This is a genomic window from Mycolicibacterium sichuanense (genome assembly GCF_033741125.1).
Classification (GTDB): domain Bacteria; phylum Actinomycetota; class Actinomycetes; order Mycobacteriales; family Mycobacteriaceae; genus Mycobacterium.
On the sequence record NZ_JAWQPU010000001.1, the window covers coordinates 115,344 to 229,765 of the forward strand.

The following is a 114,422-nucleotide window of genomic DNA, read 5'->3' on the forward strand; positions in this document are numbered from 1 at the left end:
GGGCGGCATCGCTACGAACGAAGACCCGTTGTGCGCGAACGCCTCTCGGATGATTCTCGGGACCTGAGGTCATGGTGCCCACCAGGAAGCCGCCGTCGGCGACGGCGTCGGCGAGGGCCGCGGTCTGCTCCGGTGAGGTGCTGACGAGGTTGAGCGCCACGTCGAACGGTCGTCCGTCGACGTCGCTGGGGGTGCTGGCGTAGTCGAGGTAGCCGACCAGGTGATCGGCGCCCCGGCGGCGCAGCCGGTCCCCGTCGCCGGCCTTCGCGGTGGCGGTGACGACGGCGCCGGCCTGTTTGGCGAGCTGGATCGCATGGCCGCCGACCGCCCCGCCCGCGCCGTTGATGAGGATCGACTGACCGGCCGTCAGCCCGGCGACCTCGAACAAGGCCTGCCACGCCGTCAGTCCGACGGTCGGCAGCGCGGCGGCATCGGCCAGTGCCACCGCGGTGGGCGCGGCGGTCAGCACCTCGGCGGGCGCGAGCACGTACTCCGCGGCGGCACCGTCGCCGTCGAGTGGAAGCAAGCCGATGACCGCATCGCCGATGCGCCATCCCGTCACGCCCGCACCTATCTCGGCGACCGTGCCCGCGACGTCGATTCCTGGCACGTGCGGGAACTCGATCGCGTACACCTCGGACAGGTAGCCGCCGCGAATGCCCGCATCGACGGGGTTGAACGAGGTGCCGGCGACCTCGACGAGCACCTGTCCCGGACCCGGCGTTGGACGGTCGACGTCGGCGTACTGCAGGACGTCGCTGTCGCCGTAGCGGTGGTAGAACGCTGCCTTCATGATCTTCTCCTCCGATATGTGCTTCGCTTTCGAAGCAGTACGCCTGCAGCAACTTGCTTCGATATCGAAGCAATTCCCTCGACCTCTGTGATCGTCGTCTCACTGCTTCGAGATCGAAGCATTAGGATGGGAGCGTGTCCGACTCGCTGCAGCCCGCGCAGATGCGTACCTACTTCGCGCTCACCGAGGCGGTCAGCCTGTTGCAGTACGCCGTGCAGCGGCAGCTGCGCGCCGAGGGCGACCTCAGCTACGTCCAGTTCGAGATCCTGGCCAAGCTGGTCGACGCCGATGCATCACTGACCATGACCGAGCTGGCCGACGGCGTGGTCTACAGCCGCAGCGGCCTGACCCATCAGGCTGCCCTGCTGGAGGCCGCCGGGCTCATCACCCGTGAGTCCAGCCCGCGGGATCAACGCGCCACCGTCGTCGCGATCACCGATGCAGGCCGCGCTCGGGTGGCCGCGGTGCTGCCCGGCCACGTCCAGGTCGTCCGGGACCAGCTCTACGGGTCACTGTCCGACGAGGACGTGTCCGCGCTCGGCGACATCATGGGTCGCGTGCGCGACCACATGCGGGCACTCCCGCCCCGCTCGGCCGCCCCACGCCGACGCCAGACGCCCGAGGCCTGACCGGCGCCAGGCAGGTCACCGCTGCGATGGCTCCTGCACTACGCTGACGAGGCACGTCTCGTGGCGAAGGAACCCGGTGCGAACCCGGGGCGGTTCCGCCACTGTGAAGGTCGCACCGGCGACCACAGCCAGATACTGGCCACGGGACTCCGACGACGAGGGGCGAGAACCCCGAGTAGGAGCCACGACCATGTCCGATCCGAAGCCCGATTCCCCGCCCGTTCCCCGCATCGCCCTGCTGTCCACGTCGGACACCGACCTGCTCTCGGCCCGCGCCAGTGGCGCGCCGTTCACGCTGGGCAACCCGGTGCGTCAGGAACTCGAGCCACTGATCCGCGACGCGCAGCTGGTCGTCTTGCGCGTGCTCGGCTCCTCCGCCGAAATCGAGTCGGAGTTGGCGATCCTGCGCGCCAGTGGTCTGCCCCTGGTGGTGCTCGGCGGCGAGCGTCAGCCCAGTGCCGAGTTGATGGAGTGCTCCAACGTCCCGATCGGCGTCGCCGCTCAAGCGCACGCCTATCTCGCCGAGGGCGGCCCGGCCAACCTCGGCCAGATGCACGCGTTCCTGTGCGACACGGTGCTGCTCACCGGGCACGGTTTCGAGGAGCCCGTGGTCATCCCGGAGTGGGGCTATGGCAAGCGCGCCGGCGCGGCTGATCCGGACAAGCTCCGAGTCGGCGTTCTCTACTACCGCGCGCACGAGATCAGCGGCAACGCCGGTTTCGCGCACGCCCTCGTCGACGCCGTGAACGCAACCGGTGACGCCGTGGGGGTGCCGATCTTCGCGTCCTCCCTGCGCAGTGCGCCGCAGGAGCTATTCGACGCGATGGGTGCGCTGGATGCATTGGTGGTCAGCGTCCTGGCCGCCGGCGGCTCGAGGCCGGCCGGTGCGGCCGCTGGCGGTGACGACGGCGCCTGGGACATCGAACGTCTTGCGGCGTTGGACATTCCGACGCTGCAGGGGCTGTGCCTGACGTCCTCGCGCGAGGATTGGCAAGCCAGCGACGACGGCGTCACCCCGCTGGATTCGGCGAACCAGATCGCCATCCCCGAATTCGACGGGCGCATCATCACCGCCCCGTTCTCGTTCAAGGAGATCGACGAGGACGGTCTGCCGCACTACGTCGCCGACCCGGAACGCTGCGCGCGCGTCGCCGGCATCGCAGTCAACCACGCTCGGCTGCGGCGAGTGCCGAACGCGGAGAAGAAGCTCGCGCTGGTCCTTTCGGCGTATCCGACCAAGCACTCCCGCGTGGGCAATGCCGTCGGGCTGGACACCCCGGCCTCGACGGTGCGGCTGCTGCACCGGCTGGCCGAGCAGGGTTACGACGTCGGCGACGGGTTCGGCGTGCTGGACATCGCCGACGAGACCGAGGCCGGCGACCGGCTGATCCACACGCTGATCGCCGCCGGCGGCCAAGATCAGGACTGGCTGACGGCCGGGCAGCTCACCGACGCCCACGTCAAGGTGACCGCCGCGCAGTACGCGCAGTGGACGGCGCACCTGCCAGCCAGCCTGCGCGACGCGATGACCGAGGCGTGGGGCCCGGCCCCCGGCAAGCTGTTCGTCAACGACGACGACGAGATCGTCCTGGCCGCCCTGCGCGCAGGCAACGTCGTGCTGATGATCCAGCCGCCCCGTGGCTTCGGCGAGAATCCCGTAGCGATCTACCACGATCCCGACCTGGCGCCCAGCCACCACTACCTGGCCGCATATCGTTGGCTGGAACGAGGTTTCGGCGCGCACGCCGTGGTGCACCTCGGCAAGCACGGTTCGATGGAGTGGCTGCCCGGCAAGAACGCCGCGCTGTCGGCGGAGTGCGCCACCGACGCGACGATCGGTGACCTGCCGTTGATCTACCCGTTCCTCGTCAACGATCCCGGTGAGGGTGCCCAGGCCAAGCGGCGTGCGCACGCCACCATCGTCGACCACCTCATCCCGCCGATGGCGCGGGCGGAGACCTATGGCGACATCGCGCGTCTTGAACAGCTGCTCGACGAATACGGCAACATCGCGTCGATGGATCCGGCCAAGCTGCCGGCAATCCGCGGTGAGATCTGGAACTTGATGCGTGCGGCCGAGATGCATCGCGACCTCGGCCTCGACGACCGGCCGGACGACGAGGAGTTCGACGACTTCCTGCTGCACGTCGACGGCTGGCTATGCGAGATCAAGGACGCCCAGATCCGCGATGGGCTGCACGTCCTCGGCGGCGCACCGCAGGGTGAGGCGCGGGTCAACCTGGTGCTGGCGATCCTGCGCGCCAGGCAGGTGTGGGGCGGTCAGGATCACGCCGTGCCCGGACTGCGGGCCGCACTCGGCTTGAAGGAGGATGCCGAGACGCGCGCGGTCGACGAGATCGAAACGCGGGCACGCGAACTCGTCGAAGCCATGGAGGCCGCGGGCTGGGCGGCCGAGGTCGCCGGTTCACTGCACGACGATCCCGAGGTGCAGAAGGTGCTGCGCTTCGCCGCCACGGAGGTGGTGCCGCGCCTGGCGGGCACCGCGGGTGAGATCGAGGCCGTATTGCACGCGCTGGCAGGCGGTTTCATCCGACCAGGGCCGTCGGGCTCGCCGCTGCGCGGCCTGGTGAACGTGCTGCCGACCGGGCGCAACTTCTACACCGTCGACCCCCGCGCGGTGCCGTCGCGGCTGGCCTGGCAGACCGGCCAGGCCATGGCGGACTCGCTGATCCAGCGCTACCTCGACGACACCGGCACCTACCCGGAGTCGGTCGGCCTGTCGGTGTGGGGGACCAGCGCGATGCGCACCTCGGGCGACGACATCGCCGAGGTGTTCGCCCTCCTCGGCGTGCGCCCGGAGTGGGACGAGGCGTCCCGGCGGGTCAGCCGCCTGGCGATCGTCGCACCGGAGGAACTCGGCAGGCCGCGCATCGACGTGACGGTGCGCATCTCGGGTTTCTTCCGCGACGCCTTCCCGCACGTGGTTGCGATGCTCGACGACGCCGTCCGGATGGTCGCCGAACTGGACGAGCCCGACGACCAGAACTTCGTGGCCGCCCACGCTCGCGCCGACATGGCCGAGCACGGTGACCAACGCCGGTCCACCACACGAATCTTCGGCTCCAAGCCGGGCTCCTACGGCGCGGGCATCCTGCAGGTGGTGGAGGCGGGCACCTGGCGCGACGACAAGGACCTCGCCGAGGTCTACACCGCATGGGGTGGGTTCGCCTATGGGCGCGGCCTGGACGGTGCGCCCGCCGCCGACGACATGCGCACGAACTATCGTCGAATCAAGGTGGCGGCCAAGAACATCGACACCCGTGAGCACGACATCGCAGACAGCGACGACTACTTCCAGTACCACGGCGGCATGATCGCCACCGTGCGGGCGTTGACCGGCTCGGATCCCAAGGCCTACGTGGGGGATTCGACGACCCCGGACGCCGTGCGGACCAGGACGCTCTCGGAGGAGACCGCCCGCGTCTTCCGGTCCCGCGTGGTCAACCCGCGCTGGATCGCCGCGATGCGCAGGCACGGTTACAAGGGAGCCTTCGAGCTCGCCGCGACGGTGGACTACCTGTTCGGGTTCGATGCCACCGCCGGCGTCGTGCACGACTGGATGTACGAGAAGCTGGCCCAGGAGTACGTCCTGGATCCCACCACGCGGGAGTTCCTCGATACCTCCAATCCCTGGGCGCTGCACGGCATCGTCGAGCGCCTGCAGGAGGCCGCCGACCGTGGCCTGTGGGCGGACCCCTCCGCCGAGACATTGGCCGCCCTGCAACAGGCCTACCTCGAGGTCGAGGGCGACCTGGAGGATCCTGGAGCGGCCACCGGTGCCTGAGCCCGTGCGGGTGCGGATCCTCGGCGTCGGCATGGGGCCGCGCCAGGTGACCCACGAGGTCGCCGACGCGCTGCGGTCGGTCGACTACGTGCTCGCGGCGGCCAAGGGTGACGACGACGGACTGCTGGCCCTGCGCCGCGAGATCGTCGAGACCTACCCCGGTGCCCACGGCCCCGCCGAGATCGTGGTCGTGCCCGACCCCGTCCGCGATCGCTCGACGGGGTTGACCGATGCCAAATACGAAGGTGCGGTTGCCGATTGGCACGACGCCCGCGCGTCCTGTTATGCCGACGTGCTGCGCGAACGCGGTGGGATCGCGGCGTTCTTGGTCTGGGGCGACCCGTCGCTCTACGACTCCACGATCCGGGTCGTCGAGAAGGTGCGTGCGCTCGGGTTGGCGGTGGAGTTCGACGTCCTGCCCGGCGTCAGCGCACCGCAGCTGCTCGCCGCCAGGCATCGCATCGTGCTGCACGAGGTCGGCAGGTCGGTACACGTCACGACGGGGCGCCGGCTGCAGGAGGCCGTTGCCGCCGGACAGGACAACATCGTCGCCATGCTCAACCCGCCGCCGGACCGGCTGGATCTCACCGGTCTCGACGACTGGACGGTGTGGTGGGGTGCCAACCTCGGGGCGACCGGCGAACGGCTGGTGACGGGTCGGCTCGCCGATGCATTGCCCGCCATCGTCGAAGCGCGGGGACAGGCCAAGGCCGAGGCGGGCTGGGTGATGGATCTGTTCCTGGTCAGGCACGGCTGATGCCGGGGCTGCTCGTCGCGGGAACCACCAGCGACGCGGGCAAGAGCGTGGTCACGACCGGGCTGTGCCGGGCGCTGTCGCGGCGCGGTGTGAAGGTCGCGCCGTACAAGGCGCAGAACATGTCGAACAACTCGATGGTGTGTGCGGGTCCCGATGGGGATGGCGCCGAAATCGGCCGCGCGCAATGGGTTCAGGCCCTGGCGGCCCGAGTGGTGCCAGAGGTCGCGATGAACCCGGTGCTGCTCAAGCCCGGCAGTGACCAGCGCAGCCACGTCGTGCTGATGGGCCGGCCGTGGGGTGAGGTGTCGTCGTCGGACTGGTTGGACGGGCGACGGGCGCTGGCCTCCGCGGCGCACGCGGCGTTCGACGACCTGGCGGCCCGCTTCGACGTGGTGATCGCCGAGGGAGCTGGGAGTCCGGCCGAGATCAACCTGCGGGCAGGCGATTACGTCAACATGGGGCTCGCTCGCCACGCCGGCCTGCCGACCGTCGTGGTCGGCGACATCGATCGCGGTGGGGTGTTCGCGGCATTCCTCGGCACCGTCGCCCTGTTGTCGCCGGAGGACCAGGCTCTGCTGACGGGATTCGTGGTCAACAAGTTTCGTGGTGATCCGGATCTGCTGGCGCCAGGGCTGCGCGACCTGGAGCGCCTGACCGGCCGGCGGGTGTACGGCACCCTGCCCTGGCACCCCGACGTGTGGCTGGACTCCGAGGACGCCCTGGACCTGCAGGGCCGCCGCTCGACGGACACCGCGGCGCGCCGCGTGGCCGTGATCCGGCTGCCGCGCATCAGCAACTTCACCGACGTCGACGCGCTCGGTCTGGAACCGGACGTCGACGTCGTCTTCGTGTCCGACCCGCGTGCGCTGGCCGATGCCGACCTGGTGGTGTTGCCCGGCACCAGGGCCACGATCGCCGACCTGGGGTGGCTGCGGTCGCGCGGCCTGGACCGGGCGCTGCTCGCCCACGCGGCTGCCGGCAAGCCGGTGCTGGGGATCTGCGGTGGATTTCAGATGCTGGGCAACGTGATTCGCGATCCCGACGGTGTGGAGGGTGGGGTCGCCGAGGTGACGGGCCTCGGGTTGCTCGACGTCGCGACCACCTTTGCGCCGTCGAAGGTGCTGCGGCTGCCTCGAGGTGAGGGACTCGCAGCGCCCGCGACGGGCTACGAGATCCACCACGGTCGCATCACCCGGGGGCCAGGGGCGCAAGAATTCCTCGGCGGCGCCCGGGCGGGTGCGGTCTTCGGGACCATGTGGCACGGCTCGCTGGAGGGGGATGCCCTGCGGGCGGCGTTCCTGCGCGAGACCATCGAGCTGCAGCCCTCCGGCGTCAGCTTTCCCGCCGCCCGCGAGCGTCGCCTCGACTTGCTCGGTGAGCTCGTCGAGGCATATCTCGACGTGGATGCGTTGTTGGACTTGGCCGTTCGCGGCAGTTACGAGCAGCTGCCGTTCTTGGCGCCGGGGGCACCGTGACGTCGCCGCGCATCCTGCTGCTCGGGGGCACGTCGGAGGCGCGGGCACTGGCCGCCCGGTTACTTGCCGACGGGATCGACGTGACGAGCTCGCTGGCGGGCCGGGTCGCCAGGCCCCGGATGCCAGAGGGGCCGGTCCGCATCGGCGGCTTCGGCGGGGTGGCCGGGTTGCGGTCCGCGCTCGCCGAGTACGACGCCGTAGTCGACGCCACCCATCCGTTCGCCGCGACGATGTCGGCAACCGCAGTGCAAGCCTGTACCACGGAGCCGACGCCGAGACCGCTGTTGCGGTTCGAGCGGCCCGGCTGGGCGGATCGCGCGCAGGCATCGTGGCACTGGGTCGACACCCACGACGAGGCGGCCACCGTCGCGGCCCAACTCGGTGAGCGGCCGCTGCTGACCACCGGACGCCAGCAGCTCGCACGGTTCATCCCGGCGCTCGCCGACCGGGCGGTGCTGGCGCGGGTGGTGGACCAGCCCGAGGTGGAGTTGCCCGCGCGCTGGCGGGTGATCTACGACCGCGGCCCCTACGTGTTTCCTGGCGAACTGGGGGTGCTGCGCGACCACGGCACCGACGTGTTGGTCACCAAGGACTCCGGCGGCGAGTACACCTGGCCGAAGATGCTTGCCGCCGAACGACTTGGGGTGCCGGTCGTGATCGTTCGTCGGCCGCGCATGACGGGCGATGTTCCCGTCGTGGCCACCGTGGACGACGCAGTGGCCTGGGTTCGGGCGATCGGCTAGCGGGCCTCAGCCCAAGTCCAGGTCGAGCCCGGCAAGGTGGCCGCGCGCCTGGGCCTGACCGACGGACCTGGGGCCCGACCCGTCGTGGAGCAGTCGCCAGCCATCGCGGTCGTCGCGCCCCTCGGGTAGGTCCAGCCAGCGGCGCAGCAACGTCAGGTCTCCCGTGGCGATCACGGCCGCGCGCAGGCTGGTGCCGAGTTCGGTGCGCAACCGCGCCACGGCGGGGGACATCGACTGCGGTAGCAGCGCACCGGTGTAGTGGTCCATGGCCGCATCGACCCGTCCCGTCCGCAACGCGTCGAACACCTCGCTGACGTCGCTGGCGACGGTCTGCAACAGGCGATAGGGTCGCGAACCCACTTCGACCGGCTGGATGGCCCGCCGCAGCCGCGACATCTCGGCCCGCACCGTGACCACGTCGAGGTCCTTGTCGTCCAGCATCATGGCGAGGTGGTCGGCGCTGAGGCCTTCGGAGTGCTGGCTGAGCAGCACCAGGATGTCGGCGTGCCGGGGCGACAGCGAGATGGTGCGTCGCTGGCCCTGCTCGTCGACGAACGTCCACTGGGGCCGGTCCGCTCCGAGTACTCGAAGTCGGGCGCCCGCCGGCTCCGCTGCGCGCGTCGCGGGTTTGGACAGTCGCAGCAACGCGAGATGGTTCTCCACTGCGACCGCCGTGGCCCGCACCAGCGCCAGCGCTTGGGTGGAGGCGACCTGGGCGCCGCCGGTCAGATCGATCGCTCCCAACAAGTCTCCGGTGCTGGGATCGTGGACCGGCGCTGCGGTGCAGCTCCATGTTTGGGCTACCCGGGAGAAGTGCTCCGAGCGGCGAATCTGGACCTCGCGGTCGAGGGCAAGTGCCGTACCCGGCGCATTGGTTCCGATGCGACGTTCACTCCAGTCGGCGCCGGGCACGAAGTTCATCGACTCGGCCTTGCGTACCGCCTTGGTGTCGCCCTCCACCCAGAGCAGGGTGCCGTCCGCGGCGCTCACCGCGACGACCACACCGGTATCCGCCGCGTCCTCCACCAGGAGGCGCCGGATCACCGGAAGCGCGACCGCCAGTGGATGCGTGTCACGCAGTCGGGCCAGGCGCAGCGTCATCTCCGACGACGATGCGCCGTCGGTGTCGGGGTTGACTCCCTTGGCGAGGCTGCGACGCCAGCTCTCGGCCACCACCGGCCGGATCGGCGTGGAATCGAGATACGACGAATCGACCTGCCCCGCCACGAAGAGCTCGTGCACCGCACGCAGCCCGCTCGCCTGCTGCCAGGACCTGCGGCTGTCAAGCGCCTTCGACGAGCCCACCGGGGATCACGCTCCTATGACGACTATCACGGCGGCGCTCGTGTCTCAGGCCACACCGCCCCCTGATTGCAGGGTAGTGCACCTGGCCGAGTGGAGGGGAGATCCCCTCACAAACGCCTAGAGTGCCGCTCATATGAGCGGCACCGCGATTGTTGGATCCGCCCCACGGGGCCGTGACGATGTCCTATCATCGAGGAGAGCTTGGCGTTCGTGAATCTGGTGAAAGACCAGAACGGCCGTGCCGCTGTGAACACGCATCCGACGAATGGCCGGTGCGTCAGTCAGCAAATGTGCCAAGCGCATCAACGTCGTTGGGTCGATCCACGACGCCCACTGTCGGCGATGTCGTTGCGCGCGTTCAACTCCGGGATCCACGCCGCGACCTTCGACGTCGGCGGGCTGAGTCGGTCGCGCCGGGAAGGTGGTATCGGCGGCGGCACCGCACGGTGATCACCACTCCGCCGGTCGTCATGGCCGTACCCTCGTCGGGCAGCGGAAAGACCACCGTGGCAACCGGATTGATCGGTGCGTTGCGCAGGGCTGGTCACCGCGCGGCACCGTTCAAGGTCGGGCCCGACCTCATCGACCCCGGTTATCGCGCGTTGGCCGCCGGCCGGCCAGGTCAAGCGGGATCGATCCGACGCTTCGTTGCCAGCGCCGTCACGGCGACCGCCAAGGTTTCTCGATGAAACTTTCCCCAACGAGATTGGAGATCTGATGGACTTCGCCACCGTATCGGCGCCGGATGCCGCCACCGAGGCCGCCGCGTGGGCGCGCCAGGACGTCCTGACCAAGCCGCAGGGCGCTCTCGGCCGGCTCGAGGACCTATCGGTATGGGTGGCGGCCTGCCAAGGGGTCTGCCCGCCGCGGCAGTTCAACCGTGCGCGGGTCGTGGTGTTCGCCGGGGACCACGGGGTCGCGAGGGCCGGTGTGTCGGCATACCCATCGGAGGTCACCGCACAGATGGTGGCCAACATCGACTCGGGCGGCGCGGCCATCAATGTGCTCGCGGGTAGCGCGGGCGCCACGGTGCGCGTCGTGGACATCTCAGTCGACTGCGACCGTCCCCTGTCGGAACGGATTGGTGCGCACAAGGTTCGGCGCAGCAGCGGCAACATCGCCATCGAGGACGCCATGAGTGCCGACGAGACCGTGGCGGCGGTGACCGCGGGCGTTCGCATCGCCGATGAGGAGATCGACGCGGGGGCAGACCTGCTCGTCGCCGGGGACATGGGCATCGGCAACACGACACCGTCCGCGGTCCTGATCGCCGCACTCACCGGTCAGGAGCCGGTCGGTCTGGTGGGCCGGGGCACGGGCGTCGACGACGCCGGCTGGTCCCGTAAGACGGCTGCGGTACGCGATGCGCTGTACCGCACCCGTGGCCGGGAGGGTGATCCACTCGCGCTGCTGCGCATCTGCGGGGGAGCCGACCTGGCCGCCATGGCGGGGTTCTGCGCCCAGGCCGCCGTCAGGCGTACCCCGGTGTTGCTCGACGGAGTCGTGGTCACCGCCGCCGCGCTGGTGGCCGAGGCGTTGGCGCCGGGGGCCAGCCGGTGGTGGCAGGCGGGCCACCGGTCCACCGAACCCGCTCATGCGACCGCGCTCGCGCAGCTGGGACTCGAGCCCATCGTCGACATGCGGATGAGGCTCGGTGAGGGGTCCGGCGCCGTGCTGGCGCTGTCCTTGGTGCGGGCTGCAGTGGCCACCCTGGGATCGATGGCGACGTTCGGCGAGGCGGCGGTGTCCGACCGGTCCGAATCCGAGGACCGCTCGGCCGCGCCGTGCTGACCAGCCGCCGTGGAGACCCAACCCGAGGCGGACCTCGGTGCTCGTCATCCCGTCGGCGCTTGGGGCTCGACGGTCATGCGATCGTCGAGGTTCAGTTGAGCAAGCTCGATCATGCTGCGCCAGAAGTTCGTCCGCTCGACTCGAGTTCGTCCGACGACGACCGCGCGCCACTGAGCGATGAAGGGCTCGAAGTAGCGACTCTCGTCCAGTAGCTCGGCGGTCTCGGTGACGAGTTCGCTGGGCACCGGTTCCGTCGAGCTCAGTGTCCGCCAGAGTCTGGCCGTGACACGCACCCGTCGCCGATGCTCGATCAGCGCCGACAGTAGCCACCGGATCGCCCGCCGCTCGTCCTCGCTGACCCACGTGGCGTCGGAGCAGCTGTTGAGGAAGGCCTGTTGCGCCTTGGTGGATTCGTTGAGATCGTGCAACACCCGTGCGGTCTCGAGCCGAATCTCGGCCGCGGATGCCTCGTGAAGGCTCATGAGAGCCGTGCGGTGCGAAGCGGAATGCCGACGACGATGCGAGCGGCGTTGTGCCCCAGTACCCGGGCCGTGACCGGATCGGCGCGGCCGGTGGAGAAGAGACCGGGCGGTGACGTCGGCAGCTTGTCATGATGCACGCAGACCCGGCCGTCGGCATCGATCCCGACCCCGACGCTCAGCGACGAGCGGGCCGCCGCGTCGCGGGCGAGATCGGTGGCAATACCGCCACTGCGGGGACGTTCGACACGCGCGGGTACACCCTCCTCCTCGATGCCGGCTAGGACTTCGTTCTCGACCTGCCCGTCTGCATCGCTGAGTACCAGGATCACCGGCTTCTCGGCCTGACCGCCTTCAAGCACGGGCGGACGCCTTTGCCTCTACCGCTACCGTGGCGTGCTGACCGTTCGCGGCCCGCGCCTTGGCGAGCGAATTCGCGTAGGACGCCACCAGGCCGGAGGCCACGGCGTTTCGCGGTCCCTCGGTTCCGCGCACGTTGCCCGTCCCACAGACGATTCCGTAACCGGCCACCGCATCGGCGATCTGCTCGGGAATCTCGAAGTCCAGTGCGCAACCGCCGAGCAGGACCACGAAGCCGATCTGTCGCAGATCACCCGCGGGGGCGATGCTGCGCAGTGCCCGCAGGGCGTTCACCACGAACACCCGCTCCTTGGCGGTCCTGCGCACCGTGCGGATCCGCTCCATCGAATGCCGGGTCGGGATGGGATTCATCCCGGTCTCGCCAAGGGCTACCACGCGCGCGAATGCCGTTGGCGGGAGCGGCGTCTCGAAGAACTGGACGGTACCGTTCTCGAGCCGCACGTGAAAGAAGCTCTCCGCCTTCCCCAGTGGGCAACGCTTGATCTCCTCGGCGAGCTCGAGGTTGTCCAGGCCCAGCTCGGCGTCGATCAGCTTGGTGACCAGGTCCCCGGCGCCGGCCAAATGGGTGGCGTCGGTGTGACCGTTGGTCTCGATCACCGCGGCATCGGTGGACCCGCCGCCGAGGTCGAGGACCACCAGCGGCTTGTCGGTGCCCGGCGTGGTGAGCGCACCCAGGACCGCCATCTCCGCCTCGACACCACCCACGACGACGTCGACGTTCGTCGCGCCTGCCTTGCGCAGGTGAGCGGTGACCGCCTCGGCGACGGCCTTCATGCCGCTTTCCTTGGTGCGGACCATGGCTGCCAGTGCGACGGCATTCTCCAGTGCGACCTCACCGGCGACCCCGCCTCGAACTTCTTGCGGGACAGCGGTATCGATCGCCAGCAGATCTTGGATTCGCACGTCGGCCAGGGCGTGGTTGGACAGGTCGGCCATGCTCTGGCGAACGTTGGCGATCATCCCACCGGTGTTGGTGCCCGCTTCGCCCATGACGTCGAGCAGCGGGCTGACCCGCTGCACCTCGGCCATGATGTCTGCGGCCCCGCGCGACACGTCGACCGTGGCCTTCTTCTGCACCCCAACCAAGTCCAGCGATCCCGCGGGGATCGTCCGATCCTCGACGTCACCCGATGGCGTGCGTACGACGACGGCCGAGCGGTTGCCGGTCAACGCCCGCGCAACGGGCGAAACCACCTTGGTCTGCGCTGGATCGAGGCCGAAAATGGTGGCCAGGCCGTAGGCGTTCGACAGCGTCCTGATGGATTGGCCGGGGCCGGCGACCTCGACGGCTGCCATCATTCCCTTGGGTACCAGGTCGACCCGCGAGACCTCGTCGATGATCGGGATGCGGGTCGCCAAGCGGTTGGCGACCAACACGGCGTCGTCGTTGCCAAGGATCGCGCCGGTGACCTCGACGCCGCGGTCGACGGCCGCATTGATCGTGCGGGCGGTGACGTCGAAGTCGACGCCCTTGGCGACCAGGACGATGATCGGCTCGCCGGGCTCGGCGTCGGCCAGCGACTCGAAGTCGACGATGGTGCCGACTCCGAGTCCCCGTCCACCGGGGGTCCGCGGGTCGTGCCCGATCATGGTCGACTCGGTGATGATGGTCTCGGTGATGGTCTCCATCGCCAAGCCACTGATCACCGGTGTCGCCTCGTTGAGCAGGATCAAGTCGAGGTCGGCCAACTGCAGGCCGGCCGCCTCCAACGCCCTCGTCACCGACTTCGCGACACCGTCGACGTTCTTGACCGTGCCCTTGATACCCGTCGTGCGGGTCAATGCCGCACCGACGTAGTCGACCGACCCGTCGGGGCCGATGGTGGCAAGACTGGCCTCCGTCGTGGAGTTGCCGATGTCGACCCCGACGATCGTTCGAAACACCCGCGTCAACTCCCTTTCGTCAGACCGATGCCGCGGAGAACTCCGGCACGACCTCGACCGTCGGTGCCCCCTTGCGAACCAGCTCGGTCTCCTTGAGGTGCAACAGCGCGGCCTTGGCCTGCCAACGCGGGCGCGCCATCTGGTCATTCAGCGTCGGAACCGGTTCCGGTGACTCACCTTTGGCGTACTGCGCGGCATTCGAACCGATGCTCCGGAACGTCTCCAGAGTCAACAGCGGAGACTGCGGGAACAGCTCCAGGCTCGACAATCGCGGCAGGTCCCGCTGGTGGATCATCGCCGTGCCGCGGGCCAGGATGCCGATTCCGATGCCGGAGCCCGACAGCTTGGCCGCCGTATGCGCCATCAGCGCGAGGTCGGCACTGTGCTGAAGGCGGATGATGCGGGCGGTGACTTCCTGCTCCTCGATGCCGGCGAGGACCTGCCGGATCACCTCGGCGTGTGGCAGGTCGACGATCGTCTTCGAGAACAGGCTGCCGAACGCCGGCGATATGGCGAGCACCACCTCGTCGGAACGCTTGCCCCGCTCAGCCCGCCCGACCTCGGTGAACGAGATCGCGCGCTGGCCTTCTCCGGTGTTGGTCGACACGGTCATTCCACCTCTACTTCGGGGTTGGATGCGCTCGTCACGTGGCGCAGCTTCTTCATCTCTTCCCAGCGCGCACCGGATGGGCGATACCCCGTGCCTGGGCCGGCGTAGTCGTTCGCGTCGTTGACCGCCGACAGCGGTTGCAGATCCTTGGTCAGGATCGCCGATGTCTGCAGCAGATCACCCGAAACGCGCTGGCGCAGAACGGCCAACAGGTTCTCGGCGACATCGGAGAAACCGGTCGCCTCCAATGCCTTCACCAGATCGAGACCCGTGACGTTGCGGTCCATCACCTGCTGGGCACCCTTGAGGTCCTCCAGCACGTCCCGAGGCATGAGCTCCTTGGAACCGTCGGCGTACACGGCGGTATCGATCTCGGCGTCGGTGATGGGGGGCAGGTCCAGGTAGCGGAACACCGCCTGCAGCGCTTGGGCTGCGCGGGTGCGCACCGCGAGGATCTCGGACTCCTTCACGTGCCGAAGCCCGCCGTCGATCTGGAGATCGCGCTGAATGGTGTTGAAGTCGTCGTAATCGTCGCTGTCGAGGTTCGAACCCGCGAACATGTCGTCGTAGTTGGGCATCGTGGAGTAACCCGAGCACACGAAGTCGGTGCCCGGCATCATCTGCGGCATCAACCGCGCCGTCCTGCGCATCGCCGAGTGCGAGAAGGACTGATCGTTGCCCGAGGCGCATTCGAGGTCGACCGAGGAGGCGATGAGGTTCTCGGCAGCGACCGCACGAATGCCGGCAGGCACCGCACCCGGTACGCCGATGCACGAGATCGAGCCGTTCTGCAGACCCTGCACACCGGCGCCCTTGGCGATCAGGATGCAGCGAATCTCCAAGTACAGCATCGACTTACCCTGCGCGTTACCCATCTGCACCTCGGAGCCGGTGCCCGAGGTGAAACGCATCTTGATGCCGCGCGATGCGTACGCCGCGGCCAGGAACGCCTTCGACCACGGGGTGTCGTCACCGTCGACGAAGACCGGCTCGGTGCCGTACACCGAGATGGTCTCCGCGTAAGCCGTGATGCCTCGCATGCCGAGGTCGAGTTCGGTGGCTTCCTCTAGCGCGCACTGGGTCAGCGGGCCGCCGGTGCCGACCTGGCTGCCGATCTGCTGGGCCATCGCCACCAGCGGGGCGTAGCGCACCACGCCCAGCGTCGTCTCCACTTCCGAGAATCCGCGAATCGATGCCTCAGCGGCGTCGCAGGCCACCTGGAGCGGGTTGTCCCGTGCGCTGGTGCAGTGGCCCTGGTTCGCCGGTGTGCGACGGGCGCGCATCTTCTGCATCCCCATCATGATCTCGACGATGTTGAGGTTCTTGGCCACCGCGAGCAACTTCGCCGGTGTCAGGCCGCTGGTGACGGCGATGACCTCTTGGCGGGTCACTGCCGGATCGACCAGCATGCGAGCGATTTCCTGCGCGGAGAGCGCCATCGCCTGCTCGGCGACTTCGGCGTCGATGGCCTTGTCGGCGATGAACTGGTCGATGAAGTCGAAGTCGGCGCGCTCGACGCCGTCCATCTCCACGATGACGCCGTTCTCCACCCGCACGCTCGGCTGCGGGTCGAAGGGGCTGTCCATCGCGACCATGCCGACCTCGGGCCACTCCTCGACGAAGCCGTCGAGGTTGACGGGGCGGTCCTCCAAGACCTGGGTCCGTAGGGAATGCCGGACACCGTCGACGGCACTGGGGTTCTGAATGGCTTCTGCGGTCATGATTGGCTCCTATTCGCCCGTTGCCAGAATGTCGCGTCGCTCGTAGACGTCGGCGGCCTCGAGCACCAGATCGGCGAGCAGGTTCGCGTCGTACTGGGTCCGCAATTCCTCGGCGATGGCCTCGAGCTCGGCCTTCGTGGAGGCATTCGGCCGCAGCGCGTTGTAGATCTCGAGCACCCGGCTGTCGGAGATGGCCGTCATCTCCGCGGCCCGGCGCAGGTTGGCGCCCAACTGCTTCCGGCCGGCCTTCTCCGAGACCTGCGCCTGCAGCCGCAGCGTGTCCGGAGTGATGCGCAGATCCGTGGCCTGAACGTCGCCCGACACCACGGCCTCGATGGTGATGTCGTCGATGGACTTTCCGGTGGGGGTGAAGAGCAGATCCCTCCGGTGAACGCTCAGCGGGTAATCCACCGCGGGATCGAGGGTCGGTTGCGTCATGCACTGCTCCAAGAGGTGAGGGGTGTCTACGTGGCACCCAACGTCCGCATTCGGTGACCTGGTCGGCCCCGTGTCGCCATTGTGGCTGACGTCACGTTGCAGTGACGTTGCAGTGACGGTGGCAGGGAACGGGCTGGTGAGCCGAAGTTCGCGGGTGCCGTCCTCGCCGTTCGGTGGGGTTCGGATGGTTCCCGCCGCGCGTTCGTCGATCCAGCCCTGGGGTGCCCTCGACGCCTCTAGCGTGGGGCATCATGACCGGACTCGCAGCCTCGCCGTCGTCGAACCCGGACGCCACTGCCCTCCTCGCGGAGACCGCGAGGCTGGGCGGCTACTTTGCCATGGCTGGTCAGGGAACGGACCGGGGTGCGCACCTGTCCGCGCTGACCGTCGACCCGGCGGCGGTGGCCGGCTTCACCGATCGCACCCGATCGGCGATCGCGGCGTCGATGGGATGCGATCCGCACCGCATTCCAATTCGGTTGGCGGCGTCGTCGTTTCAGCTGAACGTGGTGTCGCGAGTGATTTCCCCGGTGCTCGGAGCGGCTGTCTGCGGTGGTCGCGTTCCCCTGTTCACACCCGAGTCGGTGAGGTGGCGCGATACCGGCGCACACACTCCGCAGTTGCACACCACCGAGGTCGAGTGTGCGCCGGCACCGACCTCCACCGCCGCCGCAGGCTTGATCGCGGAATCGCTGCTGAGCACCATCGTCGGTCCGTTGAACGACACCCTCAGATCGACGATGTCGCTGTCCAGTCGGGTCAGCTGGGGCAACACGATCTCGGCCGCGAACGGTGCGGTGACGGTGTTGGCGATGTCTCGGCCGGATCTGGAGAAGCTGGGCCGAGCACTGGTGCAGGCGCTCCTCGGTGTCGGACCGCTGCGCGGGGCCGGCCAATTCACCGGAGCCGGGTTCGTCCGGAGGAGCTGCTGTCTGTTCTACCAAGCGCCGGGGGCGGGGCTCTGCCAGGACTGCGTCCTCACGGTGTCCGACGGGTCACTCCCGACCCGCGCCCGTTGAGTTCGTCTCCTTGCAACGTGACTGCAACGCACCCCGCGTTAACATTCGCCCGCCTCTTGGCAGGACGGAGTCAATGATGGGTTGGTCACAGCCGCACTACACGCCGATTCGCCCGGCACGACGCGGGTTCGAGAATGGTGCACCGCGTCAAATCGCCGATGTGCGTGCAGATCTCGTAGACACTCCTCGGCTTCGCACCGCCTTCGTGATGAGCGATGAACTCTTGCTACACGGGCTGGTGCACGTACTGGGACAAGCCGGCGGCGTTCAGCTCGTCGGCGACGTTCGCCACGGAGTCGGACTGGTAGAGCGGCTCCGGCACATGCGTCCCGAACTCCTGGTCGTCGATCTCGACCGGGGTCTGCCCCTGTCGGCTGTGTTGGCCGAGCTCGATCCCGTCCCCAAGGTGATCGTCGTCATCGACCGCGAGGAGTCGCCCGGCCACGCCCTCGAGCTCATCCGGGCCGGTGCCGACGCGTTGGTGGACCGCAGATCGCCGTCGTCGGAGCTGCTGGCCACCGTGGCGAGGGTCGTCGAGGGTCAGACCGCGCTCGATGCTCATAGCGTCAATACTTTGATCGCAGAACTCCGCTCGCAGAACACCGAGCGTGAACTGGACCCAGCGCGCATCCTCACCCGGCGGGAAAAGGAGGTGTTGGCGCTGCTGACCGACGGCCTCGACAACCGAGCGATCGCCACCGAGCTGTTCATCTCGGAGGCGACCGTCAAATTCCACCTGCACAACATCATGGACAAGTTCGGCGTGCACAAGCGTGCGGCGTTGGTGTCGGCCGCGTTGCGGGGGCGCGGTGTCGAGCGACAGGGACGCAACCAGGGGGGTGTCGGTGGTCTCCGATCCACGACGAGCGCCCGCTGAACGCGGTTCGCTCCCGGTCGAATTGCCCGTCAGCGGGCGGCCGGTCACCGTCGTGGGCTCGTCGGGCCGTGCCATCTCAACGACCGGATCGCTGATCCAGGCGGGTGCGATCGTGACCGTGATCGCACCTGCTCCCACGGCGTACCTGTCCGACCTCGCCGGGCGTCGGCTGATCACCATTCGTCGCCGGGACTTCCTGCGCAGCGACATCGACTCGGCCGCACTGATCTTCGCGTGTACCGATGATCTCGACCTCGACGCGTCGATTGCCGCCTGCGCGCTCGAGGGCGGGGTGTTCTGCATCTTCGACCAGACACCCCGGTCCGCGTTCCCGAAGGGCCGCGCCCGGGTCGGACGGGTCACCCTGGTGGGCGGGGGTCCCGGTGATCCGGGCCTGCTCACCGTCGCTGGCCGCGACGCAATCGCGCGCGCGGACGTCATCGTCGCCGACCGGCTCGCCCCGGTGTCGATTCTGGGTGAACTCGCACCCCGGGCTCTGGTAATCGATGCCTCGAAGATTCCCGGCGGTCGCCGGATGGAGCAGGGTGAGATCAACTCGCACCTGATTCGGCATGCGTTGGCCGGCAACGACGTCGTCAGGCTCAAGGGCGGTGACGGATTCGTCTTCGGCCGCGGCGGCGAGGAGGTCGACGAGTGTGTCAAGGCCGGCATCGTCGTCGACGTGATCCCCGGTGTCAGCTCGGCGATCGCGGCGCCCGCCTCGGCTATGATTCCCGCCACCCATCGCGGGCTGACGCAGGGTTTCACGGTGGTCTCCGGGCACGTACCGCCGGAGCATCCCGAGTCGGCGGTGAACTATGCGGCTCTCGCGCAGGCGAATACGACGATCATCTTGATGATGGCGGTCGCGAATCTGGACGCCATCGCCCGCGCCTTGATGGACGGCGGGATGAGCGCCGATACCCCTGCCGCGGTGGTCGCCGACGGAAGCTTGGCCAGCCAGCGGGAGGTTCGGGGCACCTTGGACTCGATCGCCGCGGCCGCCCGTGCCGCCCACATCGGACCCCCGGCCACCACCGTGATCGGCGCGGTGGCCGGATTCGTGCCAGGCCGTGCCGCCGCGCCGCGGACGGTGCAACTGCACGCTCGCTGACGGAGCCACGGCCCACCGCGCCGCTACCCCCCAAGGTAGCCGCTGCTATTGCAGGGCGGCGTCCACGCCGACCTCGACGCTGGACAGCGCGCGGCCGATGGGGCACACCGACGAGGCCGTTTGGGCCAGTTCCACGAACCGTTCGTTCGACATGTCGATGCCGCGTCCCCGCACCATCAGAGCGATGCCGGATATCCCGAAGTCGATCTCCGGCCCGCCCTGGGTGACGATCGCCTCGACGTGCAGATCGAGCTCGTCATCCGGCCCGGGATTCAGAAGGGCCGACAGCTGCATGGCATAACACGAGGCGTAGGCCGCGGCGAGGAGTTCCTCGGGTGAGGTGGTCGAGGCCTCGTCGGCCGCCCGGGTCGCAAGGGAGTAGCCGAAGCTGGCCTGCCCGGAGGACGTCAGCTCGATCGAACCGGAGCCGCCCACCAGGGAGCCGTGCCATTCGACGGTGGAAACACGTGTGCTCATGGGTGGCCTTTCCGTGCCAGTCTCAGTCGGTCGATCGGTCGGTTGCAGCGACGCCGCGGTCGCCACCCGGGCGCCAGAGAACGTCTCCGTTGGGGTTTTCGACGCGGGCCAGAATGAACAGGAGGTCCGACAGTCGATTGAGGTAGCGCAGGGCGCAGTCGTTGACCGGCGCGGTCTCGGCCAGCAGCCATGCGCTGCGTTCGGCCCGCCGCGCCACGGTGCGCGCATGGTGCAGGTGCGCGGCGGCCACCGTGCCACCGGGCAGGATGAAGCTGCTCAGCTTGGGCAGGTCCTCGTTGAAGTCGTCACACCACGACTCCAGTTGAGTCACTTGATCTTCGGTGACCCGAAGGGGTTCGTACTTCGGTGTCGCGACGATCGGCGTGCAGAGGTCGGCTCCGACGTCGAACAGATCGTTCTGAATGACGCCGAGCACCGCGGCGGTGCGCTCACCGACGCCGCCGGACGCGATCGCCATCCCGATCACGGCGTTGGTCTCGTCGCAGTCCGCATAGGCTCCGACGCGGGCGTCGGATTTGGCGACCCGCGACATGTCGCCAAGCGCCGTCGTCCCGGCATCGCCGGTGCGGGTGTAGATCCGCGTCAGATGAACCGCCATGTCTCGCCTTCCTGATCGCCGCGCCAAGCGTCGCCGGCAGCCTTCAACCCGACCGTGCCCAGCCACCGCGCCCCGGCGCGGAGACCAAGGATGACGGGAAAGACCAGGGCCAGCAGCGTGTGAATGCTCATGAGGGAACCGCGGGCAGAATCGCCGCCAGACCGGACGCGATGGCGGCTCCAATGAGGGGCGCTACGATCGGCACCCACGAGTAACCCCAGTCGGGACCGGCCTTGTTGGGGATCGGAAGGACGGCGTAGGCGAGTCTCGGACCCAGATCCCGAGCCGGATTGACCGCGTAGCCCGTCGGTCCGCCAAGGGCGAAGCCAATGGTGATGATGACGAAGGTGACGGCCGCGAAGCTCAGCGTTTGATTCGATGCCGGGTTGACCAAGATGAAGATGATCAACACGAACGTCGCGATGACCTCGGTGACGATGTTCCACGGCTTGTTGGGGATCGACGGATTGGTGCAGAAGATGCCGCGCGTCCCGGAGTTGTCGCCGTTGTTGTCGAATTGCAGTTTGAACGCCGCCCAACAAAGGGAGGCGCCGACGAATCCGCCGAGTATCTGAGCCGCCCAGTAGACGGGCACGGTCGACCACGGAATTCCACCGGAGAGCGCCACGGCGAAGGTCACGGCTGGGTTGATGTGGCCACCCGACGGGGCGGCGATGCTGGCGCCGGCGAAGACTCCGAAGCCCCAGCCGAGCACGATGATCAGCCAGTCACCGCCCCCGCCATGGGAATACGAGTTCTTCAGCACCACAGCGGCCACCGAGCCGTTGCCCAGGAGGCAAAGTACCGCGGTACCCAAGAACTCCCAGATGAAGATGTCGATGTTCGACACTGACCACAACCTCTCTCGGGGGCCGTTGCTGACGACGGCCGCCGCGATTCGACCGGAATGCGCCGCCCTTGCCCGCTAAGTGTTTTCGCCCCCGGTGCCAGGGGGTGGCCTTTGGGCTGGTCCCGCCCAATTACTGATCCAGAGGTGAGCTTTTTGGATAGGCTCTGCGGGCCCAGGCAGGCAACGCCGATGAATCGCAGCCGTGCCTGGCGCCGGCCACTATCATCGGCCGCATGGTCCCAGCACTTGGGGCATGGTCAATTCCGTTGTCGGAAGACTCATTCGAAAGGTTCGTCAATGACCGCCATCACCCTATCCGCCGCCACCAAGGTCGTCGAGGCTGCGATCGCGAAGGCAGCCGAGATCGGTCAGCCGATGAACATCGCCGTCGTCGACGACGGCGGTCACCTGGTGGCGTTCGCCCGGATGGACGGAGCGATAAAGGCGAGCATCGACATCTCCACCAAGAAGGCCCGCACCTCGATCCTGATGAATGCACCCACCGCCGCGTTGATGCCGCTGGTGCAGCCCGGTGCCGAGCTGTACGGCCTGGAGCAGCTCTCAGGCGGCCTGGTCATCTTCGGCGGCGGAATGCTGCTGACCGAGGGCGACGTCGTCGTCGGGGCCATCGGGGTCAGCGCGGGCAGCGTGGAACAGGACGTGGCGGTCGCCGAGGCCGGTGCCGCCGCCCTGGGTGCCTGAGCGTCAGAGCAACGGGACGATCCGGCGCACCAGCTGCGCCGAGATCGCCGCCACCTCCTTGACGAACGCCCCGAAGTCCAGAGCCGAGTCGCGCCCGGCGAGATCGGAGAGCGCTCGGATGACGATCCACGACATGCCGAGCGATTCGCAGACCTGAGCGACGGCCCCGCCCTCCATTTCGACCGCCCTGCCGGCCAGCTCGCGATGCAGCCGCTGCCGGGTGATCTCACAGTGCACGTACTGGTCACCGGTGAGGATGGTGCCGTAGACGATGCGCGGGCGACGGTCCCGCCCGCCGGCTGACTGCGACAGCGGTGGCAGCTCGACGCCGGCCAGCCCGTCGCGCACCGTGGCCAGGAGTTCCGGATCCATCGAATAGCCAAGCGCATCCGTGGGATTGATGAACGCGACGTGCCCCGCCTGGTACCGCTGCAACGCGTCGTTCTCGATCGTGCCGACGTCGTGCTGGATGAGCCGGTCGGCGATCACGACGTCACCAATGTGCAGTTCCGGGTCGAGCCCACCCGCGACACCGGACAGTACGACCACCCGGCAGCCGAAGCTCTCGGCCAACAACGTCGTGACGACGGCGGCGTTCACCTTGCCCATGCCGGCCCCGGCCAGCACGACGCGATGGCCGTCGAGAAACCCCTCGTCGAACCGGATGTGTGCCAAATTCGTCGTGCTGACCGTGTTCATCAGCGCGCGAAGATGCTCGAGCTCCTCCGGGATGGCGCACAGCAGGCCTATGGTCACGGCAGCCCTGGGATCACGACGTCAGCCCTGGGGCGACGTCAGGAGACGTCGACCCAGTCGAGGGTGCGTTGAACGGCCTTCTGCCAGCCGGCGTATCCCGCGGCACGCTGCTCGTCGTCCCACGTGGGCGTCCACCGCTTGTCCTCCTGCCAGTTGGCCCGCAGGTCGTCCGGGTCGTCCCAGAACCCGACGGCCAGCCCCGCCGCGTACGCCGCGCCAAGCGCGGTGGTCTCGGCCACCACGGGCTTGACGACGTCCACCCCGAGCACGTCGGACTGGATCTGCATGCACAGATCGTTGGCCGTGATGCCGCCGTCGACCTTCAACACCTCCAGGTGCACCCCGGAGTCGGCCTCCATCGCATCGACGACGTCGCGGCTCTGGTAGCAGATCGCCTCCAGCGTGGCCCGCGCGACGTGAGCGTTGGTGTTGAAGCGGGACAGACCGACGATCGCTCCACGCGCATCGGAGCGCCAGTACGGGGCGAACAGGCCGGAGAACGCGGGAACGAAGTACACGCCCCCGTTGTCGGGGACCTGGCGAGCCAGTGACTCGCTCTGCGCGGCGCCGCTGATGATGCCGAGCTGATCGCGCAACCACTGCACCGCCGACCCGGTCACCGCGATCGAACCCTCCAGGGCGTAAACGGGTTTGGCGTCACCGAACTGATAGCAGACCGTGGTCAACAGTCCGTTCTCCGAACGGACGATCTTCTCGCCGGTGTTCAGCAGCAGGAAGTTGCCGGTGCCGTAGGTGTTCTTGGCCTCGCCGGGCGCCAGACACACCTGGCCCACCATCGCCGCCTGCTGATCACCGAGGATGCCGGTGACCGGTACCTGGCCACCGAGCGGCCCGGTGTCCAGGGTGATGCCGTAGGGCTCGGGTGAGGACGACGGCACGATCTTGGGCAGCATCTGGCGCGGAATGTCGAAGAACGACAACAGTTCGTCGTCCCAGTCCAGGGTCTCCAGATCCATCAGCATGGTCCGGCTGGCGTTGGTGACGTCGGTGACGTGCACGCCGCCGCGCGGGCCGCCGGTCAGGTTCCACACCACCCAGCTGTCACTGGTGCCGAAGATCGCGTCGCCGCGCTCGGCGGCCTCGCGGACACCGTCGACGTTCTCCAGGATCCACTGCACCTTGCCGCCGGAGAAGTACGTCGCCGGCGGCAGGCCTGCCTTGCGCCGGATGACGTCGCCGCGCCCGTCGCGGTCCAGTGCCGTGGCGATCCGATCGGTGCGGGTGTCTTGCCAGACGATGGCGTTGTAGTACGGCCGGCCGGTCTTGCGATTCCACACCAGCGCCGTCTCACGCTGATTGGTGATGCCAAGGGCAGCGAGGTCGCCGGGCTGCAGGTTGGTGTTGTTGAGCACCGAGGTCAGCACCGACGCAGTGCGCTCCCAGATCTCGACGGGATTGTGCTCTACCCAGCCCGCCTTCGGCAGGATCTGCTCGTGCTCGAGTTGATGGCGCCCCACCTCCGCACCGTCGTGGTCGAAGATCATGGCCCGGGTACTCGTGGTGCCCTGATCGATCGCAGCGACGAACTCAGCCATCGGTGCTCCTCTTGCTCGTAAGAATGCGACTCGACTGGACCCGGGGACGGAATGCCGACGCTAAGCGAGGCGGGGTTGCAATGAGGTTGCAACGTCGCATTCCGCGATAGTAACCCGTGGGGCTGTGCGGGCACGCAGAACGGCGATTCCGCCCTCGCGCAGCCTGATTGGTGCTAATGCGGTCCGCGGAGCAACGACGCTGCGGCAGCCGTCAGCGCCGCACCCCATCCCACCCGGCGGGCTAGCTCGACGGTGGGCGGGATGTCGCTGGGTACGGGCGTGCGGCCATCGCCCATCAGCGCCCGGTGCTCGGTCCGATTGCCGTAGTAGGTGTTGGTGCCACCGAGCCGGATGCCGAGAGCCCCGGCGAAGCTGGCTTCGACCACGCCGGCGTTGGGGCTGGGGTGGCCTCCGGCGTCACGCCGCCATGCCGTCCACGCCCCACGCGGGTCGGGTCCGAGCGCGACGGTCAGCCCCCCGGCTAGGCGGGCACCGGGCAGCCCGATGAGGTCGTCGAAACGTGCTGCCGCCCAACCGAACGACTCGTAGCGAGCGTTGTGGTGACCGACCATGGCGTCGAGCGTGTTCGCGGCCCGGTGTAGCACCAGCCCCGGCACGCCGAGAGCCGCGCCCCATACGTAGGAGGTGACTACCGCGTCGCTGGTGTTCTCGGCCACCGATTCGATGACTGCCCGCGCGATCTCGTCCGGCGTCAGGGCAGCGGTGTCGCGACCGACCAGGTTGCGCAACCGGCGCCGTGCCCCGTCCAGTTCCTCGGCGGCCAGGAGGTCGTGCACCGCTCGCGCCTCCCGCTCCAACGATCGCCCGCCGAGCACCGCCCAGGTGGCGAGTGCCGTGACCAGCGTCCGCGCCATGGGGTTTCGCGCCACGCGCTCGGCCAGCACCGCCGCGCCCGTCGTTCCAGCGAGGATGATCGCCACGTAGACGACACCCCGGCGGCGATCGTCGGCGTACATCCGCCGTTCCAGCGCTGCCGCGGTAGCTCCGAAGCCGGCCACGGGATGGTACCGCCGCGGATCTCCGAGCAGACGGTCGGCGGCATGGCCGAGCAGTAACCCAGCGGCGCGAGACAGCATGGCGCTCAAGGGATCAAGCCGCTCCCTCGCGGGTGGCGCCGCGCACGATGTCGGTAAGTGCCTCGGCGTTGACCTGCGAGAGCCACACGTGTTCGGCGGCCATGTGGTCGGCCAGGGTCCGGGCCAGGCCCATCCGCATCCGTCCACTCTCGCAGTCGACGACGATCGCGCTGATCCGCTGGGCGGCGACGTACGCCGCGGCTCGACGGGACCGCTCGAGTGCGTCGGCACCCGCGGTGGCCCGGCCGTCGGTGATGACCACCAGCAGCGGACGACGGCCTGGGTCGCGCAACCGTTCCCGGCGCACCAGCTCGGCAGCTTCGAGCAGTCCCTCGGCCAGCGGGGTGCGCCCACCCGCGGGCAGGTCGTCGAGTCGCCGGGCCGCGACGTCGACCGAACGCGTCGCGGGCAGCGCGACCTCGGCACCGGTACCGCGGAACGTCACGACGGCCACCCGGTCGCGCCGTCGGTAGGCGTCGAGCAACAGCGACAGGATCGCCGTCTTCACCTGTCGCATGCGCTCTCTGGCGGCCATCGACCCCGACGTGTCGACGACGAACAGCACCAGGTTGGCCTCCCGGCCCTCGCGCACCGCGCGGCGCAGATCCTCGGCGCGCAGCAGCAGCCGGCCCGAGGTGCGACCCCGCCCCGCCTGCTGCGGTGCCGCCGCCCGCACGGTCTCGAGCAGGTGAATGCCGTGGCCCGCACTGGACAGCGGAGTGGCACCGGTACGCCGGCCCGAGGTCGTGCGCGCCCGGCTGCGGCGACCGGCCTGCCCGTCGCCGACCCCGGCGACGGTGAACAATCGCGCCCGGAAGGGTTCACCCGCGCCAATCGGTGCCGGCGGACTACCTTGTCCGGCAGGGGAATCGCCATTCTCCGAGGGCGGTGGGCCCTCGAGATCGTCCGGGGGTTCCTGGCCGCCATCGGGTCCGTCGGGATCGGGGTCGGGCTCGGGCTCCTCGGGTGCGTCGGGGGGCAGCAGCTCGTCGAGCTCGTCCTCCTGCAGCCCAGGTGCGTCGAACGGGTTGCGACGCCGCCGGTGGGGCAGCGCCAACCGCGCAGCGACGCGCAGATCCTCCATGGTGATGTCGTCGCGCCCCTGCCAGGCCGCGTGTGCGGCCGCGGTACGGGCGGTGACGATGTCGGCGCGCATGCCGTCGACGCCGAATGCCGAACACACCTCGGCGATCCGCAGCAGCGTCGCCGGTGTCAGCTCGATGCCGCCGACCCGAGACTGGGCATCCCTGATCCGTTGCCGCAGAGCGTCTTCGGCCAAGGCATATCCCGCGCGGAACGCCTCGGGGTCGGCGTCGAACGACAACCGGCGCCGCACCACCTCGGCCCGCAGCGCGGGATCCCGGGGTGCGGCCACCTCCACGGAGAGGCCGAATCGGTCCAACAGTTGCGGGCGCAGTTCTCCCTCTTCGGGATTCATCGTCCCCACGATGACGAACCGCGCCGCGTGGGTGACCGAGATGCCGTCGCGCTCGACGGTCAGACGGCCCATCGCTGCGGCGTCGAGCAGCAGGTCGACAAGGTGGTCGTGCAGCAGGTTGACCTCGTCGACGTACAGGATGCCGCGGTGCGCCCGGGCCAGCAGTCCCGGTTCGAAGTGCACGGCGCCGTCGCTGAGGGCGCGTTCGAGGTGGATGGAGCCCGCGACCCGGTCCTCGGTGGCGCCGACCGGCAGTTCGACGAGGCGTACGGGTCGCGTCTCGACGGGGGAGTCGGGGTGGAATGGGCCGTCGGGCGAGAGTGGGTGCGGATCAGCGGGATCGGTCGAGAAGCGGTCGCCCGCGATCACCGCGATGTCGGGCAGCAGATCGGCCAGCGCGCGCACCAGCGTCGACTTGGCGGTGCCCTTCTCGCCGCGCACCAGAACCCCGCCGATTCCGGGGGAGATCGTGGTGAGTACCAGCGCCAGCGCCATGTCGTCCAACCCGCCAGGGGCGTCGGGATCGGCGCCCAGGACGGCGGGGAAGGGATACAGCTGATGCAAGAGAGCTCCGCTCGTCACTGCGACATCGCGATGGATGGGCGTTCGCGTATTTCCGTACGACGGACTGCGCATCGTCGGCTCGGGGCGCAGAGAACCGGTCGTGGCGCTAACGCTAGCATCGCCGACGAAGAGGTCCGAGAGGTCGCGAGGCAGTCGAGAGTGGGCACGTGCAGCTGACCGTGGTGGGCATCGGGGCGGACGGATGGGTCGGTCTCTCCGATGCCGTGCGCGCCGCCGTGACGCAGGCCGACGTCGTGCTGGGAGCGCCCCGCCAATTGGGCCTGCTCCCCGAAGTGGCAGGGCAGCAGCGGCAGTCGTGGCCGGCGACGCTGCGGGCCGGTCTGCCGAGCCTGCTCGGTGAACTCACCGGTCGGCGAGTCGTGGCACTGGCGTCCGGGGACCCCCTGCTGAGCGGTATCGGTACCACGCTGGTCGACCTCGTCGGCGCAGATCGCGTAACGGTCGTCCCGCACGTGTCGTCGGTGACGCTGGCGTGCGCCCGGCTCGGCTGGGCCGCGGAATCGATCGCCGTCGTCAGCGCGGTGGGGCGCGACGTGCATGCGGTCCTGCGCGAGCTGGCTCCCGGCCGTCGGGTGGTGGTGCTTTCCTCGGACGAGGGCACGCCCGCGGCACTGGCCGAGCTCCTGGTTCGACGCGGCTACGGCGCCAGCCGGTTGACGGTGCTCGGCGATCTGGGCAGCGATGCGGAGACCCGGTACGACACGACTGCTGCCGATTTCGGCGGGGACGTGGCGCGGCTGAATGTCATTGCGGCCGAACTGATTGGACCGCAGACGACCGGTTGGGTGGCGGGCCTGCCAGACGACGCCTTCGAGCACGACGGGCAACTCACCAAGCGGGACTTGCGGGCCGCCGCACTGGCCCGGCTGATGCCCGCCCCCGGTCAGCTGCTTTGGGACGTGGGCGCAGGCGCGGGGTCCATCGGCATCGAGTGGATGCGTGCGCACCCGACCTGTCGCGCGGTGGCGATCGAGGCCGACCCGGCCAGAGCCGAACGGATCGGCCGCAACGCCCAGCAACTCGGCGTGCCCGCGCTGCGCGTCGTGCACGGCTCCGCTCCGCAGGCGCTGGCCGGATTGCCCGAGCCCGAGGCCGTCTTCGTCGGCGGTGGCGCCACTCGCCCCGGCGTGCTGCAGGCCTGCCTGTCGGCACTGCCGAGGGGCGGGCGCCTGGTGGTGCACGGCGTGACGGTGGAGACCGAGGTCCTGCTCGCCGAGGCCTACCGCGAACACGGCGGAGAGTTGGTACGCATCCACGTCGAACGCGCGGCCCCGGTCGGATCGTTCACCGGGTGGACGCCGGGACGCGCCGTCACGCAGTGGGCATACACCCGCTCGTAACGGCGACTCAGCGCGCTTCGTAACGCTCATGGTGGATCACCGTGTGCAGCGGGGCTCTATCGCGCCAGCCGTGGCGCTCCAGATCGGGGACGTCGGGAAGGCCGGCGACGTGCCCGACGCACAACCAGGCGACCGGCCGCACGTGGGCAGGCATGCCGACCAGTCTGCGCAGGAATTCCTCGCGGTAGAACGACACCCATCCGACGCCGAGACCCTCCGCGGTCGCGGCGAGCCACAGATTCTGGATCGCGCAGACCACCGAATACAGGCCGGCGTCGTCGATGGCGTGCCTGCCCAGGATTTGGCGGCCACCGCGCGTTGGGTCGTATCCGACGACGACGCCGAGGCCGGATTCGCGAATGCCCTCGACCTTGATCCGCGAGAACGTCTCTGCTCGTTCGCCTTTCAGGGCGGATGCGAAGAGCTCGCGTTCGGCGAGCACGTGTTCGCGGAAACCCGTCAGAGTCTGGGCCGACCGCACCAGGACGAAGTCCCACGGCTGCGACATGCCTACCGACGGGGCGGCGTGGGCAGCGGTCAGTACGCGCTCCAGTACGTCGTCTTCGATTGGTACGCCGGTGAATTCACGCCGGGTGTCCCGACGGCGGTGGATGACGTCGTAGAGGCCGTCGATCGTCGGCGCGCTCATCGGGAGCGATTCCGCAGTGGGTCGTACAGGTGGCTCTCCCCGGCGCACGGATCGACTCGCTCGGCGAGCGCGCGCCCGACCAGGATGACCGCCGCCTGCCGAAGACCTGCCTCGGCCACGCTGTCGGCGATGTCGGCGATGGTGCCGCGCAGCACCAGCTCCGTCGGCTGCGATGCCCGATACACCACGACGACGGGGCAGTCGGGCCCGTACGGCTCGACGAGTTCGGCCATCAGCTCCCGAATCCGGGTGATGGCCAGATGCAGCACCAGCGTCGCCCGCGTCGCGGCGAACGCGGCCAGCGACTCGGATTCCGGCATGGCCGTCGAGCGTTGCTGGGTCCGCGTGAGCACCACCGACTGGGCGACCAGCGGCACGGTCAGTTCCCGGCCCACCCGCGCGGCCGCGGCGGCGTAGGCCGGCACGCCGGGTGTCACCGTCCACGGGATAGCCGCGAGGTCGAGGCGGCGGGTCTGTTCGGAGACCGCGCTGTAGATCGTGGGATCGCCGGAGACCAGTCGGACGACGCGTAGGCCTGCCCGGTGTGCCGTGGCGATGCGGGCTACGATGGCGTCGAGGTCCAGGTCCTTGGTATCGATGAGATCGGCTGTGGGCGAGCAGTTCTCGAGTACCTTGGCATCGAGGTAGGTCCCAGGGTAGAGGACCACGTCGGCCTCGCCGAGAAGGCGGGCGGCACGCAGGGTCAGCAGGTCGGCCGCGCCGGGGCCGGCCCCGACGAACTGGACGGGATGCACCGTACCCACCGTCATTGCACCCACCGGGGGGTCCACACCCGCCCCGCTGCCGTCACGCGGGTCGACGACGCCCCGACCAGCAGCAGGCACTTCATGTCGATGGCGTCGGTATCCAGCTCGCCGAGGGTCGTCACCGTCAGCGACTCCTCGGCACGTCCGACGTCGCGACCGATAACCACCACGGTGTCGGCAGACCGATGCTCCAGCAACAGCTTTCGTGCCAGGGCGATCTGATCGGGCCGGCTGCGCGAGGCGGGGTTGTAGATGCCGAGGACCAGATCGGCCTCCGCGATGGCGCGCAGCCGCGTCTCGATCACCGCCCACGGCTTGAGCCGGTCGGACAGGCTGAGCACGGCGAAGTCCGCACCGATCGGCGCCCCGGCGCGGGCCGCGACGGCCTGCACCGCCGACACCCCTGGCAGCACGCGCACCGGGACGTCGGCGTAGGTGTGGTCCTCGGCGGCCTCGAAGACCGCTGCGGCCATGCCGAATACGCCGGCGTCGCCGCCGGAGACCACGGCGACCCGTTCGCCACGCTTGGCCAGGTCGAGGGCGAACCGCGCGCGGTCGACCTCGACGGTGTTGCCGGAGGCGTGCCGCTGTAGGCCGGCGCGCTGCGGGACGCGGGCGACGTACGGTCCGTACCCGACCACGTGGCCCACCTCGGCAAGGGCAGCGGAGGCCTCGGGCGTCAGCCAGCCGTCGGGGCCGGGTCCAAGCCCCACGACCAGGAGTTCGGCGGCCTCGGTGACCGGGCTGCCCGCCGCGGCGGCCAGCTCCTCGGGCGTCCGTGAGCGCCGGCCGTTGAGCGAGTCGCCGTTGACGACGATGAGGGACAGGTAGGGCACCGAGGTCTCGTCGACGTCGGCGACCGGCATCCAGCGCTCCTCGGGGTGGCTGGCGCGCTCGACGTAGAGCGCGTGCGCCAGCCGGCCGGAGGCCGCCAGTGCCCGGCGGACGGCGGGGAACGTGCGGCCCAACTTCATGATGATGGCGCCGTCGGTGTCGGCCAGCCGCCGGGCCAGCTCGGGTTCGGGCAGGGTGCCGGGCAGCACGGTCAGGACGTCGGTCTGCCGAACCAGCGGCGAGGCCGTCGTCGCCGTCGCGGCGAGGAACGCGGGCAGGCCGGGGACGACCTCGGTGGGAAAGCGCGAGCTGAGCCGGTCGTGCATGTACATGTAGGAGCCGTAGAACAGCGGGTCGCCCTCGGCCAGCAGCACCACGGTGCGCCCGGCCGACAGATGCACGGCCAGCCGCGCCGCGGACTCCTCGTAGAAGTCGGCGAGTGCGCCGGCGTATCCGCCGGGGTGGTCGGTGCTGCCGGTGGTGACGGGGTAGCGCAGCTCCTCTTCGATGACGCCGTCGCGGATGAGCCCCGCCGCGATGCCCCTGGCGTAGGACTGCTTGTTGACGCCCGCGTGGTAGGCGATGACGTCGGCCTCGTCGATGAGCCTGGCGGCCTTCAGCGTGATCAGCTCGGGGTCACCGGGGCCCAGCCCGACGCCGAAGAACCGGCCGGTCGTCATTCCTTCTCCGCGGCAAGCGCATTCAGCGCCGACGACGTCATCGCCGAACCACCGAGACGTCCCCGGATCGTGACGAACGGGATGTCGATGCCGTGGTCTTCGGAGAATGCGATCAGGGCATCCTTGGACTCGGCAGCCCCGATGAAGCCGACCGGGCAGCCGACGATCGCCGCGGGGCGGGGAGCGCCGTCGAGGATCATCTCGAGCAGGTGGAACAACGCGGTCGGGGCGTTGCCGATCGCGACGACGGAACCGGCGAGCAGCGGCGTCCACAGCGAGACGGCGGCGGCGGTGCGGGTGGTGTGGAAGGCTCTGGAGAGTTCGGGTACCCGCGGGTCGTGCAGGAAGCAGTGCACGTCGTTGCCTGCAGGCAGGCGGCTGGCGGTGACGCCGGTGGCGACCATCTGGGCGTCGCACAGGATGGGTGCGCCGGCAGTCAGGGCTGCGCGGGCGGTGCGGACCAGTTCGGGGTGCACGACGAGGTCCTTGACCAGGTTGGGCTGCCCGGTGCCGTGGATCATCCGCACCGCCAGTTTCTCGGCCTCGGCCGGGATGGCGGACAGATCGGCCTCGCGGCGGATGGTGGCGAACGAGTCCAGGTAGATCGCCGGACCGTCGTCGACGTAGCCGTACCGCTTGGTGGGGCGGGCGATCTGGTCAGAGCTGGTCATCGGCTTCCTTCGCGGCGCGTGTCATGAGGCTGCCGTAGTAGGTTGTCACGTCCGTCGGCCACGTCGACATGACTACCACTCGTCACGTTGCAATGGCGTAGCAGCCTGGGCCGCGGTGGCGGGGGTGGCAGTGCCGTCTTACGGCGTTGGCACAATGGCCGGATGGCCGATCCGCTCATCCTTGCCGTACGAGGACATGCCCCCGACCTTCATCCCGACAGCTGGGTGGCGTCCAACGCCGCCGTGGTGGGCCAGGTGAGGCTGGCCGAGAAGGTCAGCGTCTGGTACTCGGCCACGCTGCGCGCGGAGTTCGAGCCCATCGAGATCGGCTCCGGATCCAACATCCAGGACAGCGCCACCGTGCACACCGATCCCGGCTTTCCCGCCACCCTGGGTGCCGGGGTGACCGTCGGCCACAACGCCGTGCTGCACGGTTGCACCGTGGAGGATGGCTGCTTGATCGGGATGGGTGCCACGGTGCTCAACGGCGCGACCATCGGTGCCGGCTCGATGGTGGCGGCCGGTGCACTGGTGCCGCAGGGCACTACGGTCCCGCCCAGATCGTTGGTGGCGGGCGTGCCCGCCAAGGTGCGCCGGGAGCTCTCCGACGCGGAGGTCGAGGGCAACCGGATGAATGCGTTGGCCTACCAGCACCTGTTGGACGTGCACCGGGACGCCACCGCCGTGGCGACGGCCCCCTAGCTCCGGGATTCGGGATCTTCGCAGGTCAGCGAGGTCGTCGACGCGCATCGCCGTCGCGCTCATCGGTGTCCACGCCGGCGAAGATCACGATTGGATATCGGAAAGGTTGCCATTCGGGTATGGGTTGCTCGTAAAGTGCTCTCGTGGGCAGGCACAGCATGGCCGAGCAGCGGCGCAGACCGCCGGTGCTGCTGGCCGGCATCCTCGCCTCGGTCGCGGTGCTCTCGGCGGCGGGTGGCAGCGCCCATCCGGTCGCGGTGAAGCAGGAAGTCAAGCCGGTCTCCGCGACCGCCTCCAAGCCCTGTTGCCTCGAGATCGTCACCGCGAACGCCGCCGCCTACGCCTCGCAGCGTCCGGCGGGCATGGCGGCGTTCTCGGCCATGGCCCCCGCGCAGATGGCTGCCGCCACGACGTCGACGGCCTCGCGCTGGCGGGTCATCGACCGCACGCTGCCGATGGGCGTCGCGCCCGAACGCGGGCTGCAGGTGGACACCATCTTCTTGGCCCGCAGCATCAGCGTGGTCTTCCCGCAGATTCACGAGATCGGCGGTGTGCGTCCCGATGCGCTGCGGTGGCATCCCGATGGGTTGGCCCTGGACGTGATGATCCCGAATCCGAGCTCGGCCCAGGGCATCGCGCTCGGCAACGAGATCGTCGCCTACGCACTGGAGAACGCGGCCCGGTTCAGGCTGCAGGACGCCATCTGGCGTGGGACGTACTACACACCGACCGGACCGCAGTACTCCGGTGCCGGGCACTTCGACCACGTGCATCTGACGACGTACGGTGGCGGGTATCCCACCGGCAACGAAACCTACTATCGCTGAGCCGATTTCGGCTCAAGCCACATTGGCCACCTGAACGGGAATCGGAGCCGTCGAACCGATGCACGCATGGTTCAGGTGAGCGAAGGGATGGTCGCAGATGGGGCAGCTGCCATCGGGGTTGCCCTCGGCGGCCCCATGTGTACCGAAGATGACCGTGATCCAATGCCCCATTGTCTTGCTCCCCCCGGGTGACGCCACTCCCAAATCTGGGACAACGTTAGCTGTCAGCTACGGGGCCCGTCAATGGTTCCGGCCGATCGGCGCTTCTCGTGAATGGCGTCCTCGGTCACCGACGACGTATCCGCCTTGGTGCGCTCGTCAGACGTCACCGGCCCCTCACATAGGGACCTTGGTGGTGGTCCCGATCCCTCGAACCATTCGGCCGCAGCACGTGTGCAAATCCCGACGAGTGCGAGAATGGTTGTGCACCAAAGTATTCGATGATCTACCGCGCGGTCGACGCCCGGCGATGCGGGCCGTGGGCATAAACTGGCGGTGATGGTGGAGTTCACCGGAGACGGCGTCGACGACGAGGACTCCGCGCAGTACAGTGCCGACGCCGCGGATCTGCGGGCCGGGATCGACGACCTGGCCGGCCTGTTGGCGGGCAGCCTCGGCCTGCCCGACCTGCTGTCGCAGGTGGCCGCCTTCACGTGCCGGGCCATTCCCGGTGCCGACGGCGCCTCGGTGACCCTGCTGAGGTCGGATCCGACTGACTCCGGTGTCGCGGCGCTGGCGGCCAGCGCACCGTTCGTCGCCGACATCGATGAAATCCAGTACAAAACCCTCGGCGAAGGTCCGGGCATCACCGCGGTACGGGATCTGCGGCCGGTGCGCTCGGGCTCCCTCGGTGGGGAGAAGGCGTGGCCGAGATTTGGACCGCGCGTCGGCAGGATGGGCGTGCACAGCGTGCTTGCGCTGCCGCTGCGGGTGCCCGATCGCGTGGTCGGCGCGATCAGCGTGTACGCCCACGGCAAGGACACATTCGACGAGCATGCCGAGGAACTGGGTGAGCTGTTCGCCAAGCCGGCAGCCGCCGCCGTGCACAACGCTCAGGTGCTCGCCGAGGCACTGGCGCTCAACGTCCAGCTGCGCAAGGCATTGTCGTCGCGTCCGGTGATCGATCAGGCCATCGGCATCATCCGCGGCCGGACCGGCCGCACCGCCGACGACGCCTTCGCGCAACTGCAGTCGATGAGCCAGTCCGAACACCGCAAGCTCGCCGACGTCGCGGCCCACGTGGTCGACGAGGCGGTGCGTCGGGCGGCCGCCCGCAACGGCCGCGGTGCCGTCTAGCAGTGCGAATGGTGTCGGTGGAGGGCTCTTCGACCCGGTCGAGGTGGTAACGTCAGGTGCGTTGGAACCCCAACCAGTCCGGGATTGAGACAGCTGTCCGCCGCTGTTCTCGCCGAGCAACCGCTCACGCCGGGCACGTCGGTGACATCCGCCAGTCGGGAACACCTTGAACGCTCCATCTCGTTTTCCGTCGTTCATCGGCCATGCGGTGCCGGCGCGACAGTCCACCCTTCACATCGGCATCCTGACCAGTTTTCCGCCGACACCGTGCGGCCTCGCCACGTTCAGTGCCGGGCTCGTCGCCGGACTGTCGGCCAAGGGGTGCGAGGTCGCCGTGGTGCGCGTCGCCGACGGCGCCGAGTGCGCCAGCGAGGCCGTCGTCGGAGAGCTCGTCAAGGGCTCGCCGTCATCACTGGCCGCCTGCGTCGAGTTGCTGAACCAGCGTGACCTCGCCGTCATCCAGCACGACTACGAGCTATACGGCGACGAGGTGCTCGACCTCATCGACAACCTGCGCGTCCCCACCATCGTCGTCGCGCACCAAGTTCTGAAACATCCTACGGCGCAGCAACATTCGACCATGGTGGCAATGGTGGCCAAGGCCGATCGCGTGGTGGTGATGTCCGAGGCCGCCAACGAACGGCTGTGCTTCGAGTACGCCGTCGACCGCGGCAAGGTCACCACCATCGGACGCGGCGCGACCCTGCCGACCATCGCACCGCTCAAGCGCGGAGGCCGGCCCACACTGCTGACGTGGGGTCTGATGGGCCCCGGCAAGGGCGTGGAGCGGGTCATCGACGCCATGGCATCGCTGAAGGACCTGCGCGGGCAGCCGCGCTACCTGGTCGCAGGCGCCACCCATCCCCGGGTCCTGGCCGCCGAGGGCGAGGCCTACCGCGACGCCTGCATCGAGCGCGCCCGCAGCACCGGCGTCGCGACCGCGGTCGGCTTCGACTCGATCTACCGCAGCACCACGTCCCTGTCGGCGCTGATCCAGACCTCGGCGGCCGTCGTGCTGCCCTATGACTCGACCGATCAGGCCAACTCCGGGGTGCTGGTCGACGCGCTGGCCGCCGGCCGGCCGGTCGTGGCCACCGCGTTCCCGCACGCCGTCGAAATGCTCGGCAGCGGAGCCGGCGTCGTCGTCGCCCACGACGATCCTGACGCACTGTCGTTCGCCCTGCGCCGCATGCTCACCGACCCGCGGATGACCGGTGACATGGCCGCCGAGGCCCGACGCTTGGCGCCGTCGATGGGGTGGCCCGTCGCGGCCACCGCCTACTTGGCGCTGGCCCGCCGTGTCCTTGCCGAGCGCACGGCGCTGGTGTGACCGCGCCGCAGCCGGTCTTCGACCATCTGCTGCACCTGTCGGACCGGAGGGGCACCTTCGAGCACGCCGTGCTCACCGAGCCCGAGCGCAGCGGCGGGTACTGCACCGACGACATGGCCAGGCTGCTGGTCGTGGCCACCCGGCAGCCCGATCCGAGCGGTGCGGTGAACGGCCTGGCTGGTCTGGCGGTGCGGTTCCTCAACGACGCGCAGTCGCATGCGGGCACCTGTCGCAATCGGATGGACGGCAAGGGCAACTGGATCGACGAGCCGACGCTGCAGGACTGGTGGGGTCGCTGCCTGTGGGCGCTGGGCACTGCCGCCGCACACAGCAGCGTCGGGCTGGTCCGCCGGATCGCCGTCATCCAGTTCGAGCGGGCCGCCAAGGTGCGCTCGCCCTACCCGCAGGCGATGGCCCACGCCGCGCTTGGCGCCGCTGAAATCCTCTCGGTCGAACCCGACCACGCCATCGCCCGTGCACTGCTGACGGCCTACGCCGACGGAGCGATCGAGTCCGCCGACGCAAGCGCGGTGGTGGCGGAAGCCATGATCGCGGCGGGCGCCGCGCTCGAACGCCCCGAGCTGTGCTCGGGTGGCCTGGACATGCTGGGCAGTCTGCTCGAAGGTGGCGGACGGCAGCCGATCGAGGTCGCCGCGCTGGCCGATGCCTGCGCCCGGGCTGCCGGAGTCGACGCCAGCCCGCGCTGGCCCGACGGCGTGCGCGCGGCGGTGTCGTGGTTCGAGGGAACCAACGAGTCGAGTAAGCCCATGTGGGACCCGCAGACCGGTGGCGGCTTCGACGAGCTACGGTCCGACGGCGTCAGCCCGAACCAGGGCGCGGCGGCGACGTTGGCCGCGCTCGCGACCATGCAGAACGCGCAGCGCCTTTCGACGGTCCCCGAGTGACGGAACGCTTCAAGCGCGACGTCGGTTGCGAGCTCGACGTGGACATCACGGCACCGACGACGCTGGAGTTCCAGATTGCCGTCGCGCCGCATCCGCGCGCCGAGGTTCGCGAATCGTTGACCTTCACGTTGGATGGCACTGCCGTGCACCCCAAGGAAATCAGCGGCGCGCACGGCAACCGGATTCAGAAGATGGACTGCCCGGTCGGCAATCTGAAGGTCGCGTACTCGGCGAGCATCGTCGGGCAGACCGACCCCGCCCCGGTGACCGACTACGACCTGTCGATGTATCTGCGGCCGAGCCGTTACGCCGAGGCCGACAAGTTCTACGGTTTCGCAGCAACGGAATTCAGCCAGTACCTGGACTCCACCGCACTTCTGGAGAAGGTCTCGTCGTGGGTGGGCGGCCGGCTGAACTACGTGCCGGGGTCTAGTGATCCGATCGACGGGGCCGTGGACACCATGCTCGCGGGTCAGGGCGTGTGCCGTGACTTCGCGCATCTGGTGGTGGCGATGCTGCGGGCGGTCAACGTCCCGGCAAGGCTGGTCGCGGTGTACGCACCCGGCCTGTATCCGATGGACTTCCACGCTGTTGCCGAGGCCTTCGTCGACGGGCAGTGGCGCGTGGTCGATGCGACGCTGCTGGCGCCGCGGCAGAGCCTGGTGCGGATCGCGACCGGTCGGGATGCCTCCGACACGGCATTCCTGGCCAATCACAAGGGGGCGATCGTGCTCAACTCGATGAACGTGACGGCCGTCGTGGACGGCGATCTGCCCTTCGACTCGATCGACCAACTGGTGTCGATCCGCTGACCGCCCTCAGTCGTCGTCGGTCAGCTGCGCGCGCATGTCGGCGGCGACGCGAGAGTCGTCGGACGGCTTGCGCTTGGTGCGTTCCCGGAACGCTCTGATGCCGCCCTCCAACTGGGTGGCCTTCGCCTTCGCGGCGGCCTCGGCCTGGATCAGGCGCGCACCCGCCTCGGCCTCGTCGAGGATGCCCGCGCCTCCGAGCAGCCGGCGTTCGGCGCGCAGCTTGCGCGCGAGCACGGCGACGATGGCTGCCAGCGCGATGGCGACGAAGATGGTGACGACGATCAGCACGATCGTGTTCGTGGTCATCGCGGCACCTCGTATTCTCGGAGATCACCAGTACACGCGGATATCGGCCTGGTGTCAATTTCGTTGATACCAGCCCGATATTGGACCTCGACGACGCCAAGGGAGTGCCAGTGAGCAAACTGAAACTAGGCGTCATCGCCGTCACCCACAAGGAGAACGAGCGCCGCCTGCCGATCCACCCCGAGCACCTGGACCGCATCGACGACGACGTCCTGGGGCACATCTACCTGGAGCGTGGATACGGCGCACACTTCGGCATCTCCGACGACGCACTTTCGGCGGCGGTGGGCGGGATGCGGACCCGCGACGAGCTCTTCGCCGAATGCGACGTCATCCTGCTGGCCAAGCCGGACGCCGACGACCTGGCCGAATTGCGCGACGGCCAGGTGTTGTGGGGCTGGCCGCACTGCGTCCAGGACGAGGCGCTGACGCAGCAGGCGATCGATCGCCACCTGACGCTGATCGCCTTCGAGGCGATGAACCTCTGGCGCAAGGACGGCTCCTTCAAACTGCATGTCTTCCACAAGAACAACGAGATGGCCGGATATTGCTCGGTGCTGCACGCGCTGGAGATCATCGGCTGCACGGGTACCTACGGCCGGCGCCTGCGGGCCGCGGTGATCGGCTTCGGCGCCACCGCCCGCGGTGCCGTCACGGCGCTGAACGCCATCGGCGTGCACGACATCGACATCCTGACCAACCGAAACGCGGCCGAGGTCGCCGCGCCGATCCACTCTGCGGAGATCGTCCAGTTCGAGTCCGAGGAGTCCGGCGATAGCTTCGCGCTCCTCGAGGACCGCCGGGTGCCGCTGGCCGAATACCTGGCCGAGCACGACGTCGTCGTCAACTGCGTGTTGCAGGATCCGAACGCCCCACTGATCTTCGTCCACGAGGAGGAGCTGTCGGTCTTCCGGCCGGGCAGCCTGCTCATCGACGTGTCCTGCGATGCGGGAATGGGTTTTAGTTGGGCACGGCCGACGACGTTCGAGGATCCGGCGTTCGTGGTCGGGGAGAACATCACCTACTACGCGGTCGACCACAGTCCGTCCTATCTGTGGAACGCCGCGACGTGGGAGATCAGCGAAGCATTGATCCCTTATCTGCCAACGGTTCTCGATGGACCCAAGGCGTGGGACGACGACGAGACGGTGCGCCGGGCCATCGAGATCCGCGATGGCCACGTCGAAAATCTCGACATCTTGGAGTTCCAGAACCGGGCCTCGGAGTACCCGCACGAGCGGACGGCGGAAAGCTGACCAACCCTCAACACCGTTTGTCCAGGTGAGGTAGCTTCTATCGACACAGCCACGCGGGGTTGGCCGTGTCGAGGAGTCGACGGTGGATGGAACGTCTTTCGGGCACTATCAGCTGCACGAGCTGCTGGGCCGGGGCGGAATGGGTGAGGTCTACCGCGCCTATGACACCAGGACCGAGCGCGTCGTCGCGCTGAAGGTGCTGCCACCGCACTTGGCCGCGGACACCGCCTTTCAGCAGCGCTTTCGCCGGGAGTCGCAGGCCGCGGCCAGTCTCAGCGATCCGCACGTGGTGCCGATCCATGGTTTCGGTGAGATCGACGGCCGGCTCTACTTGGACATGCGGCTGATCGAGGGCAAGACACTCGCAGACCTCCTCGCCGAACGCAAGGGGCCCGTCGCTCCCGAGCTCGCGGTGGCGGTCATCGAGCAGGTCGGCACCGCCCTCGACGCCGCGCATCGGGCCGGGCTGATCCATCGCGACGTCAAGCCGTCCAACATCCTCGTCACCGACCGGGAGTTCGCCTACCTGATCGACTTCGGACTGGCGCGTACGGCGGACGAGAAGGGCATGACGACGGCGGGCAATACGCTCGGCACGTTGGCCTACATGGCGCCGGAGCGCTTCGACGCGGGCCAAAGCGATCCGCGGTCGGATCTGTACGCCCTGGGGTGCGTGCTCTACGAGGCGCTCACCGGGTCGCGGCCGTACCCCGCGGACAGCCTCGAGCAGCAGATCGCCGGGCACATGGTGCAGGCGCCGCCGCGCCCGTCGGCCTTCGATCCCAAGCTGACCGCATTCGACGCCGTCGTTGCCAAGGGAATGGCCAAGAAACCGGGCCAGCGCTTTCAGAGCGGTGCGGAGCTGGCCAAGGCGGCCCGGACTGCGCTGCTGACGCCGGTGCGCGGTGCGGGACGGTCGGGCCGGCACTCCGCCCGGAGGATCCCGACGGGGCAGCGCCCCCGCCCGACACGGCGCGTCCTTGCCGTCGTCGGCGCCGTGGTGCTGGTCGCCGCGCTCGGTACGTTCGGAGTGTGGCAGTGGCGCAGCGGCACCGAGGATGTTGACCCGCGGCAGGCGGCCGTCGCGAACAGCACCGCGCCACCGGATCCGAACCTGCCACCGGGTGCGGTGCCGTCGATCGCCGCGACGGTGCCCGCGGACGTCCGTGCGACGGGCCAGTTGGTGATCGGGATCAACGTTCCGTACGCGCCCAACGAGTTCAAGGATTCCCAGGGCACCATCGTCGGATTCGACGTGGACCTGATGACCGCGGTGGCGCGCACGCTGGGACTCAAGCCGGACTACCGCGAGACTGCGTTCGAGAGCATCATCCCGTCGGTGCGGGCGGACAACTTCGACGTGGGAGCGTCGTCGTTCACCGACACCACCGAACGTGAACGCAACGTCGACTTCGTGACCTATCTGCGGACGGGAAACCAGTGGGCCCGGCGCACCGGCACCACCGTGGATTCATCGGCGCCCTGCGGCCTCAAAGTCGGTGTGGCCCAGGGTGGTTTGCAACAGAGCGTGGAGGTCCCGGCCAAGAGTGACGCGTGCGTGGCCGCGGGATTGGCGCCGATCGACATGGTGGTCTTCACCCGTCAGGACGACCTGACCAAGGCGTTGATCGCAGGCGATGTCGACGCAATGTCTGCGGATTCACCGGTCACGGGGTTCGCGGTGAAGCTCAGCGCCGGCGTGCTCGAGCCCGCCGGTGAGGTGACCGACCCCGCGCCGTACGGCTGGCCGGTGGCCAAGGGCTCCGGGTTGGCGGAGCCGCTCAAGCAGGCGTTGACGCACCTGATACAGACCGGTGAGTACCGCACGATCGCGACGATCTGGGGCGTGGACAACGGATTGATCGACGCACCGGTGATCAACGGCGCGAGTCGCTGATCGAACCCGTCCGCCGATCGGGGGACACCGGGTTCATCCGAATCGGCCGCCGATTGGCGGACATCCGGCCACTCATCGAGGCGGCATAGTGATGTCATCGCCGCAAGCACCGGCTGGACGGCCAAACAGGCACTCGGATAGGGAGATTCAGATGGACGTCAGTATCCGCCGGATCGCCGCCGGCGCCGCCCTGCTCGCTGCCCCAGCGCTGATCGCGCTCGGTGCGCTTGGTGCAGCGGGTGCCAGCCACGCCGACGCCACCCATGCCGTCTCCGGCCCGTCGATCAGCAGCTCGGCGCAGAACGCCGGCGTGCTGGCGCAGAACGACGTCGCGCAGCACGGGGACGCCTAACTGGCCGAGGTGTCGCACGTTGCGGTACGGGCCCATCCCGGTAACGTGGCACCGAACCGAGCCAGATCGGGGGCGTGAACGTGGATCTCGTACTCGGCCTGTCGCTGACGTCGGTGGCGGTCCGCTGGGTGCTCGTCGAGGGCACGACGGGTGCCGGTGATCCGGTCGACCGCGGCGAAGTCGACATCCCTGCGCTCGATGCGTTGGACGCCGACCTGCTGGTGCACGCCGTCCTGAACCCCGACGTCATCGACGAGCAGCGCATTCGCGTCATCGGCGTCACCAGTACCCGCGACGCCGAGGCCGTCGCCGGCGACGTGGTCGCGGCGCTGGCGGCGCGCGGGCATCGCAGCGTGGTGTCGGTCTCCGATGATGCCGCGGTCGCGGCGTTGGCCGGCGGCATCGTCGACATCACGGAGTACGACGACGTCGCGGTGTGCATCGTCGAACCGGACTCCGCCTTCGTCGCGCTGGTCTCGGGTGGCGAGGTGGTCGTCGAGCGCATCGATCGGCCGGCGGACGGGGCCGACGCACTGGAATTGACCAGCAGCGTGATCGTCGTGCTCGACGGTCGCAGGACCGACGCGATCTTCGTGATCGGCTCCGAGGACGGCGGTGTCATCGTGTCGGCGTTCGAGGCCCTCGTCGAGGTACCGGTGTACTCCGCCGCCGAGGCGGATCTGGCGCTGACTCGAGGTGCCGTGCTCGTCGCGGCCCGGACCCTCGACGTGTCCGACCCGCCGGCATCGGTGCGGGTGGTCGGCTCGAGGCGGGTCGCGCTGCTATCGGCGGTGTTGGCCGCGGCGGTGGTGACGTTCGTGGTGTCGGTGTCGGTCGCCCTGGGTCACACCGCGACCCGCGATGCCTTGGATCGACCCGAGAAGCTCAGTGTGGCAACACGATCCGATCCCGTATCGGCGGTACCGACCGCACCGCGACAGGCCGCCGCGCCGCCGACCGTCGCGTTTCCCGATGCCCCCCGCGTGCTGGCGCAGACGATGATCGTCAAGGCGGTGCCGGTGCCGGTGGCCGAACCGGTGTACGCCCCCGCTCCGGCCGCGCCGCCGCCGGTCTACCAGGCGCCGGCTCCGGTGTACGCACCACCACCTGCGCCGCCGCGGCTGCGCGACCGCATCATCGACCACATCCCGATCATCGGCCGCTTCCACCAACCGGGCCAATAGCGCTGTCGCTCATTGGTGCCCGAAGGCACCTCGTCGGGGTCAGGGGATCAGCAGGGTGCGAAGGGCCTGACCGGACTCCAGTTCCTCGAGGGCCGCGGCTGCCTGGGCCAGGGGCTGGCGCGCCCAGATCAGTGGGTCGAGCTGGAGCTCGCCGTTCATGTACCGGTCGACCAGAGCCGGAATGTCGAGCGACGGCCGTACCGACCCGTAGTTCGAGCCAAGGATGCGCTGGTCGGCCTCGGCGAGCACCAGCGGTTCGAACGACGCCCGCGCGCCCGTCTTCGGCAAGCCCACCACGACGGCGGCCCCGCCCAGTCCCAGCATCTGGATGGCCTGCTCGGTCGTGCTGGTGTGTCCGATGGCGTCGAAGGCATAGTCGACGCCGTCGGGCACCAGGTCGAGCAGCAGGTGCACGGCGTCGCCGCGCGAGGCGTCGATCTGATCGGTGGCGCCGAACCGCACCGCCAGCGCCGTCTTCTCGGCCCGCACGTCGATCGCGACGATTCGTTCGGCGCCGGCCAGTTTCGCCCCCTGCACGACGTTGAGACCGACACCGCCGCATCCGATCACGGCCACCGTGGCACCGGCCTGCACGGCTGCCGTATTGAGCACCGCGCCGACACCGGTGGCCACGGCGCAGCCCACCAGCGCGATCGCGTCCAGCGGGGCGTCGTCGCGCACCTTCACTGCGCCCGACGCCGGCACCACCACCTCCTCGGCGAACGACGAGACGCCGAGGTAGTGGTGCAGCGTCTCGCCGTTCTTGGACAACCGCGTCGTGCCGTCGTACAGAACGCCCTTGGGTCCGACCTCGGTGGCGACCTTCTGGCAGCGGGCCTCGTGTCCAGAACGGCAGTAGCGGCACTCCCCGCACGGCGCGACCCAGGACAGCACGACGTGGTCGCCGACCGCCAGCGACGTGACGCCCTCGCCGAGCTCGACGACGACGCCGGAACCCTCGTGCCCCATCACCAGTGGCGCGGGCGCGTCCCAGTCACCCCGCTGGACGTGCAGATCGGAGTGGCAAACCCCTGCGGCGGCGATCTCGACGCGCACCTCGCCGCGCTTGGGGCTGGCCAGCTCGACGTCGGTGAACTCGACGGGCGTCGTGGGGTCTCGGAAGACGACTGCTTTCACACGGCTCCTTGGGTCGGGGACGAACCCGTCGAATGCTACGGAGCGGCTCTGGGGACGGGTGCGATCGCCCGCCTCCTGGCGAAAGTCGCTGAGTCGGCGTCGGGAGCCGGGCGGTGCGCCGGCCTGTAACCTGAATGGGAAAGCAATTGGCTTGTGCTGGTGCGCCTTCGGCGTCGTCGCACGTCACCCGCCTTTGGACGCGGGTTGAGCCGGTCAATATGTGGGCACACCGTCGACGACGACGGTTGGACCGGAGGGTCACCCTGATCACATTCGCGAAGGGCTGGAGGGAACGCTGATGGGCTCCCCAGGTGCCGGTTCGCGATTGGGCACCAGATTCGGGCCCTACGAGCTGCAAGAACTGATCGGCATCGGCGGGATGGGCGAGGTCTACCGCGCCTACGACACCGTCCGCCAGCGCACGGTCGCCCTGAAGGTGCTGCGTGCGGACGTCGCCGCCGACCCGAGCTTCCGCGACCGGTTCCGCCGGGAATCGCGCATCACTGCCCGGCTGCAGGAGCCGCACGTCATCCCGGTGCACGACTTCGGTGAGATCGGCGGGGTGCTCTACATCGACATGCGTCTGGTCGAGGGCGCCAGCGTGAAGGGCGAGCTGCGGGTCAACGGCGTACTGCCGCCGGCCCGGGCGGTTTCGATCATCGGGCAGGTGGCCTCGGCACTCGACGCCGCGCACGCCAACGGCCTGGTGCACCGCGACATCAAGCCCGAGAACGTGCTGCTCACTCCCGACGACTTCGCGTATCTGGTCGACTTCGGCATCGCGCACGGCGGTGGTGAGGCGACGGTCACCAAGACGGGTCTGATCATCGGGTCGTGTGCCTACATGGCCACCGAGCGGCTGACCGGCGAACCCGGCGGTCCGCCGTCCGACGTCTACTCGCTGGCCTGCCTGTTGTACGAGTGCCTGACCGGCCGGGCGCCGTTCGAGGCGCCCGACCTGCGGCAGGTGATGAGTGCCCACGTCTTCGCCGAGCCGCCGCGCCCCAGCGTCACCAACCCGGCCGTCGGGCCGGCGTTCGACGAGGTGGTCGCCAAGGGGATGGCGAAGAACCCGGCCGACCGCTACCGCTCGGCCGGCGAGCTGGCCCGCGCCGCTGGCGCGGCGCTGCACGGGCGGCCCGCTCCGAGTGCTTCGGTCGGCCGTCCCGGACTGCCGCACACCCGGCAGTTCGAGGCGGCCGACGCCCGGCCGTCGAGCTACGTGCCCGTCATGCCGCCAGTGCCGCCGGTCAAGCGGTCGCGGTTCAGCCGGACCCAGAAGGCATTGCTGGCCGGGACGGTGGCGATGTTCGCCCTGGCAGCCGGGCTGGCCGGCGCGATCGTGCTCACCGGCGGCGGCATGGGTTCGGCACCGCAGAGCCCACTGGCCGCGCCCCCGCAGTCATCGACCACCACGACTTCCACGTCGACGTCGTCGACCGCGGCACCGCTGTCGGGGGTGTCGGGCACCGACGCGCGCGGCTTCGTCGGCGAGGCGGCGCGTTGCGACGCGGGGGACGAGGCCGTGGCGGCGATTCGGACGGCATCGTCGTTGGCGGTGATATGCCAGAGTTCGCCGGGCAGCTACTACTACCACGGCGAACGGATCAGCGACGGCGCCAACCTCAAGATCGCCAACGCGGTGCCGACCGACGGCGGCTTCGACGCGGTGAACCCGGCCGACGGTGCCCGTTACCAGGTGCGGCCCGACGAGCTGACCATCCTGAGTAACGGGCACGTCGACTCGGCGGAGTCCGCCCTGGAGTACGGCGCGTCGGCTAGCCGCTGACCGGTGCCGGGGCGATCCGCTGTGCGGCGTACTCCGCGGCCTGGCCGGTCATCCCGTTGAAGCCGTAGGAGCCATGGGCCAGCGTTGGCATTCCGGCCGGGGTGCCGTCGCAAATGGTGTCGCCCTGCGCGCACAGTTCGAGGGTCTTGGCGGTGTAGCTCGGGCCGATCGTCAGTTCGGGCGCGTCGTACTGCTGCAGGAACTCGGGCGACGGCGTGCCGAACAGCGTCACCGCCGCGACGTGGTCGGCCACCGACGCCGGCAGGGGTGCGGGAACCACCGACGCGGGCACTCCGGCCGGCACCTGGTTCGCGGTCACGTAGCCGGCGACGATCGCGCCCTGCGAATAGCCGCCCAGCACGATCTTGGTGTTCGGGCAATTCGCGGCCGTCGCCTCGACGTGCGTACCGGCGTCCCTGACGCCGTCGATGACCGAACTTGCGAACGCCTCGCGGTTGTTGAAGTCGCTGCTCGCCGCGTAGTCCACCGGGTAGACGTCTAGCGTCTTCGGGCCCAATTGAGCGCGTAGCGCCTCGACGTAGGACTGGCCGACGCCGCCGACACCGGGTGCCTCGCTGGTGCCGCGGGCGAAGACGAGGTCTACGTCGGGACAGGGCGCCGCGGATGCGGCGGGGGCAGAAATCGTGCAGACGATGGCTCCGGCGGCGACGGCTGCTGCGCCGAACAGCCGGGACAGGTGTCGAGTTCTCATGTGCTCGGCGTACCCCGGCGTTTGCCGGCCAAACCGACCCCGACGAGTCCGGTCTGCTCTGGGTGTCCAAAACCGCTGCGCCAGAGCTGTTTTGACGGACAAGAAAATAGCATGGTGCGGCGCAGCCGGCGGGAAGGATCGTTAGGGACCGTAACGAATGCCGTCGCGAGAACGACGAACTATTCGGGACTGGGCACTCGCCGTCTCGCCGCCTCGGCGCACATACCTGGTTCACAGCGAGCGCAGGAATAAATCATAGTTCGGCTATGTAATTTCACGAGGTCGGGTTTGACCCGGAGCAGTCGCTCCGGACTAAGGAGCAATTGACGATGAACCTGAAGAAAACCGTCGCGGGAGTGACCTTCGCGGGCGGGCTTGGGCTGGCGTTGATCGCCGGCAGTTCGGGCGTCGCGCTCGCGGCACCTGGCGGTGGCGGCGGTTGCCAGCCACCGTTCTGTGCAGGTGGACCCGGGCCGGGAGGTCCAGGTGGCGGCCCGGGTGGTCCCGGTGGCGGGCCGCAGGCGCCTCGCGGGCCAGGCGGCCCGGGTGGTCCGGGCGACTTCCGCGGGCCCGGTGGCCCTGGCGGTGACCGTGGGCCTGGTGGACCTGGTGACTTCCGCGGACCTGGCGGTCCCGGTGACGGTCGCGGGCCCGGTGGACCTGGCGGCCCCGGTGACTTCCGTGGTCCTGGTGACGGTCGCGGGCCCGGTGACGATCGGGGGCCGGACGGTCGCGACTGGGGCCCACGTCCCCCGGACGCCTTCAATGGCTTCCGCGACGCGCCGTGGGGCGGCGGGCCCGCACCGTGGGGCTGGGGAGCGCCGCCGCGGGCCGGCTGGGATCGGCCGCTGCCGCCTCCCGGCGGGTACTGGAACTACGGGCCGATCAACTACTTCGGTTACGACGAGACGCCGATCTGGGACCCGGGCTTCAATGGCTGGGGCTTCTACTTCTTCGGAATCTGGATCCCGCTGTAAACCGTTGTGCTGCAAGGACAGCCGCCTCGCGATGACGCGGGGCGGCTGTTCTTGTTTAATGGTTGTCGGCGTGGAGCTGGTCGCAGTGCACGGGAAGATCGCCACACCCGGATGCCGGTGTAGCGGTCAACCCGAGCCCCGACGAACTGCGTGCCGAACGAATACATGCCGTAGTCGTCGACCTCACCATTGTCTGAGGCTTGGGTCAGGGTCCTGGCGGCGCCCACGGTCGGATGCTCGCCGTGTTCCTTCCGAGTGACCCGCGCCGCAACCACGGTGGTGCCGCTCCAAGAGCTGGTGCCCGACGAGCCACCGGCCACCGACGCCGGCGGCAGGTTGCTGTCGCCGATCTGCAGGTCGATGGCGTCGACGTCGCAACCGAGGGCGTCGGCGGTAGTCCCGCGATGATCATGCCCCGCAACGCGCCGCGCGCCTCATTCACGATGCGCCGTCGCCATTCTGATCTTGCGGCCCTCGAACCCGCGGCCGGTCGGACCAGTCATACCGGTTCATCTGCCATTCCGGATGCCAGCCGAGCAACGCGTGCGTACGCTACGACAATGCCGTTTGCCGACGGTGCGAAGTTTGCCGGTTACACGATCGAGCGGCAACTTGGCTCAGGGGGGATGGGCGAGGTGTACCTCGTCCAGCATCCCCGCCTGCCCCGGCACGACGCTCTGAAGATCCTGCGTTCAGACATTTCGGCTGATGCCGACTTCGTCGAGCGATTCAATCGCGAAGCAGACCTGGCCGCCAAACTCTGGCACCCACACATCGTGGGCATCCACGATCGAGGCAAGTATCGAGGACGGCTGTGGATCTCGATGGACTTCGTCGACGGAACGGATGCCGCTGCGTCGATGAAGGAACACCATCCTCATGGCATGCCGCAGGGCGAAGCCGTCGACATCGTCCGAGCGGTGGCCGCCGCGCTCGACTACGCCCACGCCAGGGGCCTGCTGCACCGCGACGTCAAGCCCGCCAACATCCTGTTGGCCGACGTCGACCTTGGTGATCGACGGATTCTGCTTGGTGACTTCGGCGTCGCACGCGACATGGCAGACGAGGCGAGCGGAGGACTGACCGCGACGAACATGACGGTCGGAACCACGGCTTACGCCGCGCCAGAGCAATTGATGGGCTTGGACCTCGACGGCAGAACCGACCAATATGCGCTAGCGGCGACCGCCTACCACCTGTTGACGGGAGCGCCACCCTTCGCGCACACCAATCCAGCTGTGGTGATTTCGCAACATCTGAACGCGACGCCCCCACCCATCTCCAAGACGCGACCCGATCTCACCCACCTCGATTCGGCGCTGTCGCGCGCGCTCGCGAAGGAACCCGACCGGCGGTTCGCCACGTGTATGGACTTCGCACGAGCTTTCGAGGAGCCGGCAACCAAACCAGTGCCGGTATTGCCACCGAGAATGAACGATGCGGACACCGTGCTGCGGGTTGCAGCAGTTCCCGTGGCAGCTGCGTCCGTCGGCGCCGCGGTTCCGGTGACGGAGCAGCCGATGCCGGTTCGACGGCGACCAGGTCGCGTGACGTGGGCAGGTGGCGTGGTGCTCGCAGTCGTTGGCATCGTCGCCTACGTGGCCCTCAGGTCCCCGGGCGTGGACTCCCCGAAGGAACCGTTCACGCTCGCCGGCACGCTACGGCTGTCGCCTGACGTCGTAAAGACCAGCGGACTTCCGGGCGGTTACAAGTGCGCGGGAGCGCGAGACTACGGAGACGTCGGCCCCAGTGCGCCGGTCACCGTGGCGGACGAGTCGGGAAAGCTCCTGGCCAAGGGCGCCATCAACGCGAGCCGTAGTGGCGGCGACGGCTGCGCGTTGACATTTCGCGTTGATGACGTACCTGCCGGCGCTCACTTCTACCGGGTCAAGGTCGCGCAACACCCCGAGGTGAGCTACACGGAGACCGAAGCCAAAGCGGGGGTCGACTTCTTGATGGGCAACCCCGATCCAGTCTCGACGACGCCGACGGCGGAACCGGTGAAGCCCACGCCTCCGACGACGGTGCGGACGGCAACGCCGACACCGGATGTCGAGGCGGCGAGCTTGAGTCGGCTTCGAGACATTGCGAGAAACGACCGTTCGGACGTCGCGAACTATTTGACCGACGTGTGGATCCCGCAGATCAGTTCCAAGAGAGTGGGGCTGCAGGCAGAGGGCACCCAATGGGACAACGTGCAGATTCTCGACGAGCACCTGCGGCTGCGCCAGATCTATCCGGCAGTGAAGCTGCTGTGGTCCGGCGATTGGTCCACCTATGACGGACGCGACTTCTGGGTGACGGTGGTCGGCTTGCACGCGGACAATCCGGACGACGTGCTCGACTGGTGCACTCGCGAGGGCTTCGACCGGGACCATTGCATAGCGAAGGTGGTCAGTACATGGCGGCCAATCGCCGGGAGCACGAAGATGAATCCTTAGCAGAGGGCTGCGCGCGTGCCGCCGCGGACGATTCGCAGGTGGCGACTCGCGTGGCGCTGAGACGCGTTGGCAACGGGCACGTAAACCTCGGCCGGAACGTTCGGACCTGCTGCCCAGGTACCCGCGCTAGGGTCGTCCGAGCGATCGTCAGGGCTCGGACGCCTGGCGAGGGGAGGGGTAGACCGGTGGGCGGCAGGGTGGACGGGCTGGACGCCATCGATCTCGAACGGTCCTCCGCGCGCACGGTGCACGTCGCGGTCATCGACGAGCTGCGCCGAGCCATGTTGAGCGGGGTGTTGCCGCCAGGCACGCGGTTGGTCCAGGCCGACCTTGCACGTTCGCTCGACGTCAGCGTCACACCCGTGCGCGAGGCCATCCGAGACCTGGTCGCGGAGGGTCTGGTGGAGTTCGACGCCTACCGGGGCGCGACGGTGCACACGCCATCGTTGGCCGAGCTGGAGGAGATCTACGAGATCCGCTTCTTGTTGACGCCGCCCGCGGTCCGCGAGGCCATCGCGCGCATCACCGACGCCGAGATCTCCGAGGCGGAAGACATCGCGGCGCGGATGGTGGCAGCGGGCGACCACGCCGAATGGGTGGATCTCAATCGTCAGTTCCACCACGTCCTGACCGCCGCATCGCGTCGCACCCATCTGCAGGACGTGATCGACCGGATGTCGAACCTGTCGACGCTCTACGTCGCGGTGTCGCTCGACGCCGCCACGGGCACCCGCCGCCGCGGTGACCGCGATCATTCGGCCCTGATCCGCGCCTACCGCCGTCGCGACGTGGACCGGGCCGTCGCCATCAGCCTCAAGCACATCGAGCAGACACTGGATGACGCGCGCCGTGCCATCGTCGCGGCGGGGGGTCGACGGCTGGACGCTCGCTAGCCGGTCACGGCGTCCGCGCGGTCTCCGAGGGTCGACTCCGCACCCGCCGCCTCGAGTAGCCGCCCCGCCATGACCTTGGCGAGTACGTGCTCACCGCCGGTGATCGGCCCGTACCGCGGCGGGTTGCCGGGTCCGGTACACGTCGGCAGGCATTCGACGAGCGCGTCGTAGTTGCCCTCGTGGAAGAACGGAATCGACCGTCGCCGGCGAATCACGTTGTCCTTGCTCAGGACTGGAGTTACGCGGTGCAGCGTCGAGCGCCAGCGGTCGTTGGTCCACCGCGACATCAGATCGCCGACGTTGACCACCAGCGCGCCCTCGACGGGCACGACGTAGCGCCAGTGACCGTCTGGCGAGTACACCTGTAGCGCGGGTTCGGCGTCGGCGAGCAGCACGGTGACGATCCCATAATCGGTGTGCGGCCCGATCCCGAACTGGTTGGGCAGCGCGGTGTCGCCAGGCCGCCCCTCGAAGTAGTTGATGCGCAAGGCCTCGACGGCCTTGTCGGTGAACGGCTCGAAGTAGTCACCGGACAATCCGAGGCCGACGGCCATCAGCGATGTCAGCCGGTGCACCACGCGCTCGGCGTGATCCCAGTACTCGAGCAGCGTCGGTTTCAACGCCGGTGGGGTAGTCGGCCAGATGTTCGGAGCGAAGAAGTGATGCTCGGTGTCGTGGAACGCCGGGTCGTCGGGCAGGTTCTCGCGGCCGATGGTGATGGCTTCGAACAAGTCCGGCGGGTTGTCGAGGTCGAGGCTGTAGGCCAGCCCTTCGGTGCCCTTGGCGGAGTATCCGCGCTCGACCTCGGGGGCCGTCGACGCCCAGGTCATCTTCTGCGCCAACGGTTGCCCGAAGAATTGGTCGGCGACGTCGAGGACCGAGTCCATCAGGTTCGTGGGGATGTCGTGCCCGAGAATCTGGAAGAAACCGACCGTGCGGCAGGCGGAGTCGATGAGTTCGGGCGCGGACGGACTGGTCAGGTCGATGACGGGTGGGAAGACGTCGGACATGGCGGGACCTTTCTGAGATGTTTCAGTGGCGAGCGCGTCAACCAAATCGGGCCACGGCGAGGCGCTCGATCAGGCCGCAGATGCCGTAGAGCAGTAGCGCCACCGCGACCGTGCAGGCGACCGCCGCCCACATGGTGGGCATCCGGTATCCGCGCATGGCGGCGAGCATGACGGGACCGATTCCCGCACGGGCGCCGAACCATTCACCGATCACGGCACCGACGATCGCCAGCGGCATGCCGACCTTCAACCCGGTCGCCATCACCGGGAGACCCGCAGGCAGGCGCGCGCGTAGCAGGGTGGCGCGGCCCGAGGCACCTAATACGGTGAAGAGATCGGCGACGGCGGGGGCGATCGCGTCCATGCCCGCGACGACGGCGACGTAGAGCGGGAAGAACGCCGTGGCCGCCGCGATCGCCGACGGTACGTCCTCGCGGGAGAACACGGCGATCATGATCGGCGCGATCGCGACGAAGGGGATGGCGCTCTCGATCGTTGCGAGCTGGTCCATGCCGGCGCGCAGGGGCCGGATCACCGTCACGAGCACGCCCAGGAGTACGCCCGCGACCAGACCCCAGAAGAAGCCCTGCACGGCCTCCCCGGCGGTGGTCGTCACGGCGTCCAGCAGCACGGCGCGTTGCGCCGCGTCGCCAAGGACGGTCGCGACCGCGGTCGGCGCGCTGACCGCGCCGTCGAGCAGGTCGACCGCCGCGACGAGCTGCCACGCCACCAGCACCAGGACGACGCCGGCGATGCCCAAGGCGGCCGGTCGGACCATGCCCCGGATGCCTGTCATTCGTCCGACCCCCGGCTCAGCACGTCGAGTTCGGCCGTGAGTTCGTCGACCAGAGAATGGAGTTCGGGTGTGCGCAGCACCTCGTGGGTGCGTGGTCGCGGGAACGGCACGTCCCGGATCATGCGGACGCGGCCGGGACGCGGAGACATCACCACGACCCGGTCGGCCAGCAGCAGCGCCTCGTCGACGTCGTGGGTGACGAGCACCGTGGTGACCGGGTCGGCCATCCAGATGCGCTGCAGTTCGCCGTTCAGTCTGCGGCGGGTCACCGCATCGAGGGCACCGAACGGTTCGTCGAGCAGCAGCACGTCGGGCTCCAGCACGATGGAACGGGCAATGGACACCCGCTGTCGCATGCCGCCCGAGAGTTGCTTGGGCCTGGCGTCCTCGAAGCCGCGCAGCCCGACGAGGTCGATCAACTCACCGACTCTGGCCGTGTCGACGGGTCGGCGGGCCAGTTTGTACGGCAACGCCACGTTGTCACGAACGGTCGACCACGGCAGTAATGCGTTGTCCTGGAACGCCACTCCGAGCCGGTGCTGCGCGGCGAGATCGCGGGGCTTGCTGCCGTCGACGGTCACGGAGCCGCTCGTCGGCGCCTCGAGTGAGGCCACGATCCGCAGGAGGGTGGACTTGCCGCAGCCGGACGGGCCGATGAGGGCGACGAACTCGCCGCGTCGGATGTCGAGGGAGAAGTCCCTGATGGCATCGACCGTCTGACCGCGGCGCAGTGCGAACGTCTTGCCGATACCGGTCAGGGTGATCGGTGCGCCCCTGGTCGACGTCTGGTCGGCGATCACCTCCGTCATGCCGGAAGCTCCTGCAACAGCGAGGTGTCCACGACCTTCGACACGTCGGACGGGACCTTGAGGCCGGAGGCCTGCATGCCCTTGAAGATGGGACCGGCCACGAATTCGGGGCTGACCCAGAGATACCCGTGCTTCTGGGTGTCGGGACTGCTGACGTACTTGGCGTAGGCGGCGGCGTGTTCGGTCTCGCTGGCCAATTCCAGTCCGGCGCTCTTTCCGTACTGGTCGACGGCGAGCTTGGCGCCAGAGGCAGGGTCGACGACGAAGTCGCCACAGGCTTGCTTCAGGGCGGCGAGCATGCCCTTGAGCGCGTCGCGCTGCTTGGACAGCGTCTCGGTGGTGGTGAAGATCGGGGAGGTGTACGCGGGCAGCCCGGCATCGGTGAAGGTGAGCAGGCCGGGCATGGATCCGGTCTGCTTTTGGTAGGACAGCACCTCGTCGGTGAGGAAGCCGGCGAGCGCGTCGACGTCACCGTTGATCAAGGGGTCGGGCCCGTAGCCCGTCGGGATGAACGTGTACTCCGGCTGGAGCCCGGCGAGCTTGAACATCGCGTCGAACTTCGTCTGAACGCCCTGGTTGCCGCCGATCCTCTTGCCCACCAACTGCTTCACGGTGGTGAGCGGCGCCTTGGGGTTGGACATCAGGACGTTGAGGTTGTCCTGATAGATCGCGCCGATGCAGATCAGTGGGTTGCCGTCGGCGATCGCGGCAATGAGGCTGGTGATGTCGGTCGAGATGCCGACCTGCGCCGAACCACCCGCCACGATGCCCTCGATGGCACCGATGTCGGCCCCGCCGGGGATCAGGTTCAGTGCCACCTTCTGCTTGGCGAAGTATCCCTTCGAGTCCGCGATGTAGAGCGGGGCGAAGCTGCTGTCCTCGATCCACGACAGCTGAACCGAGAAGGTCGTCGTCCCGTCGCTGGACGCCGCCTGCGCGCCGCTGGACGACGATCCGCAGGCGGCCAGCAGGGGTCCGGCGGTGACGGCGGCAGCGCCGACACCGGCGAACTGGAGGAATCTGCGTCGATCGACGTTGATGGTCGGACGTTCGTTGCGAATGAACATGGTGACTCCTGGGGTTGGATGCTGATGGGGATTAGTCGAAGCGTTCGCTCGCGCGGCGGCCGATCGCGGAGATCGCGGCGTACAGCAGCACCGACAAGGCGATCGAAACGAGCGCGGCTGCCCACGCCTCGGCGGTGCGGAAGGAGGACTGCGCGACGATGAGCCGGGAACCCAAGCCGCTGGTGCCCATGATCCATTGGGCGAGCATGGTTCCCGCGACCGCGGCAACCACCGACAGCCGTAGCGCGACCAGGATCCGTGGGATGGCCGCGGGTGCGGCGAGCCGCCAGAAGCGTTGCCACAGCGAGGCTCCGAGCACGACGAACAGATCGTCGGAGCCCGCGGGTGTGCGGCGCACTCCCGCCGTCGCGAACACCAGCACGGGGAAGAACGAGATCAGGGCGGTGATGACGACCATCGTGTTGGTGCCGTACCCGAACACGCGGGCCAGCACGGGCGTGATGGTCGCGACCGGGAGGCACTGCGTGAGCAGCGCGGGGCCGTTGATCATCGCCCGCAAGATGTCGGAGAACCACGACAGTGCGGCCAGCAGAAGACCGGCGAGCGTGCCGATCAGAAGACCCCCGACGACGACCTCGATCGTGCTCCAGGTGTCCCCGACGAAGCTGCCCGCGTTGCCGACCAGGTACTGCAGGACCGCCGACGGGTGCGGGGCGACGGCGGGCGGCACGTCGCCGAGCTGGACCCACAGCGCCCACGCACCGATGACCGCGACCGTCGGCCACAGCGTGTTGACGAGCGAGTTGGCGACCCACCGCGTCCGTCGGCCCGTGGCCGGCTCCGTGGGTGCTCTCTGGTCGACCACCCCCTTGGCGGCGGTCAGTCCGATCGGCGCGGTCGACGTCATGGAGAGGTCAGCTCGCGGCCGCGGTAGGGGTCTCCAGCTCGGCGCCGAGCTCCTTGGCGTAGGCAAGGTAGCGCAGCGTCAGCCACCGGTTCATCTGCGGCAGGGTGCCCTCCTGCCAGGAGTAGCGTCCCCTGGTGGCATAGCGCGAGCGTTGGCCGTGCTGCATCCGGGTGTTGGAGTAGACGTCTTGTTCGTTGATGACGGCGTTGACGGCGTTCTGCATTTCAAAGGCCCACTCGAAACCCGGTGTCTTGAGCGAGGATTCGGGGAACAGCCACGCCATGCGCAGGGTCATGGTGTTCGCCGACTCCGGCGTGATCAGGAAGTAGAAGACCTGGTCGGGGCTCAACGCGAAGAATACCGTCGGCAGGACCGAGGCGAACATGACCCGGGTGCGACGTTCGTCGGACAGTCCAGGCAGGATTGGCAGGATCGCGTTGCCGGTCGGGTTGAAGCCAGCGTCCTTCCAACGGTAGTTGGTGGGGTGCATGACCTGGCCGTCGCCGTCGTCCCACTCGGTGAACTCGGCCATCGAGGCGGGCGCGACGTCGTGGTAGCCCATGTGCACGAAGGACGTGTGGTAGGGCTCGAGGGCATTCTCGTGCATGCCCTTCCAGTTCCACGGCTGGTTCTTGTACTCGAGGGGGTTGATGGCCTTGAGGCTGCCGACGTCGTATGCCTCCATCTCGGGAGCCAGCTTGGCCAGGGTCGGCGCCAGCGGCGCAGCGTCGAGATCCATGTTCGCAAAGATCATGCCGAACCAGATCTCGACCTTCAGTGCGGGAAGGGCGGTTTCGGCGCGCAGCTGGGCGAGCGGGCAGGTGCGGGTCATCTCCGGTGCGGCGACGAGCTGGCCGTCGAGGCCGTAGGCCCAGTAGTGGTACGCGCAGCGGAACTGCTTGGTGTTGCCGGCATCACCGTCGACGGTGACCGGGTAGCCCCGGTGCTGGCAGATCGAGGACAGGACGCGCACGACGCCGTCCTCGCCGCGCACGACGATCAGTGGCTCGTCGGCGACCTGGATGGTGAAGTAGTCACCGGGTTGGGGGATCTGGCTGACGTGGCCAAGGCAGAGCCATTCCTTGGCGAAGATCGCCTCCTTCTCGAACTGGTAGAAGGCCTCGGAGGTGTAGACCGACGACGGCATGGTGCGTGCCGTGGTGTAGTCGGTGGACGTGGTGTCCAGTTGGGTGAGGATGTCGTATACCTTGGAGATCAGCGGGTTCATCGGCATGTTCTTCTCTCGGTCAGACGTTGACGACGGCGGGTGTCTCGGAGTTGCGGACGACGACGCAGAGGCAGTCGACGTCACCGCGGTTGTCCTCGCGGTGGACCAGTCCGCCTGGGACGACGGCGATCTGGCCGGCCTCGACGGTGAGTTCCTCGTCGCCGTCGGGACCCTCGACGACCAACCACATGGTCCCGGTGATGACGCAGAGGATCGTGGTCTGGTCGGTGTGGTGGTGGCGCGCCGACTGCGCTCCGGCGGCCAGCACGCTGGTACCCATCCACACGCCGCCGGCGGCCGCGGCGGTCCCCCGGGCCAGCGCGCCCGAGGCGCCACCGGCGTCTGCGGCGTTGTCGGCGGTCATGGCTCCCGCGCCGACGACGCGGCTGCCGCTGGGGAACGTCTTCTGGTCAACCGACGAACTCATTGCTGTCTCCAACTCGGGTGGTGGTGGATGTCACGGCGATGCCCTCGATCTCGATGAGGAAGTCGGCGCGGACGAGGCGCTGCACGATCAACAACGTGTTGCCCGGCGGGTTTTGGCCGGGGAACAGGTCGGCGAAGATCTCCTCGCGGATGCGGTAGAACGGCTCGACGTGAGCGGGGTCGACCAGGTAGGTGGTCATCTTGGCCAGCTCCGCGAACGAACTGCCTGCGGCCTCGAGCGTCTGACCCAGCAGGTGGAACACGTTGCGCATCTGTGCCTCGAAGTCACCGGCACCGACCGTGTTCGCGTCGAGGTCGACGGAGAGCACCCCGCTGATCATGACCAGTGAGGCGCCGGGCGGGCACACCACCGCTGGTGTGTAATAGCCGACGGTGCGCCCGCCGGTGCGGACGACTTCCAGTGAGGTCATGCTCTTCCCATCTCGACGAGCCCGTACGGGGTCGTGACCTTGGTGATGACGTCGTTGCGCAATTCGCCAACTCCGCTGATCGCGGTGCGCAGCACGTCGCCGTCTTTGAGGAACCGGGCCGGGGTGCGGGCGAAGCCAACTCCGCTCGGCGTGCCGGTGGCGAACACGTCACCGGGTCGCAGTGCCACGTAGCGCGAGACCGTGGCGATCTGATCGGCGACGTCGAAGATCATGTCGTCGGTATGAGCGCGCTGCATGATCTCGCCGTCGAGTTCGAGGCTGACGTCGACCCTTGGCGGATAACCGATCTCGTCGACGGTGACGATCCACGGGCCGATCGGAGTGCTGGCGTCGACGTTCTTCCCGAGATGCCACTGTTGGTGGCGACGCTGTACGTCCCTGGCGGTTACGTCGTTGATCACCGTGTAGCCGAAGACGTGCTCGCCGGCCCGCTCGCGGGGGATGTTCTGACCGCCGACACCGATGACGACGCCGAGTTCGACCTCCCAGTCGAACTCTTGGGACAGCCGGTCGTCCAGCACGAGCGGAGCGAACGGCGCCGCCACCGCAGAGGGCGTCTTGAAGAAGACCACGGGGTGTTCGGGGATGGTGGCGCTGAAGGTGTCCGCAGATTCCCGTTGGTGCTCGACGTAGTTGATGCCCACGCAGAGCACACCGCGGCAGTCGGACGTGAGCGGTGCGAGGAGTTCCACGGCCTCGAGTGGGAGCACCAGATCGGTTGGCGTCGGCGCGAATCCCGCGACGAGTTCATCGAGGGTCTCCACGACGGCGCGCACGGTGTCACCGTCGACGATTCCGGTGCGGATCGCGCCCGCATAGGCGAACTTCGCGAGCTTCATCCGGGCAGCTCCCACATCCGCTCGATCGCCCAGCCTTGGTCGAAGGGCGTCCGGAAGTCCATGGCGAGCCGCAGGTGCGAGATCTTCCACACCCCGTCGCGGCGTTCGAAGTCGTCGGTGTAGACGCCAGCCTGCCAGAATGCGCGGCCGCCGGTAGAGGTGCAGGCCTGCAACAACTTCCACCGGCCGACGGCATAATCACCGTCGACGGTGATGTCCTCGTTCGTCAAGAAGTGCGCCGTGAACGACATCGCGGCCGCTGCGTCGACGAACGACTGTGCGATGGCATCGCGTCCGACGATCTGCCCGCCCGTGCTCGCCGACTGGTGCCCTTCGGGGGCGCGGTCGGGCAGGCTCTCCCACACGGCGTCCTGCCAGAAGATCTCGGCGACGGCTCCGCGACGACGATCGTCGAGGCCCTGCATGTAGGACGCCTTGATCTTGCGCACCGCGTCGCGTGACTCGATTGCGTCGAGTGCGGCTGCGATGTCGGTGGGGCGTGACGAGAGTGACGTGCTCATCGAGGTCGACTGCGTTCGATCATATATGAAGCGAAGCACCGGACGGCGGATCCGTCCACTCGAGGAACGTCGGATCGCGTTTCGTTACACGCTCGAAACGACGGAAACTGCTTCGTATTACGTTGTCATGCCAATTCTTCCGTGCGGTTGGCGCTCGGACGTTACGTGCGGCAAGGTAACGCCTAGCGTCTAGCAACATATATGATCTTGACACTGCGGAACGTACAGAACGGCGGTCAGCCCGTGCCCAGTAACTACCTGCCAGTCCGCGTCTCCGACGTCCTGGACCCCGTCAGTGGCGAACGCGGTGATGTGGAGTTCGACGTGCCGGGACCGGCCTGGCCGGCGGGGCGGTCGGTGCTCGACGGCAGTGAGCTGTGGCTCCTGCCAGGCTTGTACGACGCCGACTCTCATCTTCCGGTGTTGCAGCGCGGTTTGCGCGAACAGGACCGGGTGCGGGCGATCGCCGGTGGGGCGACCGCGATCAACACCGCGGTGCCGTGGCATCTGCTAGAACCCCTGGACCTCGACGAGGTGACGGCGTTCTTCGCACAGACGACATTTCCCCGGGTCGTGCCCATCCTGTCGGTGTCCGACGAGCCGAGCAGTGCGGGGTTCGCGGTGTGGCTGGACAAGTTCGGCGAGCAAATCAGGCAGACCTGGATGCCGACGATCAAGCTGTACTCCAACGATCCGTACTTCTGGCCCAACCTCGAGGCCGTCTGGGCGGCCGGCTGTCGCGCGGCAATCTACTTCTACGACGAGCAAGCGTTCACCGACGTCGTCGCCAGTTCGGGTGGCCCGGTCCACTTTCGCCATGTCGTCTCGAAGGCCATGTACGACCAGGTCGCTTCCCGACCGGACTCCACGTGCCAGACGTCGCCGCACTTCCTGTTGGAACTACCCGAGTCCCGATCGAGTGAGCTGTTCGTGCTGCCGCCGGTCGCGGGCGACTCCGAGCGGACGTCATTGCGGGCGATCCTCGCCGAGAAGATCGACCTCGTCGCCAGTGATCACAACGCGCCGATCACCGGGTCGACGGGACCAGGACTCGAGAGCGAGCAACACCTCTTGCCCGTGCTGCTGACCCTGGTGGCGCAGGGCGTGCTGGACCTGCCGACGGCGCTGACGAAGGCGGGCAATGGCGCCAAGGCCGTGTTCCAACCTGCGCCGGAAGTGCCGGAGAATTGGCTGCTCGTCGATCCGCGGTCGACCGGTCCTACGACCACATGGCCTGGGCAGGAGGCGAGGCGGGCGCCGTTCCGCGACGTCGACCTCGCCGGGTGCGTGCAGGCTGCGTTCGGCGACGGTCGGGGACGGTTCCTATGAGTCGCGCTGCCGGAGGGCCACGCGCGGCGGAAGCGGCGGACGGAGCGACCTTCGGGCTGAGCGCGGTGCGCACGGCCCATCGCGACGTCGCCGACCGGCTGCGGCTGGCCATCATCTCTGGGAAGCTGCCGGCGGGTACGCGGCTGGTTCAGGCCGAGCTGGCGGCCTCGCTGAACGTCAGCGTGACGCCCGTGCGAGAGGCGTTGCGCGAGTTGGAGAATCAGGGACTGGTCGACTTCGATCCGTTCCGGGGTGCGACCGTTCATGCGGTCAGCCTGCAGGAGCTCGAAGAGGTGTATGCGCTGCGACGCGTCCTCATCCCGCTGGCCGTGCGGGAGCGTGTGCACACCATCACCGACGAGGAGCTGGATCGTGCCGAGGCTGTCGTCAAGAGCATGTCGCTGCGTTGTTCGGATGCCGAATGGGTAGAGGCAAATCGAGAGCTGCACCGGCTGTTGGACGGCACGTCGGCGCAGCCGCACTTGCGGGCCTTCCTGCGCCGTTTGGCGGACCTCTCGGCCCTCTACGTCGGGGTATCGGTGACCACCGATCCCGAACGTCGACGCCGAGCGCGGGACGACCATCGGTCGCTGGTGTCGGCGTACCGCGCCCGCAACGCCGAGGTGGTCATCGCGATCACGCTGAGCCATATCAACGACACCGCGGAGGTGGCCGCGTCGGCCTTGCGCGCGGCCGTCCTGGAGGAGGCGTGACGCTCCGCCGGAGGTCGCCCGCATTCGGGCCGTGGTCGCGGCGAGCGGCAGCGGAGTGGCATCCGCGTCAATCGGGTCTTGCTAGAGGAATCCCCTCTCTTAAGCCAGCTGAGGCGACGCGCTTCGTAAGCGATGACAGCGCGCTGAGTAGTCTTCGCGCGATCAAACAACCTCACCGCATTCGCTGAGACATTCCGACAGATCCCGGTTTTCCTGGGATGGGAAGAACAGCGGCCCCAAGCTAATCGGCGGTTCGGCCGCCAAGGCCCCGATCTCCGTCTCGGCGGGCACTGTCGGGCACGCCTGCCGAAGCGTTCAACAGCCGGTCGAGTTCCTTCACCCGTTGCCGCTCGATCGCCGACGCGTCACCCAGCGGGAGCGTGTCCAAACCTTGCCAGCTCGTTCAATCGGGGGTTTATCTTTGTCTCGGGTGCGCTCGCCCGCGAATTCGGCCGAGGCGTCGCGTGCCACGACGGGCGCGGTGGCCATGCTCGCCGCCAGCTGCGCATTGCTTCGCCACCAGTGCGCATCAGCATCCTCGAACAACTCGAGCTGGGAGCGGTGATCACACGCTCGATGAGGGGATCCAAAGGTTCGAGATACGCCGGATATCGGGGCAACCGGGATGCTTCGCTACTAATCTCAACGATCCTCACTAAGTACGTTGATGGGCCTGCTGCGCCACCGAACGAACTGCCGCATGCGTGCTCGGCTAGGCGCGAATGCTGCGCTGACTTCGAGCACGCCGGTGAACACGATTAGTACGTCGCCGCCCTCAGCGTCAGTCCTCCGTTCGCCCATCGGCGTTCTCTGCGCTCCAGATCGCCAGTTTGCCTCCGGGCGTGCTGACCACCAACGTTCCACCGGGGCCGGAGACGTTCCACGCTTCGTAGGCGGGGTCCGGTTCGACCCGAACGCGCCCGCCACCGTCGAAACTCACGTTGAGCGCTCCGTCGGGGTCAGTGTTGGCCACATCGATTTCCTGTCCAACGAGCCCTTGTAGGGGTCCGAACAATTCTTCGGGATCGTCTTCGGGCGATAGGCGGATGCTCTTGCCGCCCAGCTCGATCGTCAACGGCGACGAGATGGCAATCACGTAGAGATCGGAGAGCCGGAGAATCAGCGTGTATCCGGGTTCTACTGATTCGAGCCGTTTTCCACAGAGTCCAAGATCCATTACGGCCAGCCTTTCGGTACTGGATACGAGCCGTCAGGGTTACGAGGAATGTGCGTGTCAGCCCTCGTACCGGGCTTCCCATCGAGGTTGATGGGTTGATTGTGCTCGTTGGTGAACCTGACGTAGCCATTCGGGTATCTGGGATCAGCTCCAGGTTCCATCACTCGCACAGAATTACTGTTGCCTACCGCTCCAGGCTGCTGATACACGGTTCCCATGCCGTTGTCGGCAGGTCGCGCTGTCCATCCCGGAGGTACGCCGGGTGGGTTAGTCACCGGTGGCGACTTGGGACTCTCTTCCGGCTTACCCTTCCGCCCCAAATTCTTGAGGCGCTCCAGCTTCTTTCGCAGCCCGACGATGTCCTCGACACGCTTGACACCCTTGCTGATGTTCTTCGTGATCTTCCACGCGCCGATGGCCTCGGCGATGATGCGCGCGTACTTGGTGATCGATTGTGCTGCCTTGGCCGTCCCCGCCACCGCGCCGGCGCCGAACGAGACGAACGACGCCGCAATGGCGATCGTCGCCGTCACGGCCAGCTCGATCGCCAGATCTTCGAGCATGCCCTCGAGTTGATCGCGAAGATCGTCGAGAGCCGACTTGTAGTCGCGGCAGGATTGCGCGAGTTCCGCACAGCATTCCAGGAGTGCGGCGGCCGCGTCGTGCAACTCCTGGAGGTCTCGCACGATGTAGTCGACCTCGGGTGACTTCGTATCTCGAAAGGTACGCGCGTCGACGCCCAATCCCTCGACGATCGTCTTGGTCTGGTACACCGTGGCCATGCGGTCCCAGGCGTCTGCAGCCTTGGAGATCTTGTCGGTGTCCCCGTCGGGTACCGGCACGCCGATCTGCTCCACCAAGCCGATCGCGCCGTCGAGCAGACCGTGACCCGACCCGCCCGCGGATGGGGGCGCCGTCAGCGAGGCGGCGACGCCGGCAGGCTCGGGTGGCTTGGACGGCGCCGGGCCCCGATTGCCCGGCGTGGCATCGTGTTCCGCGACGGCATGGTTGTAGCCGGCCTGGATGATGACTCCGCCGTAGTTCTCCATCGCCTTGATTAGGTCGTTGGCGGCGCCGAGCACTTCCCCGGCGCGCTCGTCGTACGACGTTGCCCACGCCGTACCGGCGTCGTCGGTGCCGGCCATTGATCCGGTCCCACCGAGGATGGTGACGTTGACGTTGAACGCGTCGTACAGCTTGCTGGCCTTCTCGAACAGTCCCCGACCCACCGCGTAATAGGTGTCGGGATCGACGTCCTGCTCGGTCAAGTCAGCATGTCCAGGTTGCGCTGTGCAGCGTCGGTGTAGTTGCGATGCGCGCCGTGTGCTGCGTCCCGCAGCTGGGCCAACGCCTCCCCCATTTGCGACGCGCTTGCCATCCACTCGTCGTGCTGCGCGCGGTGGGCATTGGACGCCGCACCAGACCACGTCGCGTGCAGTCTGGCGACCCGCTCGTCGACCTGAGTCGCGATGGCCTCCGCGCGACGTTCGAAGGCCTGGAGGCGGTCGGCGAAGGCGAGTAATTCGTCGAGTTCGACCCGGTAGCGCATCACAACCCCAGGTCGAGCGTCGTAGCGTTCACGGCGGCAGCGGATTCGCCGTCCTGCTCGGCATAGTGGACGGCGGCAACCCCGAGGCTGCGGGATGACCGTGCGAGCGCGTCGACCAAGGTGGCGGCGCCTTCATGCCATTCCGCCCAAATCGACGAGTAGGCCGTCGACGCGGATCCCGACCAGCCGCGGGACAGGTTGTCCCACTGCCGTTCCAACGTCTCGAGTTCTTCGCGGAGATCCTCGGCGTCGTTGCTCAGTGCAAGCGATGTGTTGTAGGCCTCGTCGCTGTCTACTCTTAGTTGATCCATGGCTTCCTAGACGGTCGCGGCGGTTCTCCAGTCGAGCCTAAGCGCTCCGGTGGTGGGGTCTTTCGCATCAAATGGCGCCAGTGACCTCGATCAACCGGAGCGTGAACTGCGCAAACACGGGTAATAGACCGTGATGCCCGAAACCGATCAGCGCGATCTCGGCGAATCCGACAGTCCCATCGAAGACGAGCTGGAAGACGCCTTCAACCGGATGATCGGGGAGGGCACGCAACGGCTGCACCGGCCGTGGCGCGAGGTGCTCACCACCGGCTTCTTCGGCGGCACCGAGGTCGCGCTCGGTGTGCTCGCCTACCTGTCGGTGCTGAGCGCGACGCACAACCCGCTGCTCGCGGGTCTGGCGTTCTCGGTCGGATTCCTGGCGCTGCTGCTGGGCCGCAGCGAACTGTTCACCGAGGGCTTCCTGGTACCCGTCACCACCGTGGTCGCCAAACGCGCCAGCGTGGGCCAGCTGCTCAAGCTCTGGAGCGGCACTCTGCTGGCGAACCTGGCCGGCGGCTGGCTCATCATGTGGCTGATCATGACGGGCTTCCCGAAGTTGCGTGCGCAGACGATCGAGTCGGCTCGGCACTTCGTCGAGGCACCGCTGAACGCGGAGTCGGTGGCGCTCGCACTGCTCGGCGGCATGACCATCACGTTGATGACGCGCATGCAGCACGGCACCGATTCGATGCCCGCCAAGATCGCCGCCGCGGTCGCGGGCGCCTTCCTGCTCGCCGGGCTGCAGATGTTCCACTCCATCCTCGACTCGCTGCTGATCTTCGGCGCGCTGATTTCCGGTGACGCGCCGTTCGGCTACCTCGATTGGCTGGCCTGGTTCGGCTACACCGTGCTCGCCAACGTCGTGGGCGGCCTGGCCTTGGTGACACTGCTGCGCCTCATCCGCAGCAAGGACCGGCTCAAGGACGAACGCGCCGACGCACAGTCCTCGACCCCGGTTCGCTGACGGTTTTCCGCACCCGCCGGGCCGCCGGGCTGCCACCATGGACCCATGGCCGACGAATTGACCTCCGAACGGGATTTCAACGCACGCAACATCGCCGAATTCCGCGCCAACGACGGCAAGGTGGGTGGACAGTTCGAGGGCTTTCCGCTGCTGATCTTGACCTCGACCGGCGCCAAGAGCGGCGAGCCCCGCGAGAATCTGATCGGATACTTCGACATCGACGGCACCGTCTACGTCGTCGGTTCGGCCGCCGGCCGCGATGCCAGCCCCGGCTGGGTGTTCAACCTGCGTGCCCACCCCACCGTCAAGGTCGAGATCGGCGCCGACCCGATACGCGACGCCGTCGCGCACGAACTGCCACGCGACGAGCGTGATCGCATCTACGACCTCATCGTCGAGCGTGCCCCCGGGTTCGGCGAGTACCAGAAGAAGACCGACCGCGTGATCCCGGTCTTCTCACTGACCGACGGCTGACGGCGAGCCGCCACCCGTTCTCCAGCCCGCTTCCAGCAACGCTGCCGATAGTGGTGGCATGCAGTCCCCGCAGTGGATGACCACGGCTCGCGTACTGCGCCGCGCCGGGTTCGGTGCCACCGGAACGCAGATCGACGCGGTCGCGGGCCAGGATCTGTCTGCCTACCTCGACCAGGTCCTGGCCGCGGACCCCGAGCGCGACCCCGGTGCGCTGGCCACCCCGATGCCGCAGTGGTCCGCGCCTCCGCCAGCGCCAGGGAGGACGGCCACTCGGGCCGCGCGCGTGCAGTACAACCAGATGCTCGCCGAGGATGCGGCGCAGCTGTCGAGCTGGTGGGTCCGCCGCATGGTCGCCGTGCACCAACCGCTGCACGAGAAGCTGACCCTGCTGTGGCACAACCACTTCGCCACCTCCGCCGCGAAGGTCCGCGTCGCCTCCTACATGGCCGCGCAGAACCAGAAGTTGCGCACGTTAAGCCTCGGTGACTTCCGCACGCTGGCCTTCGCGATGCTGACCGACGCCGCCATGCTGCGCTGGCTCGACGGACAGAGCAACACCGCCAAGGCCGCCAACGAGAACCTCTCGCGGGAGTTCATGGAGCTGTTCGCCCTCGGGCATGGCAACGGCTACACCGAGGACGACGTCCGCCAGGGGGCGAGGGCACTGACTGGCTGGACCATCGATCGCACCGGGAGTACCCGGCTCGTCGCCAAACGTCACGACGCCGCCCAGAAGACGCTGCTCGGTGTCACCGGCAACCTCGGTGCCGACGACTACTGCGACATCGTTCTCGCCCAGCCCAATTCGGCGCGATACGTCGCCGGCCGACTCTGGCAGCAGCTCGCCACCGACGCCGGTCCCTCACCCGCCGCGCTGGACCGGGCCGTCACCGCCTACGGTTCCCAGCGCAACCTCGCGGCGCTCACCAAGTCCATCCTGACCGACCCCGAATTCCTCGGCAGCACCAACACCGTCGTCAGCACACCCGTCGAATGGCTCGTCGGCGTCCTGCGCTCGCTGAACGTCGCCGTCGACTCTGGAGCCAACGCCAAGACCGTCGTCACGGCCTTGAAGACCTTGGGGCAACAGCCGTTCTATCCTCCCGACGTCGGCGGCTGGCCGCACGGCCAACCCTGGCTGTCCACCGCGACCGCGGGCGTGCGGCTCCGGACCGCCACCGCACTGGCCAAGGCCGCCGACCTGTCCACCATCGACCAGGCCTCCGTTCGGGACCGCCTCGACGCCACCGGCTTCCTCATCGGCGTCGGCGCCTGGACCGACCGCTCCGCCGCGGCGCTCGCGCCACTCGCCAAGGACCCGCCACAGCTGCTCGCCGCCGCGGTGAATACCCCCGAATACCTAACCTCGTAACGAGATACGCCATGACCAAACTGAACCGCCGTACGTTCCTCGCCGCCAGCATCGGCACGGCCGGGCTGCTCTCCGGTGCCGCTGCGATCACCTGGCCTGACCTGCTGACGGCGGCACGCGACCACCCGCTGGCCGACGGCAGCGGCATCCTGGTCATCGTCACCCTCTACGGCGGCAACGACGGCATCAACACCCTAATCCCATACTCCAACAACGCTTATCACGATGCGCGCCCCGAACTGGCCTATGCCCCGGAAAAGGTGTTGCACCTCGACGACGACCTCGGCCTCAACCCCGCGATGAAGGGGATGGCGCAGTCCTGGCGAGACGGCACGCTCGCGATCGTGCGCGGCGTCAGCTACCCCAAGCCCGACCACAGCCACTTTCGGTCGATGGACATCTGGCAGACCGCATCACCCGCCGAGCCGGTCTCGACCGGTTGGATCGGCCGCTGGCTGGACGCCTCCGGTGACGATCCTCTGCGCGCCGTCAACGTCGGGGCGGTGCTGCCACCGCTGGCGGTCGGCGCGAAGACCACCGCGGCGGCCCTGTCAGCCACCGGCCCGTCGCCCGCGCACCTCGAGGCCACCTTCGCGGCGCTCGGCGCCGACGACCCGCACGACACCCCAGCGATGTCAATGGTGTGCAGCGCCTACCGCGCCACCCAGACCGCCGACCGCGCGTTCGGTTCGCTGAAGGCGGCACCGTCCGGCGGGCAAGGCGGCCAACGCAATCCCTTGGCCGACCAGCTGAACACCGTGGCCACCTGCGTCAAGGCGGGTGTTCCGACGCGGGTGTACATGGTGCAGCTCGGTGGGTTCGACACCCACGCCGACGAGCGTGGCACTCAGCAGCGGTTGCTGCAGACACTCGATGAAGCACTGGTGCCGTTCCTGGCCGGCATGGCCACCGACCCCCGGGGCAAGAACCTCGTCGTGATGGCGTATTCGGAGTTCGGTCGACGGGTGGCTGCCAACGCCTCACAGGGCACCGATCACGGCACCGCGGGGCCGGTGTTCGTCGCCGGTGCACCTGTGAAGGGTGGGTTCTACGGCGACGAGCCGAGCCTGACCGACCTGGACGACGGAGACCTCAAGACCACCATCGACTTTCGCGACGTCTACCACGGCCTGCTGGTGCACACCATCGGAACCGATCCCGTGCCCTCGGTCGGCTTCGGGCGGACTGATCTGGGGTTTCTCTAGATCACGTCCACCCCACTGGCCCCATCGGGCCGGCCGCCGGGGTGCCGACGGTAAAATTGTGGGGAGTCAACGCACGCAATCGGGGAATCGAAACGACATGACAACGTTGAGGACGGGGGCGGGTTTCCCCAACGTCGTGGTCACGGCGGTCACGTCCACCACGTCGTTGGCGACCGACGCCGAGGAGACCTGGGGCCACCTGCTCGAAGGCCGCAGCGGCATCCGTCCCCTCGAGCTGCCGTTCGTCGACGAGTTCCGGCTGCCCGTCCGCATCGGTGGCCCGCTGCTCGAGGACTTCGACCATCACCTCAACCGCGTGGAACTGCGCCGGTTGTCCTACTTGCAGAAGATGACCACTATCCTCAGCCGCCGACTGTGGGAGCAGAACGAACTCGGTGACATGGACACCACCCGGTTGATGGTCTCCATCGGGCTGGCCCTGGGCACCTCCGAGGAAATCGTCAACCAGTACGACACGTTCAAGGAGAAGGGCCTGCGCGCCGTCTCGCCACTGGCCATCCAGATGTACATGCCCAACTCGCCGGCCGCCGCCATCGGGCTGGAACGCAAGGCCAAGGCTGGCATCGTCACTCCGCTAATGGCCGACTCCTCCGGCGCGGCCGCGATCGCAGAAGCATGGCGCGCCATCGTCTTTGGCGACGCCGACTTCGCCATCTGCGGGGGCATCGACACCTGGCTCGCCGCCGTGCCCATCGCCGCGTACAACAACCTCGGTCTGCTCTCCACCAACAACGACGACCCCGCAGGTGCCTGCCGGCCCTTCGACGCCCATCGCGACGGCACCGTGTTCAGCGAGGGCGGCGCCCTCATGTTGATCGAGACCGAGGAGCACGCCAAGGCCCGCGGGGCCACCATCCTCGCGCGGCTGATGGGGGCCGCCATCACCTCCGACGCCTACGACGACGTCGCCCCCGATCCGACGGGTGACTCTGCCGCCCGCGCCGTGGCCCGCGCATTGGAGCTGGCCGGTGTGGAACCAGACGCCGTCGATCTGGTCACCGCGCACGCCCCCGGCACCGGGCCCGGTGACCTCGCCGAGGCCAGGGCATTGGACCAGGTCTTCGACGGGCATCGACCCGCGGTCTACGGCCCGCGGGGCGCCCTTGGGCATTCCTGGGGTGCCACGGGCGCCCTCGATGGGCTGGTGACGGTGCAGGCCTTGCGCGATCAGGTGGTGCCCCCGACGCTGAATCTGCACGACCTCGATCCGGAGATCGACCTCGACGTCGTGGCGGGCGCACCCCGCCGCGGGGAGTACCGCTACGCGCTGACCGACTGCTTCGGCTTCGGCGGATACAACGTCGCGCTGGTGTTCGGCGCCGCCTGACCGCGACGACTTCGTCGAAATCGTTGGTGCACAGACCGTTCCGTGAAGTTCGCGGGGGTACGACGCGTTCGGTGCGGACGGCCGGCGTGGCAGAGTTGGCTCCGCGTGAGGCCACCTGCTGCGTCGCTCGCTGCTCGGCGAATAACATCAAGACGTTGCTATCGAGGAATTCAAGATCTTTCGGGCAATCGTAGATCGAAGCGGGCTCGAAGCCTGGCGATAAGGTCGATGCGGCATCGTTCAGCAACTGAACTGATGTTATTCGTTGATCTTGCGACGAACACATTGACGACACCTCGCCGATGCTGAATTAGCTGTTCAGCGTGTCAATACGTGATAATTCGTGCGGGTCTCCGGCGCCCGCCTGTGGGTGATGGGTCAAGGTTCGGCATTCCATGGCAAATCGAATCTAAGGCCCCAACCTCCTGGTGTCGCTTGGTGATGTCCGCTAACGTCGCAAGCCAAGGCAAAGGGACAAGCCCACTCTGTGTATTAGCTGACATCGGTTGGGCTTTCCCGGCGAGAGGGGAAGGAGGTGCGCATGTCGCGACGGCGGACGGAGATATGCACGCCGCGCCCAAGTGGGCGGCCGACGAGCGACTGGATGGCCGAATCTGATCGTCAACGGCCGGCGTCGAATACGGCCTGCGGCGATGGTGTCCGATCGTCAGCAATGTTCAAGATCAACCGTGGCGCGGCGGCCGCGGTGGTCGTGGGCTACGTCGCCGACACGAGCCACGGTCGGGCCCGATCGTCGGCCAGCTACCGTCTTGACGTTGCGTCCTGGGCCCGTCCTTCAGTCCGGCCGTCGCCCGCGACGAGCGCCCAAGGGCAGGTCTGGCCGTCGTGGCCCGCAATCGATGGGCAGCTGACGACTTCCTCTGCGCGTTTGCCAATTCATACACCGGCGAAGCGGCGCCCAAGATTGCCACAACTGGCCTCGCAACGGCAATGGGAGTTTCACCAAAGGGATCACACAGCAATCGAAAGTAGCAACACTCAACGGCTCCCTTGGCGCGCATCCAGACCTGTGGAATTCATATCAATTGAGTCGGTCATCGCGGCCGAAGTAGCACTTGAGACCGGTTTACCGCGATGCTACGGGGTTTTCTCCGGTCTCGGTCATTGCGTCCAATATGCCATTATCGATGCCGTTTCTGGCAAATTGGCATTCCGTCGTGATGTGGCTGGCGCAGGGTTCGGCCATCGGATAACGTCAGCGACTGAGGCAAATGCATTCGACGTCGTGCGCATGCGCGGTCACCGACTGAATTCCCTACGCGAAGGCTGGAGCGATCGAGGATGAGCCAAGATGACTAAGTCGGCGCTGATCACCGGGATCACCGGACAGGACGGTATGTACCTGGCCGAGTTGTTGCTCGGCCAGGGCTACGAGGTCTTCGGCGTGGTGCGCGGGCAGAACAACCCGAAGGAGGACATCCTCCGTCGAGAGCTGCCTGAGGTGCGTCGCATCAGCGGCGACGTGACCGATCTGCCGAGCCTCATCCGAGCCGTTTCGCTGGCGCAGCCCGACGAGGTCTACAACCTGGGGGCGGTTACCTACGTCGGACACTCCTGGCCCAATGCCAGACTGACCACCGACGTCACCGGCGGTGGGGTGCTCAACGTGCTGGAAGCCGTTCGGCTGCACCAGGACACGACGGGCAATCCGGTGCGGATGTATCAGGCTTCGAGTGCCGAGATGTTCGGGCACGTCCGCGAGGTGCCCCAGCGCGAGACCACCATGCTCTGGCCGCGATCGCCCTACGGCGTGGCCAAGGCCTATGGGCACCACATGACGGTGAACTACCGGGAGTCCTACGGCCTGCACGCCAGCTGCGGAATCCTCTTCAACCACGAATCACCACGCCGCGGAACCGAATTCGTCACCCGGAAGATCTCGCGCGCGGTGGCCAGGATCTCGCTCGGCCGCCAGGAGCGCCTGCAGCTGGGCAACGTCATGGCGGAACGCGACTGGGGTTTCGCCGGCGACTACGTCGAGGCGATGTACCTCATGTTGCAGCAGGACGAGCCCGACGACTACGTCATCGCCACCGGGCAGACGCACTCCGTCACCGACTTCCTGGACCTCGCGTTCGGCGTCGTCGGCATCGAGGACTGGACCCCGTACGTGGAGGTCGACGAGCAGTTCATCCGGCCCGCGGAAGTCGATCAGCTGGTCGGCGACGCGAGCAAGGCGCGCGCCATGCTGGGCTGGAAGCCGACGGTGGCCTTCCCAGAACTCGTCGAGATGATGGTGCGCAGCGACATCGAGCGCGAGGCTGCATGACGCGGGTGTGCTTCCTGCTCGCGAAGGACCCGGTGCGCGAGCACGGGGGCGACCTGGCCACGTCGCGGGTGATGATGCAACTGGCCGCCCAAGCCTTCGACGTCTCGGCCATCTGCCTGGCTGCCAACGATGGGACCGACGGCCAATTGCCGGCGGGCTGCCGGGAATTGGTGCGGGTGCCCAAGCCCACCGTCGCACCCGCTCGGCTGCTGCGAGGATCCGTGCGATCGCGGCGCAGCCTGGTCCACGAGCGCTTCGACGTCGATGCGCTGCTGCCGGCCATCGAGGCCGCCGACGCCGACGTCTTCGTGGCCGAACACAGCTACATGGCGGAGACGTTCCTGCGCAGCCGGAAACACGGTGCCACGCCGTTGATCGTCAACACCATCAACACCGAGTCCCAGGTGTGGCTGGCCACCCGCGGCGTGTTGGGCCGCGTAGAGGCCCCTCGCATCCTGCGCGACGAGGTGCGCGTCGCACGCGCCGCCGACGCCGTCGGCACCTACGACGCGGACGAGGCCCAGTTCTATCGCGACCGTGAGGTGCCCGCGGCGCGCTGGATGGATCTGACGTTCCCCCCCGAATCCCAGCTGGACATCTCCGCGACCGGTCGTCGGCTGGTCTTCTTCGGCCGCCGCGATTGGCCACCCAATCAGGAGGGCTTTCTGAAGTCGCTCGAACTGTGGCCGCGAATCTCGGCGGGCATCCCCGACGCCGAGCTGTGGGTGGTCGGGGAGAAGAAGCCAGGCGCCAAGGACCCCAGCTACCCCACCGGCGTTCACGACGTCGGCTTCGTACCCGATCTGCCGGCGTTCCTCGGCACGTGCCGAGGTCTGATGGCGCCGATCAGGACCGGGGGAGGGGTGCGGGCCAAACTGCTCGAGGCCGCCAGCCGCGGCCTGCCCGTGGTCGGCACGACGGCCGCCATCGGTTCCCACGGACCGCTGTTCGGGCTGGCCACCTACGACGACGATGACGCGCTGATCGCCCAGTGCCGGCGCCTGCTGCTCGACCGTCCGGCCGCGGTGGCGGCCGGTCACGACCTCTACGAGCGCAACCGGCTGCATTGGGGCGACGGCCGGCCGCAGCGCAGCGTGCAGGAGCTGCTAAGTGTTGGCGCCGCCCGATGGTCGTCGACCTGAGCCGTCTGGGATCGTGGTGCGCGACGCACCCGTGGCGCGTGCTCGCGGCGTGGATCGGCGTCCTGGCACTGGCTTTGGGCGTCGCGGTCACGATCGGTGCGGCGCCACGTGGCGACGTCAACGACCCCGGCGCGCCCGCCGACGCGCGTGTCATCGTGCACCGCCCTTCGGCATCGCTGAACCCTGCTGAGCTGCAAGCGCTTCGAGGGCGCCTGCAGGACATCGCCGAGGTGTGGTGGGTATCGCCGCCGCGGATCTCCGGCGACGGCGACACCGCGCTGATCGCCGTCCACTACCGGCTGCCGGTGACCGCGTTTGCGGGTCCGCAGGGCCGCGACGCGTTGGAGCGCGCCGTGTCCCCCATCCGCGCCGATGGAACCGCCGTCGAGATCGGTGGGGAGGTGCCGGAGAACTACACGCCCGACGGGCCGACCGCCGAGAAGGTGGCTGCGCTACTTGCCTTTGCGCTGCTGTTCCTGCTGTTGGGCTCGGTCAGCGCTATCGTCGGCTACCTCTTGGTCGCCATCGTCGGCATCGGAACCGGACTCGGGCTCGTCGTCGTGCTCGCTGGCCTCGGCCCGACGGCCACCATCGCGCCTTACGTCGCCGCTCTCGTCGGAATTGCGCTCAGCGCCGACTACGTCCTGCACTTCCTGCACCGGTTCCGGCAGGAGTTCCGCACCGACGGGGCCGCACGCACCGCGGCGGTCAGGGCCGGTGCTGGTGCGGCCCGCCACATCGTCATCGCCGGCGGAGCGGTGGTGGCCTGCCTCGTCGGTCTCCAGTTCCTGCCCTTGCCAATGGTTTCCACGATGGCTCTCGCCGTTGGTGCCGTGGTCGTCTGCCTGGTGGCGACGGCGGTCACGATCATGCCGGCAGTGGGTGCCCTGGCCGGGCACCGGCTGTGCGGCCGGTGGTTCCGCAAGGGCAGGACCGACGAACCAGCACCTCGTCGCAACCCGGTCGCCGACCACCCCGTTGCCACCGCAATGGTGACGGTGCTCGTGCTGGCACTGCTCTCCGCCCCCGTCCTCGATCTGCGGACCTGGCCGCGCAGCGCGGGCAGCTGGTCCACTGCCGACACCATCCGTCGCGCACACGACTTGGCCGCAACGGAATTCGGTCCCGGAGCCAACGGTCCGATCACCGTCGTGCTCGATGCCGGGATGCCGGCCGCCGCGGTGGTCGCCACGCTGCGCGCCACCGACGCCTTCGCCTACGTCTCCGATCCCGAGGTCGACGATGCGCGCCCGGGTGAGATCGTCACCGTCGAGGCGCGCACCGCACCGCCCGACGCCGCGACCGTCGAAGCGTTGGGTGATCTGCGGGCCGCCGTACCCGAGGGCGCCCGCCTCGTCGGCGTCACGCCGTACTTCGCCGCCGCGGCGGCCAGACTGGAGCACCGGCTGTGGCCCGCGATCCTGGGGATGGTGGCGTTGGCGGGCGTCGCCATGGTCGTTGCGTTTCGCGATCCCGTCGCGGCCGTTCTGGCCGCAGCGGCGAAGCTGCTCGGCCTGACCGCCACTTACGGCATCCTCGTCGCGGTGGTCCAATGGGGTTGGGGCGCAAGCCTCCTCGACCTACCCGCGGCGGTCCCGATGTCGACGTGGGCGGTCGCGCTGGCCGTCGTCATGATCCTCGCATCTGCGACGACCTACGAGGCCTTCACCGCCGCGGACCGTTCCGCGATCCGAGTCGTCCTGCCCGGTGCCGTCTTCGCGACCGCGATCCTCCTCGCGTTCGCCATCGACCCCGACATCGTCGTGAGGATGCTCTGCGTGGCGACCGCGATCGGGCTGATCGTCGACGTGGTCTTCGTACGGCTGCTGTTGATACCCGCCGCGACGGTGTGGCGGCAGCGGCGCGGTCAGCTCCTGACGAGCGTGTACTGACCCAGCTCGCTGACGCGGCGCTTGAAGAAGTCGCTGCACCCGGTCAGGTACTTCATGTAGCGCTGGTAGACCTCTTCGGATGTGGCGGCCACCGCTTCGTCGTGGTGTTCCTCCAGCGCGGCGGCCCACATGTCGAGCGTGCGCACGTAGTGCTCGTCGAGGAGCTGCTTCTGCTCGACCGTGAACCCGGATTCCGTTGCCAGGGCCACGATTTGCTCGTCACCGGGCACCGATCCGCCGGGGAAGATCTCCTTGGCGATGAATCGCATGAACCGCAGATCGGTCATCGTGACGGGGATGCCGAGCTCGGGCCACTTCTTCAGAGGGTGGCCGAGGATCGCCTGCAACACCATGCGCCCGTCGTCGGGCAGGATGCTGCTGCACCGCTTGAAGAACGGCGCGTACCGCTCCTGCGGAAACGCCTCGATGGCCTCGAGGCTGATGATGCGATCGACGGGCTCGTCGAACTGTTCCCAGCCGCGCAGCAGCACCCGGCGGGTGCGTTCGGTGTCCAGATCGTCGAGAAGCGCCTGCGCATAGGCGTTCTGGTTCTTGCTCAACGTCAGGCCGACGACGTTGACGTCGTGCTCTTCGACCGCCCGCTTGAGCACCGAACCCCAGCCGCAGCCGATGTCGAGCAGCGTCATGCCGGGTCGGAGGTCCAGCTTGCCCAGCGCCAGGTCGATCTTGGCGACCTGTGCCTCCTCGAGCGTCATGTCGTCGCGCTCGAAGTACGCACAGCTGTAGGTGCGGGACGGGTCCTGGAACGTGCCGAAGAAGTCGTCGGACAGGTCGTAGTGCGCCTGGACCTCCTCGAAGTGGGGCTCCATTGCCTTGGTGTCAACCGTGCTCTCAGCCATCCCCGACTGACCTTCCATCCGGCGGGCCGCACGACCGACGCTGCGACCCTATTTAGTTAGCATGTTTAAGCTAAAACACTACACCGTCGTCAATTAGGCCTTCTCGCAGGTGAACTGGACGACGTCGGTGTAACCCTCCCGGAACAGATCGGCGCAGCCGGTCAGGTACTTCAGGAACCGCTCGTAGATCTCCTCTGAAGTGATCTCGATGGCCTCGTCCTTCTTGGCCTCGAGGTTGGCCGCCCACGTGTCGAGCGTCTTGACGTAGTGCGGCTGCAAGTGCTGCTCGCGGGTCACGGTGTATCCGGCCTTGACCGCGTGCTCGGTGACCATCGATGCCAGCGGCAGACGGCCACCGGGGTAGATCTCGTCCATGATGAACTTGATGAACCGCACCCGGGACATGGTCAGCGGCAGCTTCTTGGCCTTGATCTCCTCATCCTCGGGAATGGTGATGGTGTGCAGCATCTGCACGCCGTCATCGGGCAGCCAGTCGAAGGTGTTCTTGAAGTAGTCGTCGTACTTGTTGAAACCGAAGTGCTCGAAGGCGCCGATCGAGACGATGCGGTCGACCTTGCCGGTGAAGTCCTCCCACGGCTGCAGGCGGACCTCCATCTTGCGGTCACTGGTGGAGTTGGCGAACCAGTGCTTCTCGATGTGCTGCTTCTGGTTCTCCGACAGCGTCAAACCGATGACGTTGACGTCGTACTTCTCGACGGCCCGCATGATGGTCGCGCCCCAGCCGCAGCCGATGTCGAGAAGTGTCATCCCCGGCTCCAGGCCGAGCTTGCCGAGCGAGAGGTCGATCTTCGCCATCTGGGCTTGCTCGAGCGTCATGTCGTCGCGCTCGAAGTACGCGCAGCTGTACACCTGGTTCGGGTCTTGCCACAGTTTGAAGAAGTCGTTCGAGATGTCGTAGTGGAACTGGACTTCCTTCTTGTCCGATCCGCGCGTCTGCGAAGCAGACTTGGACAGCCACTTGGACTGCGCAGGTGACGGGGTGTGGATCTCGTTCGAGGAATTCATGAACCAACCTGTCGGCTATCGAGATTCTTCTGTCATGGCCGTTTCCAGCAGCGTCTTCTTCACCACGCCGGCACAACGACCCTACCTCCGTCCGCGTGAAGGTTCCGGGACTCTGGTGGAGCAGCGATTCGCCAGCGCGGGCAGCGCACGAGGGTCTGGTTTGCCCGGCTGCGGCGGGTCAATTGCTGAGATCGCCCTAGCGGATCGATGCCCGGTCGCAAACGGCGACCCAGCGTGACTCGCCGGCGCCCGACGGCACACACTTGTCGACATGACAGAACGTGAGGACACCCGCGTCGCCGTCTATCTCGACTTCGACAACATCGTGATCTCGCGATACGACCAGGTGAACGGGCGCAATTCCTTCCAGCGCGACAAGACCAAGGGGCTCGAGGTCGACCGCCTGGAGCGTGCGACGGTCGACGTCGGGGCGATCATCGACTTCGCCTCGTCGTTCGGCACGCTGGTGCTGACCCGGGCATACGCCGACTGGTCGGCGGACGTCAATGCCGGCTACCGCGGGCAGCTGGTCAGCCGCGCCGTAGACCTGGTGCAGCTCTTCCCGGCGGCCGCCTACGGCAAGAACGGCGCCGACATCCGGTTGGCGGTCGATGCCGTGGAGGACATGTTCCGCCTGCCCGACCTGACTCACGTGGTGATCGTCGCCGGCGACTCGGACTACATCGCCCTGGCCCAGCGGTGCAAGCGGCTGGGGCGTTACGTCGTCGGCATCGGGGTGGCTGGCTCGTCGAGCCGATCGTTGGCCGCTGCGTGCGATGACTTCCTCATCTACGACGCGCTGCCCGGCGTGCCGGTATTCGAGCCCACCGCCGAGCCCGAGGCCAAGGAGGACGAGCCCGAGCCCGAACCCAAGAAGCGCGCCCCGCGCCGGCGGGCCACCCGCCCGCAGGTCGTCGAGGAGGAGCCCGAGGTGCCCGATCCGCAGGCCGCGGCGACGGGCCTGCTCGAGCGGGCCCTGCGCATCGGGCTGGAGAAGGACGACGTCGAGTGGCTGCACAACTCGGCGGTGAAGGCGCAGATGAAGCGGATGGATCCGTCGTTCAGCGAGAAGTCGCTGGGTTTCAGGTCCTTCAGCGACTTCCTGCGCTCCCGCTCCGACGTCGTCGAGCTCGACGAGAGCTCGACGACGCGGATGGTGCGGTTGAAGAGCGCCAGCTAGCCGCCGAGCGTCTGGACGATGCCCGGCTTCATGGCATCGAGCTGAGCGCTCCAGTACGGCCAGCTGTGCGTGCCGTTGGGCGGGAAGTTGAACGTCGCGTTGCGCCCACCCGCGCCGGTGTAGGCGTTCTGGAACGCCACGTTGCTGTCCTTGGTCAGACCCTCGAGGAACGTGGCGGGCAGATCGCCGCCGCCGAGGTCGCTGGGCTGCCCGTTGCCGGTGTAGACGTAGATGCGGGTGCCGTTGGAGGCGATGCGGCCGGCCTGCAGGGTCGGGTCGTTGCGCTGCCAGTCGGGCCCGCCGCCGGGTCCCCACATGGCCCCTGCGTCGAATCCGCCGGCGTCGCGCATGGAGAAGCCGACCAGCGTCGGCCAGATCCCGTCGGAGAGGTGCTCGAAGCCCGACAGCGAGCCCGCGTAGGCGAACTGACCCGGGTGGTAGGCAGCCAGGATCAGCGCTGCACTGCCGGACATCGAGAGTCCGACCACGGCGTTTCCTGACGGTGAGATGCCCTTGTTGGCCGAGAGCCAGGCCGGCAGCTCGGAGGTCAGGAACGTCTCCCAGTTGTAGGTCTGCGTTTGGCCGTTGCCGACGGCCGGTTGCTCCCAGTTGGTGTAGAAGCTGGACATGCCACCGACGGGCATCACCACCGAGACGCCCGACTGGTAGAACTTCTCGAACGCATTGGTCTCGATGTCCCAGCCGCTGTTGTCGTCGCGGGCGCGCAGGCCGTCGAGCAGGTACACCGCGTGCGACCCACCCGGCTGGAATCGGACCAGGACGTTGCGGCCCATCGCCGCCGAGGGGACCATCAGGTCCTCGACCGGCAGACCGGCACGGGAGTAGGCCTGTGCGGTTGCCGAGCCGCCGACGACGCCGATCAGGCCGGGCAGCACCGCGGCCGCGACCAGCGCGACCCCGAGCCGGCGCCCGGCGCGCTGGATTCTGTGAACGAGTGTCATTGTTCGTGCGCCAATCGTCGAAGGGGATCTCGTGGTTCGGTTGCCCCCAGCTGCAAGCAGCCGACGGTTCCACCGTCGTTCGGTTATTCGCTATGAGGGATGCCACGCGTTACCCAGGCTCACACCTGTCAATGTTCGGTGAAGCCGAAACAGGTTGACGGAAGACGTGTTCGCGCTGTTCACGGCGTCATGAGGAAACATCTGACGCAACCGTGACGTCCGTCCTGCACGCCTGGAGAACGGCCCGATCACGAACGTGGCACATGCAGGAGCGTCCGTTGCGAAGGATGGCCCGCGACCCCCTACGATTGGGTCTCGTTCCGGTGCTGAAGATCAATGGAGTCTTGTTGACGTCTACTCGTCGTGCCCGTGGGGCTTGGTTGGCCGCGTCCTTCGCGGTCTTGGCCGTACTGGGTGGTGTCCTGGTGAGCGGATCCGACCGGTGTGTGCACGGTTGCCAGGTGCTGGCCGCACCGCGCAACCTGGCCGAGGCGGTACCCCCGCCCGTGCCGACCTCGACGCCCGCCGCTCTGGCGGTCATCCCGGCCCCTGCATCCGACGACGTCAACCCGGCCGGTCCGGTGCTCGTCACCGCGACCAGTGGCACCATCACCGACGTCACGATGACCAACGACAGCGGCAAGGTCATCCCGGGCGTCCTCACCCCCGACGGCACTGTGTGGAAGCCGACGAGTCAGCTCGGTTATGACCGCACCTACAAGATGACGATCGTGGCCCGCGGGCCCAGCGGCATGCCGACGCGTGAGGTCTCCAGTTTCTCCACGGTGTCGCCGAGCAGCCAGACGCAGGTCTACCTCGACCGCGCCGGGGGCGACATCCTCGAGGACGGTGCCACCTACGGCATCGGCACCGTCGTGGTCGCGCACTTCGACGAGCCGATCGACAACAAGGCCAACGCCGAGCGCCACCTGTCGGTCACCACCAACCCACCGGTTCCCGGATCGTGGTATTGGGTCGACGATCAGAACGCGCACTGGCGCCCCGAGAAGTACTACGCCCCCGGGACGACGGTCAGCGTCAACGCCAACCTGTACGGCACCCCGCTCGGTGACGGCCTGTACGGCGCCGAGGACGAGCACGTCTCCTTCAAGATCGGAGATGCGCACGTCTCGATTGCCGACGACGTCACCAAGCAAGTCAGCGTCTTCGACAACGGCAAACTGGTGCGCACCATGCCGACGTCGATGGGCATGGGCGGCACGCAGGAGATCGCCGGCCGGACGTTGTCGTTCTTCACTCCGCCCGGGGTGTACACCGTGCTCGACAAGGCGAACCCGGTGGTGATGGATTCCTCGACCTTCGGTCTGCCGATCGATTCGCGGCTCGGCTACAAGGAGTCCATCTCGTATGCGACCCGCATCAGCATCGACGGCATCTACCTGCACCAGCTGAACTCGACGGTGTGGGCCCAGGGCAACACCGACACCTCGCACGGCTGCTTGAACCTCAACGGCGAGAACGCCCAGTGGTTCTTCAACTTCGCGGTGCCCGGTGACGTGGTCGAGGTGAAGAACACCGGTGGCCCGCCGCTGCAGCTGTGGCAGAACGGCGACTGGACCATTCCCTGGGATCAGTGGAAGCAGGGCAGCAAGCTCACCTAGGGCCCGTCACCCGCGCGCCGCCTCGTGCATGAAGGCCACCGCCCGCGCGACACCGGCCGACGGTGATGCCAGACCGAGCCGCCCGACGGGCGTGTCCGTCGATGTCGGCTCGCCGATGACCCCGTCCGGCGCGACGACGACGCCTTCGACCACGGGTGCCATCGTCGTGCCGACGTCGGTCAGGTACAGCAGCGTCTGCGCCAGCCCGGTGCGCCCGACGTAGTCGGCATTGGCCGAGTACTTGCATTCGAGCACGAACGCCGCCTCATCGGGCAGGACGAGCATGAGATCCGGTGCCAATGGCCGGGTTTGGCTGCGCAGCGCGGTCGCAAGCGACCGGTACCGCGACTCGGCGCCGTAGCGTCGCCAGCTGCCACCGGCCTCCATCCACAGGTGCCACACCCGGCCTCCCAGCGTGACGTGGAACTGCTCGCGGCCGCCGACGAAGCTCAACGGGGACGTGCCTAGGATCGAGGCGCCCGCCGATTGCAGGGCCCGCAGCAGCTCGCCGAGCACCGCCAGCTGAAACAGCGTCGGCCGCATCTCGGGCACCGGCAGCAGCAGCTCGGCGGCGAGGACGGGTTCACTTGCGGCCCTGATGCTTCGCGCCACGTCGACCAGCCGCCGCCAGGCCGCGCCCTCGCGGGCCACGGCTGCCAGTTCGGAGGGCCGGGGTTCGGCTGCCTCGCGGTCGATCAGGCCCGACTCGAAGATCCGCGCCAGCGCGTCGAGCTGGGCGGTCACGGGCTGCGCCGCGGCAGGGTCGATCGACGTCGCACGCCGGGCCAGCCGTAGAACCGTGCCGCCGGTCCACGCCAGCGCCATCGCGAGCAGTTCGTGCGCGACGCGATCGCGCTGCCGAATGACGAACGACGATGGCGGCCAACCGTAGTGCCGCCGGGTGTCGACCCAGGACGTGCCGCCGGTTGGTGCGTCGGCGATCGTGCGGCGGCGCCGGGACTGGGCGGGCAGCAGGTCCACCCACTGCTTGGCAGTGCCCGGTAGCCGGGCGATCTGCGGGAGCAGCTCGAGGAACAACATCAGATCAGCCCGCAGCAGCGTGTCCTCCGGCCGCCAGTCTCGCGGAAGGTCCTCTGGGGCAAGTGAATTGATCACCTTGACCAGCTGGCCCCGGCCGATCCACGCGCGCAGCACATGGTCGAGCCCACCCTCGGGGATCGGAAGCGCGACGTCGGGGCCGTCTTCCCCGGTCAGGACAATACGTGGCTCATTTCCACGACCCACTCCCACTCGGCCTGGCTGAGAGCGTGGTACTGCTCGACGATGGCATGGCCAAGCGACGCCAACTCGTCCTCCATCTCCCGCAGCCACGTGCCGACGTTGACTAGGTAGGCCTCGGCGAGCAGTTCCCGCTCGACGTGCGTGATGGTCGTCAGCTGCTCGGCGTCGGTGCCTACGCCTGCGGCGATGTAGTCGGCCATCCGCAGGAAGAGGGCCGGCCCCAGGGTGGTCATCGAATTCGTCAGGTGCGCCGAGTAGATCGCGACGATCGCGTCCAGCAGTGGCTCGGGCAGTCCGTGGTCCTGGGCCAACAGCGCCGTCCGGAACTTCTCGGTGTCGGCGGCGGGAATCGGCACCCGCAGGAATCGTCGGCCAAGCGCGTGGCCGAAGCGGAAGACCCGCTGCGCGTCCAGCGCGTTGTACGTGCCCAGCAGTCGCCACTCGGTGCCCGCGACGTAGCGCACGGGTCCGCTGCCGCTTGCGGGGTCGGTCAGGCGTGCCTCGTTCTCGACCGTGCAGGTGGCACCCGTGGACCAGCCGAGTTGCACCTGCGGCGACCCGATGGCGGGGGAGACCGTGCCGAGCGTGACGTCCTGTCCGCTCAGCCACGTCAGCAGGCCGCCGAAGATGCGGTCCATGTCCGCTCGGTTGACCTCGTCGACGATCAACCAGTTGCCGTCGGCGATGGCGCTGAGCACGCGACCCGGCCGGAAGCGCAGCTCGTTGCCGTCGATCGTCTGCCCGCCGACCAGATCCGTCGTCGACCAGTTCTCCTCGGCAGCAGACCATTCCACGCCCGCCGGGCCGACCTGGAAGCCGAAGCTCTTCGGATCGGCGACGATGCGGTCGACCACCTGGCGCAGCAGCGTGGTCTTGCCGCTACCGGGCGGACCCACCAGGATCACCGCCGGCGCCGACAAGATCGCCAGTCGGACCATCCGTTCGATGCGCGGATCTATCTCGATGGGCACGGTGATCACCGACGGCACCTGCCCGCCGTCGCCGGTCGTGCTGACCCCCGACCCCGGCGCGTTGCCCAGCACGGGGTGATGTTCCGGGGTGAGCTCGGGGAAGATCGCCTGCAACCGTCCGATGGTGCCGTCACTCATCGAAGATCACCAGCCGCACCGGGGTGGATTCGCGAAGGAACAGCGCGGCCTTCAGCGATGGCAGCCGGCCACGCTTGCGCATCGCCGACAGCACGTGGTCGGGCGTCACGTCGCCCAGCACACTGATGACGGCGTACTCCGGACTGGACTTGGCCATCTCGTCGCACCGGTTGCCAATCTGCTTGAGCTCGGTCACCAGCTTGCCGATCACGGGGCCGCCTCGCTGCCCGTCGCCGACGCCGAGCTCGTCGGCGAACCACTGGTACAGCGGGTCCCACTTCGAGGAGTCGTTGCGACTGGCCTGGATTCCGTGCACGACGGCAGCCAGGATGCCGTCGCGCGGGGTCGCCCCGAACAGGTCGGTCATGCCCCGACGCTCGCCGCGTAGGCCGTCAGCTCGTCGATGAACCCCGGCGGGAAGCGCAGGGTGCCCTTGCGGGTTCGGTTCAGGAAGCCAAGGGCGGCGCGGGCGGACAGCGGCTTGCCCGGATGCCGAAGAAAGTCGGCCAGGGATTCCCGCGGCTGCCACAGCGGCCAAGGGCCGACGTCCGCGGCATGCACCACCCCGTCGAGGTCCGACCACGCCCCGCGGCGCGGCCACTTGGCGCCGGTCCGGGGTTGGTCACCCGTGGCGTCGTACCGGCCGGGTTTGGCCAGCCGGCTCCCGATCCACGTCGCGACGGGCACGCTGACGGAGTTGCCGACCATGCGCCAGCGTTCACCCGTCCTGGCAACCTCCGCGGCCGGGGCGGTCCAGTCCGCCGGAAAGCCTTGCAGCCGTTCGGCATCGCGAATGTCTGGGGTGACGTAGCCGCCCGACGGCAGCCGAATGGCCGGGGGTGACGGCACCCCGACCGACGACCCGCACTTGATGGGCGGCACCCCGTCGACGGCCCAGCCGAAGGCCCGCATCCCCTCGGTCCAGTAGAAGCCGCAGGCGACGTCGGGGTATCCGCCCGCCGCCGAGGGCTTCTCCCGATCGTCGGCGAGCAGTACGTCGCGCGGATCACCGGTCCGCGAGGCCACCAGGTACCACCGGTTTCGTCGTTGCGGCAGCCCGAAGGCGTTGCTGTCCACGACGCGGTAGGCCCACCGGTAGCCCAGCTCGGTCAATGCGGTGGTGACGAGTTCGAGCGCTGCACCTTGGCCGAGTGACATCAGGAATGGCACGTTCTCCAGCACCACCCACGGCACGTCGCCCTGCTGCAGCAACCGCAGGACCTCACCGATGAGACTGCTTCTGGCGCCCTCGATTCCGACCTTGCGCCCGACGCTGCTGAGGTCCTGACACGGGAATCCGGCCGTGACGACGTCAGTATCGCTTGGCAGCGCCGCCAGGTCGCGGACGTCGGCCTCGAGCTTGGTGTCGGGGAACCGGCGGCGCAGCACGTGCATGGCGGGCGGTGCATTCTCGACCAGCAGCTGCGCGTGGTGGCCGCTGGCGGCCATGCCCAGCTCGAGGCCGCCGATGCCGGCGAACAGACCCGCCACCTTGAGACGGGAGCGCTTCACCGCAACCACTCCAGGGCGACGGCATAGCTCAGCCTCGACGGCACCGCGTTGCCGATCATTCGGGCGATTGCGGTGCGGTGCCGGACGCTGTCGAAGGAGAACCAATCCGGAATGTATTGCAGCCGGGCGGCTTCGTGAGCGCTGATGGTGCGCCGTTCGCTCGGATGGACGTAGCGGCCCATGCACATGCTGTAGAAGCCGGTGGTGATGGTCTGCGACGGGCGGTCCCACGCAAGCCGTCCGTAGATGGCCTTGTAACTGTGGCCGCCGCCGGCGTGGCAGGCCGGGCGCTGGCTGTCGGGCAGGTCGAAGGCGCCGCTCTCGAAGAGGTAGTCGATGCGTTGGCGCGTCGCCGGTGCCGAGCGGGCGACCGCGTCGACCAGACGGTCGCGTCGCGACTCGGGCAGCGCCACCAGGTCCTGGAAGGCCCACGCGACGTCGCGTGGTTCGCGCCGATGCCTGGCGACGACCTCGGCCGGGGTGGTCGAGTGCGTCAGGCTGGCCATCAGGACGAGGCGGCGCCGGCGCTGCGGCACGCCCAGCTCGCTGAGGTCGACGACACCGATGGAGACGCGGTAGCCCAAGGTGCCCAGCGCCTCGGCGGTGCGCTGCACGACGGCCCGCTTGTCGTTGAGTGCGCCCGGCACGTTCTCGATCAGGATGTGCTGTGGCTCAAGGACTTCCGCGGCTCGCACCATGGAGCCGTACAGCTCGTTCTTGTCGTCGGCGTGCCGGGTGTGGTTGTTGAAGTCACTGTGGCCCTGGCACGGCGGGCCGCCCACCAGGACGTCGATGTCGCCGTGCGTCTTGGTCAACAGGCGTTCGGCGGAGGTCAGCCGGCCACCCACGCGACCGGGCAGCACCTCGGTGACGTCCTGGCTGATGGCCGCGGCGGTGGGGAAGTTCGCGGCGTAGGTCTGCGCGGCCACGGCGTCGACGTCCACCGCGAGCACCGGCTCGAACGAGCGGTTCAGCGCGCGGGCCGCCTCGGCCAGGCCGATCGACAGGCCCCCGCAGCCGGAGAACAGGTCGACGACACGCAGCGACGATCGAGCCGCTCCGCACGGTGGCGCCACCCGACTTCGAAGCCAGGCGCGCTCGGCCTCGTCGGCGGAGGTGGGCCTGGCGTCGCGGCCCGGATACTCGGCAAGCACGCTGGTGGTCTTGCGGCCGCCGGGCCGAATGAGCACGCGTTCATAGGATCCGTTGCGGGTGCGGAATCGCTCGAAACCCGCGTCGGCGGCTGGCCGGCGGGCGACGGTGGTGGGTGATGGCTGCGACAGCTCGGTCATCTATACCGCGCGACCTGCGAAGAGTCGGCCCAGGCGGGCGCTGCGGCGAATCACGCGAGTAATCGTATTCAGCGGTTCTGACAAGTGCGGGCACCCGGGGCGGCGCGCCGTCAATAGGGTGGGTCCATGGCCGAGTCGTGGGCGTCCTCACCGGAGGCCCGCGCGCGCATGCAATCCAACAAGAGTCGCGATACCAAACCCGAGTTGGCCCTGCGCTCGGCGGTGCATGCTCGGGGGCTGCGCTACCGCGTCTCAGCGAAGCCGCTGGCCGGGGTGCGGCGTACCGCGGACCTGGTGTTCCCCCGGGCCAAGGTCGCGGTCTTCCTCGACGGCTGTTTCTGGCACGGGTGTCCCGAACATCACACCGTCGCGTCGGCCAACGCCAAGTTCTGGGCCGACAAGGTGCAGGCGAACCGAGCCCGCGACCGCGACACCGACGGGCGACTCGATGCGGCGGGCTGGGTCAGCGTCCGGATCTGGGAGCACGAGGATCCCGTCGACGCGGCTCAGCGCGTCGAGGAGGTGGTCCGCGGGCGGCTCGTCACAGATCGTTGACGTCGACCAGGCCGTCCTGGATGGCGCGCGCGACCAGCGCGGCCTTGGTGTTGGCCGGGCGGCCAGCCGCGGCGTACTTGTCGCGGATGCGCTGCAGGTGGGTGCGCACCGTGGTCGCCGAGATCTCGAGTTGCCTCGCGACGTCGTCCTTGTTGTCGTTCAAGATCCACGCCAGGAGCACCTCCCGCTCGCGCGGCGCGAGCTCGGGGCGTCGACGCGTGGTTGCGGCTTCGTCGGGAAGGATGACCGTCACGACAGTGGTATCGACGGGGCGAGCAGCAACGTTTCCTCCATGCGTTGGTTGGGAAACCATCATCCGTTCGGACGACCCCGAAGTCACGTAGATAATTGACGCGTTCGTAGTGGATTTCGGCAAGATGAACGACACGATTCGTAAATCGAGCAACATCTTGCACGTTGCGAGAGGATTTGCCGGGTGGAGGGCCAACCGCGAATTCTGGTGGCGTCGCCGCTGAGCGGTGCCGTGCTGCCGGCGCTCGGTGCCGCCTTTCCCGAGGCGATGGTGCGAGTGGCGGGTGACCGGGAGGCCGTCGGCCGCGAGGTGACCCAGCGCGTGCGATTCGACGTCGTCGTCGCCGACCTGCTGTGGAACACCCCGGAGTGGGAGTTCCGGTTCGACGGCCTCGACGTCGTCGACATCCTCGGGGCTGCGGAGCGGCGAGCCCCGGTCATCATCGCCACCCAGGGGCACGCCCTGGAGCGAGACCTCCTCGACGAGGCGGCTTTGCGGCCGGAGGTGTTCTCGGTCTATCACAAATCCGCCGGACCCGAGCAGCTGGCCGACCTCGTCAGGGACGCGGCCGTCGGCACGCGGCGCGACGGGGGCCACGGCACGGTCCCGCGCAGCAAACCCCTCTACGAGATGTTCCAGGGGCGTCGCGGAGAGACCGCAGCCAGGATGGCCGGCGCGATCGCCGCCGGCCGCGCGACCGACGGCGCCACGCTCGCCGCGGCGGCGGGCGTTGCCCTGAATACGGCCTCGAAGGTGACGACGCACTACCTCGGACCGATCATCGTCGAGCGCGGCGAGCACGATCCGCGGCTGCCGATGACGCTGTCCGCGGTCTACCGCTGGTGCGGCCTGCACGCCCGCTACATCCTGAGCTGGTGCCGCCGGCACGGCCATGGTGACGTGCTCGTCACACGTTAGGCACGGAATTTCGATGGCCATCTCTTAGTTGGGCTTAGTAATGTGGCCCGAGTAGCGGACCACGTGCATCGCGAAGAGGTCATCATGATCAAGGTCAAGTCGTTCCTCGGTGGTTCCGCCGTCGCGGCAAGCCTGGCGCTGGCGCCTCTGGCACTCGGCGCTGGAATGGCCAACGCGGCCCCGTCGCCGGCCGAACCGCAGGTGCCGACGGTGCAGGGCGCCGGTCAGACCAGCGCGCAGACGCCCAGCTCACCGGCCCCGTCGCCGTATGCGGACTACGGCAGCCGGGCCGTGTGCGCCATGCCGGGCCTGTACTTCGTCAACATCTGCGTCTAGTCGAACGCCTGGCCTAGCGTCGTTTCCGCTCAGTGCGATTCAAATGCGGCCACCTTCGTCGCGGTGGCGCAATCACCACGTGCGGCGGCCCAATCGGCAGGTCCGCGCGGTCTGCGGGCGGCGCAATCGAAACACTGCCGCGAAATCGAAATCTGGCCCCCTGGCCATCCTGACATGCACCGATACGGTCCTGAGCAGGTCACCAGCCAGGAGGTGTCATGGCCAGCCAGAACCACGAACGCGCCGAACCGACGCCGATCCGCCGTCCGCGCGCGGATCAGGCCCGGCTGGTCGCCGACGTGCTGCGCCACCAGATCCACGCCGGCGGCTACCCGGACGGCCTGCCCGCCGAGGGTGACCTCGCGAATGAGTTCTTCGTCTCCCGCAACACCGTCCGCGAGGCGCTGGCCGCGCTGAAGGACGAGGGCATCATCGAGCGCGGCCCCCGTACCGGCACCCACGTCGCCATCCGCAAGTACGACCACGGCCTCGACGCGCTGGTCGGGTTGAAGGAGACGTTCAAGGGCTACGGAGAGATCCGCAACGAGGTCCGCGCCGCCATGACGGTGTCCGCCCCGCCGTCGGTGGCCAATCGTCTGCGCCTGAATCCGGGTGAACGCGTCGTCTTCGTCGAACGGCTCCGCTACCTCGGTGACCTGCCGCTGTCCCTCGACATGACCTACCTGGCGCCCAGCGTCGGCAACGAGGTGCTCGAGCACTCGCTGGAGGTCAACGACGTCTTCGCGCTCATCGAACAGGTCACCGGTCGTCGGCTCGGCGCCGCGGACCTGGCCGTCGAGGCCGTCTCCGCCGACGCCCACTCCGCGGCGATCCTGCAAGTGCCCGACGGCGCCCCGGTGTTGCTGCTGGAGCGGCTGACCCACCTCGACGACGGGCATCCCGTCGATCTCGAATACATCCGCATGCGGGGCGACCGAATCACCCTGCGCGGCAACCTAGTTAGGGGAGAATGATGGCTCAGGTCAACCAGCGGGTCGACGTGCCGGTGACGATCGACGAGTCGCTGTGCATCGAGGGGTGCACGCTCTGCGTGGAGATCTGTCCGCTGGACTCGCTGGCCATCAACCCCGAGAACGGCAAGGCCTTCATGCACGTCGACGAGTGCTGGTACTGCGGCCCATGCGCAGCCCGCTGTCCCACCGGCGCCGTCACCGTCAACATGCCCTATCTCATTCGCTGAATCCGAGGACTCACCGTGAAACGTCTCCTTGCCCTCCTGCTCACCGCCACCACCGTCGGCTCAGTGGCCGCGTGCTCACTGGACTCGAAGAGCCAGTCCGAGGGCACCGTCGCCGTCGTGATCGGTTACCAGTCCAAGACCATCAACACCGTCACGGCCGGAACTCTGTTGAAGGCCAAGGGTTTCCTGGAGAAACGCCTCGATGACCTCGGCAAGTCCTCGGGTGTCAGGTACGACGTCCAGTGGCAGGACTACGACACCGGCGCACCCATCACCGCACAGATGGTGGCCGAGAAGATCGACATCGGCTCGATGGGTGACTACCCGCTGCTGATCAACGGCTCGAAGACGCAGGCCAATCCGGGGGCCAGGACCGAACTGGTCTCCATCACCGGCTACAGCCCGACCGGTTCGCTCAACATGGTCGTCGTCCCACCCGGTTCGACGGCGTCCAGCATCGACGACCTCAAGGGGCAGAAGGTCTCCGCCAGTGTGGGCTCGGCGGGTCACGGCACCCTGGTCCGGGCGCTGGACAACGCGCACATCGATCCCGCGACGGGGGTCCAGGTACTCAACCAGCAGCCACAGGTCGGCGCATCGGCTCTGGAATCCGGTCAGGCGCAGGCACTCTCGCAGTTCGTCGCCTGGCCCGGGCTGCTGGTCTTCCAGGACAAGGGCAAGCTGCTCTACGACGGCGCCGAGGGCAACTACCCAACGTTCCACGGTGTGGTGGCCCGACGCGACTACGCCAGTCAGCACCCCGAGGTGCTCGACGCGTTCCTGCAGGCCCAGTTGGATGCGACGGACTTCCTGAACGCCAACCCGCTGGAGGCGGCCAAGATCGTCGCCGACGGCAGCGGTCTGCCCCAAGAAGTCGTCTATCTCTACAACGGACCCGGTGGCACGTCGTTCGACACCACGCTGAAGCCGTCCCTCGTCACCGCGCTCAAAGGCGATGTGCCGTACCTGAAGTCGATCGGCGACTTCGCCGACCTCGACGTCGACGGTTTCGTCTCCGACGTCGCGCTGCGCAAGGCGTTCGGCACGCGAAACCAGGACTACGGAACCGCGCTGGCCTCGACCGCCAACCCGTCGCTGCTGAAGGGGCAGGATCCCGTCTGCAACGTGCCGGTGACCGATCCCAAGCTCGCGGGCGAGCTGTGGTTGGACGGCCAGACCGCCACCCAGCCCGCCGCCAATCCCGGTTGCCTGCTGCGAGCCATCCGCGAGGCGACCGCCAAGGGGCAGAAGGTTCGCGCGGCCTACGTACCGGATGCCGAGCTGGGCACTCGCTGGTTCGCCGACAAGTCGGCCTGGGTCGAGAGCGGGAGGGGCTTCCTGCCGTTCGACACCGTGGCCGGCGCCCAGCGTTACGCCGGCGCGCATCCCGGAGCCACCGTCGTCGACTACCAGCAGGCGCTGGCGGGTGCGGCGTGACGACCCCGCCCGCGGTGATCACCGCCGACGCACCCGCCGTGGTCGCGCCCGCACGCCCGGTGAGGCCGCGCCGCGCGCGTCGGGGCTGGCCCTCCTGGGTGGTTCGCATCGCCTCGGTCGCGGCGGCCGTCGCGCTGTGGCAGGTGTTGACCGCCAATCACGTTCGGTTCTGGCTGCGATTCGACACCCTGCCGACGGTGACCGACATCGTCGCGGCATTCGGGCGCCGGTTGGCCACCGAGGACTACTGGCTGGATCTGGGGCAGTCGCTCATCCGCATCCTCACCGGTTTCGCGCTCGCCGCCGTCGCCGGGGTTCTCAGCGGGATCCTGCTCGGTCGCTCGCGGGCGTCGGCGAACGTGCTGGGTCCGCTCACCGAGCTGGCCCGTCCGATTCCCGCGATCGCGATCGTGCCCGTGGCGATCCTGCTGTTTCCCACAGACGAGGCGGGCATCGTCTTCATCACGTTCCTCGCCGCCTACTTCCCGATCATGGTCAGCACGCGGCACGCGGTGCGTGCGCTGCCGACGCTGTGGGAGGACTCCGTGCGCACGCTCGGTGGCAATCGCTGGGACGTCCTGGTCCGCGTCGTGCTGCCGGGCATCCTGCCCGGGGTCTTCGGTGGGCTGTCGGTCGGCATCGGCGTGGCGTGGATCTGCGTCATCTCTGCGGAGATGATCTCGGGACGCCTCGGCGTCGGCTACCGCACCTGGCAGGCGTACACCGTGCTGGCCTACCCCGAGGTGTTCGTCGGCATCATCACCATCGGCGTGCTGGGGTTCGTCACCTCTGCCGCAGTCGAATTGGTCGGTCGACGGGTGACCCGCTGGCTGCCGCGCGGCGAGCAGAGCGGCCGATGAGCGCTCGCGCGAAGAGGAGATCGCCCCGATGAGCGGCATGGCCCTCGACCTGCGCGGCGTGGTGCTCAGCTACGGCGGTGCGCCGGTCGTTGACGGTCTGGACCTCGACGTCCGGCCCGGTGAGATCCTGGTGCTGACGGGCCCATCCGGCTGCGGCAAGTCGACGGTGTTGCGCGCGCTGGCCGGACTGCTGCCGCCGGACGGGGGCGAGATCTGCGCCGACGACGCCCGCGTCACCACGACATCCCGCGACCGCGCGATGGTCTTCCAGGACAACGCGCTATTGCCCTGGCGCACAGTGCAATCCAACGTCGAGCTCGCGCTGAAGCTGGCGGGCCGGCCGCGGCAGGGCAGGCGCGCCGAGGCGCTTCGCTGGATCGCCGACGTCGGTCTGACCGGGTTCGAGGACTATTTGCCCAAGAATCTGTCGGGTGGCATGCGCCAGCGCGTGCAACTCGCCCGCGGGCTCGCGGGTGCACCGCGCGCGGTGATGATGGACGAGCCCTTCGGCGCGCTGGACACCCAGACCCGGTCCACCATGCAGCGTCTGCTGATCGACACCTGGCAGGCCCACCCGACGACCGTCGTATTCGTCACCCACGACGTCGACGAGGCCCTGCTCATCGGCGACCGCATTGCCGTGCTCGGCCGCGCGGGCCAACCCCTGCGTGCCCTCCTGGAGGTTCCCTCACCCCGCGACGGCGGCGTCAACCGCACCGCACTGCGGGCCGATGTCATTGCCGCCCTCGATAACTCGGAGTTGATCAGCTGATGCAGATTCCCCACCTCGACGACGCCGTTCGCCTGGATTGCGACGTGCTGGTCATCGGCGGTGGCACCGCCGGAACGATGGCCGCGCTCACCGCCGCCGAGCAGGGCGCCCAGGTGCTGCTGCTCGAGAAGGCACACGTCCGACACTCCGGCGCACTGGCCATGGGCATGGACGGCGTCAACAACGCCGTCATCCCCGGTAAGGCCACCCCGGAGGACTACGTCGCCGAGATCACCCGGGCCAACGACGGAATCGTCAACCAGCGCACGATCTACCAGACCGCAACGCGCGGCTTCGCGATGGTGCAGCGCCTCGAACGCTACGGCGTGAAGTTCGAGAAGGACGAGCACGGCGAGTACGCCGTGCGTCGTGTGCACCGGTCGGGTTCCTACGTACTGCCGATGCCCGAGGGCAAGGACGTCAAGAAAGCGCTCTACCGAGTGCTGCGCCAGCGCGCCATGCGCGAGAAGATCCGCATCGAGAACCGGTTCGTGCCGGTGCGGGTGCTGACCTCGCAGGGGCGCGCCGTCGGCGCGGCGGCGTTGAACAGCCGCACCGGTGAGTTCGTCGTCGTGGGGGCAAAGGCCGTCGTCCTCGCCACCGGACCGTGTGGGCGGCTGGGCCTGCCCGCGTCGGGTTATCTCTACGGCACCTACGAGAACCCAACCAACGCAGGTGACGGCTACTCGATGGCGTTCCACGCCGGCGCCGAGTTGTCGGGGATCGAATGCTTCCAGATCAATCCGTTGATCAAGGACTACAACGGGCCGGCATGTGCGTACGTCGCCAATCCGTTCGGCGGGTATCAGGTCAACGCCAAGGGGGAGCGGTTCGTCGACTCCGACTACTGGTCTGGGCAGATGATGGCCGAGGTCAAGAATGAGATCGAATCGGCCCGCGGCCCCATCTACCTCAAGGTCAGTCACCTGCCCGATGAGACGCTCAGTACGCTCGAGGGCATCCTGCACACCACCGAACGGCCCACCCGCGGCACCTTCCACGCCAACCGCGGGCACGACTACCGCACCCACGACGTCGAGATGCACATCTCCGAGATCGGGCTCTGCAGTGGGCATTCCGCGTCCGGGGTGTGGGTCGACGAGAACGCGCGCACGACCGTGCCCGGGTTGTACGCGGCCGGCGATCTGGCTTGCGTCCCGCACAACTACATGATCGGCGCGTTCGTCTACGGCGAGCTGGCCGGCGCGCATGCGGCGTCGACGCTCGACGTGACGCCGGCACCGGGCTCGCTTCCCGCCGACCAGATCGCCGACGCCCACGAGCTGATCTACCGGCCATTACGACACCCGGACGGGCCGCCCCAGCCGCAGGTGGAGTACAAGCTGCGACGCTTCGTCAACGACTACGTGGCGCCGCCGAAGACCGCCGCGAAGCTATCGCTGGCCGTGCAGACCTTCGAGCGGATGCGCGAGGAGGTCGAGGGCATCGGCGCCACCACCCCGCACGAACTGCTGCGCGCGGTGGAGGTGTCGTTCATCCGCGACTGCGCCGAGATGGCGGCACGTTCATCGCTGACGCGGACCGAATCCCGATGGGGCCTCTACCACGATCGCAGCGACACCCCCGATCGCGACGACGTCGAGTGGCGCTACCACCTGAACCTGCGCAAGACCGCCGACGGCATGGAGTTCCTCAAGCGTCCCGTCGCTCCGTACTTCGTCCCGGTGCCGGGCCTGGACGACCTGCCCAGCGGCGAGACGGACGCCATCGCCGTGCGGCAACCGGAGCTCGTCGGGGCGCAGGCGCCATCCGGTGACGGGTCCCGGGTGATCGCCGACGCCACTGCCGAGCCGCCGTCGCCACGCATCGCGGCCGTGCTGGCGCTGGACGAGCCGACCGTCGAGGACCTGGCGCCCTACCTGGACGACGCTGATCCCGGGGTGCGCCGCACCGCGGTCGACGTGCTGACCGAGCATCTCGCCGACGGGTATGCCCCCGCGCTCGTCAAGGCGCTGGGCGACGAGCACGTCGAGGTCCGGCGCATCGCCGCCGACGGCATCCGGGAACTCGTCGAGGTGCTGCCCGAGCCCGCCGCCCTCGCCCCGACGCTGGAGTCGGCGGACGCGTACGTCCGCAGTCTCGCGGTCTACGTGCTGAGCGCCCGGCGGGTGGGGGATGCCGACCAGTACCGTCGTGCGCTGACCGACCGCGATCACCGGGTGCGAATCGAGGCCGTCCGTGCGTTGGTGTCGGTCGACGACGCCGAGGGCGTGGCCGCCGCCCACGCCGATGCCAACAGGGAGGTGCGCATCGCCGTGGCCAACGGCCTCGGCACGCTGTCGTCGGGCACGCAGACGATCCGGGAGCTGATCCGGGATGCCGACCCCCTGGTGCGGGCCGCCGCGCTGGCCGCCATGGGCTCCTTCGAATGGGGTGACGGTGACGTCGGCACCGTCGAGCGGGCCCTGGCGGAGTCGGCCTGGCAGATCCGGCAGGGTGCAGCGCGCGCGTTGGCTGGGGCCCCGTCGCCGTCGACCGCGGTGCCGCCGCTGTCGCACGCTCTGGCCGATCCGCATCTCGACGTGCGCAAGGCCGCCGTGCTGAGCCTGACCCGGTGGGCGGGCTCGGACGCCACGGCCAGGGAGGCGCTCACCGGTGCGCTCGAGGACGGTGACGCGGACGTGCGAGCCTATGCCAGGCAGGCGCTGAGCAACGCGCGGTGACCGAACTCGTCGGCGGCTCGCGAGGCGATGGGGACCCGCCACTACCATCGGAGTCGTGACGGACGGTGATCCTGCAACGACGCCGGGGGGCGCCCAGGCGGGAGTGGTCCCGCCGCTCGATGTCGCAGGCTCGGGTGTCCTTCCCCCGGTCGACGACCGCGTACGGCGATCCTTCGGGGTGCTCGAGCGGTTGGCCCCCCGGGTGGGATCACGGTGGGCTGTCGAATTGTGGTGCACACCACCGGTTTTGGAGTCGAGCATGCGCATGCCTCCTGGGGTGCCGCCGGGCAAGCCGGTAGAGGCGCATTGGGAGGGGCACCGCGTCGCGGGCGAACGGTGGGGCCAGGGGCCGCCGGTCTACCTGGTCCACGGGTGGGGCGGGCAACGCGCGCATCTGGCGATGTTCGTCTCGCCGCTCGTGCAGGCGGGGTATCGGGTCGTCGCGTTCGACCTGCCCAGCCACAACGAATCCGAGCCGGGTGCGCTTGCGCCGGGGCGTACCACGGCCATCGAGTGCGCCCACGCCATTGCCGCCATGATCGAGACCCACGGGCCGGCCCACGCGGTGGTAGCTCACTCGCTGGGAGCCAACGCCACCGCCCTTGCGGCGGCGCAGGGCGCACACGTAGGGCGCCTGGTCTTCTTTGCTCCGATGGGCGACTTTCCGCTCTACCTCGACTTGTTCGCCGCGCGCCACGGTTTCGGTCGGCGGATCCGGGCGGGGCTGCACCGTCGTCTGGAACGACGAATCGGCATGCCGCTGGAGGAGACGAACATGGCGCGCGTCGGCCGACGGGCCAAGTACCCGCCACTGCTCCTCATCCATGATCCCGACGACCCCGATAGTCCCTACGCCGCCAGTGAGCGGCTGGCGGCGTCATGGCAAGACGCCCGGCTACTGACCACGCGCGGACTCGGCCGGCTGGCTCACTACCGGGTCCTTCGTCACCGCCCCGCGATTCGCGCGGGACTCGAATTCATCGGCCCGCACGCAGATGAACCGTCGACCGCGGAGCAGCCGAACCTGATGTGATCCATCTCACAATCGGCGTACGCTCGAGGGATCTCTTCACGAAGGGAGATGCCATGAAGGGCGCGCACCGGGATCCCATCGACCATGCCCGCACCACCCAGCCCCACGCCGGCGAATCGTTCATCGACACGCTGTGGTTGCCTGGCCTCGTCCTGATCATGCTCGGCACCGCGACGATCGCCGGGTTCCTGGCGGCGACGGCGTACGGCCACACCGAATGGCAGCTGCCACTGGGCTTCATCGCGGGTGCACTCGTCACCGCCGGCGCCATCCTGATCACGCTCGAGCATCACCGGGTCAAGCGTGTCGAACAGCGCTGGCTGGCCGACCATCCGGACCGCTGGCGCGCCGGCTAGCGGCTGCGCGTGCGGCTGTCGCGGTCAGCCCAGCGAGTCGATGATCGCCTTGGTCGGGCGGTCGACGACGTCGTCGAACTCGTGGTGCTTGCGTACGTAGGCGGCGACCGTCGGACACACCGGCACGATGCGCAGCCCCTCGGCCCTGGTGGCCGCCAGCGCCTCGGCGATCACCAGCGAGGCCAGCCCGCGTCCGCCGAACGCGTCGTCCACCTCGGTGTGGTAGAAGACGCGCTGCCCGTCACGATCGGCGAAAGCAGTGAGCCCCACCGTCTTTCCGTCGACGGCGATGGTGAACCGGCCGTCCTCGCGTGCGACGGTGACGGGTTCACCGGTCTTGTCGGTCAGGGTCACGGGCACGTCCTCTGGCTGCGTAGGATCGATTCGACCCTACCTCCGAGGTGAAGGCGCGGATGGACACCGAGCACGTACACATCGACAAGCAGACGCCAGACGCCTACCACGCGCTGGCTGCGGTGGCAACGGCCGTCACGAAGGCAGCCAGGGAGGCGGGGTTGTCGCGCAGCCTGACCGAACTGGTCAACGTCCGGGTGTCCCAGCTCAACGGGTGTCCGTCCTGCCTGGACGTCCACGTGCACCGGGCCGTCGCCGCCGGTGTCACCGAAAAACAGCTTGCGACGCTGTCGGTGTGGCGTGACACCGAACTGTTCGACGAGCGCGAACGGGCCGCGCTGCGGCTGGCCGAGATCACCACGACCCTGCCGGATCACGACGCCGCCGAACGCGAATATGCCCGTGCGCGAAGGATACTCACCGACGACGAGTTGTCGGCCATAATCTGGGTGGCTACCGCCATCAATGCGTTCAACCGCGTCTCGATCCTGAGCCGCCACCCCGTCAGGCCGTAGCGGCCCCGCTCAGCCGACGAACCGCAGCCCCGGGACCGAGCTCACCACCGCGTCGCGGACGTCGAACGCGACGCTGCGCTCGGTGCCATCCCAGCGCACCGCCGCGCTACCGGATAGCTGCACCGCGCGGCCGCTGCCGAAGTCCACGAACAGCAGGGCCGCATTGGGATCGACGGCGAGGTTGCCCAGGCTGTTGAACATGTTGTTGCCTGGGAACTCCGGCCACGTCACGGTGTGCGCGTCGGCATGCACGAACCCCGGGGGACCCCCGCGGTGCGATGCGTCGTTGCCGTATTCGGGGTGGGTGGTGCCGAGGAAGAACGTGTCCGCTGCGCGCAGTTGCTCGACGTCGTCGTCCCCCAGTGCATCACCGCGGCGGATCGACCGGGCCTCGTCGGCCGGTGCGTCGGGGGCGGGGCTTCGTGGGTGGATGTACTGCGGGCAGTTGCCATAGGCCTGGGCGACATCGACCGACAGAGCACCCTCGTCGGTCGCGCCAAGCACGCCGTTGATCCGCAACCGGCGCCGGGACGCGAAGTCCATCACGATCAAGCCGATGGGTTGCCCGCTTGGCAGACCGAACAGCGGATCCTCGGGGTGCGGCGTCGTGCCGAGGTGCAGCCGCATGGGAGTTGCCACGGCGAGGAACCCCGGTGGACCCACCAGCGGCGACGTCCACAGCGCACCGTCACGGTCCCTCGCGGCGATGGCCGCGAACGTGGCACCGGCCAGGAAGGCGCCGACGCCGCCGCGCAGTTGACCGCGTCCGACCATCGCCGAGAGCCGGGCGGCTTGCTGCTGCACGCCGGCTCGGCGCTGCACGGCCAGCTCACCCGAATGAAAACCCGTCGCGACCCGTGTCACCACGTGATCAACACTACGGCGGAGTCCGCGATTCCTCAGTCGGTCAGCCGCAGCGCCAGACCGGTCGCCCGGACGGCCCGCTTCTCGATGGCCGACCGCACCTCTTCGGCCGAGCCCACCACCCGCACCTTGGACTTGGCCCGCGTCACCGCCGTGTAGAAGAGCTCCCGGGTTAGCAGTCGCGAATCCACCGGCGGCATCAGCACCGTCACCTCGGCGGCCTGGGAGCCCTGACTCTTGTGGATCGTCATGGCGTACATCGTCTCCAGGTCCGGGAGCCGGCTGGTGGCGAACACCCGCGGCGCGCCGGCGCTGGAGATCGCCGCGCGCAGGCCATCCAGGCCCGTCACGGCCACGCCGGTGTCACCGTTGTAGAGCCCCAACCCGTAGTCGTTGGCCGTGACGAGCAGGGGCCGCCCGACGTACCAGTCGGACCAGATCGGTTCGCCCGTCGACTCGGTGAGCCACCGCTCCACCTGGCGGTTCCAGTGCTGGACGCCGTGCGGGCCGTGGCGGTGCGCACACAGCAGCCGGTGTTCGTCCAGTGTGGCGAGCGCCGCGCCGGCGTCACCGAGCACGGCGGCCTCGCGCAGCCGAAGGGCTTGCGGCAAAAGCACTTTGCGAAGTTCGGCGGTCGGATCCTCGACGTCCAGCCACTCGATGTGCACACTACCGGCGGCCAGCACCCGCAGCGCCGCATCGGCGTCGCCGTCGCGGATCGCCGCGGCCAGCGCGCCGATCGACTCGCCGAAACGGTGCGAAGTGCGCAGCGCCACCACCGGCGAACCCCGCTCGGCGCCGAGACCCTCGACGAGGTCGGCCAGCACGGCACCCGCGTCCACCGACGCCAACTGGTCCGGATCACCGACCAGCAGCAGGCGTGATTGCGGGCGCACCGCCTCCAGCAGCCTGGCCATCATCGTCAGTGACACCATCGACGTCTCGTCGACGACGATGACGTCGTGGGGCAACCGGTTGCCGCGGTGGTGGCGGAACCGCGACGAATTGTCGGGCCGGCTGCCGAGCAGCCGGTGCAGGGTCGTCGCCTGCAATCCCGCGAGCCGGCGCTGATCGACGAGATCGAGCTGGTCGATCTCCAGCTGCACGGCCTCCTGCAACCGTGCGGCCGCCTTTCCCGTCGGCGCGGCCAGCGCGATCCGCAACCGCGACGCCGGGCCAGCCTGACCCGCGAACAGCGCCAGCAGCCGTGCCACCGTGGTGGTCTTGCCCGTGCCGGGCCCGCCGGTCAGCACCGTAACCCGTTGTGAGAGCGCGATTTCAGCGGCACCCCGCTGCTCTTCGTACCCCGCCGGGAACAACCGTTCGACGTCGGCGGTCGACGTGCCCGCGTCACGCGACACCATGGCCCGCAGATCGTCGGACACCTGTTGTTCCTCGCGCCAGTAGCGGTCGAAGTACAGCAGGTGCTCCTGGCGGCGCACCACGTGCGGCGGGCCGAGTAGAGGGCTGGCCCATACCGCATCGAGCCAGCCATCGACCGCGGGCCACGGCAGCTCGGGAGCGTCGACCTGCGTCTGCACCGAACGCAGATCGAGGCACACCGATCCGGCGCGCAACCCACGCACCATCAACGCGACGGCGAGCAGCACGCGCTCGTCGGCCTCCCCGGCCATCGCGCACAGCCGTTGTGCCACGCGTACGTCCGCCGAATCGATGACCGCGGCATCGTTGAACTCGGCCAGCAGGCCGGTGGTCCCGGCGGCGCGGCGCCAGTCCGCGGTGTCGACCGGTTCGACCGACGTCATCGCCCCACCCTCCCGGTGTCGAGCAGCTCGGAGATGGCCACGATCAGCGAGGCAGGGGGCGCCCAGTCGAACACCCCGGCCCGTCGTCCGTCCAGCAGGGGCGTGTCCGGGCCGCACATGCCGCGGACGAATAGGTACAGCACCCCGCCCAGGTGATGCTCGGGGGAGTAGCCGGGCTGGCGCCAGCGCAGGAAGCGGTGCAGCACGACGCTGTACAGCAGCGCCTGTAGCGGATAATCGGAGTGCAGCATGGCCTCGACGAGCCGCGCCTGTTCGTAGTCGGCCGAGGTCAACTCCACGTCCCCGTCACCCAGCCAGTTCGACTTGTAGTCGACGACCACGTAGCGGTGGTTCCCGGGGGCGTGCGGGGCGGGAACGCGAAGCACCGCGTCGATCGAGCCGTTCAGGTATCCGCTCAGCGGCTGGGCGCCCAGCGGGTCGCTCGTCAAGCGTTCGGCGTAACAAGCCAGCGGATCCTCGGCGGTCAGGTGCTCGGCGACCAGCCGCCCGACGTCGCTCAGGTGGATCCGACCGGCGACACCACCGAGATCGCCACCGGCGAGCGGGAACTCGAAGTCCAACTCCCGCAACCGGTCCCGCAACCCGATCTGGCGCAGGGTCAGGTCGGCGGCGAGCGGACCCAGCGGCGTGTCGTGCATCGGGACCAGCGCCGCGGCCAGCTCGGGGGCGGGCACGTCGACCGGCCACCACGCCGAGTGCTCGCGGATCCGGGTCTCCAGTTCGGCCGCCAGGTCCACCGCGAACGGGTCGGCGGTCTCGAGCACCGCGTGCATCAGGGTGCCGAACGTCGCCCCCTTCGGCAGGTCGGCCATCGGTGACGGTACGTGCGGGCCGGTCGAGGGCTGAAGCAGCGGCAGGTCGCCGACCTCGTCGTCCAGCGCGACGACCTCCGGCTCACTGGTCACGCCGATCGTCTCGGTGGCGCGGATCAGGCCCGAGTACGACGTGCGGCGCCAGGTGGTGTCGATGGCGCGGTGAAAGTGCCTGGCGTCGAACTGCTTCGGAGCCGGCGGGGCGGGCGGGGACGGCAGGGGTGCCGGCACCGACTGCTCGAGGACGGGCCCACCCACCGCCTCCCACTCCCGCAACCGGGACAGGGCGTCGTCGTCGGTGATCTTGCTGGGCACGCACCGGTTCGGCACGGTCGCCTCACCGGGCCGGCGGCCGCGCAGCAACCGGGATAGTCCGCCGTTGGGTTCGTCGCGCGCCGGGGACCACCACGCGACCACCTGAGCCTGCGCCCGGGTGAGCGCGACGTAGGTCAGCCGGCTGTCGTCGCCCGCGGACTCCTCCCGGCCGAGCCGCTCGACCTCGAGGTAGTCCGGGCTCTCCCGGCCGCCGATGTGCAGGCAACGGGTCGGGCCGTCGTGGAACAGGATCAGGTCGGGCTCGGGCACCCAGCGGTTGAACGCGAACGGCAGGTAGACGACCGGGTATTGCAAACCCTTGCTCACCCACACCGTCATGATCTGCACCGCCGCGGCGTCGCTGTCGAGTCGGCGATTGCGTTCGCCGGCCCCGCCGCGGTCCTCGCGTTCGGCGCGCAGCCAGTCGCGCAGGGCAGGCAGCGTGTAGTGCTCGCGGTGCGCGACGTCCTGCAACAGCTGGGTCATGTGCGCCAGGTCGGTCATGTGCCGCTCACCGTCGCGCCAGGACAGCACGCGGTCACCCATGCCGGCGAGCTGGGCGGCCTCGAAGATCGCCGCGACGCCACGCTCGCGGGCGTGACCCGCCCACTGCCGCAACGTCTCCGCGACGTCGTCGGTCAATGCGTCGCCACCGTCGGCGAGATCCCGGGCGGTCTTGCCGAAGAACATCGTCGCGGCGGCGGCCCGCACCACCCCGGCGCGGTGCGGCTGGTCGAACGCCTCGAGCAGCGAGAGCCAGTCGTCGGCCGCCTCGGAGGCGAAGATGTCCGAGTCGCCGGTGTACACCGCCGCGATGCCGGCGCGGCCCAGCGCCAGCTGGCACACCCTGGCGTCGCGGTGCGTCTCCACGATGACCGCGACGTCGCCCGCCTGCACCGGCCTGCCCTCGAAGGTGGCCCCGCTGGCGAGCAGGGTGCCGATGTCGGAGGCGAGGTCCTTGCCGATGTGCTGGCGGATGTCGCCGATCGGGACGTTCTGAGTTCCCCTGAGCCGGAACGTACTTCGCTGCACGACGCGTAGCCGGAACGGCGCGTCGTGCGGGGCGCCCACCAGCCGCCGGCCCCGGTTGGCGGCCGCCACGTCGTGCACGACGATCGCCGGGTCGCCCAGCGCCGCACCGCGCAACACCGCCTGCAGCGAGTCGACCAGCGCACCGTCGCTGCGCCAGTTGGTGCCGAGCGTCTTCTTGGCGCCGGCCGTCTCGGCGGCGTTCAGATAGGTGACGATGTCCCCGCCGCGGAAGGCGTAGATCGCCTGCTTGGGGTCACCGATCAGGATCACCGTCGAGCGTCCGCTGAAGGCGCGGTCGATCACCTGCCACTGCACGGGGTCGGTGTCCTGGAACTCGTCGACCATCACGATCGGCCAGCGCTGGTGCATGCGCAGCCGGGCGGGGGAGTCCTTGGTGTCGAGTGCTCGGGCCAGCCGCGTCAGCAGGTCGTCGTACCCGAGGATGCCCAGCCGTCGCTTGCGCGTCTCCAGCTCGGCGAGAACGTGTTTGGCGAAGGCGACGCGCACAGCGGCCCGCGAATCCGGCGGCGGGTCGAGCGGCCGCAGCTCGGTCGCCGGGTTGCCGACGACCTCGCGGGCCAGCTTGAGTGCATCGGGGTAGGACAGCAGAGGGTCGTCGCGCTGCTGACCGAAGTGCGCCAGGTAGAGATCGTCGACGACCTCGGTCACCAGGTCGGTGAGGCTCTCCACCAGGGTGACGCGGGAGTCGGAGTCTCCGGCCACGCCGAGCGATTTCAGCACCAGCTGGCAGAACTGGTGCGTGGTGGCGATCGTCGCGGAGTCGAACCCGGCCAGGGCGTCGCGCAACCGTTGTCGCCGGGCGGCGCGAAGCTCCTCGGATCCTTCCAGCAGGAAGGCCACCAGCTCGTTGTCACCGGCCACCGACGGATCGTCGAACGCGGCTGCGGCCTGGGTGATTTGGCGACGGACCCGGTCGCGCAGCTCCTGGCTGGCGGCGCGGCCGAAGGTGATCAGCAGCATCTGGTCGAGGGTTGCGGCACCCTCGGCGACGTAGCGGGTCACCAGCCCGGCCAGGGCGAACGTCTTGCCGGTGCCGGCGCTGGCCTCCAACACCGTGGTGGAGGCGACGTCGGGAAGGGATCCGCGCAGATCGAAACGCTGCATCAGATGCGCACTTCCGCGCGCAGCATGGGCAGCCAGAGCCGGGCCGAGTACGCGCCGAGTCGGTGGGTCTCGCCGTCGGATTCTTCGCCCGGCCGCAGGGGTTTCATCAGGTCCTTGAGCCAGGCGTTGGCGCCCCAGGCACGCACCTGCGCGGGGTCGGCGTCCTCCCCGGGATAGTTTCCGGACTTCCACCGGAAGGCAGCCTCCCGCTCGGGGTCGCCGCCCTCCATCCGCGCGCTGGCCCAGGCGTAGGACGTCTTGACGGGCAGGGGCAGCGGTTCGCGACTGCCGGCGTCGTAGATCGCGACGAGGTCCTGCAACAGGCCGACGGCCGGTTCGTGTGGTGACCCCAGTGCGCGCTCAGTCGGCGTGCTCCCACGGCGCGCACGCCCGATGCAGATCGCCGACCATTCCCGCTCCGGGTGCTGAGCGGTCAACGCCAGCAACGGAAGCCACGCCGCCAGCAAGTGCTTGCCGTCGAGCCGGGAGTAGGTGACCGAGACCAGATGGTCATCGAACACTGGAGACACGGTGCCGGTCAGGCGGCGCCCGTTGCCGAGGTCGATGTCGACGTCGTACGCGTCGGGGTTGGCCGTGCGGTGCGCCAGGGCCGTGGCCGCCAGCAGCGCCGCCTGCTCCCGCAGCTCGCCCGCCTTACGCCACCCCAGCTGGCCGGGCGGCAGCGTGCCCCGGCGCCATTCGGCCTGCCGAGCATCCTCTGGGCTCATCCCGCGCAGCATGTCGCCGAGCATCCGGTCACCGACCGCCCACTGCTCCAGGGCGTCGATGTCGACGGAGATCTCGTCGGCGACGCCATCGACGTCCCACGGAAGCGTGTAGTCCAGCGCGCGGAAGAACCCCTTGACGGGATCCTTGAAGAACCCGATCAGGTCGGCGAGCGCGACGTCGCCGTGGGGACGTTCGGGCAGTTGCCCCGAGACGAACTTGGGGCGCTCGGACCGTTCGCGGGTGCTGGCTCTGGCCGCGCGCAGCACGGTGTCGTCGAAGGTGAACGGGACGTCGGGGATCAGTTCGCCGGGGATGACGTTGCGAACGTCGAACGGCTGCAACGGATGGTATACGACGATCCGGTCGCGGACGGCCTGCGCGGTGGTGGCGTCCACGGCATCGAGCAGCTCGGCCAGCGGCACCGCGGGTGGGCGCGCCTGGCCGGAGTGGGCATTGGCGCCGGTGTAGGTGATCACCAGCTTCTCGGTCGTTGCGCCGATCGCGTCGAGCAGTAGCTGGCGGTCCTCCGAGCGGCTGTCGCGCTCCCCGGTCACGGGGTCGCGGGCCAGGACGTCATCCCCGTCGACGACACCGTGGCGGGGGAAGACGCCGTCGTCCAGGCCGACCAGGCACACCACGCGGTGCGGCACCGAGCGCATCGGCACCATCGTGCACACCGTCAGCGTGCCGGTGCGGAAGTTGGCCCGCGTCGGACGGCCTGCTAGGTGGCGATCCAGGAGCGCCGCTACGTCGGGCAGCCGCAGCACCGTCGTGCTCCGCGGACCCGCGTCGAGCAGCACCTGCCCGAACTCGCGCTGCAGCTGGCTGGTCTGCCACGCGTCGGCGGCGCTCACGCGGGTCATCAGGGTGATGCCCTCGGCCAGGGCGTCCAGCCAGTGCTCCAGCGGGTGCTGCCCGGTGAGCGCATCGATGGTGCGCTGCAACCGGTCGACGAACTCGGCGAGCTGACCGGCCAGCTCGATGCGGTTGCTGCCGACGTCGTCCAGCGGCAGGGTGGACCCGAGCCAGGCGTGGGCGTCGTCGGACATCGCGACACCGGCGAGCACGCGGTCGATGCCGAAACGCCAGGTGTTGTGCACGAAGTCGACGCCGTAGGGCTGGCGGTGGGGCCGGTCGAACCCCCAGCGCACGTTGGCCTGCCGCACCCAGCGCGTGACGTCCTCGAGGTCGTCGTCGGTGAAGCCGAAGCGTGCGCGTACCGGCGCGGTCTGAGCCAGGTTGAGTACCTCGCTGGCGGTGACCCGGCTGCCGGCCAGCGTCAGCAGTTGCGACGCCACGCCAAGGAGCGGATTGGTTTGGACGAGTGAGCGATCCGCGAGCCGCATGCGCAACCGATGTGCCGGATGCGCGTCGCGCAGCACGTCACCGAGCCCGAAGTCGGCGTTGATCAGTGGTGCGTAGGTCTCGACGTCGGGGCACATCACCAGGATGTCGCGGGGCTCCAGCGTGGGGTCGTCGGCGAGCAGACCGAGCAGCACCTCGCGCAGCACGTCGACCTGCCGGGCCTCGCCGTGACAGGCGTGCACCTGGATCGACCGATCCCCGGCGGTGACCGTACGGCCAAGCGGCCGAATGGCATTGGCGGCAATGTCGGACTGCAGCCAGCCCAGCAGGGTGTCGGGGTGCTCGTGGTCGCCGAGATGTTCGTCGGTGGACAGCTCGCCGGGCAGGATCATCTGCAGCTCGCGCAGATCCCGGCCGAGGGTGGCCAGCAGCGGATGGTGGACCTGCCGGTGGCTGGTGTCGTCGCGGCGGGGGATCGGCCCCCGGGTGCCCGTCAGCGCGCGCCACAGGTCGTCGCTGGGGTGGGGGAGCCACAGGTGGACGTCGTGGTGGCTGGCCAGCGCCTCGAGGAGTTCGATCTCCGTGACGGGCAGCCGGGTGTGCCCGAACAGCGACAACCGGGGTGGCAGTTCCAGTGGCGAATCACGCAGGGCGGCAACGGTTTTGCGGTGTCTAACGTCTGGTGGTTCGGCGCCGACCCGGTCGACGAGGGCGCGCCACAGCGGAGGTTGCCACTCGAGATCGCGGTCCAGGCCGCCGACGTCGCCTCGCAGCCAGCTGGCGGGAAACTGCGGGCGCTGCCTGGCATAGGACGCGAAGAGCCCGGCGATCCGGCGCGCGACGGCGTAGCGCCGGCCCTGGCGCAGCTCGCGCTCCTCGCCGACGTCGACGTGGCCGAGGTGGGTCGCCAGCGTCCGGCACCACGGCTCGTCGAGGCTCTCGTCGATGACTTCCAGCAGTGGCCACACCATCGCGTCCGGTGCCCAGGGATCGTCGTCGGCGGTGCCGGTGATCTCGGCGATCAGCGAGTGCGGGTTCCTGAACTCGACACCGGCGCACACCCCGTCGCCACCGGCGCCGCGACCCAGCACGTGGGACAGCCGCTGGCTGAGCCACCGCTCGACGCCGCGGGCGGGCACCAGCACCAACTCCATCGCGAAGGGATCGTCGAGGGGTTGGGACAGCAGCGCGCCGAGCCCGTCGGCGAGGAGATCCGTCCGCTCGGCGCGGTGCAGGTGAAGGCCCATCGCCGCCAGCCTAGGCGGCGCGTCCGACACTGGTCCTCGCCATGGTCACCGCATAGGGTCGACGTCGATGTCTGACGAACGGTTGACGGCTGCGATGGATCGGCTCGACGCGCTGCGGGAGCAGTTACGGGCCAGCTGTGATCCCCGTGCCGAGGCGGCGCTGGCACTGCTCTCGGCCGCGGAGCCGGATCTCGACGCTGTGGCCGAGGTCGGTGACCAGGCCGCCCCCGCCGCGTGGCGCGAGGCGGCGGCACTGGCCGCCCCCGACGTCGACGAGATCGAAAGGGCCTGTACCGCATTGCGTTTGGCGGCCGTGGTGCGCACCGACGAACAGCGCCGCGGTGACGTGCTCGGTGCGGACCGCGTGCAGTTCCTCGAGACCAGCCTGGAGTTCCGCGATCGTCATGGCCCGCAGCCGTGCCCCGTCTGCGCCGAGGGTGTCCTCGACGATGCGTGGGTGAAGCGGGCGCGGGCGGCCCTGGCGGCGGAGCAGCAGGCCGCGGGTGCGCTGCGGGCTGCCCGATCCGGCGCCCACCGGGCGCGTCAGACGCTCGCCGGGCTGGTCCGCGCCGTGGCCGCGCCGCCGGCCGGGGACCTGGGCTTGTCGACGGCCGCCGCGGCGCGCGTTGCCCACCAGGGGTTCTCGACCATCCCGTTCGACGACGATTCCGCGATCGCCGACCACGTCGAGCGCACCCTGCCCGAGCTGGTCACCGCGTACTCGGCTCTGCGGCAGGAGGCAGTGGAGACGCTCGCCACGAGCGAGGACGCCTGGCGTCCGGTGGCCGCCGAGCTGTCGAAATGGGTGACGGAGCGACGGGGGTCGGGGAGCGCCCCTGACGCGCCCGCCTCCTAGCGAACTTGCGCGATCCCGAATTCGCTCGGAGGCGGGCAACGACAATCGCCTAGCTGGCTTCGTATTCGGCGGGCAACCCGTCGATGCCGGCCTGGATGGCGGCGATCGCTTCCTTGCGGGCCTTGAGCTTGCTGGCTCGGTGTGCCTTGAGCTTCAGCCCGGCAGCGGCGTCGGCGGCCACGTCACGAGCCCGCGCCAGCACGTTGCCGTCCTCGACGATCTCGTCGAGCCAGCCTGCGGTCACGGCGTCCTGCCCGCTGAACACCGCGGCCATCGACACTGCCCGCGAGAACGCCGCCCGGGTCAGCCGCGCGCGCATGATCTCGATCGCGGCGTTGGGCAGGACCATGCCGATCGCCACCTCGTTGGCCTGACAGCGCGAGCTCGGCGAGCCGACGCGGTGGTCACCGCTGAGCATCAGGAACGAGCCCATCGCGATGGCCGGGCCCGTCGCAGCCATGATCACCGGCACCGGAAAGCTGAGCAGCCGGATCGACAGCTCGAATCCGCCGGAGAGCATGCCAAGTGCGGCCGCCGCATCGCCGGAGCCGAACACGCTGAGGTCGAAGCCCGCACTGAAGACCCGCGAGTTGCCGGCCAACACGATGGCCTTGACCTCACCGTCGGCGGCGGCCCCCTCGGCCTTGTCGAGCGCCTCGTTCAGGTTCTGCTGCATCGTCGGCGACAGGGCGTTGACCTTGCCGTCGTCGAGCGTGATCGTGGCGACGGACTCGGTCAGCTCGTAGGTCACGGTGTTGGTCATCGGCTCTCCCTATCAACGCGGTTCGGGCCGATGTTACTTAGCCGGTGGGTGTCGAATGACGGCCAGCCTTCGCCTGGTGAATCCACGGGAAGTCGAGTTCGGTGGTCTGGTCCAACTGCCGGGTGCGCCAACGGTCCTGGGTCTCCGCCACGGCCCGGTTCATCCGGTCGATCTCGGCGCGGAACACCTCCGGCTGAGTCTCCTTGGACGCATAGTGGAAGTAGGTGAGCACGCTGCGCAGCAGTTCGAGCTTTTGCTTCTCGCGCTTGGCCAGATCGTGGGTCGTCAGCAGCTCGATGCGCTGGACCGGCTGCATTGTCGCCCAGTCCAGCCGGAAGGGTGTCTCGAAGGTCGCCCCCCGGCGGCGTCCGGACCGCTTCCCCCCGCCGGGACGATCGGAGTAGGTCAGCGTCCCGTCGAAGCTGTCCCGGATCGCGCCGCCGAGCTCGGCCCGGCTGATCGCCGAATCCCACACCGTGCGCCATTCCTGCCCAGGGGCTAGATATGGCAGTTCACTGGGAAGTTCGAGTTCGGCGATGTCGGGTTTGCCGTCGACGGGGTTGTCCTCGTACGCCGCGACGGTCGGATGGTCGACGAACGAGAACCTGACGTCGTGGGCCGCGGTTCGACCGAAGTTTCGCACCACCAACTCGATGACGTGCCAGTCGGACGGGTGCGGCTCCATGAACATCGAGACGTGAGGACGCGTCTGCTCGGTCTTGAGCTGACGGTTCCTGCTGATCTGGCGGTGCGCCCACAGCAGCGCGACGATGCCGAACAGCACCGCGGCCCAGGCGGCGATCGCCAGCCAGCTGCCTGCGCTCACATCCCCGAGCTGGGTCCAGCGATCCTTGATCCAGTCCACCGTGCCCTCATCCGTAGATCTGCGTTCGATGAGGACCCTAGTGCTTCGCTGGCGATCACGCGCTCGCATACGTCGGCGGTTGCTACCCGCTTCTGCAAGCGCTGGATCGTCAGGACCGGCGGCGGCTACTTAGCAGCATGCCCAGCCCCACCGCCGCCAGGACGCCCAGCGCCGCACCCGTGGCGATCCACGGCGTCCAGTTGCGCTCGTCCCGAGGCCGGGGCGCTGCCGCGTCGACCGGTCCGATCGACAGATTGGACACCGTACCCGCCGGGCCGGCCGCCGCGACGTTGCCTACCAGGCTCGACCAGCCGTCGGGGAGCTGCTCGACGTATCCGAGCACCGGCTCGACCAGTGACCACACTCCGCTGGTGGCGACGAGGACGACCGTGCGGTTCCTGGGCTGGTCGGCGAAGACCTGGATCGAGCCGAGCCCACCGGCGATGTCCGCGCGGAGCTCGTCGGCGATGCCGACCGTCACGTCGGTGCTCTCTCCTCCGATAGGCGGCCGCAGCGAGGTCATCTTGAGCGTGGCGGCGTTCGCCACGATCAACGCCGGGGTGTGGGAGTCGGCCGCGGACATCACGTCCACGACGCGCGGCGTCAGCGGCGTCCCCGTCAACCGGGCGATGTCGGCCACCACTCGGGTGGCGTAGTCGAGCAGATTCGGCCCACTTCCGTCGAACGCGACGAGGAATTCGGGGCTGAACTCCGAGGGCACCGCGCCGAAGCCGCCGGGGGCCCCACCACCGCGATGCACCGTCACGGTCGATCGCGGATCGAGTTGGAAGGTCATGGGCGCAATGGTGGGGTTGCACAGCTGCCGTGGACTGAAGGTGAGGGCGAAGTCGAGGTTGATCCGTTGTCCGAGGAAGCTGCCAGGGACGTCGAAGACCGCGTCGACGCGGCCGGAGTCGGACAGCGGCGTGGCGTACACCGCCTGCCCGTTCACTTTGACCACGAGGGTGGCCGAGTCGAGTGAGGCAATGGGCGTGTGGGTGGCGAGCAGGTGCACCTTCAGCCCGTCGACGCGTCCCTGGCCCAGCGCCGCACGGTCGACTCCGACGGTGAGGGTAGACGCCCGTAAGACGGTGCTCGAGCCCTTGAGCCCCAACCGGTCGAAGCTCATCTCGTCGGTGGCGGGACTGTCGGTGACGCCCGCCTTGTCGACCCGCGCATCCGGAATCTGTACGAGGGTCTGCAACCCGTTCACGACGGGGGACACCTGGTCGGTGAGCTGGTCACCACGGCCGCTCAGCTTGAGGTAGACGTTCGGCCTGCCCGGGTTGACGACGTCGATCCCGGCGTCGCCGTCCTCCACCACCACGGCCCGACTGAACTGGGTGGCCGGCTGGGGCGCGGCGCCGCGCGGCTGCTTCACCACCGAGATCGCCGTCGGCTGGGGGCGATAGACCCTGGCCACGGCCGACGAGAGCGTCAGCACCGCCTGCTGCTCGGCGGCGTTGGCGTCGATGGGCGTGTAAATGGTCAGTCGCTCGAGGACGGGCGGAAAGAACGACGCCACCGTCGTGGGTGCGGGCTCGATGCCCGTCATCACCGCGGCGAGGTCGCTGATCACCACGCGCTCGCCGAGCCCACACCGCTGGTCGGGAGGGATCCTGCCCTCACGCACCGTGAAGGACAGTCCGAGCGTCGAGCCGGTGACCTGAGCTGTCGACACGTCGACGTCGAAGGGCACCACGGCTTGACTGGGGATGACGGCCGGCAGATCGACCGTGGCGAGCAATGTGCCGTTGGCGTCGTCGATTTCGACGAAACCGGCACCGAAGTCCACCGGGGCGTGGATCAGTCCGCGCAGGCGCCGGACCCCGAACCCGGGTTGCACCGGAAGCCTGAAGTCCTGGTTGTCGTTGGCGCCGACCAACGTGATCTCGTCGGGCAGGCCGAGAGTCGGCCACGGGACGCTCAGCTCGTCACCGGCCGACGGATCGGCATTCAGCGGGTCGGCGCGGGCATCGAGGGGGACACCGAGAGTGATGGCGAGCATCAGGGCCGACAAGAGGCACGTCGACGCGATCATGGCTCGCCGCATGTCGTCACGCCTCATGAAAGCGGTCTTCCGGTCGCGTGTGCCCTACGAGCATCCCAAAAGCACACCGTCGCTCCCGCCTCGAGTGAGTGCCCCGCCGAACCAATCCTGGCGTCGCACGCTACTGGCTAACGCTTCGTCGCACAGTGCGGCACGCCGCTGGGCCCCTCTCGGGAGCGCGTTGTCGTGTCCAACCCGGCAAACGTACCGGCGCAGTTACCATACTGATCGCACCAGGCAAAGGATGGAGCGTCGCAGAGTTGGCTGTCACCGTGTCGAAAGCGCCAGCGATTGGGCTGATCTCGTCCATCGAAACCCGCTTCCTGATCGCCAAACTCATCCTCGGTGCAGCCGTCGGCCTGTGCGTCGGTGCGCTCGCCGGTGGGCTTGCCTTCGGCGCCTTGGCCACCGACACCACCGCGACAGCATTTGTGCGACTGCAGAATCCGGCGGATCTGACCGCAATCGCCGGTGGGGCAAGCCAAGTCACCCCGGACAATCAAGGCAATACGAGCACGTTCGTTGCCGGTGAGATCGCCTACCTGTCCGGTGAGGGCTTCGCCCAGGCCGTGGGCAGGAAGATGGCCAAGGACGAGCCTGCCGTGCTGAACGTGGCCCAGGCCAGCCAGTCGTCGGTGATCACCATCAGCAGTAGCAGCGGAACCGACGGTGAAGCGGTCAGAACCGTTCAGACGGCGATGGATCTGTACGGGCAGGATCTCCAGCGGCGCGTCGACGAGCAGTTGAGGACCATCCTTCCTTCGCTGTCGGAATGGGAACAGCGCGATGCCGCAGACCCGACCCGGATGCAGGACCTCGCGCGTGTTCGCGAGAGTGTAGAACTCCAGGCCGCCAAAGCCGGTTCGGTGACGGTGATTCAGCCTCCGACGCCCAACCGTCCGTCGTCGCAGCGGTGGCTCATCGGGGTCATTCTCGGTGCCCTCGTGGGTGGTTCGACCGCGGTGGCGGTCGTGCTCCTCCTGCGACGGCGGTCGGGCCGCGGCTCACTGGTCCACACCCTGGCCGACGGCGTCGACGGCGTGCTGCTGCCCGCCGTCGATCTCGACGTGGCGTCCCACGAGACGGGTGAACGGGCGCGCCTGGCTCGCACGCTCCTTGCGCAGTGCCCCTCGGCCGGCCCGGTCCGCACCCTGCTCGTCCTCGGCGCCTCGTCCTCCTCGGGTAGCCAGGTCGTCGCCGCACTGCTGGAGGAGGCGGCGGCCGAGGCCCGGTCAGGCGACGTCGTGTCGACGACGGCGGGCCAACATTCGGTGCCCGGCCCCGCCGAGCCGACCACGACGCGGGTCATCGCTGCCGGTGCGGTGGGCGATGCGACGCTGACCCCGGAAATGGTCGCCGCGGCCACCGACATCGTGCTGGTGGCTCGCGTCGAGTCCGACACCGTGGCGGCCGTGCTGGCGTTGCGCGCCGCGACCGCCGCCAGCAGTGCACCGGTGGTCGCGGTGTTCACCTACCGTCGCCGACGCTGGACCGGGCGGTCGAACGCCCCAGCGCCGAGCGCTACCCCCGCTTCAGACACCAGTGCTGCCGCCCTCGGTGACGGGCAGCGCCCGGCGTGAGGATCGCGATCGTCCACGAGCGGTTGACCGAGATCGCCGGCTCCGAGAACGTCGTCGCGGAACTGTCACGGGAATGGCCGGATGCGCCGGTCGACATTCCGATCGTCGACCCGCGGGTCGATGCACCCTTCGGCGCGCGGGTGCGCACCGGCGCCCTCTCGTCGGCCTACCGCATGGCGGGTTACCGCAGTTACGCACCACTGCTGCCGATGGTGCCCACGTGGTTGCAGCGCCGCGACTTCGGCTCGGCGGATGCGGTGATCATCAGCCATCACGCGTTCGCGGTCGCCGCGGTCGCCGCCGCCGGAACCATTCCGACCATTGCCTACGTTCATTCGCCGGCCCGGTGGGCGTGGGACGAGTCCATGCGCCTCGAGGAAACGGCCTCGCGGCCGGGCCGCATGGCGCTCGACCTGCTGGCGCGGCTCGCGATCAAGACCGAACGCACTGCCGCCCCCAACATCACCACGATCGTGGCCAACAGCGCCGCAGTGGCCCAACGGATTCGACGCCACTGGCATCGTGAATCCCACGTGGTCCATCCTCCGGTCGACGTCGGCTTCTTCACCCCCGACGCGCACGAGCCGCGGGAGGACTTCCTGCTCTTGGCGGGCCGGCTGGTGGGATACAAGCGGCCCGACGTGGCGATCAGAGCGGCCGCTGCGGCTGGCGTGCGCATGGTGGTCGCCGGCGACGGGCGCGAGGCAGCCAGGTGCCGCAAGCTCGCCGCGGGCGCGGACGTCACCTTCCTCGGCCGGGTGTCCAACGAGGAATTCCGCAGCCTGTACCGCCGGGCCAGGGCGATGGTCATGCCGGGGGAGGAGGACTTCGGCATCACCCCCGTCGAGGCGATGGCCTGTGGCACGCCGGTGATCGCCCTTGGCGTCGGCGGTGCGCTCGACAGCGTCGTCGACGGCGTGACGGGCACCTTCGTCGCCGAGGCGGGCGACGACGAGCTGGTCGAGTCCTTCGCCCAGACCTTCCGATCCTTCGAAGCCGGTGCCTACGATCCGACTGAAATCCGTTCGCACGCAGAGGGTTTCTCACCGGCAGCCTTCCGCCGCAAGATGGCCGCCGTGGTCGCGGAGACGCTGGCGGGCGGGTGTCATGCGTGACAAGCACGTACACACGGCAGTCCAAGTCGTCGCGGGCCTCGCGCTCAACGTCTTCCCGGCGATCTTCATTGCGATCTACGCGCGCATCGCCCCGATCGAGACCCAGGGCTTCCTCGCGCTGTCGCTGTCGGTCGGCGTATACGTAGCCCAGCTGTTCAACGCCTTCATCGTCGAAGGAAGGCTCGCCACCCCCGATGCGGACGGGGACCCGACCCTTCCGGTGTGGGTGGTGCTCTTCACCCTTGCTGCGACGGTGATGCTCGTGCTCGGTCCCGCCGTGGCACCGCCGGCGGTGTTGATGGTGAGTTCGGTGGGTGTGATGACCGGTCTGCTGATGACCCGTTCGATCGGCGTCGTCAGCGGCGACTGGCGGCGCGAGGGGCTCGCCGCCGGAGCCCTGATCGTCGCCAGCGTGGTGGCCCTTTGGCTGGCCGCGCAGCACAACCCGCACTGCGTAC

The 114,422-nt window shown here is 68.6% G+C and carries 107 protein-coding genes, 1 pseudogene and 1 riboswitch (2 of these 109 cut by a window edge); of the genes and pseudogenes, 54 read left to right on the forward strand and 54 right to left on the reverse strand.

The annotated features are described in order from the left end of the window. Positions 1-793 carry the 5' portion of an NADP-dependent oxidoreductase gene (locus tag SBI80_RS00560; protein ID WP_318972327.1) on the reverse strand. The gene continues 155 nt to the left of window position 1, outside the view, so the window shows 793 of its 948 coding nt (coding positions 1-793); the start codon lies at positions 791-793; its stop codon lies beyond the left edge, outside the window. A gap of 134 nt (positions 794-927) precedes the next feature. Between SBI80_RS00560 and SBI80_RS00565 the strand changes: the two genes are divergently transcribed. The 5 genes from SBI80_RS00565 to SBI80_RS00585 all read left to right on the forward strand — a co-directional run bounded on the left by SBI80_RS00565 (position 928) and on the right by SBI80_RS00585 (position 8,202). Continuing rightward, positions 928-1,422 carry a MarR family winged helix-turn-helix transcriptional regulator gene (locus tag SBI80_RS00565; protein WP_318972328.1) on the forward strand — a complete coding sequence of 165 codons (495 nt, stop codon included), beginning with the start codon at positions 928-930 and terminating at the stop codon, positions 1,420-1,422. 44 nt (positions 1,423-1,466) lie between these two features. Continuing rightward, positions 1,467-1,580, forward strand: a riboswitch (cobalamin riboswitch). 32 nt (positions 1,581-1,612) lie between these two features. Then, positions 1,613-5,227 (forward strand): cobaltochelatase subunit CobN, encoded by a 3,615-nt coding sequence (cobN, locus tag SBI80_RS00570; protein WP_318972329.1) that lies wholly within the window; start codon positions 1,613-1,615, stop codon positions 5,225-5,227. Beyond that, the gene (gene cobF / locus SBI80_RS00575) at positions 5,220-5,984 is read left to right on the forward strand and encodes a precorrin-6A synthase (deacetylating) (RefSeq protein WP_318972330.1); all 765 of its coding nucleotides are present in this window, start codon (positions 5,220-5,222) and stop codon (positions 5,982-5,984) included. The genes cobN and cobF overlap by 8 nt, the downstream gene beginning before the upstream one ends. Then, the gene (locus tag SBI80_RS00580) at positions 5,984-7,459 is read left to right on the forward strand and encodes a cobyric acid synthase (protein WP_318972332.1); all 1,476 of its coding nucleotides are present in this window, start codon (positions 5,984-5,986) and stop codon (positions 7,457-7,459) included. Before cobF ends, SBI80_RS00580 begins: the two co-directional genes overlap by 1 nt. Next, a complete protein-coding gene (locus SBI80_RS00585) occupies positions 7,456-8,202 on the forward strand; it encodes a cobalt-precorrin-6A reductase (RefSeq protein ID WP_318972334.1) in 747 nt (248 codons plus the stop codon). The genes SBI80_RS00580 and SBI80_RS00585 overlap by 4 nt, the downstream gene beginning before the upstream one ends. Positions 8,203-8,208: 6 nt before the next feature. Here SBI80_RS00585 and SBI80_RS00590 read toward each other — a convergent pair whose 3' ends face one another. Further along, positions 8,209-9,507 carry a helix-turn-helix domain-containing protein gene (locus tag SBI80_RS00590; RefSeq protein ID WP_318972336.1) on the reverse strand — a complete coding sequence of 433 codons (1,299 nt, stop codon included), beginning with the start codon at positions 9,505-9,507 and terminating at the stop codon, positions 8,209-8,211. Positions 9,508-9,977: 470 nt separating this feature from the next. Here SBI80_RS00590 and SBI80_RS00595 point away from each other — a divergent pair. Together SBI80_RS00595 and cobT are read left to right on the forward strand one after the other, a co-directional pair. Continuing rightward, a pseudogene (locus SBI80_RS00595) lies at positions 9,978-10,133 on the forward strand (nucleotide-binding protein); the annotation flags it as partial. An 88-nt stretch (positions 10,134-10,221) separates the two neighbouring features. Beyond that, the gene (cobT, locus tag SBI80_RS00600) at positions 10,222-11,298 is read left to right on the forward strand and encodes a nicotinate-nucleotide--dimethylbenzimidazole phosphoribosyltransferase (protein ID WP_318973624.1); all 1,077 of its coding nucleotides are present in this window, start codon (positions 10,222-10,224) and stop codon (positions 11,296-11,298) included. 44 nt (positions 11,299-11,342) lie between these two features. On the opposite strand, the gene SBI80_RS00605 is transcribed toward cobT, so the two are convergent. The 6 genes from SBI80_RS00605 to SBI80_RS00630 are packed head-to-tail and all read right to left on the reverse strand — an operon-like array spanning position 11,343 to position 16,811. Beyond that, positions 11,343-11,780 (reverse strand): hypothetical protein, encoded by a 438-nt coding sequence (locus SBI80_RS00605; protein WP_318972338.1) that lies wholly within the window; start codon positions 11,778-11,780, stop codon positions 11,343-11,345. Beyond that, positions 11,777-12,139 carry a glycerol dehydratase reactivase beta/small subunit family protein gene (locus tag SBI80_RS00610; protein WP_318972340.1) on the reverse strand — a complete coding sequence of 121 codons (363 nt, stop codon included), beginning with the start codon at positions 12,137-12,139 and terminating at the stop codon, positions 11,777-11,779. Before SBI80_RS00610 ends, SBI80_RS00605 begins: the two co-directional genes overlap by 4 nt. Continuing rightward, on the reverse strand, positions 12,132-14,042 hold the full coding sequence (locus SBI80_RS00615) for a diol dehydratase reactivase subunit alpha (RefSeq protein ID WP_318972342.1): 1,911 nt from the start codon (positions 14,040-14,042) through the stop codon (positions 12,132-12,134). Before SBI80_RS00615 ends, SBI80_RS00610 begins: the two co-directional genes overlap by 8 nt. Before the next feature lie 19 nt (positions 14,043-14,061). Then, positions 14,062-14,655 (reverse strand): propanediol/glycerol family dehydratase medium subunit, encoded by a 594-nt coding sequence (locus SBI80_RS00620; RefSeq protein WP_318972344.1) that lies wholly within the window; start codon positions 14,653-14,655, stop codon positions 14,062-14,064. After that, complete coding sequence (locus SBI80_RS00625; protein ID WP_318972345.1) at positions 14,652-16,373, reverse strand: propanediol/glycerol family dehydratase large subunit; 1,722 nt, start codon at positions 16,371-16,373, stop codon at positions 14,652-14,654. Before SBI80_RS00625 ends, SBI80_RS00620 begins: the two co-directional genes overlap by 4 nt. A 9-nt stretch (positions 16,374-16,382) precedes the next feature. Continuing rightward, a complete protein-coding gene (locus SBI80_RS00630) occupies positions 16,383-16,811 on the reverse strand; it encodes a diol dehydratase small subunit (RefSeq protein ID WP_318972346.1) in 429 nt (142 codons plus the stop codon). A 251-nt stretch (positions 16,812-17,062) separates the two neighbouring features. Here SBI80_RS00630 and SBI80_RS00635 point away from each other — a divergent pair, with 251 nt between their 5' ends. The 3 genes from SBI80_RS00635 to cobA all read left to right on the forward strand — a co-directional run bounded on the left by SBI80_RS00635 (position 17,063) and on the right by cobA (position 19,821). Then, positions 17,063-17,830, forward strand: a complete 768-nt coding sequence (locus tag SBI80_RS00635) for a (2Fe-2S)-binding protein (RefSeq protein ID WP_318972348.1) — start codon at positions 17,063-17,065, stop codon at positions 17,828-17,830. Between the two features lie 208 nt (positions 17,831-18,038). Next, positions 18,039-18,707, forward strand: coding sequence for a LuxR C-terminal-related transcriptional regulator (locus SBI80_RS00640; RefSeq protein ID WP_318972349.1), 669 nt, complete (start codon positions 18,039-18,041; stop codon positions 18,705-18,707). After that, the gene (gene cobA / locus SBI80_RS00645; RefSeq protein ID WP_318972351.1) at positions 18,676-19,821 is read left to right on the forward strand and encodes a uroporphyrinogen-III C-methyltransferase; all 1,146 of its coding nucleotides are present in this window, start codon (positions 18,676-18,678) and stop codon (positions 19,819-19,821) included. Before SBI80_RS00640 ends, cobA begins: the two co-directional genes overlap by 32 nt. Positions 19,822-19,866: 45 nt before the next feature. Here the strand turns inward: cobA and SBI80_RS00650 are convergent, their stop codons facing one another. From SBI80_RS00650 to SBI80_RS00665, 4 genes are read right to left on the reverse strand one after another with little or no spacing between them, the layout of a single operon-like run. Continuing rightward, positions 19,867-20,298, reverse strand: a complete 432-nt coding sequence (locus SBI80_RS00650; protein WP_318972352.1) for an OsmC family peroxiredoxin — start codon at positions 20,296-20,298, stop codon at positions 19,867-19,869. Between the two features lie 22 nt (positions 20,299-20,320). Then, a complete protein-coding gene (locus tag SBI80_RS00655) occupies positions 20,321-20,917 on the reverse strand; it encodes a cob(I)yrinic acid a,c-diamide adenosyltransferase (protein WP_318972354.1) in 597 nt (198 codons plus the stop codon). Continuing rightward, positions 20,902-21,048 carry a hypothetical protein gene (locus tag SBI80_RS00660; RefSeq protein ID WP_318972355.1) on the reverse strand — a complete coding sequence of 49 codons (147 nt, stop codon included), beginning with the start codon at positions 21,046-21,048 and terminating at the stop codon, positions 20,902-20,904. The genes SBI80_RS00655 and SBI80_RS00660 overlap by 16 nt, the downstream gene beginning before the upstream one ends. After that, positions 21,045-21,767, reverse strand: coding sequence for an MIP/aquaporin family protein (locus SBI80_RS00665; RefSeq protein ID WP_318972357.1), 723 nt, complete (start codon positions 21,765-21,767; stop codon positions 21,045-21,047). The genes SBI80_RS00660 and SBI80_RS00665 overlap by 4 nt, the downstream gene beginning before the upstream one ends. Positions 21,768-22,064: 297 nt before the next feature. Between SBI80_RS00665 and SBI80_RS00670 the strand changes: the two genes are divergently transcribed. Further along, on the forward strand, positions 22,065-22,469 hold the full coding sequence (locus SBI80_RS00670; protein WP_318972359.1) for a GlcG/HbpS family heme-binding protein: 405 nt from the start codon (positions 22,065-22,067) through the stop codon (positions 22,467-22,469). Positions 22,470-22,472: 3 nt separating this feature from the next. Here SBI80_RS00670 and SBI80_RS00675 read toward each other — a convergent pair whose 3' ends face one another. The 4 genes from SBI80_RS00675 to SBI80_RS00690 all read right to left on the reverse strand — a co-directional run bounded on the left by SBI80_RS00675 (position 22,473) and on the right by SBI80_RS00690 (position 27,811). After that, positions 22,473-23,225, reverse strand: coding sequence for a 5'-methylthioadenosine/adenosylhomocysteine nucleosidase (locus tag SBI80_RS00675; protein WP_318972361.1), 753 nt, complete (start codon positions 23,223-23,225; stop codon positions 22,473-22,475). A 38-nt stretch (positions 23,226-23,263) separates the two neighbouring features. After that, the gene (glpK, locus tag SBI80_RS00680) at positions 23,264-24,781 is read right to left on the reverse strand and encodes a glycerol kinase GlpK (protein WP_318972362.1); all 1,518 of its coding nucleotides are present in this window, start codon (positions 24,779-24,781) and stop codon (positions 23,264-23,266) included. Between the two features lie 173 nt (positions 24,782-24,954). Then, positions 24,955-25,878 (reverse strand): cobalamin biosynthesis protein, encoded by a 924-nt coding sequence (locus SBI80_RS00685; RefSeq protein ID WP_318972364.1) that lies wholly within the window; start codon positions 25,876-25,878, stop codon positions 24,955-24,957. A 13-nt stretch (positions 25,879-25,891) separates the two neighbouring features. Beyond that, a complete protein-coding gene (locus tag SBI80_RS00690; RefSeq protein ID WP_413232645.1) occupies positions 25,892-27,811 on the reverse strand; it encodes a VWA domain-containing protein in 1,920 nt (639 codons plus the stop codon). A gap of 236 nt (positions 27,812-28,047) precedes the next feature. Here SBI80_RS00690 and cbiE point away from each other — a divergent pair, with 236 nt between their 5' ends. Continuing rightward, a complete protein-coding gene (gene cbiE, locus SBI80_RS00695) occupies positions 28,048-29,241 on the forward strand; it encodes a precorrin-6y C5,15-methyltransferase (decarboxylating) subunit CbiE (protein WP_318972366.1) in 1,194 nt (397 codons plus the stop codon). A gap of 7 nt (positions 29,242-29,248) precedes the next feature. Here the strand turns inward: cbiE and bluB are convergent, their stop codons facing one another. From bluB to SBI80_RS00715, 4 genes are read right to left on the reverse strand one after another with little or no spacing between them, the layout of a single operon-like run. Continuing rightward, positions 29,249-29,890, reverse strand: coding sequence for a 5,6-dimethylbenzimidazole synthase (bluB, locus tag SBI80_RS00700; protein ID WP_318972367.1), 642 nt, complete (start codon positions 29,888-29,890; stop codon positions 29,249-29,251). Beyond that, positions 29,887-30,660: a precorrin-4 C(11)-methyltransferase gene (cobM, locus tag SBI80_RS00705; RefSeq protein WP_318972369.1), complete on the reverse strand. Its 774-nt coding sequence runs from the start codon at positions 30,658-30,660 to the stop codon at positions 29,887-29,889. Before cobM ends, bluB begins: the two co-directional genes overlap by 4 nt. After that, positions 30,657-32,171 (reverse strand): precorrin-2 C(20)-methyltransferase, encoded by a 1,515-nt coding sequence (locus SBI80_RS00710; RefSeq protein ID WP_318972371.1) that lies wholly within the window; start codon positions 32,169-32,171, stop codon positions 30,657-30,659. Before SBI80_RS00710 ends, cobM begins: the two co-directional genes overlap by 4 nt. Continuing rightward, positions 32,168-32,842 (reverse strand): precorrin-8X methylmutase, encoded by a 675-nt coding sequence (locus SBI80_RS00715; RefSeq protein ID WP_318972373.1) that lies wholly within the window; start codon positions 32,840-32,842, stop codon positions 32,168-32,170. The genes SBI80_RS00710 and SBI80_RS00715 overlap by 4 nt, the downstream gene beginning before the upstream one ends. A 162-nt stretch (positions 32,843-33,004) precedes the next feature. Here SBI80_RS00715 and SBI80_RS00720 point away from each other — a divergent pair, with 162 nt between their 5' ends. The 6 genes from SBI80_RS00720 (at position 33,005) to SBI80_RS00745 (ending at position 38,714) form a co-directional block, all read left to right on the forward strand. Next, entirely contained in the window at positions 33,005-33,544 is a 540-nt protein-coding gene (locus tag SBI80_RS00720; RefSeq protein WP_318972374.1) for a gamma carbonic anhydrase family protein, read from the forward strand. Between the two features lie 143 nt (positions 33,545-33,687). Next, positions 33,688-34,371 carry a VldE C-terminal domain-containing protein gene (locus SBI80_RS00725; protein ID WP_318972376.1) on the forward strand — a complete coding sequence of 228 codons (684 nt, stop codon included), beginning with the start codon at positions 33,688-33,690 and terminating at the stop codon, positions 34,369-34,371. Positions 34,372-34,869: 498 nt separating this feature from the next. Continuing rightward, positions 34,870-35,667, forward strand: coding sequence for an ANTAR domain-containing protein (locus tag SBI80_RS00730; protein ID WP_318972377.1), 798 nt, complete (start codon positions 34,870-34,872; stop codon positions 35,665-35,667). Positions 35,668-35,875: 208 nt separating this feature from the next. Next, on the forward strand, positions 35,876-36,997 hold the full coding sequence (locus SBI80_RS00735; protein WP_318973626.1) for a glycosyltransferase: 1,122 nt from the start codon (positions 35,876-35,878) through the stop codon (positions 36,995-36,997). Then, entirely contained in the window at positions 36,994-37,902 is a 909-nt protein-coding gene (locus SBI80_RS00740) for a glycosyltransferase (protein WP_318972379.1), read from the forward strand. Before SBI80_RS00735 ends, SBI80_RS00740 begins: the two co-directional genes overlap by 4 nt. Then, positions 37,899-38,714: a transglutaminase-like domain-containing protein gene (locus SBI80_RS00745; RefSeq protein WP_318972380.1), complete on the forward strand. Its 816-nt coding sequence runs from the start codon at positions 37,899-37,901 to the stop codon at positions 38,712-38,714. The genes SBI80_RS00740 and SBI80_RS00745 overlap by 4 nt, the downstream gene beginning before the upstream one ends. Before the next feature lie 6 nt (positions 38,715-38,720). Here the strand turns inward: SBI80_RS00745 and SBI80_RS00750 are convergent, their stop codons facing one another. Further along, on the reverse strand, positions 38,721-39,020 hold the full coding sequence (locus SBI80_RS00750) for a hypothetical protein (protein ID WP_318972382.1): 300 nt from the start codon (positions 39,018-39,020) through the stop codon (positions 38,721-38,723). A 110-nt stretch (positions 39,021-39,130) separates the two neighbouring features. Between SBI80_RS00750 and SBI80_RS00755 the strand changes: the two genes are divergently transcribed. The 4 genes from SBI80_RS00755 to SBI80_RS00770 all read left to right on the forward strand — a co-directional run bounded on the left by SBI80_RS00755 (position 39,131) and on the right by SBI80_RS00770 (position 43,709). Beyond that, positions 39,131-40,276, forward strand: coding sequence for a N(5)-(carboxyethyl)ornithine synthase (locus SBI80_RS00755; protein WP_318972384.1), 1,146 nt, complete (start codon positions 39,131-39,133; stop codon positions 40,274-40,276). An 82-nt stretch (positions 40,277-40,358) separates the two neighbouring features. Continuing rightward, complete coding sequence (gene stpK7, locus SBI80_RS00760) at positions 40,359-42,173, forward strand: serine/threonine protein kinase StpK7 (RefSeq protein ID WP_318972386.1); 1,815 nt, start codon at positions 40,359-40,361, stop codon at positions 42,171-42,173. Positions 42,174-42,324: 151 nt separating this feature from the next. Then, positions 42,325-42,525 carry a hypothetical protein gene (locus tag SBI80_RS00765; protein ID WP_318972388.1) on the forward strand — a complete coding sequence of 67 codons (201 nt, stop codon included), beginning with the start codon at positions 42,325-42,327 and terminating at the stop codon, positions 42,523-42,525. Positions 42,526-42,605: 80 nt separating this feature from the next. After that, entirely contained in the window at positions 42,606-43,709 is a 1,104-nt protein-coding gene (locus SBI80_RS00770; RefSeq protein ID WP_318972390.1) for a DUF7159 family protein, read from the forward strand. 39 nt (positions 43,710-43,748) lie between these two features. Here SBI80_RS00770 and SBI80_RS00775 read toward each other — a convergent pair whose 3' ends face one another. Next, positions 43,749-44,846: an alcohol dehydrogenase catalytic domain-containing protein gene (locus SBI80_RS00775; protein WP_318972391.1), complete on the reverse strand. Its 1,098-nt coding sequence runs from the start codon at positions 44,844-44,846 to the stop codon at positions 43,749-43,751. A 298-nt stretch (positions 44,847-45,144) separates the two neighbouring features. On the opposite strand from SBI80_RS00775, the gene SBI80_RS00780 reads away from it, so the two are divergent. Continuing rightward, entirely contained in the window at positions 45,145-46,635 is a 1,491-nt protein-coding gene (locus SBI80_RS00780; RefSeq protein WP_318972393.1) for a serine/threonine-protein kinase, read from the forward strand. Here SBI80_RS00780 and SBI80_RS00785 read toward each other — a convergent pair. Continuing rightward, complete coding sequence (locus tag SBI80_RS00785) at positions 46,625-47,347, reverse strand: cutinase family protein (protein ID WP_318972394.1); 723 nt, start codon at positions 47,345-47,347, stop codon at positions 46,625-46,627. The two genes, SBI80_RS00780 and SBI80_RS00785, sit on opposite strands and share 11 nt — an antisense overlap. 329 nt (positions 47,348-47,676) lie before the next feature. Between SBI80_RS00785 and SBI80_RS00790 the strand changes: the two genes are divergently transcribed. The 3 genes from SBI80_RS00790 (at position 47,677) to SBI80_RS00800 (ending at position 51,658) form a co-directional block, all read left to right on the forward strand. Continuing rightward, the gene (locus tag SBI80_RS00790) at positions 47,677-48,324 is read left to right on the forward strand and encodes a chitin-binding protein (RefSeq protein WP_318972396.1); all 648 of its coding nucleotides are present in this window, start codon (positions 47,677-47,679) and stop codon (positions 48,322-48,324) included. A gap of 560 nt (positions 48,325-48,884) precedes the next feature. Then, positions 48,885-50,765: a serine/threonine-protein kinase gene (locus SBI80_RS28185; protein ID WP_413232646.1), complete on the forward strand. Its 1,881-nt coding sequence runs from the start codon at positions 48,885-48,887 to the stop codon at positions 50,763-50,765. Positions 50,766-50,950: 185 nt separating this feature from the next. Further along, complete coding sequence (locus SBI80_RS00800) at positions 50,951-51,658, forward strand: GntR family transcriptional regulator (RefSeq protein WP_318972397.1); 708 nt, start codon at positions 50,951-50,953, stop codon at positions 51,656-51,658. On the opposite strand, the gene SBI80_RS00805 is transcribed toward SBI80_RS00800, so the two are convergent. Genes SBI80_RS00805 through SBI80_RS00850 form a run of 10 tightly spaced genes read right to left on the reverse strand, consistent with a single transcriptional unit; the run spans position 51,655 to position 59,674 of the window. Further along, entirely contained in the window at positions 51,655-52,668 is a 1,014-nt protein-coding gene (locus SBI80_RS00805) for an isopenicillin N synthase family dioxygenase (protein ID WP_318972399.1), read from the reverse strand. The two genes, SBI80_RS00800 and SBI80_RS00805, sit on opposite strands and share 4 nt — an antisense overlap. A gap of 37 nt (positions 52,669-52,705) precedes the next feature. Then, entirely contained in the window at positions 52,706-53,464 is a 759-nt protein-coding gene (locus tag SBI80_RS00810) for an ABC transporter permease (protein WP_318972401.1), read from the reverse strand. After that, positions 53,461-54,273 (reverse strand): ABC transporter ATP-binding protein, encoded by an 813-nt coding sequence (locus SBI80_RS00815; protein WP_318972403.1) that lies wholly within the window; start codon positions 54,271-54,273, stop codon positions 53,461-53,463. The genes SBI80_RS00810 and SBI80_RS00815 overlap by 4 nt, the downstream gene beginning before the upstream one ends. Beyond that, a complete protein-coding gene (locus tag SBI80_RS00820; RefSeq protein ID WP_318972405.1) occupies positions 54,270-55,340 on the reverse strand; it encodes an ABC transporter substrate-binding protein in 1,071 nt (356 codons plus the stop codon). Before SBI80_RS00820 ends, SBI80_RS00815 begins: the two co-directional genes overlap by 4 nt. A 31-nt stretch (positions 55,341-55,371) precedes the next feature. Next, positions 55,372-56,208: an ABC transporter permease gene (locus SBI80_RS00825; RefSeq protein WP_318972407.1), complete on the reverse strand. Its 837-nt coding sequence runs from the start codon at positions 56,206-56,208 to the stop codon at positions 55,372-55,374. Between the two features lie 7 nt (positions 56,209-56,215). Further along, positions 56,216-57,436 (reverse strand): aromatic ring-hydroxylating oxygenase subunit alpha, encoded by a 1,221-nt coding sequence (locus SBI80_RS00830; protein WP_318972408.1) that lies wholly within the window; start codon positions 57,434-57,436, stop codon positions 56,216-56,218. Positions 57,437-57,455: 19 nt separating this feature from the next. Further along, the gene (locus tag SBI80_RS00835; protein WP_318972410.1) at positions 57,456-57,863 is read right to left on the reverse strand and encodes a cupin domain-containing protein; all 408 of its coding nucleotides are present in this window, start codon (positions 57,861-57,863) and stop codon (positions 57,456-57,458) included. Further along, entirely contained in the window at positions 57,847-58,293 is a 447-nt protein-coding gene (locus SBI80_RS00840) for a RidA family protein (protein WP_318972412.1), read from the reverse strand. The genes SBI80_RS00835 and SBI80_RS00840 overlap by 17 nt, the downstream gene beginning before the upstream one ends. Next, entirely contained in the window at positions 58,290-59,153 is an 864-nt protein-coding gene (locus SBI80_RS00845) for a fumarylacetoacetate hydrolase family protein (protein WP_318972414.1), read from the reverse strand. The genes SBI80_RS00840 and SBI80_RS00845 overlap by 4 nt, the downstream gene beginning before the upstream one ends. Next, positions 59,150-59,674, reverse strand: a complete 525-nt coding sequence (locus SBI80_RS00850; protein ID WP_318972416.1) for a nuclear transport factor 2 family protein — start codon at positions 59,672-59,674, stop codon at positions 59,150-59,152. Before SBI80_RS00850 ends, SBI80_RS00845 begins: the two co-directional genes overlap by 4 nt. A gap of 243 nt (positions 59,675-59,917) precedes the next feature. Between SBI80_RS00850 and SBI80_RS00855 the strand changes: the two genes are divergently transcribed. Together SBI80_RS00855 and SBI80_RS00860 are read left to right on the forward strand one after the other, a co-directional pair. Beyond that, positions 59,918-61,003 carry an amidohydrolase family protein gene (locus SBI80_RS00855; RefSeq protein WP_318972418.1) on the forward strand — a complete coding sequence of 362 codons (1,086 nt, stop codon included), beginning with the start codon at positions 59,918-59,920 and terminating at the stop codon, positions 61,001-61,003. Then, a complete protein-coding gene (locus tag SBI80_RS00860) occupies positions 61,000-61,716 on the forward strand; it encodes a GntR family transcriptional regulator (protein WP_318972420.1) in 717 nt (238 codons plus the stop codon). The genes SBI80_RS00855 and SBI80_RS00860 overlap by 4 nt, the downstream gene beginning before the upstream one ends. Before the next feature lie 781 nt (positions 61,717-62,497). On the opposite strand, the gene SBI80_RS00865 is transcribed toward SBI80_RS00860, so the two are convergent. From SBI80_RS00865 to SBI80_RS00880, 4 genes are all read right to left on the reverse strand, one after another. After that, entirely contained in the window at positions 62,498-62,893 is a 396-nt protein-coding gene (locus tag SBI80_RS00865) for a DUF6188 family protein (protein WP_318972422.1), read from the reverse strand. Beyond that, positions 62,893-64,038, reverse strand: coding sequence for a WXG100-like domain-containing protein (locus SBI80_RS00870; RefSeq protein WP_318972424.1), 1,146 nt, complete (start codon positions 64,036-64,038; stop codon positions 62,893-62,895). The genes SBI80_RS00865 and SBI80_RS00870 overlap by 1 nt, the downstream gene beginning before the upstream one ends. A 119-nt stretch (positions 64,039-64,157) precedes the next feature. Beyond that, positions 64,158-64,442: a WXG100 family type VII secretion target gene (locus tag SBI80_RS00875; RefSeq protein ID WP_318972425.1), complete on the reverse strand. Its 285-nt coding sequence runs from the start codon at positions 64,440-64,442 to the stop codon at positions 64,158-64,160. After that, on the reverse strand, positions 64,442-64,753 hold the full coding sequence (locus SBI80_RS00880; RefSeq protein ID WP_318972426.1) for a WXG100 family type VII secretion target: 312 nt from the start codon (positions 64,751-64,753) through the stop codon (positions 64,442-64,444). The genes SBI80_RS00875 and SBI80_RS00880 overlap by 1 nt, the downstream gene beginning before the upstream one ends. Positions 64,754-64,886: 133 nt before the next feature. Here SBI80_RS00880 and SBI80_RS00885 point away from each other — a divergent pair, with 133 nt between their 5' ends. From SBI80_RS00885 to SBI80_RS00920, 8 genes are all read left to right on the forward strand, one after another. After that, positions 64,887-65,717: a formate/nitrite transporter family protein gene (locus tag SBI80_RS00885; protein WP_318972427.1), complete on the forward strand. Its 831-nt coding sequence runs from the start codon at positions 64,887-64,889 to the stop codon at positions 65,715-65,717. 45 nt (positions 65,718-65,762) lie between these two features. Continuing rightward, positions 65,763-66,191 carry a nitroreductase family deazaflavin-dependent oxidoreductase gene (locus SBI80_RS00890; protein WP_318972428.1) on the forward strand — a complete coding sequence of 143 codons (429 nt, stop codon included), beginning with the start codon at positions 65,763-65,765 and terminating at the stop codon, positions 66,189-66,191. 58 nt (positions 66,192-66,249) lie between these two features. Next, positions 66,250-67,563, forward strand: a complete 1,314-nt coding sequence (locus tag SBI80_RS00895; RefSeq protein WP_318972430.1) for a DUF1800 domain-containing protein — start codon at positions 66,250-66,252, stop codon at positions 67,561-67,563. A gap of 11 nt (positions 67,564-67,574) precedes the next feature. Next, entirely contained in the window at positions 67,575-68,768 is a 1,194-nt protein-coding gene (locus SBI80_RS00900) for a DUF1501 domain-containing protein (protein WP_318972432.1), read from the forward strand. Between the two features lie 97 nt (positions 68,769-68,865). After that, entirely contained in the window at positions 68,866-70,116 is a 1,251-nt protein-coding gene (locus SBI80_RS00905; protein ID WP_318972433.1) for a KasA/KasB family beta-ketoacyl-ACP synthase, read from the forward strand. 1,312 nt (positions 70,117-71,428) lie between these two features. Then, a complete protein-coding gene (locus SBI80_RS00910) occupies positions 71,429-72,406 on the forward strand; it encodes a GDP-mannose 4,6-dehydratase (RefSeq protein ID WP_318972434.1) in 978 nt (325 codons plus the stop codon). Next, a complete protein-coding gene (locus tag SBI80_RS00915) occupies positions 72,403-73,548 on the forward strand; it encodes a glycosyltransferase (RefSeq protein ID WP_318972435.1) in 1,146 nt (381 codons plus the stop codon). Before SBI80_RS00910 ends, SBI80_RS00915 begins: the two co-directional genes overlap by 4 nt. Further along, positions 73,533-75,440 (forward strand): MMPL family transporter, encoded by a 1,908-nt coding sequence (locus tag SBI80_RS00920; RefSeq protein WP_318972436.1) that lies wholly within the window; start codon positions 73,533-73,535, stop codon positions 75,438-75,440. Before SBI80_RS00915 ends, SBI80_RS00920 begins: the two co-directional genes overlap by 16 nt. On the opposite strand, the gene SBI80_RS00925 is transcribed toward SBI80_RS00920, so the two are convergent. Together SBI80_RS00925 and SBI80_RS00930 are read right to left on the reverse strand one after the other, a co-directional pair. After that, positions 75,416-76,300: a cyclopropane mycolic acid synthase family methyltransferase gene (locus SBI80_RS00925; protein WP_318972437.1), complete on the reverse strand. Its 885-nt coding sequence runs from the start codon at positions 76,298-76,300 to the stop codon at positions 75,416-75,418. The two genes, SBI80_RS00920 and SBI80_RS00925, sit on opposite strands and share 25 nt — an antisense overlap. Positions 76,301-76,393: 93 nt before the next feature. Beyond that, positions 76,394-77,326: a cyclopropane mycolic acid synthase family methyltransferase gene (locus tag SBI80_RS00930; protein ID WP_318972439.1), complete on the reverse strand. Its 933-nt coding sequence runs from the start codon at positions 77,324-77,326 to the stop codon at positions 76,394-76,396. A 271-nt stretch (positions 77,327-77,597) separates the two neighbouring features. Between SBI80_RS00930 and SBI80_RS00935 the strand changes: the two genes are divergently transcribed. Further along, complete coding sequence (locus tag SBI80_RS00935; protein WP_318972441.1) at positions 77,598-78,506, forward strand: NYN domain-containing protein; 909 nt, start codon at positions 77,598-77,600, stop codon at positions 78,504-78,506. On the opposite strand, the gene SBI80_RS00940 is transcribed toward SBI80_RS00935, so the two are convergent. Then, entirely contained in the window at positions 78,503-79,468 is a 966-nt protein-coding gene (locus tag SBI80_RS00940) for an esterase family protein (protein WP_318972443.1), read from the reverse strand. The two genes, SBI80_RS00935 and SBI80_RS00940, sit on opposite strands and share 4 nt — an antisense overlap. A 287-nt stretch (positions 79,469-79,755) precedes the next feature. On the opposite strand from SBI80_RS00940, the gene SBI80_RS00945 reads away from it, so the two are divergent. Next, positions 79,756-81,090, forward strand: coding sequence for a L,D-transpeptidase (locus tag SBI80_RS00945; RefSeq protein ID WP_318973627.1), 1,335 nt, complete (start codon positions 79,756-79,758; stop codon positions 81,088-81,090). A gap of 6 nt (positions 81,091-81,096) precedes the next feature. On the opposite strand, the gene SBI80_RS00950 is transcribed toward SBI80_RS00945, so the two are convergent. From SBI80_RS00950 to SBI80_RS00970, 5 genes are read right to left on the reverse strand one after another with little or no spacing between them, the layout of a single operon-like run. Continuing rightward, entirely contained in the window at positions 81,097-82,341 is a 1,245-nt protein-coding gene (locus SBI80_RS00950; RefSeq protein ID WP_318972445.1) for a hypothetical protein, read from the reverse strand. Beyond that, the gene (locus tag SBI80_RS00955) at positions 82,302-83,441 is read right to left on the reverse strand and encodes an AAA family ATPase (protein WP_318972446.1); all 1,140 of its coding nucleotides are present in this window, start codon (positions 83,439-83,441) and stop codon (positions 82,302-82,304) included. The genes SBI80_RS00950 and SBI80_RS00955 overlap by 40 nt, the downstream gene beginning before the upstream one ends. Further along, positions 83,434-83,808, reverse strand: coding sequence for a hypothetical protein (locus SBI80_RS00960; protein WP_318972447.1), 375 nt, complete (start codon positions 83,806-83,808; stop codon positions 83,434-83,436). The genes SBI80_RS00955 and SBI80_RS00960 overlap by 8 nt, the downstream gene beginning before the upstream one ends. Beyond that, the gene (locus SBI80_RS00965) at positions 83,805-84,953 is read right to left on the reverse strand and encodes a DNA cytosine methyltransferase (RefSeq protein WP_318972448.1); all 1,149 of its coding nucleotides are present in this window, start codon (positions 84,951-84,953) and stop codon (positions 83,805-83,807) included. Before SBI80_RS00965 ends, SBI80_RS00960 begins: the two co-directional genes overlap by 4 nt. Then, the gene (locus tag SBI80_RS00970; RefSeq protein WP_318972449.1) at positions 84,950-86,245 is read right to left on the reverse strand and encodes a DNA cytosine methyltransferase; all 1,296 of its coding nucleotides are present in this window, start codon (positions 86,243-86,245) and stop codon (positions 84,950-84,952) included. The genes SBI80_RS00965 and SBI80_RS00970 overlap by 4 nt, the downstream gene beginning before the upstream one ends. A gap of 126 nt (positions 86,246-86,371) precedes the next feature. Between SBI80_RS00970 and SBI80_RS00975 the strand changes: the two genes are divergently transcribed. Continuing rightward, positions 86,372-86,800: a very short patch repair endonuclease gene (locus SBI80_RS00975; protein WP_318972450.1), complete on the forward strand. Its 429-nt coding sequence runs from the start codon at positions 86,372-86,374 to the stop codon at positions 86,798-86,800. Here SBI80_RS00975 and SBI80_RS00980 read toward each other — a convergent pair. After that, a complete protein-coding gene (locus tag SBI80_RS00980; RefSeq protein WP_318972451.1) occupies positions 86,787-87,053 on the reverse strand; it encodes a LuxR C-terminal-related transcriptional regulator in 267 nt (88 codons plus the stop codon). The genes SBI80_RS00975 and SBI80_RS00980 overlap by 14 nt on opposite strands. Positions 87,054-87,236: 183 nt before the next feature. Here SBI80_RS00980 and SBI80_RS00985 point away from each other — a divergent pair, with 183 nt between their 5' ends. The 10 genes from SBI80_RS00985 (at position 87,237) to usfY (ending at position 96,650) form a co-directional block, all read left to right on the forward strand. Continuing rightward, on the forward strand, positions 87,237-87,971 hold the full coding sequence (locus SBI80_RS00985) for an MSMEG_1198 family transcriptional regulator (RefSeq protein ID WP_318972453.1): 735 nt from the start codon (positions 87,237-87,239) through the stop codon (positions 87,969-87,971). Between the two features lie 84 nt (positions 87,972-88,055). Further along, entirely contained in the window at positions 88,056-88,307 is a 252-nt protein-coding gene (locus tag SBI80_RS00990; RefSeq protein WP_318972455.1) for a hypothetical protein, read from the forward strand. Between the two features lie 218 nt (positions 88,308-88,525). After that, on the forward strand, positions 88,526-89,281 hold the full coding sequence (locus SBI80_RS00995; protein ID WP_318972457.1) for a GntR family transcriptional regulator: 756 nt from the start codon (positions 88,526-88,528) through the stop codon (positions 89,279-89,281). Beyond that, a complete protein-coding gene (locus SBI80_RS01000) occupies positions 89,281-89,508 on the forward strand; it encodes a 4Fe-4S dicluster domain-containing protein (protein ID WP_003928504.1) in 228 nt (75 codons plus the stop codon). The genes SBI80_RS00995 and SBI80_RS01000 overlap by 1 nt, the downstream gene beginning before the upstream one ends. A gap of 15 nt (positions 89,509-89,523) precedes the next feature. After that, entirely contained in the window at positions 89,524-90,945 is a 1,422-nt protein-coding gene (locus SBI80_RS01005) for an ABC transporter substrate-binding protein (RefSeq protein WP_318972464.1), read from the forward strand. A gap of 59 nt (positions 90,946-91,004) precedes the next feature. Beyond that, positions 91,005-91,805, forward strand: coding sequence for an ABC transporter permease (locus SBI80_RS01010; RefSeq protein ID WP_413232647.1), 801 nt, complete (start codon positions 91,005-91,007; stop codon positions 91,803-91,805). A 28-nt stretch (positions 91,806-91,833) separates the two neighbouring features. Beyond that, positions 91,834-92,577 carry an ABC transporter ATP-binding protein gene (locus SBI80_RS01015; RefSeq protein WP_318972466.1) on the forward strand — a complete coding sequence of 248 codons (744 nt, stop codon included), beginning with the start codon at positions 91,834-91,836 and terminating at the stop codon, positions 92,575-92,577. Continuing rightward, entirely contained in the window at positions 92,577-95,261 is a 2,685-nt protein-coding gene (locus SBI80_RS01020) for a fumarate reductase/succinate dehydrogenase flavoprotein subunit (RefSeq protein ID WP_318972468.1), read from the forward strand. Before SBI80_RS01015 ends, SBI80_RS01020 begins: the two co-directional genes overlap by 1 nt. A gap of 55 nt (positions 95,262-95,316) precedes the next feature. Next, positions 95,317-96,294 carry an alpha/beta fold hydrolase gene (locus SBI80_RS01025; RefSeq protein WP_318972470.1) on the forward strand — a complete coding sequence of 326 codons (978 nt, stop codon included), beginning with the start codon at positions 95,317-95,319 and terminating at the stop codon, positions 96,292-96,294. A 53-nt stretch (positions 96,295-96,347) separates the two neighbouring features. Further along, positions 96,348-96,650, forward strand: coding sequence for a protein UsfY (gene usfY / locus SBI80_RS01030; protein ID WP_318972471.1), 303 nt, complete (start codon positions 96,348-96,350; stop codon positions 96,648-96,650). A 24-nt stretch (positions 96,651-96,674) separates the two neighbouring features. Here the strand turns inward: usfY and SBI80_RS01035 are convergent, their stop codons facing one another. Beyond that, positions 96,675-96,998, reverse strand: a complete 324-nt coding sequence (locus tag SBI80_RS01035) for a GNAT family N-acetyltransferase (RefSeq protein ID WP_318973629.1) — start codon at positions 96,996-96,998, stop codon at positions 96,675-96,677. A gap of 65 nt (positions 96,999-97,063) precedes the next feature. Here SBI80_RS01035 and SBI80_RS01040 point away from each other — a divergent pair, with 65 nt between their 5' ends. After that, a complete protein-coding gene (locus SBI80_RS01040) occupies positions 97,064-97,519 on the forward strand; it encodes a carboxymuconolactone decarboxylase family protein (RefSeq protein ID WP_318972473.1) in 456 nt (151 codons plus the stop codon). A 9-nt stretch (positions 97,520-97,528) separates the two neighbouring features. Here the strand turns inward: SBI80_RS01040 and SBI80_RS01045 are convergent, their stop codons facing one another. Genes SBI80_RS01045 through recC form a run of 4 tightly spaced genes read right to left on the reverse strand, consistent with a single transcriptional unit; the run spans position 97,529 to position 106,735 of the window. Beyond that, a complete protein-coding gene (locus tag SBI80_RS01045) occupies positions 97,529-98,386 on the reverse strand; it encodes a pyridoxamine 5'-phosphate oxidase family protein (protein WP_318972474.1) in 858 nt (285 codons plus the stop codon). A 32-nt stretch (positions 98,387-98,418) separates the two neighbouring features. Then, the gene (gene recD / locus SBI80_RS01050; protein ID WP_318972476.1) at positions 98,419-100,149 is read right to left on the reverse strand and encodes an exodeoxyribonuclease V subunit alpha; all 1,731 of its coding nucleotides are present in this window, start codon (positions 100,147-100,149) and stop codon (positions 98,419-98,421) included. Continuing rightward, positions 100,146-103,454, reverse strand: coding sequence for an exodeoxyribonuclease V subunit beta (recB, locus tag SBI80_RS01055; RefSeq protein ID WP_318972477.1), 3,309 nt, complete (start codon positions 103,452-103,454; stop codon positions 100,146-100,148). Before recB ends, recD begins: the two co-directional genes overlap by 4 nt. Further along, positions 103,454-106,735, reverse strand: a complete 3,282-nt coding sequence (gene recC, locus SBI80_RS01060; protein WP_318972478.1) for an exodeoxyribonuclease V subunit gamma — start codon at positions 106,733-106,735, stop codon at positions 103,454-103,456. Before recC ends, recB begins: the two co-directional genes overlap by 1 nt. A 67-nt stretch (positions 106,736-106,802) precedes the next feature. On the opposite strand from recC, the gene SBI80_RS01065 reads away from it, so the two are divergent. Further along, complete coding sequence (locus SBI80_RS01065) at positions 106,803-107,591, forward strand: hypothetical protein (RefSeq protein ID WP_318972480.1); 789 nt, start codon at positions 106,803-106,805, stop codon at positions 107,589-107,591. A 49-nt stretch (positions 107,592-107,640) separates the two neighbouring features. Here SBI80_RS01065 and SBI80_RS01070 read toward each other — a convergent pair whose 3' ends face one another. The 3 genes from SBI80_RS01070 to SBI80_RS01080 form a co-directional block, all read right to left on the reverse strand. Next, entirely contained in the window at positions 107,641-108,354 is a 714-nt protein-coding gene (locus tag SBI80_RS01070) for a crotonase/enoyl-CoA hydratase family protein (RefSeq protein ID WP_318972482.1), read from the reverse strand. A 37-nt stretch (positions 108,355-108,391) separates the two neighbouring features. Continuing rightward, a complete protein-coding gene (locus SBI80_RS01075; RefSeq protein WP_318972484.1) occupies positions 108,392-109,219 on the reverse strand; it encodes a DUF8453 domain-containing protein in 828 nt (275 codons plus the stop codon). A 109-nt stretch (positions 109,220-109,328) separates the two neighbouring features. Then, complete coding sequence (locus tag SBI80_RS01080; RefSeq protein ID WP_318972486.1) at positions 109,329-111,287, reverse strand: cellulose biosynthesis cyclic di-GMP-binding regulatory protein BcsB; 1,959 nt, start codon at positions 111,285-111,287, stop codon at positions 109,329-109,331. Positions 111,288-111,541: 254 nt separating this feature from the next. On the opposite strand from SBI80_RS01080, the gene SBI80_RS01085 reads away from it, so the two are divergent. The 3 genes in view from SBI80_RS01085 to SBI80_RS01095 are tightly spaced (each overlapping or abutting the next) and all read left to right on the forward strand, a layout consistent with a single transcriptional unit that may run on beyond the window. Next, the gene (locus SBI80_RS01085; RefSeq protein WP_318972487.1) at positions 111,542-112,849 is read left to right on the forward strand and encodes a GumC domain-containing protein; all 1,308 of its coding nucleotides are present in this window, start codon (positions 111,542-111,544) and stop codon (positions 112,847-112,849) included. Continuing rightward, the gene (locus tag SBI80_RS01090; RefSeq protein WP_318972489.1) at positions 112,846-113,964 is read left to right on the forward strand and encodes a glycosyltransferase; all 1,119 of its coding nucleotides are present in this window, start codon (positions 112,846-112,848) and stop codon (positions 113,962-113,964) included. The genes SBI80_RS01085 and SBI80_RS01090 overlap by 4 nt, the downstream gene beginning before the upstream one ends. Beyond that, on the forward strand, positions 113,957-114,422 hold the 5' end (the start) of the coding sequence (locus tag SBI80_RS01095) for a hypothetical protein (protein WP_318972491.1). It continues 698 nt past the right edge of the window; the window shows 466 of its 1,164 coding nt (coding positions 1-466); it begins with the start codon at positions 113,957-113,959; its stop codon lies off the right edge, out of view. The genes SBI80_RS01090 and SBI80_RS01095 overlap by 8 nt, the downstream gene beginning before the upstream one ends.

Coding starts and splice junctions, on each gene's coding strand:
- SBI80_RS00890 (WP_318972428.1), top strand. CDS start 65,763: ATGGCCGACGAATTGACCTCCGAACGGGATTTCAACGCACGCAACATC.
- recB (WP_318972477.1), bottom strand. CDS start 103,454: ATGCAGCGTTTCGATCTGCGCGGATCCCTTCCCGACGTCGCCTCCACC.
- SBI80_RS00580 (WP_318972332.1), top strand. CDS start 5,984: ATGCCGGGGCTGCTCGTCGCGGGAACCACCAGCGACGCGGGCAAGAGC.
- SBI80_RS00905 (WP_318972433.1), top strand. CDS start 68,866: ATGACAACGTTGAGGACGGGGGCGGGTTTCCCCAACGTCGTGGTCACG.
- cobM (WP_318972369.1), bottom strand. CDS start 30,660: ATGACGGTGGGTACGGTGCATCCCGTCCAGTTCGTCGGGGCCGGCCCC.
- SBI80_RS01000 (WP_003928504.1), top strand. CDS start 89,281: ATGGCTCAGGTCAACCAGCGGGTCGACGTGCCGGTGACGATCGACGAG.
- SBI80_RS00815 (WP_318972403.1), bottom strand. CDS start 54,273: ATGACGGAGGTGATCGCCGACCAGACGTCGACCAGGGGCGCACCGATC.
- SBI80_RS00805 (WP_318972399.1), bottom strand. CDS start 52,668: ATGTCCGACGTCTTCCCACCCGTCATCGACCTGACCAGTCCGTCCGCG.
- SBI80_RS01080 (WP_318972486.1), bottom strand. CDS start 111,287: ATGAGGCGTGACGACATGCGGCGAGCCATGATCGCGTCGACGTGCCTC.
- SBI80_RS01070 (WP_318972482.1), bottom strand. CDS start 108,354: ATGACCAACACCGTGACCTACGAGCTGACCGAGTCCGTCGCCACGATC.
- SBI80_RS00900 (WP_318972432.1), top strand. CDS start 67,575: ATGACCAAACTGAACCGCCGTACGTTCCTCGCCGCCAGCATCGGCACG.
- SBI80_RS00820 (WP_318972405.1), bottom strand. CDS start 55,340: ATGTTCATTCGCAACGAACGTCCGACCATCAACGTCGATCGACGCAGA.
- SBI80_RS01015 (WP_318972466.1), top strand. CDS start 91,834: ATGAGCGGCATGGCCCTCGACCTGCGCGGCGTGGTGCTCAGCTACGGC.
- SBI80_RS00925 (WP_318972437.1), bottom strand. CDS start 76,300: ATGGCTGAGAGCACGGTTGACACCAAGGCAATGGAGCCCCACTTCGAG.
- SBI80_RS00780 (WP_318972393.1), top strand. CDS start 45,145: ATGGGCTCCCCAGGTGCCGGTTCGCGATTGGGCACCAGATTCGGGCCC.
- SBI80_RS00955 (WP_318972446.1), bottom strand. CDS start 83,441: ATGAGTGACGGCACCATCGGACGGTTGCAGGCGATCTTCCCCGAGCTC.
- SBI80_RS00880 (WP_318972426.1), bottom strand. CDS start 64,753: ATGGATCAACTAAGAGTAGACAGCGACGAGGCCTACAACACATCGCTT.
- SBI80_RS00845 (WP_318972414.1), bottom strand. CDS start 59,153: ATGAAGCTCGCGAAGTTCGCCTATGCGGGCGCGATCCGCACCGGAATC.
- SBI80_RS00670 (WP_318972359.1), top strand. CDS start 22,065: ATGACCGCCATCACCCTATCCGCCGCCACCAAGGTCGTCGAGGCTGCG.
- SBI80_RS00790 (WP_318972396.1), top strand. CDS start 47,677: ATGAACCTGAAGAAAACCGTCGCGGGAGTGACCTTCGCGGGCGGGCTT.
- SBI80_RS00730 (WP_318972377.1), top strand. CDS start 34,870: ATGGTGGAGTTCACCGGAGACGGCGTCGACGACGAGGACTCCGCGCAG.
- SBI80_RS28185 (WP_413232646.1), top strand. CDS start 48,885: ATGCCGTTTGCCGACGGTGCGAAGTTTGCCGGTTACACGATCGAGCGG.
- SBI80_RS00875 (WP_318972425.1), bottom strand. CDS start 64,442: ATGCGCTACCGGGTCGAACTCGACGAATTACTCGCCTTCGCCGACCGC.
- SBI80_RS00655 (WP_318972354.1), bottom strand. CDS start 20,917: ATGGCGGTTCATCTGACGCGGATCTACACCCGCACCGGCGATGCCGGG.
- cobN (WP_318972329.1), top strand. CDS start 1,613: ATGTCCGATCCGAAGCCCGATTCCCCGCCCGTTCCCCGCATCGCCCTG.
- SBI80_RS00915 (WP_318972435.1), top strand. CDS start 72,403: ATGACGCGGGTGTGCTTCCTGCTCGCGAAGGACCCGGTGCGCGAGCAC.
- SBI80_RS00995 (WP_318972457.1), top strand. CDS start 88,526: ATGGCCAGCCAGAACCACGAACGCGCCGAACCGACGCCGATCCGCCGT.
- SBI80_RS00785 (WP_318972394.1), bottom strand. CDS start 47,347: ATGAGAACTCGACACCTGTCCCGGCTGTTCGGCGCAGCAGCCGTCGCC.
- SBI80_RS01040 (WP_318972473.1), top strand. CDS start 97,064: ATGGACACCGAGCACGTACACATCGACAAGCAGACGCCAGACGCCTAC.
- SBI80_RS00720 (WP_318972374.1), top strand. CDS start 33,005: ATGGCCGATCCGCTCATCCTTGCCGTACGAGGACATGCCCCCGACCTT.
- glpK (WP_318972362.1), bottom strand. CDS start 24,781: ATGGCTGAGTTCGTCGCTGCGATCGATCAGGGCACCACGAGTACCCGG.
- SBI80_RS00920 (WP_318972436.1), top strand. CDS start 73,533: ATGGTCGTCGACCTGAGCCGTCTGGGATCGTGGTGCGCGACGCACCCG.
- bluB (WP_318972367.1), bottom strand. CDS start 29,890: ATGAGCGCGCCGACGATCGACGGCCTCTACGACGTCATCCACCGCCGT.
- SBI80_RS00690 (WP_413232645.1), bottom strand. CDS start 27,811: ATGGCGCTGGCGCTGGTACTCACCACGATCTCCCCCGGAATCGGCGGG.
- SBI80_RS00625 (WP_318972345.1), bottom strand. CDS start 16,373: ATGACCGCAGAAGCCATTCAGAACCCCAGTGCCGTCGACGGTGTCCGG.
- SBI80_RS00640 (WP_318972349.1), top strand. CDS start 18,039: ATGAGCGATGAACTCTTGCTACACGGGCTGGTGCACGTACTGGGACAA.
- SBI80_RS00960 (WP_318972447.1), bottom strand. CDS start 83,808: ATGACCGACCTGTTCGGGGCGACCCCGCGCGACGGCATCCTGGCTGCC.
- SBI80_RS00830 (WP_318972408.1), bottom strand. CDS start 57,436: ATGAACCCGCTGATCTCCAAGGTATACGACATCCTCACCCAACTGGAC.
- SBI80_RS00860 (WP_318972420.1), top strand. CDS start 61,000: ATGAGTCGCGCTGCCGGAGGGCCACGCGCGGCGGAAGCGGCGGACGGA.
- SBI80_RS00865 (WP_318972422.1), bottom strand. CDS start 62,893: ATGGATCTTGGACTCTGTGGAAAACGGCTCGAATCAGTAGAACCCGGA.
- SBI80_RS00605 (WP_318972338.1), bottom strand. CDS start 11,780: ATGAGCCTTCACGAGGCATCCGCGGCCGAGATTCGGCTCGAGACCGCA.
- SBI80_RS00840 (WP_318972412.1), bottom strand. CDS start 58,293: ATGACCTCACTGGAAGTCGTCCGCACCGGCGGGCGCACCGTCGGCTAT.
- usfY (WP_318972471.1), top strand. CDS start 96,348: ATGAAGGGCGCGCACCGGGATCCCATCGACCATGCCCGCACCACCCAG.
- SBI80_RS00710 (WP_318972371.1), bottom strand. CDS start 32,171: ATGACGACCGGCCGGTTCTTCGGCGTCGGGCTGGGCCCCGGTGACCCC.
- SBI80_RS00715 (WP_318972373.1), bottom strand. CDS start 32,842: ATGACCAGCTCTGACCAGATCGCCCGCCCCACCAAGCGGTACGGCTAC.
- SBI80_RS01065 (WP_318972480.1), top strand. CDS start 106,803: ATGTCTGACGAACGGTTGACGGCTGCGATGGATCGGCTCGACGCGCTG.
- SBI80_RS00765 (WP_318972388.1), top strand. CDS start 42,325: ATGGACGTCAGTATCCGCCGGATCGCCGCCGGCGCCGCCCTGCTCGCT.
- recC (WP_318972478.1), bottom strand. CDS start 106,735: ATGGGCCTTCACCTGCACCGCGCCGAGCGGACGGATCTCCTCGCCGAC.
- SBI80_RS00650 (WP_318972352.1), bottom strand. CDS start 20,298: ATGAGCACACGTGTTTCCACCGTCGAATGGCACGGCTCCCTGGTGGGC.
- SBI80_RS00910 (WP_318972434.1), top strand. CDS start 71,429: ATGACTAAGTCGGCGCTGATCACCGGGATCACCGGACAGGACGGTATG.
- SBI80_RS00850 (WP_318972416.1), bottom strand. CDS start 59,674: ATGAGCACGTCACTCTCGTCACGCCCCACCGACATCGCAGCCGCACTC.
- SBI80_RS00835 (WP_318972410.1), bottom strand. CDS start 57,863: ATGAGTTCGTCGGTTGACCAGAAGACGTTCCCCAGCGGCAGCCGCGTC.
- SBI80_RS00825 (WP_318972407.1), bottom strand. CDS start 56,208: ATGACGTCGACCGCGCCGATCGGACTGACCGCCGCCAAGGGGGTGGTC.
- SBI80_RS00945 (WP_318973627.1), top strand. CDS start 79,756: ATGGCCCGCGACCCCCTACGATTGGGTCTCGTTCCGGTGCTGAAGATC.
- SBI80_RS00810 (WP_318972401.1), bottom strand. CDS start 53,464: ATGACAGGCATCCGGGGCATGGTCCGACCGGCCGCCTTGGGCATCGCC.
- SBI80_RS00635 (WP_318972348.1), top strand. CDS start 17,063: ATGACCGGACTCGCAGCCTCGCCGTCGTCGAACCCGGACGCCACTGCC.
- SBI80_RS00975 (WP_318972450.1), top strand. CDS start 86,372: ATGGCCGAGTCGTGGGCGTCCTCACCGGAGGCCCGCGCGCGCATGCAA.
- SBI80_RS00940 (WP_318972443.1), bottom strand. CDS start 79,468: ATGACACTCGTTCACAGAATCCAGCGCGCCGGGCGCCGGCTCGGGGTC.
- SBI80_RS01020 (WP_318972468.1), top strand. CDS start 92,577: ATGCAGATTCCCCACCTCGACGACGCCGTTCGCCTGGATTGCGACGTG.
- SBI80_RS00750 (WP_318972382.1), bottom strand. CDS start 39,020: ATGACCACGAACACGATCGTGCTGATCGTCGTCACCATCTTCGTCGCC.
- SBI80_RS00895 (WP_318972430.1), top strand. CDS start 66,250: ATGCAGTCCCCGCAGTGGATGACCACGGCTCGCGTACTGCGCCGCGCC.
- SBI80_RS00935 (WP_318972441.1), top strand. CDS start 77,598: ATGACAGAACGTGAGGACACCCGCGTCGCCGTCTATCTCGACTTCGAC.
- recD (WP_318972476.1), bottom strand. CDS start 100,149: ATGACGTCGGTCGAACCGGTCGACACCGCGGACTGGCGCCGCGCCGCC.
- SBI80_RS00930 (WP_318972439.1), bottom strand. CDS start 77,326: ATGAATTCCTCGAACGAGATCCACACCCCGTCACCTGCGCAGTCCAAG.
- SBI80_RS00885 (WP_318972427.1), top strand. CDS start 64,887: ATGCCCGAAACCGATCAGCGCGATCTCGGCGAATCCGACAGTCCCATC.
- SBI80_RS00870 (WP_318972424.1), bottom strand. CDS start 64,038: ATGGCCGGCACCGACGACGCCGGTACGGCGTGGGCAACGTCGTACGAC.
- SBI80_RS00990 (WP_318972455.1), top strand. CDS start 88,056: ATGATCAAGGTCAAGTCGTTCCTCGGTGGTTCCGCCGTCGCGGCAAGC.
- SBI80_RS00685 (WP_318972364.1), bottom strand. CDS start 25,878: ATGCTGTCTCGCGCCGCTGGGTTACTGCTCGGCCATGCCGCCGACCGT.
- SBI80_RS00660 (WP_318972355.1), bottom strand. CDS start 21,048: ATGAGCATTCACACGCTGCTGGCCCTGGTCTTTCCCGTCATCCTTGGT.
- SBI80_RS00620 (WP_318972344.1), bottom strand. CDS start 14,655: ATGACCGTGTCGACCAACACCGGAGAAGGCCAGCGCGCGATCTCGTTC.
- SBI80_RS00630 (WP_318972346.1), bottom strand. CDS start 16,811: ATGACGCAACCGACCCTCGATCCCGCGGTGGATTACCCGCTGAGCGTT.
- SBI80_RS00970 (WP_318972449.1), bottom strand. CDS start 86,245: ATGACCGAGCTGTCGCAGCCATCACCCACCACCGTCGCCCGCCGGCCA.